Source organism: Kocuria sp. CPCC 205263, assembly GCF_040981075.1.
GTDB classification, from domain to species: Bacteria; Actinomycetota; Actinomycetes; order Actinomycetales; family Micrococcaceae; genus Kocuria; species Kocuria rosea.
Window position 1 is genome coordinate 1 of sequence record NZ_JAVKPV010000008.1, and the last position, 111,879, is coordinate 111,879.

109 protein-coding genes, 1 pseudogene and 1 riboswitch are annotated in these 111,879 nt (G+C 72.5%); of the genes and pseudogenes, 53 read left to right on the plus strand and 57 right to left on the minus strand.

Annotated elements, in window-relative coordinates:
• Positions 1–211 precede the first annotated feature (211 nt).
• Together RF647_RS13460 and RF647_RS13465 are read left to right on the plus strand one after the other, a co-directional pair.
• Positions 212–400 carry a hypothetical protein gene (locus RF647_RS13460; protein ID WP_368812150.1) on the plus strand — a complete coding sequence of 63 codons (189 nt, stop codon included), beginning with the start codon at positions 212–214 and terminating at the stop codon, positions 398–400.
• A gap of 62 nt (positions 401–462) precedes the next feature.
• The gene (locus RF647_RS13465; protein WP_368812151.1) at positions 463–1,080 is read left to right on the plus strand and encodes a maleylpyruvate isomerase family mycothiol-dependent enzyme; all 618 of its coding nucleotides are present in this window, start codon (positions 463–465) and stop codon (positions 1,078–1,080) included.
• Positions 1,081–1,099: 19 nt separating this feature from the next.
• On the opposite strand, the gene RF647_RS13470 is transcribed toward RF647_RS13465, so the two are convergent.
• The 3 genes from RF647_RS13470 to RF647_RS13480 all read right to left on the minus strand — a co-directional run bounded on the left by RF647_RS13470 (position 1,100) and on the right by RF647_RS13480 (position 3,849).
• Positions 1,100–2,437, minus strand: coding sequence for an HAAAP family serine/threonine permease (locus RF647_RS13470; RefSeq protein WP_368812152.1), 1,338 nt, complete (start codon positions 2,435–2,437; stop codon positions 1,100–1,102).
• A gap of 96 nt (positions 2,438–2,533) precedes the next feature.
• Positions 2,534–2,698, minus strand: a complete 165-nt coding sequence (locus RF647_RS13475; protein ID WP_017834952.1) for a hypothetical protein — start codon at positions 2,696–2,698, stop codon at positions 2,534–2,536.
• Between the two features lie 314 nt (positions 2,699–3,012).
• The gene (locus RF647_RS13480) at positions 3,013–3,849 is read right to left on the minus strand and encodes a hypothetical protein (RefSeq protein ID WP_368812153.1); all 837 of its coding nucleotides are present in this window, start codon (positions 3,847–3,849) and stop codon (positions 3,013–3,015) included.
• Positions 3,850–4,191: 342 nt separating this feature from the next.
• On the opposite strand from RF647_RS13480, the gene RF647_RS13485 reads away from it, so the two are divergent.
• The gene (locus RF647_RS13485) at positions 4,192–4,563 is read left to right on the plus strand and encodes a VOC family protein (protein WP_368812154.1); all 372 of its coding nucleotides are present in this window, start codon (positions 4,192–4,194) and stop codon (positions 4,561–4,563) included.
• Between the two features lie 16 nt (positions 4,564–4,579).
• Here the strand turns inward: RF647_RS13485 and RF647_RS13490 are convergent, their stop codons facing one another.
• Complete coding sequence (locus RF647_RS13490; protein WP_368812155.1) at positions 4,580–5,170, minus strand: GNAT family N-acetyltransferase; 591 nt, start codon at positions 5,168–5,170, stop codon at positions 4,580–4,582.
• A gap of 192 nt (positions 5,171–5,362) precedes the next feature.
• Here RF647_RS13490 and RF647_RS13495 point away from each other — a divergent pair, with 192 nt between their 5' ends.
• Positions 5,363–6,235: an NAD(P)H-binding protein gene (locus RF647_RS13495; protein ID WP_368812156.1), complete on the plus strand. Its 873-nt coding sequence runs from the start codon at positions 5,363–5,365 to the stop codon at positions 6,233–6,235.
• A 36-nt stretch (positions 6,236–6,271) separates the two neighbouring features.
• Here RF647_RS13495 and RF647_RS13500 read toward each other — a convergent pair whose 3' ends face one another.
• From RF647_RS13500 to RF647_RS13510, 3 genes are all read right to left on the minus strand, one after another.
• Positions 6,272–6,862 (minus strand): dihydrofolate reductase family protein, encoded by a 591-nt coding sequence (locus tag RF647_RS13500; RefSeq protein ID WP_368812157.1) that lies wholly within the window; start codon positions 6,860–6,862, stop codon positions 6,272–6,274.
• Between the two features lie 103 nt (positions 6,863–6,965).
• Positions 6,966–7,826 carry a phosphotransferase family protein gene (locus tag RF647_RS13505; protein WP_368812158.1) on the minus strand — a complete coding sequence of 287 codons (861 nt, stop codon included), beginning with the start codon at positions 7,824–7,826 and terminating at the stop codon, positions 6,966–6,968.
• 78 nt (positions 7,827–7,904) lie between these two features.
• Positions 7,905–9,389 (minus strand): selenium-binding protein SBP56-related protein, encoded by a 1,485-nt coding sequence (locus RF647_RS13510; RefSeq protein WP_368812159.1) that lies wholly within the window; start codon positions 9,387–9,389, stop codon positions 7,905–7,907.
• A gap of 217 nt (positions 9,390–9,606) precedes the next feature.
• Between RF647_RS13510 and RF647_RS13515 the strand changes: the two genes are divergently transcribed.
• The 3 genes from RF647_RS13515 to RF647_RS13525 all read left to right on the plus strand — a co-directional run bounded on the left by RF647_RS13515 (position 9,607) and on the right by RF647_RS13525 (position 11,756).
• A complete protein-coding gene (locus RF647_RS13515) occupies positions 9,607–9,984 on the plus strand; it encodes a TIR domain-containing protein (protein WP_368812160.1) in 378 nt (125 codons plus the stop codon).
• Between the two features lie 70 nt (positions 9,985–10,054).
• Entirely contained in the window at positions 10,055–11,083 is a 1,029-nt protein-coding gene (locus tag RF647_RS13520) for an FAD-dependent oxidoreductase (protein WP_368812161.1), read from the plus strand.
• 226 nt (positions 11,084–11,309) lie between these two features.
• Positions 11,310–11,756: a hypothetical protein gene (locus RF647_RS13525; RefSeq protein WP_368812162.1), complete on the plus strand. Its 447-nt coding sequence runs from the start codon at positions 11,310–11,312 to the stop codon at positions 11,754–11,756.
• Between the two features lie 48 nt (positions 11,757–11,804).
• On the opposite strand, the gene RF647_RS13530 is transcribed toward RF647_RS13525, so the two are convergent.
• Positions 11,805–12,308, minus strand: coding sequence for an SRPBCC family protein (locus RF647_RS13530; protein ID WP_368812163.1), 504 nt, complete (start codon positions 12,306–12,308; stop codon positions 11,805–11,807).
• Between the two features lie 291 nt (positions 12,309–12,599).
• On the opposite strand from RF647_RS13530, the gene RF647_RS13535 reads away from it, so the two are divergent.
• Positions 12,600–13,550 carry an intradiol ring-cleavage dioxygenase gene (locus tag RF647_RS13535; RefSeq protein ID WP_368812164.1) on the plus strand — a complete coding sequence of 317 codons (951 nt, stop codon included), beginning with the start codon at positions 12,600–12,602 and terminating at the stop codon, positions 13,548–13,550.
• Between the two features lie 47 nt (positions 13,551–13,597).
• Here the strand turns inward: RF647_RS13535 and RF647_RS13540 are convergent, their stop codons facing one another.
• The 4 genes from RF647_RS13540 to RF647_RS13555 all read right to left on the minus strand — a co-directional run bounded on the left by RF647_RS13540 (position 13,598) and on the right by RF647_RS13555 (position 16,443).
• Complete coding sequence (locus tag RF647_RS13540) at positions 13,598–13,924, minus strand: GYD domain-containing protein (protein WP_368812165.1); 327 nt, start codon at positions 13,922–13,924, stop codon at positions 13,598–13,600.
• Positions 13,925–14,004: 80 nt separating this feature from the next.
• Complete coding sequence (locus RF647_RS13545; protein ID WP_368812166.1) at positions 14,005–14,442, minus strand: DUF4440 domain-containing protein; 438 nt, start codon at positions 14,440–14,442, stop codon at positions 14,005–14,007.
• Positions 14,443–14,583: 141 nt separating this feature from the next.
• On the minus strand, positions 14,584–15,000 hold the full coding sequence (locus RF647_RS13550; protein WP_368812167.1) for a DUF1801 domain-containing protein: 417 nt from the start codon (positions 14,998–15,000) through the stop codon (positions 14,584–14,586).
• A gap of 174 nt (positions 15,001–15,174) precedes the next feature.
• Positions 15,175–16,443, minus strand: coding sequence for a Fic family protein (locus RF647_RS13555; RefSeq protein ID WP_368812168.1), 1,269 nt, complete (start codon positions 16,441–16,443; stop codon positions 15,175–15,177).
• 373 nt (positions 16,444–16,816) lie between these two features.
• Between RF647_RS13555 and RF647_RS13560 the strand changes: the two genes are divergently transcribed.
• Positions 16,817–17,605 (plus strand): acetoin reductase, encoded by a 789-nt coding sequence (locus RF647_RS13560; protein ID WP_368812169.1) that lies wholly within the window; start codon positions 16,817–16,819, stop codon positions 17,603–17,605.
• Positions 17,606–17,712: 107 nt separating this feature from the next.
• Here the strand turns inward: RF647_RS13560 and solA are convergent, their stop codons facing one another.
• From solA to RF647_RS13590, 6 genes are all read right to left on the minus strand, one after another.
• The gene (solA, locus tag RF647_RS13565; RefSeq protein ID WP_368812170.1) at positions 17,713–18,918 is read right to left on the minus strand and encodes an N-methyl-L-tryptophan oxidase; all 1,206 of its coding nucleotides are present in this window, start codon (positions 18,916–18,918) and stop codon (positions 17,713–17,715) included.
• A 79-nt stretch (positions 18,919–18,997) separates the two neighbouring features.
• Positions 18,998–20,221 (minus strand): tyramine oxidase subunit B, encoded by a 1,224-nt coding sequence (locus RF647_RS13570; RefSeq protein ID WP_115163346.1) that lies wholly within the window; start codon positions 20,219–20,221, stop codon positions 18,998–19,000.
• Between the two features lie 44 nt (positions 20,222–20,265).
• Positions 20,266–21,651, minus strand: a complete 1,386-nt coding sequence (locus RF647_RS13575; protein ID WP_368812171.1) for an APC family permease — start codon at positions 21,649–21,651, stop codon at positions 20,266–20,268.
• A gap of 387 nt (positions 21,652–22,038) precedes the next feature.
• Positions 22,039–23,001, minus strand: coding sequence for an AraC family transcriptional regulator (locus RF647_RS13580; protein ID WP_309056939.1), 963 nt, complete (start codon positions 22,999–23,001; stop codon positions 22,039–22,041).
• Positions 23,002–23,155: 154 nt separating this feature from the next.
• Positions 23,156–24,325, minus strand: coding sequence for a thermonuclease family protein (locus RF647_RS13585; RefSeq protein WP_368812172.1), 1,170 nt, complete (start codon positions 24,323–24,325; stop codon positions 23,156–23,158).
• Between the two features lie 96 nt (positions 24,326–24,421).
• Positions 24,422–25,096 carry a M15 family metallopeptidase gene (locus RF647_RS13590; RefSeq protein WP_368812173.1) on the minus strand — a complete coding sequence of 225 codons (675 nt, stop codon included), beginning with the start codon at positions 25,094–25,096 and terminating at the stop codon, positions 24,422–24,424.
• Positions 25,097–25,354: 258 nt separating this feature from the next.
• On the opposite strand from RF647_RS13590, the gene RF647_RS13595 reads away from it, so the two are divergent.
• The 3 genes from RF647_RS13595 (at position 25,355) to RF647_RS13605 (ending at position 27,263) form a co-directional block, all read left to right on the plus strand.
• Complete coding sequence (locus RF647_RS13595) at positions 25,355–26,263, plus strand: nuclease-related domain-containing protein (RefSeq protein WP_368812174.1); 909 nt, start codon at positions 25,355–25,357, stop codon at positions 26,261–26,263.
• A gap of 189 nt (positions 26,264–26,452) precedes the next feature.
• Entirely contained in the window at positions 26,453–26,722 is a 270-nt protein-coding gene (locus tag RF647_RS13600) for a hypothetical protein (protein ID WP_368812175.1), read from the plus strand.
• Positions 26,723–26,777: 55 nt separating this feature from the next.
• The gene (locus RF647_RS13605) at positions 26,778–27,263 is read left to right on the plus strand and encodes a GNAT family N-acetyltransferase (protein ID WP_368812176.1); all 486 of its coding nucleotides are present in this window, start codon (positions 26,778–26,780) and stop codon (positions 27,261–27,263) included.
• Positions 27,264–27,341: 78 nt separating this feature from the next.
• On the opposite strand, the gene RF647_RS13610 is transcribed toward RF647_RS13605, so the two are convergent.
• Positions 27,342–27,644, minus strand: a complete 303-nt coding sequence (locus RF647_RS13610; protein WP_368812177.1) for a hypothetical protein — start codon at positions 27,642–27,644, stop codon at positions 27,342–27,344.
• Positions 27,645–27,880: 236 nt separating this feature from the next.
• A complete protein-coding gene (locus tag RF647_RS13615) occupies positions 27,881–28,831 on the minus strand; it encodes a helix-turn-helix domain-containing protein (RefSeq protein ID WP_368812178.1) in 951 nt (316 codons plus the stop codon).
• Positions 28,832–28,965: 134 nt separating this feature from the next.
• Here RF647_RS13615 and RF647_RS13620 point away from each other — a divergent pair, with 134 nt between their 5' ends.
• The gene (locus RF647_RS13620; protein WP_368812179.1) at positions 28,966–29,748 is read left to right on the plus strand and encodes an SDR family oxidoreductase; all 783 of its coding nucleotides are present in this window, start codon (positions 28,966–28,968) and stop codon (positions 29,746–29,748) included.
• A gap of 19 nt (positions 29,749–29,767) precedes the next feature.
• On the opposite strand, the gene RF647_RS13625 is transcribed toward RF647_RS13620, so the two are convergent.
• The 6 genes and pseudogenes from RF647_RS13625 to RF647_RS13650 all read right to left on the minus strand — a co-directional run bounded on the left by RF647_RS13625 (position 29,768) and on the right by RF647_RS13650 (position 37,148).
• Positions 29,768–30,727, minus strand: a complete 960-nt coding sequence (locus RF647_RS13625; RefSeq protein WP_368812180.1) for a 2-hydroxyacid dehydrogenase — start codon at positions 30,725–30,727, stop codon at positions 29,768–29,770.
• Positions 30,724–31,923, minus strand: a complete 1,200-nt coding sequence (locus RF647_RS13630) for a pyridoxal phosphate-dependent aminotransferase (RefSeq protein WP_368812181.1) — start codon at positions 31,921–31,923, stop codon at positions 30,724–30,726. Before RF647_RS13630 ends, RF647_RS13625 begins: the two co-directional genes overlap by 4 nt.
• Before the next feature lie 228 nt (positions 31,924–32,151).
• Positions 32,152–33,069 (minus strand): alpha/beta fold hydrolase, encoded by a 918-nt coding sequence (locus RF647_RS13635; protein WP_368812182.1) that lies wholly within the window; start codon positions 33,067–33,069, stop codon positions 32,152–32,154.
• A 248-nt stretch (positions 33,070–33,317) separates the two neighbouring features.
• Positions 33,318–33,725: pseudogene (locus RF647_RS13640) on the minus strand (NlpC/P60 family protein); the annotation flags it as partial.
• Positions 33,726–33,823: 98 nt separating this feature from the next.
• Positions 33,824–34,010, minus strand: a riboswitch (cyclic di-AMP (ydaO/yuaA leader).
• A 562-nt stretch (positions 34,011–34,572) separates the two neighbouring features.
• On the minus strand, positions 34,573–36,186 hold the full coding sequence (locus tag RF647_RS13645) for a flavin-containing monooxygenase (RefSeq protein ID WP_368812183.1): 1,614 nt from the start codon (positions 36,184–36,186) through the stop codon (positions 34,573–34,575).
• The gene (locus RF647_RS13650) at positions 36,183–37,148 is read right to left on the minus strand and encodes an alpha/beta hydrolase (protein ID WP_368812184.1); all 966 of its coding nucleotides are present in this window, start codon (positions 37,146–37,148) and stop codon (positions 36,183–36,185) included. The genes RF647_RS13645 and RF647_RS13650 overlap by 4 nt, the downstream gene beginning before the upstream one ends.
• Positions 37,149–37,360: 212 nt before the next feature.
• Here RF647_RS13650 and RF647_RS13655 point away from each other — a divergent pair, with 212 nt between their 5' ends.
• Complete coding sequence (locus tag RF647_RS13655; protein WP_368812185.1) at positions 37,361–38,038, plus strand: GntR family transcriptional regulator; 678 nt, start codon at positions 37,361–37,363, stop codon at positions 38,036–38,038.
• A 136-nt stretch (positions 38,039–38,174) separates the two neighbouring features.
• Here the strand turns inward: RF647_RS13655 and RF647_RS13660 are convergent, their stop codons facing one another.
• The 4 genes from RF647_RS13660 to RF647_RS13675 all read right to left on the minus strand — a co-directional run bounded on the left by RF647_RS13660 (position 38,175) and on the right by RF647_RS13675 (position 42,062).
• Positions 38,175–38,720 (minus strand): hypothetical protein, encoded by a 546-nt coding sequence (locus RF647_RS13660; protein ID WP_368812186.1) that lies wholly within the window; start codon positions 38,718–38,720, stop codon positions 38,175–38,177.
• A gap of 554 nt (positions 38,721–39,274) precedes the next feature.
• Positions 39,275–40,798, minus strand: a complete 1,524-nt coding sequence (locus RF647_RS13665) for an exonuclease domain-containing protein (protein ID WP_368812187.1) — start codon at positions 40,796–40,798, stop codon at positions 39,275–39,277.
• Position 40,799: 1 nt separating this feature from the next.
• Positions 40,800–41,438, minus strand: coding sequence for a hypothetical protein (locus RF647_RS13670; RefSeq protein ID WP_368812188.1), 639 nt, complete (start codon positions 41,436–41,438; stop codon positions 40,800–40,802).
• Between the two features lie 249 nt (positions 41,439–41,687).
• Positions 41,688–42,062, minus strand: a complete 375-nt coding sequence (locus RF647_RS13675; RefSeq protein WP_368812189.1) for a PH domain-containing protein — start codon at positions 42,060–42,062, stop codon at positions 41,688–41,690.
• A gap of 133 nt (positions 42,063–42,195) precedes the next feature.
• Here RF647_RS13675 and RF647_RS13680 point away from each other — a divergent pair, with 133 nt between their 5' ends.
• The gene (locus RF647_RS13680) at positions 42,196–42,744 is read left to right on the plus strand and encodes a hypothetical protein (RefSeq protein ID WP_368812190.1); all 549 of its coding nucleotides are present in this window, start codon (positions 42,196–42,198) and stop codon (positions 42,742–42,744) included.
• 184 nt (positions 42,745–42,928) lie between these two features.
• Here the strand turns inward: RF647_RS13680 and RF647_RS13685 are convergent, their stop codons facing one another.
• From RF647_RS13685 to RF647_RS13695, 3 genes are read right to left on the minus strand one after another with little or no spacing between them, the layout of a single operon-like run.
• A complete protein-coding gene (locus tag RF647_RS13685; RefSeq protein ID WP_368812278.1) occupies positions 42,929–43,432 on the minus strand; it encodes a maleylpyruvate isomerase family mycothiol-dependent enzyme in 504 nt (167 codons plus the stop codon).
• Positions 43,429–44,556, minus strand: coding sequence for a flavin-containing monooxygenase (locus tag RF647_RS13690; RefSeq protein WP_368812191.1), 1,128 nt, complete (start codon positions 44,554–44,556; stop codon positions 43,429–43,431). Before RF647_RS13690 ends, RF647_RS13685 begins: the two co-directional genes overlap by 4 nt.
• 55 nt (positions 44,557–44,611) lie before the next feature.
• Positions 44,612–45,667, minus strand: coding sequence for a methyltransferase domain-containing protein (locus RF647_RS13695; RefSeq protein ID WP_368812192.1), 1,056 nt, complete (start codon positions 45,665–45,667; stop codon positions 44,612–44,614).
• A gap of 95 nt (positions 45,668–45,762) precedes the next feature.
• Between RF647_RS13695 and RF647_RS13700 the strand changes: the two genes are divergently transcribed.
• Positions 45,763–48,708, plus strand: a complete 2,946-nt coding sequence (locus tag RF647_RS13700; RefSeq protein WP_368812193.1) for a BTAD domain-containing putative transcriptional regulator — start codon at positions 45,763–45,765, stop codon at positions 48,706–48,708.
• A 69-nt stretch (positions 48,709–48,777) separates the two neighbouring features.
• On the opposite strand, the gene RF647_RS13705 is transcribed toward RF647_RS13700, so the two are convergent.
• Positions 48,778–50,127 (minus strand): alkaline phosphatase PhoX, encoded by a 1,350-nt coding sequence (locus tag RF647_RS13705; RefSeq protein ID WP_368812194.1) that lies wholly within the window; start codon positions 50,125–50,127, stop codon positions 48,778–48,780.
• A 261-nt stretch (positions 50,128–50,388) separates the two neighbouring features.
• On the opposite strand from RF647_RS13705, the gene RF647_RS13710 reads away from it, so the two are divergent.
• Complete coding sequence (locus RF647_RS13710) at positions 50,389–51,060, plus strand: DNA alkylation repair protein (RefSeq protein ID WP_368812195.1); 672 nt, start codon at positions 50,389–50,391, stop codon at positions 51,058–51,060.
• A gap of 173 nt (positions 51,061–51,233) precedes the next feature.
• Entirely contained in the window at positions 51,234–52,451 is a 1,218-nt protein-coding gene (locus RF647_RS13715; protein WP_368812196.1) for an MFS transporter, read from the plus strand.
• Here RF647_RS13715 and RF647_RS13720 read toward each other — a convergent pair.
• Positions 52,446–52,994, minus strand: coding sequence for a hypothetical protein (locus RF647_RS13720; protein WP_368812197.1), 549 nt, complete (start codon positions 52,992–52,994; stop codon positions 52,446–52,448). The genes RF647_RS13715 and RF647_RS13720 overlap by 6 nt on opposite strands.
• A gap of 164 nt (positions 52,995–53,158) precedes the next feature.
• On the opposite strand from RF647_RS13720, the gene RF647_RS13725 reads away from it, so the two are divergent.
• Positions 53,159–53,728 carry a dihydrofolate reductase family protein gene (locus RF647_RS13725; protein ID WP_368812198.1) on the plus strand — a complete coding sequence of 190 codons (570 nt, stop codon included), beginning with the start codon at positions 53,159–53,161 and terminating at the stop codon, positions 53,726–53,728.
• Between the two features lie 13 nt (positions 53,729–53,741).
• Here the strand turns inward: RF647_RS13725 and RF647_RS13730 are convergent, their stop codons facing one another.
• A complete protein-coding gene (locus tag RF647_RS13730; protein WP_368812199.1) occupies positions 53,742–56,378 on the minus strand; it encodes an AAA family ATPase in 2,637 nt (878 codons plus the stop codon).
• Positions 56,375–57,514, minus strand: coding sequence for an exonuclease SbcCD subunit D (locus RF647_RS13735; RefSeq protein ID WP_368812200.1), 1,140 nt, complete (start codon positions 57,512–57,514; stop codon positions 56,375–56,377). Before RF647_RS13735 ends, RF647_RS13730 begins: the two co-directional genes overlap by 4 nt.
• A gap of 106 nt (positions 57,515–57,620) precedes the next feature.
• On the opposite strand from RF647_RS13735, the gene RF647_RS13740 reads away from it, so the two are divergent.
• From RF647_RS13740 to RF647_RS13750, 3 genes are all read left to right on the plus strand, one after another.
• Complete coding sequence (locus RF647_RS13740; RefSeq protein ID WP_368812279.1) at positions 57,621–58,274, plus strand: maleylpyruvate isomerase family mycothiol-dependent enzyme; 654 nt, start codon at positions 57,621–57,623, stop codon at positions 58,272–58,274.
• An 82-nt stretch (positions 58,275–58,356) separates the two neighbouring features.
• Positions 58,357–58,995: an HD domain-containing protein gene (locus tag RF647_RS13745; RefSeq protein WP_109244153.1), complete on the plus strand. Its 639-nt coding sequence runs from the start codon at positions 58,357–58,359 to the stop codon at positions 58,993–58,995.
• A gap of 132 nt (positions 58,996–59,127) precedes the next feature.
• On the plus strand, positions 59,128–59,538 hold the full coding sequence (locus tag RF647_RS13750) for a VOC family protein (RefSeq protein WP_368812201.1): 411 nt from the start codon (positions 59,128–59,130) through the stop codon (positions 59,536–59,538).
• A gap of 181 nt (positions 59,539–59,719) precedes the next feature.
• Here the strand turns inward: RF647_RS13750 and RF647_RS13755 are convergent, their stop codons facing one another.
• The gene (locus tag RF647_RS13755; protein ID WP_368812202.1) at positions 59,720–60,751 is read right to left on the minus strand and encodes a GAF domain-containing protein; all 1,032 of its coding nucleotides are present in this window, start codon (positions 60,749–60,751) and stop codon (positions 59,720–59,722) included.
• A 261-nt stretch (positions 60,752–61,012) separates the two neighbouring features.
• Between RF647_RS13755 and RF647_RS13760 the strand changes: the two genes are divergently transcribed.
• Positions 61,013–62,821 carry a flavin-containing monooxygenase gene (locus tag RF647_RS13760; protein WP_368812203.1) on the plus strand — a complete coding sequence of 603 codons (1,809 nt, stop codon included), beginning with the start codon at positions 61,013–61,015 and terminating at the stop codon, positions 62,819–62,821.
• Positions 62,822–62,898: 77 nt separating this feature from the next.
• Here the strand turns inward: RF647_RS13760 and RF647_RS13765 are convergent, their stop codons facing one another.
• The 4 genes from RF647_RS13765 to RF647_RS13780 all read right to left on the minus strand — a co-directional run bounded on the left by RF647_RS13765 (position 62,899) and on the right by RF647_RS13780 (position 65,067).
• Positions 62,899–63,093, minus strand: coding sequence for a hypothetical protein (locus RF647_RS13765; protein WP_298585269.1), 195 nt, complete (start codon positions 63,091–63,093; stop codon positions 62,899–62,901).
• Between the two features lie 5 nt (positions 63,094–63,098).
• The gene (locus RF647_RS13770) at positions 63,099–63,539 is read right to left on the minus strand and encodes a hypothetical protein (RefSeq protein ID WP_298585268.1); all 441 of its coding nucleotides are present in this window, start codon (positions 63,537–63,539) and stop codon (positions 63,099–63,101) included.
• Positions 63,540–63,611: 72 nt separating this feature from the next.
• Positions 63,612–64,433 (minus strand): hypothetical protein, encoded by an 822-nt coding sequence (locus RF647_RS13775; protein ID WP_368812204.1) that lies wholly within the window; start codon positions 64,431–64,433, stop codon positions 63,612–63,614.
• Between the two features lie 70 nt (positions 64,434–64,503).
• A complete protein-coding gene (locus RF647_RS13780; protein WP_368812205.1) occupies positions 64,504–65,067 on the minus strand; it encodes a GIY-YIG nuclease family protein in 564 nt (187 codons plus the stop codon).
• Between the two features lie 171 nt (positions 65,068–65,238).
• Here RF647_RS13780 and RF647_RS13785 point away from each other — a divergent pair, with 171 nt between their 5' ends.
• Entirely contained in the window at positions 65,239–65,601 is a 363-nt protein-coding gene (locus RF647_RS13785) for a PadR family transcriptional regulator (RefSeq protein WP_368812206.1), read from the plus strand.
• A complete protein-coding gene (locus RF647_RS13790) occupies positions 65,601–66,950 on the plus strand; it encodes a permease prefix domain 1-containing protein (RefSeq protein WP_368812280.1) in 1,350 nt (449 codons plus the stop codon). Before RF647_RS13785 ends, RF647_RS13790 begins: the two co-directional genes overlap by 1 nt.
• Positions 66,951–67,311: 361 nt before the next feature.
• Here RF647_RS13790 and RF647_RS13795 read toward each other — a convergent pair whose 3' ends face one another.
• Complete coding sequence (locus tag RF647_RS13795; RefSeq protein ID WP_368812207.1) at positions 67,312–68,313, minus strand: LacI family DNA-binding transcriptional regulator; 1,002 nt, start codon at positions 68,311–68,313, stop codon at positions 67,312–67,314.
• A 185-nt stretch (positions 68,314–68,498) separates the two neighbouring features.
• On the opposite strand from RF647_RS13795, the gene RF647_RS13800 reads away from it, so the two are divergent.
• The 11 genes from RF647_RS13800 (at position 68,499) to RF647_RS13850 (ending at position 78,865) form a co-directional block, all read left to right on the plus strand.
• On the plus strand, positions 68,499–69,467 hold the full coding sequence (locus RF647_RS13800) for an asparaginase (protein WP_368812208.1): 969 nt from the start codon (positions 68,499–68,501) through the stop codon (positions 69,465–69,467).
• 28 nt (positions 69,468–69,495) lie between these two features.
• Complete coding sequence (locus RF647_RS13805) at positions 69,496–70,383, plus strand: polysaccharide deacetylase (RefSeq protein WP_017834877.1); 888 nt, start codon at positions 69,496–69,498, stop codon at positions 70,381–70,383.
• A 26-nt stretch (positions 70,384–70,409) separates the two neighbouring features.
• Positions 70,410–71,750, plus strand: coding sequence for an MFS transporter (locus RF647_RS13810; protein WP_368812209.1), 1,341 nt, complete (start codon positions 70,410–70,412; stop codon positions 71,748–71,750).
• On the plus strand, positions 71,747–72,319 hold the full coding sequence (locus RF647_RS13815) for an SDR family NAD(P)-dependent oxidoreductase (RefSeq protein ID WP_368812210.1): 573 nt from the start codon (positions 71,747–71,749) through the stop codon (positions 72,317–72,319). Before RF647_RS13810 ends, RF647_RS13815 begins: the two co-directional genes overlap by 4 nt.
• Positions 72,320–72,336: 17 nt before the next feature.
• The gene (locus RF647_RS13820) at positions 72,337–72,525 is read left to right on the plus strand and encodes an SDR family oxidoreductase (protein WP_368812211.1); all 189 of its coding nucleotides are present in this window, start codon (positions 72,337–72,339) and stop codon (positions 72,523–72,525) included.
• 20 nt (positions 72,526–72,545) lie between these two features.
• The gene (locus RF647_RS13825) at positions 72,546–73,298 is read left to right on the plus strand and encodes an SDR family NAD(P)-dependent oxidoreductase (protein ID WP_368812212.1); all 753 of its coding nucleotides are present in this window, start codon (positions 72,546–72,548) and stop codon (positions 73,296–73,298) included.
• Positions 73,299–73,360: 62 nt separating this feature from the next.
• Entirely contained in the window at positions 73,361–73,699 is a 339-nt protein-coding gene (locus tag RF647_RS13830) for a hypothetical protein (protein WP_368812213.1), read from the plus strand.
• A gap of 60 nt (positions 73,700–73,759) precedes the next feature.
• Positions 73,760–74,860 (plus strand): NADH:flavin oxidoreductase, encoded by a 1,101-nt coding sequence (locus RF647_RS13835; RefSeq protein WP_368812214.1) that lies wholly within the window; start codon positions 73,760–73,762, stop codon positions 74,858–74,860.
• Positions 74,861–75,019: 159 nt separating this feature from the next.
• Complete coding sequence (locus RF647_RS13840; protein ID WP_368812215.1) at positions 75,020–76,045, plus strand: extracellular solute-binding protein; 1,026 nt, start codon at positions 75,020–75,022, stop codon at positions 76,043–76,045.
• Entirely contained in the window at positions 76,038–77,795 is a 1,758-nt protein-coding gene (locus tag RF647_RS13845; protein ID WP_368812216.1) for an ABC transporter permease, read from the plus strand. Before RF647_RS13840 ends, RF647_RS13845 begins: the two co-directional genes overlap by 8 nt.
• The gene (locus RF647_RS13850) at positions 77,795–78,865 is read left to right on the plus strand and encodes an ABC transporter ATP-binding protein (protein WP_368812217.1); all 1,071 of its coding nucleotides are present in this window, start codon (positions 77,795–77,797) and stop codon (positions 78,863–78,865) included. The genes RF647_RS13845 and RF647_RS13850 overlap by 1 nt, the downstream gene beginning before the upstream one ends.
• Positions 78,866–78,895: 30 nt before the next feature.
• Here RF647_RS13850 and RF647_RS13855 read toward each other — a convergent pair whose 3' ends face one another.
• The 5 genes from RF647_RS13855 to RF647_RS13875 all read right to left on the minus strand — a co-directional run bounded on the left by RF647_RS13855 (position 78,896) and on the right by RF647_RS13875 (position 83,269).
• A complete protein-coding gene (locus tag RF647_RS13855; protein WP_368812218.1) occupies positions 78,896–79,861 on the minus strand; it encodes a biotin-dependent carboxyltransferase family protein in 966 nt (321 codons plus the stop codon).
• Positions 79,845–80,753 carry an allophanate hydrolase subunit 1 gene (locus tag RF647_RS13860; RefSeq protein WP_368812219.1) on the minus strand — a complete coding sequence of 303 codons (909 nt, stop codon included), beginning with the start codon at positions 80,751–80,753 and terminating at the stop codon, positions 79,845–79,847. The genes RF647_RS13855 and RF647_RS13860 overlap by 17 nt, the downstream gene beginning before the upstream one ends.
• A complete protein-coding gene (locus tag RF647_RS13865) occupies positions 80,750–82,162 on the minus strand; it encodes an acetyl/propionyl/methylcrotonyl-CoA carboxylase subunit alpha (protein ID WP_368812220.1) in 1,413 nt (470 codons plus the stop codon). Before RF647_RS13865 ends, RF647_RS13860 begins: the two co-directional genes overlap by 4 nt.
• A gap of 3 nt (positions 82,163–82,165) precedes the next feature.
• Positions 82,166–82,405: an acetyl-CoA carboxylase gene (locus tag RF647_RS13870; protein ID WP_368812221.1), complete on the minus strand. Its 240-nt coding sequence runs from the start codon at positions 82,403–82,405 to the stop codon at positions 82,166–82,168.
• Positions 82,406–82,513: 108 nt separating this feature from the next.
• A complete protein-coding gene (locus RF647_RS13875) occupies positions 82,514–83,269 on the minus strand; it encodes a 5-oxoprolinase subunit PxpA (RefSeq protein WP_181372611.1) in 756 nt (251 codons plus the stop codon).
• Positions 83,270–83,550: 281 nt separating this feature from the next.
• On the opposite strand from RF647_RS13875, the gene RF647_RS13880 reads away from it, so the two are divergent.
• The 6 genes from RF647_RS13880 to RF647_RS13905 all read left to right on the plus strand — a co-directional run bounded on the left by RF647_RS13880 (position 83,551) and on the right by RF647_RS13905 (position 87,907).
• The gene (locus RF647_RS13880; RefSeq protein WP_035923571.1) at positions 83,551–83,757 is read left to right on the plus strand and encodes a cold-shock protein; all 207 of its coding nucleotides are present in this window, start codon (positions 83,551–83,553) and stop codon (positions 83,755–83,757) included.
• Positions 83,758–83,943: 186 nt separating this feature from the next.
• The gene (locus tag RF647_RS13885; protein WP_368812222.1) at positions 83,944–84,855 is read left to right on the plus strand and encodes an aminoglycoside phosphotransferase family protein; all 912 of its coding nucleotides are present in this window, start codon (positions 83,944–83,946) and stop codon (positions 84,853–84,855) included.
• 68 nt (positions 84,856–84,923) lie between these two features.
• Complete coding sequence (gene nagB, locus RF647_RS13890; RefSeq protein WP_368812223.1) at positions 84,924–85,724, plus strand: glucosamine-6-phosphate deaminase; 801 nt, start codon at positions 84,924–84,926, stop codon at positions 85,722–85,724.
• 176 nt (positions 85,725–85,900) lie between these two features.
• Positions 85,901–86,413, plus strand: coding sequence for an excalibur calcium-binding domain-containing protein (locus RF647_RS13895; protein WP_368812224.1), 513 nt, complete (start codon positions 85,901–85,903; stop codon positions 86,411–86,413).
• Between the two features lie 28 nt (positions 86,414–86,441).
• Positions 86,442–87,128 carry a class F sortase gene (locus tag RF647_RS13900; protein ID WP_368812225.1) on the plus strand — a complete coding sequence of 229 codons (687 nt, stop codon included), beginning with the start codon at positions 86,442–86,444 and terminating at the stop codon, positions 87,126–87,128.
• A 209-nt stretch (positions 87,129–87,337) separates the two neighbouring features.
• Entirely contained in the window at positions 87,338–87,907 is a 570-nt protein-coding gene (locus tag RF647_RS13905) for a hypothetical protein (protein ID WP_368812226.1), read from the plus strand.
• A gap of 100 nt (positions 87,908–88,007) precedes the next feature.
• On the opposite strand, the gene RF647_RS13910 is transcribed toward RF647_RS13905, so the two are convergent.
• Complete coding sequence (locus tag RF647_RS13910; protein ID WP_368812227.1) at positions 88,008–89,213, minus strand: MFS transporter; 1,206 nt, start codon at positions 89,211–89,213, stop codon at positions 88,008–88,010.
• A gap of 130 nt (positions 89,214–89,343) precedes the next feature.
• Complete coding sequence (locus RF647_RS13915; RefSeq protein WP_368812228.1) at positions 89,344–90,846, minus strand: GntP family permease; 1,503 nt, start codon at positions 90,844–90,846, stop codon at positions 89,344–89,346.
• A gap of 188 nt (positions 90,847–91,034) precedes the next feature.
• Here RF647_RS13915 and RF647_RS13920 point away from each other — a divergent pair, with 188 nt between their 5' ends.
• Positions 91,035–91,796, plus strand: a complete 762-nt coding sequence (locus tag RF647_RS13920) for a FadR/GntR family transcriptional regulator (protein ID WP_368812229.1) — start codon at positions 91,035–91,037, stop codon at positions 91,794–91,796.
• Position 91,797: 1 nt separating this feature from the next.
• A complete protein-coding gene (locus tag RF647_RS13925; RefSeq protein WP_017833613.1) occupies positions 91,798–92,574 on the plus strand; it encodes an SDR family NAD(P)-dependent oxidoreductase in 777 nt (258 codons plus the stop codon).
• Between the two features lie 67 nt (positions 92,575–92,641).
• Here RF647_RS13925 and RF647_RS13930 read toward each other — a convergent pair whose 3' ends face one another.
• From RF647_RS13930 to RF647_RS13940, 3 genes are all read right to left on the minus strand, one after another.
• On the minus strand, positions 92,642–94,057 hold the full coding sequence (locus RF647_RS13930; RefSeq protein WP_368812230.1) for an alpha/beta hydrolase family protein: 1,416 nt from the start codon (positions 94,055–94,057) through the stop codon (positions 92,642–92,644).
• Between the two features lie 112 nt (positions 94,058–94,169).
• Positions 94,170–94,646 (minus strand): MarR family winged helix-turn-helix transcriptional regulator, encoded by a 477-nt coding sequence (locus RF647_RS13935; RefSeq protein WP_368812231.1) that lies wholly within the window; start codon positions 94,644–94,646, stop codon positions 94,170–94,172.
• Between the two features lie 113 nt (positions 94,647–94,759).
• The gene (locus tag RF647_RS13940) at positions 94,760–95,743 is read right to left on the minus strand and encodes an aldo/keto reductase (protein ID WP_095650194.1); all 984 of its coding nucleotides are present in this window, start codon (positions 95,741–95,743) and stop codon (positions 94,760–94,762) included.
• A 190-nt stretch (positions 95,744–95,933) separates the two neighbouring features.
• Here RF647_RS13940 and RF647_RS13945 point away from each other — a divergent pair, with 190 nt between their 5' ends.
• The 8 genes from RF647_RS13945 (at position 95,934) to RF647_RS13980 (ending at position 106,240) form a co-directional block, all read left to right on the plus strand.
• Complete coding sequence (locus tag RF647_RS13945) at positions 95,934–96,974, plus strand: LacI family DNA-binding transcriptional regulator (RefSeq protein ID WP_368812232.1); 1,041 nt, start codon at positions 95,934–95,936, stop codon at positions 96,972–96,974.
• 171 nt (positions 96,975–97,145) lie between these two features.
• A complete protein-coding gene (gene araB / locus RF647_RS13950; RefSeq protein WP_368812233.1) occupies positions 97,146–98,834 on the plus strand; it encodes a ribulokinase in 1,689 nt (562 codons plus the stop codon).
• Positions 98,831–99,583, plus strand: coding sequence for an L-ribulose-5-phosphate 4-epimerase (locus RF647_RS13955; protein ID WP_368812234.1), 753 nt, complete (start codon positions 98,831–98,833; stop codon positions 99,581–99,583). The genes araB and RF647_RS13955 overlap by 4 nt, the downstream gene beginning before the upstream one ends.
• Positions 99,558–101,072: an L-arabinose isomerase gene (gene araA, locus RF647_RS13960; RefSeq protein WP_368812235.1), complete on the plus strand. Its 1,515-nt coding sequence runs from the start codon at positions 99,558–99,560 to the stop codon at positions 101,070–101,072. Before RF647_RS13955 ends, araA begins: the two co-directional genes overlap by 26 nt.
• 137 nt (positions 101,073–101,209) lie before the next feature.
• Complete coding sequence (gene chvE / locus RF647_RS13965) at positions 101,210–102,328, plus strand: multiple monosaccharide ABC transporter substrate-binding protein (RefSeq protein ID WP_368812236.1); 1,119 nt, start codon at positions 101,210–101,212, stop codon at positions 102,326–102,328.
• 82 nt (positions 102,329–102,410) lie between these two features.
• Positions 102,411–103,940, plus strand: a complete 1,530-nt coding sequence (mmsA, locus tag RF647_RS13970; RefSeq protein WP_368812237.1) for a multiple monosaccharide ABC transporter ATP-binding protein — start codon at positions 102,411–102,413, stop codon at positions 103,938–103,940.
• A gap of 93 nt (positions 103,941–104,033) precedes the next feature.
• Complete coding sequence (gene mmsB / locus RF647_RS13975; protein WP_031283073.1) at positions 104,034–105,197, plus strand: multiple monosaccharide ABC transporter permease; 1,164 nt, start codon at positions 104,034–104,036, stop codon at positions 105,195–105,197.
• Positions 105,194–106,240, plus strand: coding sequence for an aldose epimerase family protein (locus RF647_RS13980; RefSeq protein WP_368812238.1), 1,047 nt, complete (start codon positions 105,194–105,196; stop codon positions 106,238–106,240). Before mmsB ends, RF647_RS13980 begins: the two co-directional genes overlap by 4 nt.
• A 214-nt stretch (positions 106,241–106,454) precedes the next feature.
• Here the strand turns inward: RF647_RS13980 and RF647_RS13985 are convergent, their stop codons facing one another.
• The 4 genes from RF647_RS13985 to RF647_RS14000 form a co-directional block, all read right to left on the minus strand.
• Positions 106,455–107,303, minus strand: coding sequence for a formate/nitrite transporter family protein (locus tag RF647_RS13985; RefSeq protein WP_368812239.1), 849 nt, complete (start codon positions 107,301–107,303; stop codon positions 106,455–106,457).
• Between the two features lie 185 nt (positions 107,304–107,488).
• A complete protein-coding gene (locus tag RF647_RS13990) occupies positions 107,489–108,430 on the minus strand; it encodes a sugar phosphate isomerase/epimerase (RefSeq protein WP_115163405.1) in 942 nt (313 codons plus the stop codon).
• An 89-nt stretch (positions 108,431–108,519) separates the two neighbouring features.
• Positions 108,520–109,296 carry an SDR family NAD(P)-dependent oxidoreductase gene (locus tag RF647_RS13995; protein WP_368812240.1) on the minus strand — a complete coding sequence of 259 codons (777 nt, stop codon included), beginning with the start codon at positions 109,294–109,296 and terminating at the stop codon, positions 108,520–108,522.
• A gap of 77 nt (positions 109,297–109,373) precedes the next feature.
• Positions 109,374–110,798, minus strand: coding sequence for a GntP family permease (locus tag RF647_RS14000; protein ID WP_368812241.1), 1,425 nt, complete (start codon positions 110,796–110,798; stop codon positions 109,374–109,376).
• A 207-nt stretch (positions 110,799–111,005) separates the two neighbouring features.
• Here RF647_RS14000 and RF647_RS14005 point away from each other — a divergent pair, with 207 nt between their 5' ends.
• Positions 111,006–111,719 (plus strand): GntR family transcriptional regulator, encoded by a 714-nt coding sequence (locus RF647_RS14005; RefSeq protein ID WP_368795401.1) that lies wholly within the window; start codon positions 111,006–111,008, stop codon positions 111,717–111,719.
• Positions 111,720–111,879: the final 160 nt, after the last annotated feature.

Below are 111,879 nucleotides of genomic sequence, written 5' to 3' on the forward strand. Positions count from 1 at the left end.
CCACCGAGCCCACTCCGCCCTCGGAGGCCGGCCACCGGTCACCCGACTGACCAACCTCCCTGGACATCACAGCTAGCCGGGAACGACGGCGGTCCCGCCGCCGGGGCCCGGGCGGACGCCCAGGCACCGCCGGTCGCGGTGACAGCTCCGGCACAGCCTGCCGTGCCAGGCTCGGCCCCGGAGCACGCCCGAGACCACCCAGGGAGAACCGATGACGCAGACGACCATCCGGACCATGACGCGCACCGTGACCGCCGTGCTCACCGCGGCACTGGTCGCCCTGGCGGTGGTGCTGCAGCAGCCGGAGCCCATCACCGCGGCACTGCTCGTCGTCGTCCTCGGCGCCGGGTGGGACCTGCGCCTGACCCGGGAACTGGCCCGGGTGCGGGTCCGCCGCTGACCCCACCGTCCCAGACCCCACCGCCCTGAGCAGGCCGGCCGCCCGAGCAGTGAGGAGTTCCCATGACCGAGATCTGGCCCGTGGTCCACGCCGAGCGCCGGGCGCTGATCCGGGACCTGGAGGACCTCCCGGCGCAGCGGTGGGCAACCCCCTCGCTGTGCCCGGGCTGGGATGTCCACGACGTCCTGGCCCACCTCGTCGACGACGCGCGGACCACGCGCCTGGGCTTCCTCCGCCGCCTCGCGGCCGCCCGCTTCGACTTCGACCGCTGCAACGCCCGCGGGGTCGCGCGGGAGCGCCGAGCGGACCCGCGGGACACGCTGGCCGCCTTTCGTGCGGTGAGCGGCCGCACCACGAGCGCGCCGGCGGCGCCCGCCACCCGGCTGGTGGAGGCGTTCGTGCACGGGGAGGACATCCGGCGCCCGCTCTCGCTCATCCGGGACCGTCCGGCCGGACCGGTCGCCGAGGCCCTGCGCTACCAGCTGCGGACCAGCACGAAGCTCGGCGGCGGGAAGGAGCGGGCGGCGGGCCTGCGGCTCGTGGCCACCGACGCCGACCTCGACACCGGAATCGGCCCGGAGGTGCGCGGCGGCGTCCTCGCGCTGCTGCTGGCGGTGTCCGGGCGCCCGGTCGGCCCGGAGGAGCTCACCGGCCCCGGAGCGGCGGCACTCGCGCGCTGAGCGCCGATGCCACCGGCGCTCAGCGGACGAGGGTGAAGAGGATGCCGCTGATGGCCACGAGCCCGGCGACGGTCACGAACACGTTGGAGAGCTGCCCCCGGTAGGGCGCCAGCGCCGGGATCCGGCGCACGGCGTACATCGGCATGAGGTACAGGATCACGGCGATGACGGGCCCGGCCAGGGACTCGATGAGGGACAGGATGCTCGGGTTGAGCACCGCGGCCGCCCACGTGGTGAGGAAGATGAAGACCGCGATCCCCCGGCGCAGCGTCCGGTCCTGCGGCTGCCGGATCCGGGCGGGGAGCATGCTGCGCACGATCCCCGCCGCGCCTTCGCTGGCGCCCAGGTAGTGGCCGAAGAACGAGGAGACGATCGCCACGATCGCCACGGCGGGGCCGAGGTAGCCGATCCAGGGGTTGTCCTGCACGTTGGCCAGGTGGGAGAGCACCGGGAGGTTGGCCTCCCGGGCCTCCTGCAGCCCGGTGGTGCCCAGGGCCAGGACGCAGGACCAGACGAAGCCCATGGTGAACAGGACCAGCAGGACCGTGGTGCGGCGCAGCACGCGGGACGCCGCCGCGGGCGCGTCCGTCCCGTGCTCGCGCTGCATCGCCAGGGAGAACTGCGAGATCGCGGGGGAGTGGTTGAACGCGAACACCAGCACCGGGATGATCAGCCACACCGACAGCGTGAGCTCGCCGGCGGACGGCACCACGGCGAGGTCGCCCACCTGCCAGGTGGGGACGAGGTAGACCGTCACCCCCAGCAGGGCGAGGATCAGCGGGTAGACCAGCCACCGGGTCACCGCGAGCATGAGGCGCTGACCGGCGACCATGACCAGCATCATCAGGGCGATCAGCACCCCGGAGAGCAGCACGCGGGGCAACTGCGGCAGGCCCAGCTGGTTGACCAGCAGGCTCTCGACCGTGTTGGTGATGCCCACCCCGTAGATCAGGACGATGGGGTAGATCGCAAGGAAGTACAGGACGGTGATAACCCGCCCGGCGCCCTCCCCGAAGTAGTCGCGGGCCACGACCGTGATGTCCTCGCCCTTCCGCGGCGAGGCGCAGACGAAGCGTGCGAGGGCCCGGTGGGACAGGTAGGTCATCGGCCCGATGAGGACGGTCACCACGAGCAGCGGCCACAGGCCGCCGGCCCCCGCGTTGATCGGGAGGAAGAGGATGCCCGCGCCGATGGCGGTGCCGAACAGGCCGAGCATCCAGCCGGTGTCGACCGCGGACGGCCGGCTCCGGGCACCGGGTGCCGTGGCCAAGCGGTCCGGGGCGGGGTTCGTGGTCGTCGGGGAGGAAACAGGTTCTGCGTCGGCGGAGATCGTCCGCGGGGCAGGGGAGCGCGACATGGTGGTCCTCGCTGGGTGCACATGGGGTGGACCTCAGGGACGATACCAGCCGGACCCCGCCGCTCCGGTGGGGTCCGGCACATCAGTGCCGGCGGGTCAGTGCTGTCGCAGGGGGCGTCCCACGATCCCGGTGGACACCGCGAAGTACGCGGCCGCCGCGAACAGCAGCGTGGCCCACCCGTAGGCCTGGGACCCCAGGGCCAGGACGGCGCCGTTGGCGACGAACAGCATGACGGCCGCGACCGTCAGCCACTGCGCCACCTGATTTCCGCGAACCTCTCGAACCCCTGCCACTGTCATCCCCTTCGTCGATCGCCTCCCGCCTGCGACCGCAGCCGGGATGAGGCCAAGTTAGGTGCCTTTCGGGACATATGTCAGTCGACTTAAGTCCAGACCTCGTGGGAGCCGCGCCAACATCGGGCCTGGTCAGGGGCGACAGGCGAACATGACGAAAGAAGGCGCGGCCGACTTCTGCTCCTGGACGCCGACCGCGCCCAGGAGCAGGAGCCGGCACGGGAAGGGGCGGGAACGTGGTGTCCACGTCCCCGCCCCGGGTCCTTCCGGTGTGCTGCCGCCTACGGCGCCGCGGGCACCGCCCCGGCGTCGGGGCCCGGCACGGCCTGCCCGGCGGCCGCGCCGGCGCCCGGCTGGACGGTGTCGGTCTGCCCACTGTCCGACTCCTGGCCGCTCGTGTCCGGGAGGGTATCGCCGGTCGTGGTGTCGTCCTCGGTCATCGCTCCGTCCGTGGGGGCGACCTCGCCCGGAACGACTCCACCCGGTGCCACGGTGACCTCCGCGTCGGGGACGGTCCCCTCGGCGGGGGCCACCTCGCCGGTGCCGGCGCCCGGGTCCTCGGCCGGGGCGGGGGTGACGTCGCTGCGCACGGAGACCGACTCGCTGCCGGTCACGGTGCGCTGGATCGTGCCCGTGCCCCCGGAGAGCTCGGTGCCGGTGAGCGCTTGGATGCCGAAGATCGCCGCGACCGCGAGGCCGAGGACGGCGCCGGTGGTGACCAGGATGGGCTTCAGGCGCGGGCGCAGGGCGCTCCAGCGGCTGCCGGCGGCCACGGCGGTGCTGCCGTCCGACTCGGAGGCGTCCAGGCCGGGGCGGGAGAGCACGTGCTGGGCCACGGTGGTCTTCACCTTCTTCAGGCCCCGGCGGCTCTTCTCGAGCGAGGCCGAGTAGAGCACGATGGCGATGCCGGAGACGATGCTGGTCAGTGCGGCGCCGAGGACGGTGCCGACGACGCTGAGGTGGCCGCCGATCACGGACATGGTCGCGGCGGTGGCGGCGCCGGCGAGCAGGCCCGGGATGTTCAGGGCCGGGCTCTTCTTCTCGGACTGCTCCTCGGCCGGTGCCTGCGGATGGTCCTCGGCCGCGGGGGCTTCGGTGCGTGGTTTCTCCAGAGTCATGCTGTCCTGCTTCGGTTGCGGGGAAGGGGGTGCTGATCCCCGCGACGATGCTCGGGCCAGCCTTCCCCATTATCCGGACTGACCTGGGAAAGCACAGGCCGAGTGGGAACTCTCACACCTCGCGGTCCCCTGTGGGCGCAACGTGGCGTCAAAGGCCCAGGTCACCGTCCGGTCCGCTCCGGGCGCCCGGACCGCCGGGCACCGGGGGTGACCCGGCCGCCGTGGCCGGGCCGTCACACCCGCGGCCCCGGAGCGCGGGTGAGCTGAGCGCGGTCATGATGGAGGGGTGGGGTCGCCCGACCTCACGCAACCAGGGTGGACGGTCGGCATCAGGAGGAACGCATGATCACGAACGTGGCGGCAGCGGTGCTGTACGTGGGCGACCAGGACGAGGCCCTGGCGTTCTACCGGGACACCCTGGGGTTCGACGTCGTGACGGACGCCGGCATGGGCGGGGGCGCTCGCTGGATCGAGGTCAGGCCCCACGGTGCGCAGACGTCGATCGTCCTGTCGGCGGCCTCCGCCTCCGGCAAGGACCCCGGCGAGGGCGCCCACCTGACCTTCACCGCCGACGACGTCGCGGCGACCGTGGCGGAGCTGCGCTCCAGGGGTGCCACGGTGTCCGATCCGGTCAGCGAGCCGTGGGGGACCTACGCCACGGTCGACGCGCCGGACGGGCACCGGCTGCAGTTCCACGGACGCCCGGGGCGCTGACGGGGGCGGTCCTGTCTCAGCGCAGCGGCAGCCGCATGAGCACGCGGGGGAATCCGTTGAGGACCGAGGTGGTGTCGGCGGCCTTGGTGAAGCCGGCGCGCTCGAACATGGCGCGGGTGCCGACGTAGGCCATGGTGGTGTCGACCTTTTTGTCCCCGTTGTCCACCGGGTAGCCCTCGACGGCCGGCGCGCCGTGGCCGCGGGCGTGCTCCACGGCGCCCTCGAGCAGGGCCTGGGCCACACCCCGGCCCCGCTGGCCGCCGCGCACCCGGAAGCACCACACGGCCCAGACCGGGAGGTCGTCGACGTGGGGGATGCGCCTGCTGTGGGCGAAGGAGTGCAGCTCGGCCCGCGGGGCCACGCCGCACCAGCCGACCACCGTCCCGCCGTCGTAGGCGAGGACGCCCGGCGGGATCGGCCGGGCGCACAGCTCCTGGACCCTCTGCGCCCGTTCCCGGCCGGTCAGCGCGCGGTTCTCCTTGGAGGGGAGCCGGTAGGTGAGGCACCAGCAGACCGCCGAGTCGGGGTTGCGGGGGCCCAGGACGGTGGCGACGTCGTCGAACCTTTCGCTCGTCGCCGGTCGGATCGTGAACGCGGTGGAAGTCATGGTCGTTCCTCGCTGCTGGGCGGAGTGGCGCCGGCCGTGCTCCTCACCCTAGGGAGAGTCCGCCGTCCGGACCACCCTACGGGCGGGCCACCCTCCGGCGGGTGCGGACGGCGGCGGGACCCGGTGCGCCGGGGCAGCCGGAGTCGTAGCGTGGTGGGTGCACCGGACTGCTCGAGGCAGAGGGGACCCGTCATGAGGATCGTCGTCACCACGCCCACAGGGCACGTGGGCTCCCGGGTCGTGCGGCTGCTCGTGCAGGCCGGGCTGCGACCCACCGTGCTCGTGCGCCGCGCGTCCCGCCTGGACCCGGACCTGCGGGCCCGGTGTGCGGTGGTCGAGGGCGACCAGGGCGACCTCGCCGCCGTGTCCCGGGCCACCGCCGGGGCCGACGCCCTGTACTGGGTGAACCCGCCGACGGACGACGACGACCCCGTCGCCGGCTACGCCCGGATGGGCGAGGTCGCCGCCGCGGCGGTGGCCGGGAACGCCGTGCCGAGAGTGGTCTTCCAGAGCAGCGTCGGCGCCGAGGCCCGCCACGGGTTCGGGGAGATCGACGGTCTGGCCCGCACCGAGGAGCTGCTCGACGCCACGGGCGCGCACGTCACCCATCTGCGCTGCGGATACTTCTTCACCAACCTGCTGCTGGATCTCGAGTCGGTGCGGTCCGGGGTGCTGAGCACCCCCCTGCCGGTCGACCACCGGATGCCCTGGGTGGACCCGCGGGACATCGGGGACGTCGCGGCCGTCCGGCTGCTGGCCACCGACTGGACCGGCCGGCACACGCAGGGTGTGCACGGGCCCGAGGACCTCTCCTTCGCTGAGGCCGCCCGGATCGTGGGGGAGGCGCTCGGGCGCCCGCTGACCGCCGTCCAGGTCGCCGAAGCCGAGGTCGCCGCGGTCCTGCGCTCGGCAGGCCTCACCGACGCGCAGGTCGAGGGGGTGCTGGGGATGTCCCGGGGGCAGCGGGGATTCACCCCGGAGAACCCGCGGGAGCCGCTCACCACGACGCCCACTCCGCTGGGCGCCTGGGCCCACGCCGTCCTCCGGCCCGCGCTCGCGGCCTGAGCCGCCACGCCGACCCCGGATGGCTGCCCCGCCGGGTCAGGACGAGGGGGCCGGGCGGCGGTCCCAGGTCAGGACCACGTGGCCGCCCTCGAACGTGCTGACGTCCGTCAGGTCGAACCGGGCGGGTGAGAACTCCCCGGCGTCGAAGGCCGGCCGCCCGGCCCCGGCGAGCACCGGGTAGAGCTTGACGACCACCCGGTCGATCTCCGGGAGCACCGCCGCCGCCAGCGACGCACCGCCGACGAGACAGACGTCGAACGGCGAGTCCTCGGCCTTGAGCGAGCGCACGAGCCCGACCGGGTCCTCGCGCACGACCGTCACCTCCGGGGTGAGCTCCTGCTGCGTGGTCGACACGACGTACTGGCGCAGGTGCGCGTACGGACTGACCACGCCGATCGCGAGTGCCGGTTCGTAGGTGCGCCGGCCCATGACCACGGTGTCGAAGTGCCGGTGGGGCGCGTCGTCGATGCCGAGGTGGGTGCGGACGTGGGTCGGGAGGGTCTCGGGGAACTCCTCGCCCAGCCAGGCGCCGTAGGCGTCGGAGAGCGGGAAGAAGTCGGTCTCGTCGTGCGGGCCGGCGATCCGGCCGTCGATCGAGACGCCGATGAAGTAGGTCAGTCGTCGCATGCTCCCATTCTCGACCGGTGCGAGGAGCGAGGTCGCGGGAGTCCCTGACGACGACGGGCGCGGTGCCGCGCGGCAACCGCCGAGGGGCGGCGCCGGGTCCGCCTCACCGACCGCGCCGGACACGGTCGAAGGTCTCCCGGGCGACCTCCCACGTGGTCTTGCCGACGTCGAAGTGGTCGGTGAGCATGTACACCCCGATCCAGCGCTGGTGGGTCCAGGCGCGGTCGAGGAGGCCGGGGTCCCTCGGCCCGGTGTAGCGCTCGTGCACCGCGCGGACGAAGTCCTCGCCGTACTCGTGCAGCTCCGCGAAGTCCACCGCCGGGTCACCGCGGCACATGTCGCTGAAGTCGATCACGCCGAGCCGGGCGTCGGCGTCGTCCCAGAGCAGGTGCCGGCTGTAGACGTCGTTGTGGACGACCGCCTCCGGAAGGTCGGCGGCGAGGAGCGCGTCGACGTCGGTCAGGATCCGCTCCACCTCGTCCAGCTCGGCCGGGGTCAGCACGGCGGGCAGGTGCATGGCGGCCGCGCTGCGGACGTCGTCCTGGTCCTCGGCCAGGAAGGACGCTGGCACCTGCTCCAGCGGCGTGCCGGGGACGGGGGCGGTGTGCAGGGCCGAGAGGAAACCGGCCAGCTGGTCCACGAGCGCGTCGCGCGCCGTTCCGTTCAGGGAGGCCAGCACCTCCGGCTGGAGCGTGCGGCCGGGCAGGAGCGGGTACCCGGCGAACGAGCCGTCCGGCGCCACGCGGTCGTAGCGCGGGATCCGCACCGGCAGCCGCGGAGCCAGGTGGTCCAGGACCGCGATCTCCCGGCCGAGCGCCTGCGCGTAGGGCGCCTCCTGTGGGAAGCGGAACACCAGGGCCTCGTCCAGGACGACGACGACGTGGTCCCAGCCCTCGGTGATCCGGCGCGCCCTCGACCACGTCAGCCCGGGGAACGCCGCGGCGATCCGCTCCAGCTCGTCCATGCCGTTCCTTCGTCCTCCTCCGGGTCCGTCCGGCGCGGGCTGGCCTCCGAGCGATGGTGCCGGTGCCGAGCGCGTGGGTCAGGTGCGGTAGCAGTAGGAGTCGGAGGACGCGTCCCCGCCCTGCAGCCGGATCTGGTGGACGCGCAGACCGCGGAAGTCCTCCTGGGAGAGGAAGAAGTCCTCGTCGATCGACAGACCGCCGGTGTCGGTGTCGGCGTCGATCTTGGCCATCCAGGCCCCGATCCCGTGGGGGTAGAACTGGTCGTCCCAGGCCCCGTAGAGGGAGTTGGTCACGTAGACCCGCTTGCCGTCGCGGCTGGTCTCCACCATCTGCGGGCCTCCGCCGAGCCATGTGCCCGGGGCGGAGGGATGGGCGGCGCGGTCCCCGATCCCGCCCAGACGGACCGATCCGGTCTCGCGCGGGTGGGCCGGATCGGAGACGTCGTACTGCTTGAGCTCCCCGGTGCCCCAGCAGGAGACGTAGAGCCAGCGGTCGTCCACGGACAGGGAGATGTCGGTGACCAGCGGCGGCACCGCCCCGAACGGACGCAGCAACTCCGGCAACTTGTCCGCGTCGAGGGGTTCGGCCGGGATGGAGACGACCTTCTCCGCCGTCCACTCCCCGGTGCCGGTGCGGTGCCAGTGGAAGATCGAAGCCGAGAGGTCTTCGGTGGAGATCACCGAGTCCATCAGCCCCCAGGTCGCCTCCGGATCGTGCGCCGGGCGCAGCTCGAGGGCCATCTGGTGCTCGGGCCCCAGCTCCACGCGTTGCAGGTGCTTGCCGGCGGCGAGGTCCCAGAAGTGCAGGGCGTGGCCGTACTCCTGGTTCAGCAGCTGCTCGGCGACCACGCCGTTCTCCACCATCGCCGGGGTGCCCCACTCGCTGGTGACCAGGGTGTTGTGCATCAGGTGCCACCAGGCGTCGTAGGCCAGGTGCTGGGGGCCGCGGTCGGTCTCCCACCGCCCGACCACGTCGAAGGTGTCGTGGTCGAGCACGGCGATCCCGCCCGGCCCGCCGTCCCCGGACGCCGCCCCCAGGCAGGAGAGGTAGACCCCGTCCGGGCCGCAGTGCAGGGTGTGCGGGCGGGAGTACCCGGCCTTCTCGGCCAGCTCCTGCGCCGTGATGGTCTTGATCACCCGCGGGGCGCGGGGGTCGGGGTGGGTGTCGGCGACGTGCACGTTGGAGGACCGCAGCCCGGGCATCAGCAGGTACCGGCGGGACAGACCGGTCATGTCGTGCCCTTCGTGCATGAAGGCGCTGCTGCAGGCGTTCCAGCCGAAGTGGTGCAGCTCGTCCCCGGTGGTGGGCATGTCCTCCCACCCGACCACCGTGCCGTAGGAGGCCGAGTCCGGGTCGAGGTCCACGACGGTCAGCGCGTCGGGGCGCTCAGCGGCGCGGTCGAAGGCGACCACGTACGCCAGCTTCTCCCGCGGGGCGGCGATGGCCTCGGCCGGGGAGCGGTAGAACGTGGGATCGGTCGGCGAGGATGCGGCGGCATCGGTCCCCTCGTCGTGGCCGCCGCCGGGCCCGGAGTGGTGGTGGTCGTGGCCGTGGTGTCTCATCGGAACTCCCCAGTGCTGGGCAGGTGCAGCACCATTTTCCCACCCCGCCCGTGGGCAGACCAGAGCGCACGGAGGGCATTCGGGCTGCGCACTGCACCTCGGGACATCAGAGGTCTTCATGAAGGGATGTTGCTCGGCCCTTCCCGCCGGACGGCGCCGACCGCATATGGTGCCTTGCACTAGGACAAACATTCGATGTGGCAGGGAGTTGACGGCAATGGCGCCGAAGACTGTATTTCTGGCGTTCGCGGAGCAGGACGAGCTGTTCCGGAACCTTTTCACCGCGCAGTGGGACCGGGCCGGGGACCAGGCGCGGTTCGTGGAGCCGCCCGGGGACGGGACGGGCGCGGACGAGTGGAAGCAGGACGTGCGGGACCGGATCCGCCGCAGCGACGGCGTGATCGCGCTGATCGGCGGCGGCACGCCGGAATCGGACGCGGCGCGGTGGCAGATCCGGTGCGCGGTGGCCGAGGAGAAACCGCTGCTGGGCCTGTGGGTGGAGCCCGAGGCGCGGAGGAAGCCGGCCGAGATGGGCCCGGCGCGCTGCGAGTCCTGGACGTGGGAGAACATCGGGAACTTCCTCGACCGCCTGTAGCCCGGCCGCCTGCAGCTCGACCGCCCGGGGCACGTCCCGGGACCGGGACCCGCCGACCACTGGAGGAGCCGTGCGCGGATCGGCCGTCGTCATCGGTGCGGGCATCGCCGGCCTGGCCACCGCCCGCGGCCTGCTCGGCGCCGGCTGGTCCGTCCGCGTGCTCGAGCGGTCCTCGGGCCTGCCCGGCACCGGCACGGCGCTGGGCATGTGGCCCGAGGCGATGCAGGCCCTGGACCGGCTGGGGGTGGGCGATCAGGTCCGGGCCGCCTCCGTGGAGCAGCGGGGTGCGCGGCTCCTCCGGCCGGACGGCACCGAGATCGCCCACCTCGGCCCCGGGCGCACGACCCGGCTGGTCCCCCGGCCCGCGCTCCTGGCGGCGCTGGCCCAGGGCCTGCCGCCGGACGTCATCGCGTGGAACGCCCCGGTGACGGACCACGGCGCCCTGCCCGCGGCCGACGTCGTCGTCGCCGCGGACGGCGTCCACAGCCCCGTCCGCGCCGCGCTCTTCGGCGTCGCCCCGCGGCCGCTGGGCACGGTCGCCCTCCGCGGCACCGTCTCGGGACCTGCGGACGGTGCCACGGAGACCTGGGGGCCGGCGCGGCTCTTCGGGATCACCCCGCACGACGCCGAGCGCACCAACTGGTTCGCGAGCGTCCGCGCCGACGTGCTCGCCTCCGCCGCGTCCGAGCGCGACGACGCCCAGGCCCTCCATCGCCTCTACGGCGACTGGCACCCGGACGTGCGGCGCGTCCTGGCCGCCCTCGGGGACACCCCTATCGACCGGCGCACGCTGCTCGACGTGCCCCCGCTGCCGTCCTACGTCCGGGGCCACACCGTGCTCCTCGGCGACGCCGCCCACGGCATGGCCCCCAATCTCGGCCGGGGCGCCTGCGAGGTCCTCCTCGACGTCACGGCGCTCGTCGAGGCGCTGACCACGGCCTCCGACGTGCCCGGCGCCCTGCACCGGTACGACGCGGCGCGCCGCCGGTCCACCGTCCGCACGGTGCGCCTGGCCCGTCTGGCGAACCGCGTGGGCACGGCGCGGCACGGGCTGGCCGTGCGCAACGCCGCGGTCGCCGCCGCGGCACGCCTGAGCTAGCGCGGGCGGGGCTCAGCTGCGGACGGCCGGGGCGTCACGAACGAGGGCGACCCCCAGGATCATGGTGGGGTGAACCATGCGATCGGCCTGCGATGCACCCTGTGCGGCGCCCCAGGCGTGGGCCTTTGTGGGGACAGATGGGCCAAATTGTGACTCCAAAGTAGCCAGTAGGCTGATGTAAACGGATCGACTGTGCTTCACCCCCCATCCAGGAAGCGAGACGACGATGACCACCCCCGAGATCCTGCAGGCCGTCAAGAACCTGGTGGAAACCCACTCCCCGGCAGGGGTGGGGGTGGACCGCTTCGAGATCGTCGACGAGGTCGCCGAGCTCTCCCTGTTCTTCCGGGCCGAGGCGCTGGACAACGTCCTGGCCTCCGAACTGGCCGCCACCGGTGGGCCCGCCGACTGGGGCGACCCCGGCGCGCCGATGGACGAAGGCTCCCCGACCTGGGCCTACGCCGGAGGGATCGCCGCCCTGCTGCACCACGGCTACTTCAACCAGACGATCCTCACCCAGCACGAGGCGGCGCTGCTCCGGATCCTCGCGGCGCACGGTCATCCCGGAACACCGGTGACCGCCACGGCCACCTACAGCGCGGCGGAGCTCATGCCCCACTACCGCCGGCTCAAGGCCGAGCACCTCAAGCACCTGAGCACTCCCCAGGGGTGAGCAGCCCTCCCCGCACGGGCCGGTCGTCGCTGACGGCCGGTCCGTCCGTCACGGTGAAGGGGACGACGACGCGGCGTCGGCCTCGGCCACGCGCTTGAGCCGCTGCAGGCTCTCCCGCAGTCCCTCGCGCATCGTGGTCATCCGGTCCCGGTCCCGGCCCAGGGTGCCGATGATGAACCAGCCGATGCGGCCGACCGGGCGGGCGATCTCGTAGGACTCCGTCACCCGGGTGCCGGTGCCCTCCGGCTCGAACCGGTAGCGCCAGACGAGGGTGCCGGCGAAGCGCTCGGTGCGGGCGAAGGCGAATTCCCGGCCGGGCTCGGCGGCCATGACGATCGGCGTGTTGTGCCACGGGAACCGCGAGTCGGGCGGCACCCGGTTGCGTGCCCGGAAGCGTGCGCCGACGCGGGGTCCGCCGTCGTCGAGCCAGACGACCTCGTCGACCTCGGGACTGTACTCGGGGGTGCGGGTGACGTCGGCGACGAGGTCGTAGACCGTCCGCGGCGGCGCCTCGACGTGGATGGAGTCCTCGGCGCGGCCCAGTGTCTGCATGGTGGTCCTCCGTGCGGTGTCCGAGTGGCGGGGCCCGGCACCCCGGGGGAGCGGCGGGCCGGGTGCTCCCACGGTAGGACCCCGGTGCGCCGCGTTCGTCCGGGCGAGACCGGATCGTTGCTCACCGCGGCGGCGTGTCGCCGGCGGACTGCGGCCGGTGGGCGTCCCGCCGATCGGGCGCCCGCACCGGCCCATGAATTCGCACAAGCGGTGCTGTGTCCCGGCTCAGCCGCGGTACAGCACTGGTTCCTACCGTGGAGGCCGACAACGACCCGTACCGATGGAGGACCCATGGACCGCAGCACCCCGCACGAGACGACGCTCAGCTACGAGGGCCGCCGGCTGCCGCGTCCCGCAGAGGAGGTGGTGGACCAGGGGCTGGGCTTCGACATCGGCACTCTGATGAACCGGCGGAAGGTGTTGACGGTCTTCGGTCTCGGCGCCTCGGCCTTCGGGCTCGCGGCCTGCGGGGCCGGAGCGGGCGGCAGCGGCGCGAGTGCGTCGTCGTCGGCCTCCACGTCTCCTTCGCCCTCGGCCACGGCCCTGGCGGTGGACGAGATCCCGGACGAGACTGCCGGGCCCTACCCCGGGGACGGCTCCAACGGTCCCGACGTGCTCGAGCAGAGCGGGATCGTGCGCAGCGACCTGCGCTCCAGCTTCGGGGGCGCCGGCGGGACCGCCGAGGGCGTGCCCATGACGCTGGAGCTGACCGTCGCCGATCTCGCCAACGGCGGGGTGCCGTTCGCGGGAGTGGCCGTCTACGTCTGGCACTGCGACCGGGAGGGCCGCTACTCCATGTACTCAAAGGGCGTCACGGAGGAGAACTACCTGCGCGGGGTGCAGATCGCCGACGACGACGGGAAGGTGCGCTTCACCAGCATCTTCCCGGCCTGCTACACGGGCCGGTGGCCGCACATCCACTTCGAGGTCTACCCGGACCAGGCGTCCATCACCGACTCCACCACCGCGATCGCCACCTCGCAGGTCGCCCTGCCGAAGAACGCCTGCGACGCCGTCTACGCCACCACCGGCTACGAGTCCTCCGTCAGCAACCTGGCCCAGCTCACCCTGGCGAGCGACAACGTCTTCGGCGACGACGGCGGGGCCAGCCAGCTGGGTGCCGTCACCGGCAGCGTCACCCAGGGCTACACCGTCACCCTGACCGCCGGGGTGGACACGACCACCACGCCCACCGGCGGCGGCATGGCCGGAGGGTCGGGCGGGCCGCCCCCGTCTCGCTGAGTGATCCAGCGGTCGGTCTGCTTCTTGGGATCCCCTGGCAGACGGGATCAGGTCCCGGGAGGCCGGTACGTGATCCGCTCGGTCCGGTGCAGGGCCTCCAGCGTGTCCTCGACGCTCATGAGCACCGTGGTCTCCAGAGAGCTCAGGGCCCCGCCGGCGGTGATGGCCAGGGCCACCGCGGCCATGGACACGTTGTCGGGTGCTTCCCAGAGGGCGTAGCCGTCGTGCTCGCCGAAGGCGTACCAGAAGCCGTGCAGCTTCCCGCCGACCGATTCGACGTTGGCCTGGGCGGCCAGGCGGCGGTCCTCCGGGCGGCTGATCATCCGCGCCCAGGTCTCGGGTGTGTAGCTGAACTTGGACAGGTAGAGCGGCATCGTCTCGTCCTTTCATGTCCTGACGGACGTCCTCGTGGACGCCCCGTCGGGGTCCGGTCCGGCCGGGGTCCGGCCGTGGTTCAGCCCTGGCCGCCGAGGGACTCGATGGGGCGGGGCGTGGTGATCGGATCGGCGTGGCGGTGGCAAATCCGCCACACGCCGTCCTCCACGCGGCGGAAGATGGTGGTGGCCCGCACCGCGAAGGGGATCAGCTCGTCGCTGCCGCCGAGCTTGGCCCGGGAGCGTTCGATCTCCACGACGTAGGCCAGCTCCGGGGTGACGACCTGGGAGACGAGCTCGAACCGGACGGGCTCACCGTCCCGCATCTGAGACACGGTCCGGCGTGTGGCCGCGGCGACCTGGTCGTAACCACGATCCAACGAGCCCAGCGGGTTCGCCAGGGTGACGTCCTCGGCCCGGGAGAACATCTGCAGCCTCGGTTCCGGATCGCCGCGGACCAGGGTGTCGAGGGTCTGGTGGCCGGCTTCCATGGCCTGGGTCAGTTCTGCGGGGATCATGGTGTCCTCCTGGACGCCCGGGATCGTCGACCACGGTGGTGCTGACCGTAGGCCCCCGCAGGGGCGCACTCCAGGGGATCACCCGGATCGTCGCCGGCCCGTGACTCATGTCGCCTCCGTGTCGGAGGCGGCGGCGTCCGCTCAGTCCTGGGCGCCGTCCGTCCACAGGCCGTCGCCGAGCTTCGCGTACGAGGCGGCGACGATCTGCTCCAGGACGTCCAGGTCCACCGCGCCGAGATCCTTGAGGTAGAGGCAGCCCACTCCGGTGGTGTGCGGGCCCAGGCGCGCCAGGTTCTCCCGGTGGGCGTCGACGCCGTCGTACACGTAGACCGTCGTCGCCGCCTTCCGGGCGGCGAAGCCCGCCGCGGGGGCGTCGCCCTCGTGCCCGCTCGCGTACCTGTAGTGGTACTGGCCGAAGCCCACGATGGTGCCCCACATCTCCGCCGGCTGCCCGGTGACCCGGGTGAACAGGGGGAGGAGACGCTCGGCGTCCGCCCGCCGCTTCGCCGGCGTGACCCCGGCGAGGTACTCCTCCACCGCCTGGCCTGTCTTCTCCACGCTGGGCTCCTCGGGGTCGCTGGGACGTCGATCGTCTCAGGCCCCAGGGTCCTCGGCCGCTCCGACACGGCAGCGCGGGGCCTGTGCGCGTACCCCCGTCCACACCCTGGGCCACCGCGGTGCGGACTCCGCACGGATCCTGGGCGACGACGACGCCGGCCGGTCACCGACGGCTCAGACGCGGCGTCCGAGGCGTGCGGCGAAGTCGTCCAGGGCGGTGATGACGTCCTCGGCGATCCACACGCGGTTGCGCCGGTTGGCACTGGACGGGGTGACGATACCGGCCTCCAGGAGCTGGTCGACGGCGCGCTGCGCGGCCGGCTGGGACACGCCGGCGTGGTCCTGGACCCAGCGCACAGTGATCGCCGGCTGCCGGACCAGGATCGGCAGCACCCGCCAGACCGCCGCGTCACGCCGGGCCGTGACCGCGTCCTGCCACCGGGCGTAGGCACCGGTCAGCTCCTCGGCCAGCGCCCGGCCGCGGACCACCCCGGTCAGGGCGGCGTCGGTGAAGCGGTCCACGATCGGCACGGGGTCCCCCTCCCGGTAAGCCGTCAGCGCCTCGAAGTAGGAGGCGGTGTCCGTGAGTAGACCGGCGGAGACCGGCACGGTCATCCGCCGTGTCGCCCCGGCAGCGCGCAGCAGGGCATGGACCAGGACCCGGCCGGTGCGCCCGGTGCCGTCCGCGAAAGGATGGATGGTCTCGAACTGGGCGTGGGCGATCGCCGCGTGGGGCAGGACGGGTGCATCGGTCCGGGCGCAGTAGGCCAGCAGGTCCTCCATCGCGCCGGGCACCCGTTCCGCGTGCGGAGGGACGAAGGAGGCGGTGTGCGGGGTCGGGGCCCCGGCGCCGATCCAGACCGCGGAGGTGCGGAACCTGCCCGGCGTCAGGCGGTCCTGGCCGGCCATGAGCGCGGCGTGGGCGGCCCGGATCGAGTCCAGGCTCAAGTCTTCGGCCATCGCGGCGGCGGCCTGCATGGCGGTGACATTGGCGGCGACCATCTGGGCGTTCGGCCCGGTCCGCTCGCCCACCGTGGCGAGGGCCAGCGCCTTGGCCCCGGCCGTGACGTTCTCGATCTGGGAGGACGAGGCCGATTCGGAGCGCAGCAGCACCGCCGCCAGCGGGGCCAGCTCCCCGCCGGGGTCCCTGTCCATGTCTGTGGCGGGCAGGGCGGTGGCCAGCTCGGCGTCGAACCGGGTGATCTCCATCAGGGCGTCCTCGGCGGCCGCGGTCACGGCGGCCGGAAGGCTCAGGGGCGCTGCGGCGATGCGAGCCGGAACCGCCGCGCGGTACGGTCCCCTGGCCTTCTTCTGGGCCCGGTGGGACATCGCCCCGGCGAGAGCGGCATCGCCGGACCACTCGAGCTGTTCCCAGCTCACCGCGAACCCGGCGGGGGCGCGATCGGCGCTCGGAGAGCGCGGTCTGACCGGAACGTCGGTCACCACGTCATTTTATCCAACTCTGTTCAGATAAAGATATACAAGAGGCGGAAAAGTCTCGGATCCGTGCGGCGCGGTCACGACCGGTTGCCATCATCAAGCTGGCGCGTGCCGGTGGATCGGTGGCGCGAAAGCAACGATGTGATCATCCCGGCGTCGTGGGCCAAATGGAGGCGCGCGGGGCTCGATCGCCGCCCAGCCGCCTTCTCCTCCGACGGACTCGAGGTGCATGCACCCGGTGTCACAGGGTTTATCGCTGGGCGATAGCGCGTGTTCCGTGAGCTGGGTCACCCCCGCAGACTCATGGGCACGGGCACCAGCGCCGGCGACGGAGCCGGCGAAGCGCAGAACCGGTGCCACGACCACAGGAGACACCATGCCGGACACCACTTCTCGTGTCGCACTGATCACCGGAGCCGGGCGGGGCATCGGCCGCGCCATCGCCGAGCGGCTCGCCGGCGACGGGCTCGACATCGTCGTGGCCGACGTCCCCGACGCCCAGGACAACATCGACGCGGTGGTCTCCGCCGTGGAGGAGCGAGGGCGCAAGGCCGTCGGAGTGGCCGGGGACGTGTCCAACCACGAGGACGTCGCGCGCATGGTGCAGGAAGGAGTGGACGCCCTCGGGCAGCTGGACGTCTTCGTGGCCAACGCCGGCATCGCCCAGGTCGACGAGATCCTGGACGTGGAGCCCGAGGCCCTCGACCGGATGCTGGACGTCAACATCAAGGGCGTCTACTACAGCTACCAGGCCGCGGCCCGGCAGTTCATCGAACAGGGCACCGGCGGCAAGATCATCGGGGCCGCCTCGATCGTGGCCTTCCGGCCCTTCCCCGTGCTGGCCTCCTACTCCGCCACGAAGTGGGCCGTGCGCGGTCTGACCCAGGCGGCGGCGATGGAGTTCGCCCGGCACGGGATCACCGTCAACGCCTACGCCCCCGGGGTGGTGGGAACCGCGATGTGGGACCTGATCGACGAACGGCTCACCACCCGCGACGGCACCCCGCGCGGCAGCGCCCTCCAGGCCCAGGTGGACAACATCCTGGCGGGCCGGGTGTCCGAGCCGGCCGACGTGGCCAAGCTCGTGTCCTATCTCTCCGGATCCGACTCCGACCACATGACCGGGCAGACGGTCCTGATCGACGGAGGCATCAACTTCTCCTGATCCTCGCCGGGGGCGGCCCTCCGGCTCCAGCGGTCCGGGCGCACCGACCCGGCAGCGCGCATCGTGATGTGGGCTGCCGGGTCGGTGCACGCGGGATCCGCACCGCCTCACACGAGCACGGACTCCTGCTCCGGCGCCGGGACGTCGAGTGATGCCGCCGCCGCCCGGCGCGCCCGGTGCGCCGCCACGGTGAACGCCTCCCGGTGCAGCGCCGACGTCCCGTCCAGGACCAGCTCGGCCAGCATCCTCCCGTGGACGGGGGCGAACTTGAAGCCGTTGCCGGACAGCCCCGCGACGACCGTGCAGTCCCCGGCGGCGTCGAGCTCCACGATCGGCACGCTGTCCGCGGTGAAGCCGTCGTGGTGCAGGCTCGTCCGCACCGGTTCGGGGTTCAGATCGGGGATCAGGGCCTGGGCCTGCTGGCCCAGCAGCACGAGCTCCTCCCGCGTGAACCCGCCCGGCACCTGCCCCGGGTGCTCGACGTCCTCCCACAGCAGGGACGGGCTGACCTTGATGCTGTAACCGTCCAGCGACGGGGCGCCGAAGAAGTGCACCACCCTCCCGTCGCGCAGATGGACGTCCCGCATGAACACGGGGAACCGCTCAGGGAGGAAGTCCTCGATCCGGCGGGGCATGAACCAGGTCAGGCCCAGGGGCTTCACGGTGACGAGATCGGCCAGTTCCGGGAGCAGGGTGCGGGTCCAGGACCCGGCCGAGACCACGACCTTCCGGGTGCGGAGGGTCCCCTGCGTGGTGCGCACGAGCGTGTGGTCGGCGTGCCGCTCGATGTCGAGCACCCCGGTGTTGAACAGCAGCCGTGCCCCCTGGGCCTCGGCCCGGTCCAGGGCGGCGGCGACGGCCACCTCCGGGCGGAGCCCCCCGGCGTGCAGGTCCAGGATCCCGACGTCGCCCTCGTGCACGGCGAACTGCGGATACGCCGCCCGCAGCTGATCGGTGCCGAACGTGCGGGCGGCGAGCCCGTGTTCGTCCACCACCCGGGCGGTGGTCTCCATCGGCGCGCTGCCGGCGGGACCGATGCTCAGCGCGCCGCACTCGAGGTAGATCTCCCGGCCACTCTCGGCCTCCAGTTCCCGCCACATGCGCCGCGCCTCCCGGAGCAGCGGCACGTAGAGCGCCCCTTCCTTGGCGGCGGTGCGGAACAGCCGCGACTCCCCGGAGAAGGACCCGTGGGTGTGGACCCGGCCGAACTGCTCGACCCCCACCACCCGCAGCCCCGGCCGCTTGCTCAGCTGCCACAGCGCCATGGATCCGGTGGTCCCGGCCCCGACGACGACGACGTCCGCGTCCTGCATGCTTCCTCTTCCCGTACTTCCTGTGGTGACTTCCTGTGGTGCCTCTGGTTCCGGTGCCGGCGCGCCCGTGGTGCCGCTCTCAGGCGAGCGCTGGGCGCTCCCAAAGGTTCAGCGGGGTGCCGATGCCGTGCTCCACCGCCGTGCGGTAGACCGTGGTGGCCCAGGCGACGTCCTCGACCGGCATGCCGCCGACCGAGAGGAGCACGATCTCGTCGTCGCTCGTGCGCCCCGGGGTGCGGCCGGCCACGACGTCGCCGAGCTCCTCGACGGCGGAGCGCTCCAGCCGGCCCATCTCGACGAGATCGGTGAAGCGGTTGCCCACGATCCCGATCGCCTCGTGGTGGGGGAAGGGGGTCTCCTCCGCCCACGCCTCGTAGAGTCCCCAGCTGTCGACGACCGTGCGGGCACCTCCGGCGAGGAAGTCGTCGTCGAAGGTGACGTAGGAGGGCAGGGACAGGAAGGTGCCCGGGGAGATCCACTCGGTCTCGATCCGCGGGTAGGTGGCGGAGCCGGTGCCGCCCGTGGTGGCCATCGAGACGATGTCGGATCCCCGCACGGCTTCCTCGACCGTGTCGACGACCTGGACGTCCAGCTGCGGGAACCGTTCGTGCACGAATCCGACGAAGGCCTCCAGGCTGGCGCGTCCGCGGCCCTTGACCTTGACGGTCGTCAGCCCGGGGCAGGCCACCACGAAGGCCTCCAGGGAGGTCCGGTTCATGACGCCGGGACCGATGAGTCCCACGACCTTGGAATCGGCGCGGGCGAAGTGGCGGGCGCCCACACCGGGCACGGCGCCGGTGCGGTACGCGCTGAGCAGGTTGCCGGACATGATCGCCAGCGGAGCCCCGGTGTCCTTGTCGTTGAGCACGAACACGTGAATGGAGCGGGGCAGCCCGAGGGCCCGGTTGTCCGTGTTGGAGCCGTACCACTTCACGCCGGCGGTGCGGAAGCTGCCGCCGAGGTAGGCGGGCATGGCCATGAACCGGCGGTCGTCGGCGTTGGCCGGCATGCCCTCGTGCTCGGGGGCGTCGGGGAAGAGGATCATCGCGCCGTGGGAGTTGTTGTTCTCCCCGCCCATCCGGAAGTCCCCGGCGCTGAGGGCCCGGAACATCTCGGACATGGTGTCCACGCAGGCGGCCATGTCGGTGACGCCGGCGGCGATCATGTCCGCCTCGCTGAGCCAGCGGAGGTCGATGGCGGGCGACGGGGTGAGCGGGGTGGCGGCGGTGTCGGCCGCTGTCGCGTCCGCGGTCTCCGCTGCCGTCTCGGGGGCGGGGGCGGGGGCGGTGGTGGTGATGGTCATGGGGCTGGTCCTTCCGGAACGGGGTCGGGTGGGGGAGCGGGTGCTCAGGCGGTGATGCGCTCGAACATGCGGTCGTAGGCAGTGCGGTCCCGTCGCCTGAGGATCCGGGCCTGGACCACGCCGACGGCCACCAGCGCGGGGATCCAGGCGATGAGGGACAGGCTCAGGCCCCAGCCGGCGTCCACGAGCATCGGGAAGTAGGCGACGATCACCGCGCTGGCCCCGAGCAGGCCGGCCATCGCGAGGGCCGGCGCCCACCGGGTCCGCCAGGAGCCGTCCGCGGAGTTCCGGTGCCGGGCGAAGTGGACGACGACGGCGAGGCTGGTCAACGCCATCAGCAGGACGATGCCCAGCGTGGCGATCCCGGAGAGCCAGGTGAAGACCTGCAGGACCGGGTCCCAGGCGAGGGCGGCGAGCACGGCCACCAGGGCGGCGGCGGTGCCGGTCTGCAGCAGCGAGGAGCGGTAGGGGGACAGGTGCCGGGCGTGCACGGCGCCGAGGCCCTGCGGCAGGGTGCCGGCGCCTGCCATCGAGTGCTGGTAGCGGGTCAGCACGTTGTGGAAGGACAGGACGCAGGCGAACAGGCTGGTGAGCAGCAGAACCTGCAGGAGCATCGCCCCCGCGGTGCCGAGGTAGTTCTGGGCGGTGAGCACCACCATGTTGGTGGGGTCCGCCGCGGCGGCGCCGAGGACCTGCGAGGGGCCCCACGCCATGACCAGGGCCCAGCCGGCGAAGGTGTAGAAGACGCCGATGAGCAGGACCGCCGCGTACGTGGCCCGCGGGATGGTCCGCTCCGGGTCCCGGGCCTCGTCGCGGAACACCGCGGTGGCCTCGAAGCCGATGAACCCCGCGAACGCCATCATCAGGCCCACCCCCGGGGCGCCGGAGACCACGGCGGACGGCTCGAACGGCGCCAGCGACAGTCCCTCGGCGCCGCCGGTGGCCACGACGGCCGCGGCGAGGACCAGCACGATGCCGATCTCCGCGACCAGCACCACCCCCAGCACCTTGGCGCTGAGCTCCACGTGCCGGAAGCCGAGGAGGCCGACGAGCGCCACCATCGCCAGGGTGAAGAGCCACCACGGGAGCTCGATCCCCACCGAGGCGGCCAGGCCGGCGAGGTCCGCGCCGAGGTACGCGTAGACGGCCACCTGGACGCAGGTGTAGACCAGCAGGGCCAGGTAGGCCGCGCCGAGGCCCATCGCGTTGCCGAGGCCGTGGCCCACGTAGGTGAAGAACGCACCCGGTTTGGCGACCGTGCGGCTCATCGCGTTGAGGCCCACCGAGAAGAGCAGCAGGATCGCCGCCGAGATCGCGTACATGCTGGGGTAACCGGCGCCGTTGCCCATGAGCATGCCCAAGGGCGCTGCGCCGCCGATCACCGTGAGCGGGGCGGCCGCAGCCACCACCATGAAGACGATGGAGCCCACGCCGAGGCTCCCGTCCAACCGTCGCGCCGGCGCCGGGGCGCCGAGCACTGTCCCTGTGTGTGCCGCTGCTGTCGTCATGTCCGGAATGGTGGCGAGGCGATGTTTCGCGGTTGCCCATCCGGGGTGCGTGGCGGCGCTCACACTCCGGCCGTGCCGACGGGTGCGTCGTTACCGTGCGGTTTCCGCGCCGAGACCGCACCCGCGGGGATCCGCGGTGTCACCCTGCTGATCATCCGACACGCACCCGAAACGAGGAGTCGGCGTGTTCGCCGGGACAGTCAATCATTTCGCGCAATCGGTCAAGGGTCCCTTCCGGTCCTCCACGTGCGAGCGGTCGCCCTTCCTCACGGTCGGGTGGCACCGCCTCGGCCGCTGGGGCGAGCGGGATCAGGCGTCGTCGTCGCCCCGGCGGTCAGCGGAGGGGGAGACCCCGAAGGCCGCGCGGTAGGCGCGGGAGAAGTGGGCGGGAGTGGGAAAACCCCAGCGGCGGGCGATCTCGGCCACGCCCATGTCCCGGTACTGGGGATCGCGCAGGTCCGCGCGGCAGTGGGCCAGCCGGCGGGACCGGATCCATGCCGAGGGGGACTGACCCACGGCGCGGAACATCTCGTCCATCGTCCGCACCGAGACGAAGTGCCGCTCCGCGACGGCCGAGGGCGTGAGCTCGGGATCGCGCAGCCGGGTCTCGATGTCGTCGTGCATCTGGGCCAGGAGCAGGCCGCCGGGGATCTCGCCGTGCGCGGCGAGGCCGTCGAGCTGGTCGTTGAGCAGCGTGGTGAACAGATCGATCGTGCTGTGTCCCAGCCGAGCCGCGGTGGGCCCGTGCAGATCGCTCATCGACTCGGCCAGCCGCTCCAGGTGCGGGCCGAGGAACCGCACCGCCAGGCCGTCGGCCGGCAGCAGACGACCGGCGACCATCCGCACGGCCATGGGCGGCAGGTCCACGGCGTCCTGCGGCACGACGAGCACCGCGAAGGACGCCCGCCGCGCCACCTCGGCGCGGAACGGGTCCTCGCTGCTGAGCAGGACGCAGTCGCCGGGGGTCAGCCCGGCCTCGCGGCCGCGCTGCGCGAGCACCATCCGCCCGGAGAGCTGGAGGACCAGCAGGTGCGCGGACTGGACGTCCGGCAGCGGATCGGCCTCGGCCGCGTGCCGTGACGTCGAAGCCGCGACCAGGCCCATCGGGCCCAGCCGGCAGGACTCACGCTGAGCGGTGAACTCCCCGCGCGCCTCGACCGTGAGCTCCACGCCGATCGTGCGCCACCACTCGCTCCAGGTCACCGGGTCCCGGTAGCGCTCGGCGTCGCGGGGCAGCGACTCGAGGACGCGCAGCGGGCGGGGAGCGGGCATGGGACCGACGCTAGTGCACGCCCGCGCCGCTCACCGCCGAGCTGGTCCACCGGCTCCGTCTCGTCCCTCCACGATGCGCATCCAAGAGATCCTCTCGGACCAGGACCAGGACCAGGACCAGGATGGGCTCCGTGACCAGATCCTGATTCCGGGATCAGCAGGGCTTGAAGAACTTCCCGCCCGGGGCGTAGCAGCGCGGCCCGGTGTAGCCGGGGATGTCGGCGTAGTAGCCGGGCGGGGCCTGGTTGACGATGTTGGCACCCGGGTTCGGGGCGGGCTTCGGTGCTGGCGCAGGGGCGGGTGCGGGTCTCGGTGCGGGAGCTGGAACGGGTGCCGGGTTCGGCGCCGGCGCGGGCGCGACCGCCCGACGCGTGGCGTCGGCCGCTGCCTGCCGCGCCGCTTCCGCCTGGCGGTCGAGCTCGGCCTGCCGGGCGGACTCCGCCTGACGTGCCGCGTCGGCCTCCGCCTGCCGGCGCTGGTCCTCGGCCGCCCTGCGTTTCGCCGCCTTCGCCTCCGCCTGCCGGCGCTGCTCCGCGGCACGCTCCTGGAGGGCGGCGACGTCCTGGCGGACGCCCGAGATCCCGCTCGTGAGCGACGGCAGCCCGACCAGATGACGGATGTGCGGGTGCGCGCCGCCGTCGACCGCGTCGAGTGCCGCCAGGAACGCGACGGCGGCCGCGACCTCCCCGGCCGCATCGGCGAGCTCCGCCGGCGCGGCGTCGGCGAGCGCGCTCGTCGCCTCCTGGAGCTGCGCCGGGATGGTGCAGCCCTGGGCCGGGTCGAGCAGTCCGGCCTGCTGCTCCTCGGCCTCGGCGAAGGCCTCCTCGACGGGCGGCAGGAACCGGCCGTTCGGCGCGATGTAGAGCGGTGTGCCCAGGCCCTGGCGGGCGATCTCGGCGTTGACCAGCGTGCCGTCCTTCAGGAAGACCCCGGCCAGGGTGCGGTCGTAGCGGTCGGTGCGCTCCTGGTCGTACTCCAGGCCCACCACGGTGCCCGGCGGCAGGAGCTCCTCCAGCAGCGCGGTCGCCTCCGGGCCAAGGCACTCGACGACTTTGTTCGGGTCCTTGGTCTCCGGGGTGTCGATATTGAGCAGCCGCACCCGCACCACCTCGCCGTCCCGCTGGACGTCGACGGTGTCGCCGTCGATCACCCGCTCCACCACGGCGCGCTCTCCGCGCAGTTCCGGGGCGGCGGAGGTCTCGTTGGAGGCGGCATTCGACGACGCCGTCGTGTCGCTGGAGACCGCCGACCCGCCGCAACCGGTCAGGAGCAGGAGGACGAGCGCGGAGGCGCTCAGGCGCAGAGAAGCGGGAGAGGGGGCCACGGGAGTCCTGTCAGGAAAGCGTCAGTTCCCCTCCAGCTTATGGATGCATCTGCAACCACCGAGGAGGCTGGTGTCCCCAGTTCTGCGGCAACGGGCTCAGTACAGATAGTCCGGGGCCGGCGCGAGGCCGAAGAACTCCTCCATGGTGTCGGTGTCCAGCTTCGGGCCCTTCGAGGCCGTCTGCTCGGCCTTCAGCCGCATCTCGTCCGCCAGCTCAGGACCGACGTAGCGCAGGTGCCACGGTTCGTACTTGTAGCCGGTGACGTCCTGCTCGTCCTTGGGGTAGCGGATGATGAACCCGTACTTGTAGGCGTGGTCAGCCACCCAGGCCCCGACCGGGGTGCCCTCGAAACAGTCCTGCAGCGCGCACGCGCCGGAGGAATTGCCCACGTCCATGGCCAGCCCGGTCTGGTGCTCGCTGTGCCCGGGCCGGGCGGCGATGGTGTCGGCGGTCTCCTGCCCGTACTGCTGCACGTAGCTGTTGTAAAGGCTGGCCTGGTGGTCGTAGGAGCGGTATCCGCTGATCGTCACGATGTTCACCCGGTCCGCCTTGGCCGCCTTGACCATCTGCTGATAGGCCTGGGCGGCGTCGGTGCGCAGCTGCTCCGTCTTGATCCGGGTCAGGGGTTTCGGTACATAACTGGGCGGGTCCAGCGGTCGGTGCTTGTTCACCACCACCGTCGGACTCCACGCCGAGTCGATGTCGTAGGTCGTCGTCGTCCCGCCCGCGACTGCCGTGGGTGCCGCGAACCCTACCGTCAGAGCGGCCACGGTTGCTGCACCGCTGAGTCGGCCAAGAAATCGCATCATGTCCACGCCCCCACGTGTTCGGAAAAGACCAGCGTCAGCCTAGCCACGGCCCGTCACCGCGCGGGCTGTGTGACGGGGAAAGTCCGGCCTGCAGCGTCAGGGCCGTGTGCCTGCCGCGCCGGCCCACTCTGTGCAAAAGTAAACACACTCCGTCGATGCGGTGCCTTCGCTGATGGTCAGCGAGACATCCCCTCCGCCCCTGTTCGAAAGCTGACGACCATGCCGCCCTCCGCCGATCCTGCGCCCCCGCCGCCCATCCGCACCACGGGGTTCGCCGCCTTCCGGCTGCTCGAGCCGCCGCCGGAGCCCAGGGCCCCGGTGCAGGAATCCAGTCTGGCGAACCGGCGAGCCGGGCAGGCGGTGATGGTCGAGACGCTGCGGATCCATGACGGAGATCCGCCCCGGTCGTGGTGGCGACGTCTGGTCGGAGCCAGCCCGCTCAGTGCTGACAGCCGGCCCTGGTACCAGGGGGCGCTGGGGGAGATCGCGGTCGGGCAGATCCTCGGCCGCCTGGGCCCGGAGTGGACGGTGCTCCACGCCGTTCCGGTCGGCGCCGGGGTCTCGGACATCGACCACGTGCTGATCGGCCCGTCCGGGGTGTTCACGCTCAACACGAAGAACCACGCGGGCAGAAATGTCTGGATCGGCGAGCGCGCGATTCTGATCGACGGGCACAAGCAGCACTACCTGCCCCACGCCCGGCACGAGGCAGCGCGTGCCGGCAGGCGGTTGAGCGCCGCGGTAGCGGAGCCGGTCTCAGTCACCCCGGTGCTGGTGCTGATCGAGCCGGGAAAGCTGACGATCAAACAACGTCCTGCCGACGTCAAGATCGTCACCGATCGTGAGCTGCTGCGCTGGTTGAAGCGCCGTCGTCCCGTCCTGGCTCCTGAGCGGGTCGCCCAGATCGTTGCTGCAGCCGTGGCTCCGGGGACCTGGCACCACCATCCCGCGCCGCCCGAGGACCCGGTCGTGCTGCAGGAGCGCTTCGCGGAGCTGCGGCACACCGTGCGGAGCGCGCGACGCCGGCGCGGGCTGTGGGGCCTTGGGTTGATGTTCGGGGGTGGTGCCGCCGCTGTCAGCTACGGCTCGGACCTCCTGGCGGCAGTACTCCACGTCGGACTCTCCTGAGGGGCGGAAGGACTGCGGTCAGGGGCGCAGCACAGCCCGGGCAAAAGAGCGTCCTTCCGGCCTTCGTGCGGACAGCAGAGCCGAGGGCCATCCTCTCGACCCGGTCCCACCGACGATAGGTCTCGGTGCCTTGGCGAAGAGCCGTCTCCCCCTCTTGCCGGTGACTGTTCCGGAGCGCACAGTTGGTGCATGACGACGACGAAGCCGTTGTTCGTGGTGGCCGTGGTGATCGCGGCCCTGGCCCAGCTGGTGGTCGGATTCTTCTACATGGTCAGCGGTCTGATGGCTCCGCTGTGGGCCATCGTGCTCCTGAGCGTGTGGTGGGTGCTCCTGACCTACGTCGGGGTGCGACTGGTGCAGCGCCGGTCCTACCTGGTGCTCCTGGTCCCCGTGGTGGCCGTCGCGACGTGGTTCGGCGTCATGACGTTCGGGGAATCGGTCCTCGGCTGGACTCCCTGAGCCCCCGGGCTCTGGTTCCGAGTCACCGGCATCCGCGAGTTCCAGGAGACGGACCATGCTCCTCCGCAGCTTCCGCACCGACGATCTCGAGGCCCTGGTCGACCTCACCGTCCGCGCCTTCGAGCCCATTCAGCACGGCATCCGGGACCAGCTGGGGCACGAGCTATTCGCCCGGCAGAACGGCAACTGGCGCCAGGACTACCGCGACACCCTGGGAGATCTGACGATGGCGGAGAACCGGCATCGGTTCCTGGTCGCCGACCTCGACGGCGCACCCGCCGGCTATGCCGCCTGGACCACCCACCCTGGCCCGGCGGGGCCCCAGGGGGAGATCACGCTGCTCGCCGTCGACCCTCGGCATCAGGGCTCTGGTCTCGGCCGCGCCCTGATCGACGGAGCCTGCGAGGCGATGCGGGCGGCGGGGTGCGTCGTCGCCTGGGCGGGCACCGGCGGGGACGAGGCGCACGCCGCCGCCCGTGCCGCCTACGCGGCCGGGGGGTTCACGCCGCTGCCCACGGTTTTTTACAGCCGGCTGCTGTAGCGCCTGTCGGGGCGCTGCCCTCGTCCGGCATGAGGCGCTGGACCTGCCTGCCGGACGAGGACACCTCCCAGTCGCACTTCACGAGCAGGTTGCGGGCCCGGACAGGGGCCGTGCGTTCCTCGGGATGTCGTCAGCCACGGCGGCCTGCCGGCCCGACGACGGGGCGACGACGTTCGACGGTCTCGCCGCGTGATCGGCGTCCACGCGCGGGGCCACGTCGCCCAGGAAGGCCAGGCTGCGCCGCAGCGTGTGGATCCAGCCGTCCCACCCGAGATTGCGCCACGGCACCCGCTCCTCCGGGGGTGCGGCCAGGCGGCCGATCACTGTGTACACCGACAGCACGGCGGCTGCGGCCAGCACCAGGAACACGAACGAGATCATGATGAGCTCCTTGCCTGCGGTGTGCCGGCTGATCCGGCTCACTCTCACGCTGACAAGCCTCGTCGGCCGAAGTCTCTCGCACGAGTGGCAGAAATGACTACCTGCGGTAATTTTCTGCCAAATCTGTCGGCGCTCTGCCGCCGAGTCCCGGATGAGTGGAACGCTTGCTCGAGACCGCGGCCATGACGGAGCTCGTCGGCCGCGCTCTCGCGGCCGAGGGGCTCAACAGGCGGTGCTCAGGCGGTGGTCGCGAAGCGGCGGCGGTACTGCTGCGGGCTGAGCCTGCGGATCCGGGTGAAGTGGTGGCGCAGTGTGGCCGCGTTGCCGAAGCCCACGTCCGCGGCGATGCGCTCGACGGGCAGGTCGGTCTCCTCGAGGAGCTGCTCGGCCCGGTGCAGACGCCGCGCGGTGATCCAGGCGTGCGGCGTCGTGCCCGTCTCGTCGCGGAAGCGGCGGGCGAAGGTGCGCGGTGACATGGCGGCGCGCCGGGCCAGGGCGTCGACGTCGAGCGGCTCATCGAGGTGTCCCACGATCCAGGTGAGCAGCGGGTCCAGCGTCTCGGCCCGGCGCTCGGGGACCGGGTCCTTGATGAACTGGGCCTGCCCGCCCTGGCGCTGCGGCGGCACGACCATGCGCCGTGCCACGGTGTTGGCGGCCGCCGAGCCGAACTCCTGGCGCCACAGGTGGAGGCAGGCGTCGAGGCCCGCCGCGGTGCCGGCGCTGGTGAGGATGCTGCCGTCCTCTACGTAGAGGACCTCGGGCACCACCTGCGCGGCGGGGAACCGCTCGGCCAGCTCCGCGGTGTGCATCCAGTGCGTGGTGCAGCGTCGGCCGTCGAGCAGGCCGGCGGCTCCCAGGACGAAGGCGCCCGAGCAGATGGACAGGAGCCGGGCGCCACGGTCGTGGGCCGTGCGCAGCGCGTGGATCACCTCCTCCGGGACCGGGATGTCCCGGGACATCGCCGGGAGGACCACGAGATCCGCCTCGGCCACCCGGTCGAGGCCGTGCTGGACCGCTATCTCGAAGCCGGCGATCGTGCGGACCGGCCGCCCGTCGGGGCTGCACACGGCGAAGTTCATGACCGGCAGGCCGTCGCCCGAGCGGTCGATCGCCCAGGCCTCGCAGGCCACCCCGAGCTCGAAGGGGGAGACCTCGTCGAACACGATGACGGCCACGTTGCTGATCATGGGTCCATGCTCCCAGCGGACCGGCAGGAAGTCGACGACAGTATGAAAAGTGACAGTCGCGGCAGGGCGGGCACACGAGGAGAATCGAGGCCAGCAGCACCGAGGCGCGGACGACGGGAAGAGGGCGGTGGGCCATGGAGAGCACAGGCGAGGGCGAGCACCGGAAGGTGGCGGTCCTGGGGGCGACCGGGCAGCTGGGCGCACGGGTGGTGACACAGCTGCGCGAGCGCGGCCTCGACGTCGTCGAGGTCTCGCGCGGGCAGGGCGTCGACGTCTGTTCCGGTGACGGCCTGGACGCCGCGTTCGAGGGGGTCTCCACCGTGGTGGACTGCCTCCACTTGGCGACACTGTCCCGCAAGCGCGCCGTCGACTTCTTCACCACCACCGCACGCAACGTGGTGGCGGCGGCACAGCGGGCAGGGGTGTCCCGGATCGTGTGCGTCACGATCCTCAACGCCCGGGACCCCGAGGTGCACCGGTGGATGGGCTACTACGCGGGCAAGGCCGCCCAGGAGCAGACCTATCGGGCCGGACCCGTCCCGGTCACGTTCGTGGCCTCGGCGCAGTGGTACGAACTGGCCGAGACCCTGCTGTCGCAGCTGCGCATCGGCCCGCTCTCCGCCGTGCCCGGGATGCGCTCCCGGCCGCTGGCCGCGAACGAGGCCGCCGCGTTCGTCGCCGACCGTGCCCTGGAGCCCGGCGGCTCCGGGACCTCCGACGACGCCGTCATCGCGGGGCCCGAGGTCCGCGACATGGCGGAGCTGGCCCGTGCGATGGACCTCCACCGTGGAGGACGCCGGAAGGTTCTCCGGGTGCCGGTGCCGTTCACCGCTCTCGGCAACGGTGGCCTGCTGCCTCGTGCGGACTACACGACCGCTCCGACCCAGTTCGAGGACTGGCTCCGCGGCACCCCGTGAGGGACGGCCGGCCCTGCTGCTACCCGATCGGTGACGGCGGTCGTTGCCCGCCGAGCACGGCGAGCACGTTGTCGGCGGCGAGCACCGCCATTGCGGTGCGCGTCTCCACGGTGGCGGAGCCCAGATGCGGTACCAGCACCACGTTGTCGAGCTCCAACAGCTCGGGATGCACCCGGGGCTCGTGCTCGTAGACGTCCAGTCCGGCGCCCGCGATCCGGCCCTCGCGCAGTGCGGCCGCGAGCGCCGCTTCGTCGACGATCGGGCCGCGCGCGGTGTTGACGAGGTACGCCGAGTCCTTCATCGCCGTTAGCTGCTCGGCGCCGATCAGGTGATGCGTGGCGGGCCCATAAGGACAGTGCAGCGACACGACGTCGGAGACGGCCAGCAGCTCGTCGAGGTCGACCCGTCGGGCGCCCAGCTCGGCGGCGATCCCGGGATCGCACTCACTGCGCGACTGGTAGACGACCTCCATGCCGAAGGCCTTGGCACGGCGCGCGGTCGCCTGGCCGATGCCGCCCATGCCCACGACGCCGAGGGTCCTGCCCTGCAGGCCGCTGCCGAGCAGAAAGAACATGCCCCACTTCCAGGCCTGGCCGGAGCGGATGAGCCGTTCCCCCTCGCCGAGCCGGCGAGTCGCCATGAGGATGAGGCCGAAGGCGATGTCGGCCGTGGCGTCCGTGAGGACACCGGGGGTGTTGGTGGCCACGACGCCCCGCTCGGTGCAGGCGGGCACGTCGATGTTGTCGTAGCCGACGGCGACGTTCGCGACCACCTTCAGCTGCGGGCCGGCGGCGTCGAGCAGCTCGGCGTCGATGCGCTCGGTGAGCAGACTCACCACGGCATCCGCCCCGGTCACCCGGCGCAGGAGCTCCTCGCGGCCGATCGGCTCCGGATCCGGCCAGGCGTCGACGTCGTGCTCGGCGCGGAGCTTCTCGATCGCGGCGTCGGGCACCCGTCCCGTGACAAGGACCCGGCTCATGCCGTCTCGATCCACTCGCGCAGGCGGCCGAGGCCGTCGCGGATGTCGGCGACGTCGATGCCCGAGTAGGCGAGCCGGATGTACTGCCGATCCTCGTCGGGCTGGCGCCGGCCGAAGTGCTCCCGCGTGCAGAAGGAGACGCCGGTCTGGTGCAGCGCTGCCGTGGCGAAGTCACCGACTGCCGTGTAGCCCATGCTCTCCATGGTCTGGGTGACGTCGGGGAACAGGTAGAACGTCGACTGCGGCACGGCCACGTGCATGCCGGAGATGGCGTTCACGAGCTCACAGGCGGCATCCCGGCGCTCGCGCAGGATGTCGAGCGTCTGCTGCACGGGTTCCTGGGGGCCGCGGAGCGCTTCGATGCCGGCCCACTGCACGTAGTGCGTGGTGCACGACTCGTCGTTGGTGTTGAGCGTGCCGAGCACCGTGGCGATCTCTGGCGGCGCGACGGCGCAGCCGAGGCGGGAGCCGGTCATGGCGAACTTCTTGCTGAACGTGTAGAGGATGACGGTGCGATCGGCCATGCCGGGGAGTGACGCGATCGAGTTCGAGACCCCCTCGTAGCGCGTCTCGAAGTAGGCTTCGTCGGAGAGCACCCAAAGATCGTGCTCCTGGGCGAGCTGCGCGACGGCCTCGCGCTCGGCCGCCGTCGACTCGGCCGAGATGGGGTTCTGCAGGTCGTTGTAGATGATGGCGACCGTGCTCGGGGTGATCGACGCGCGCACCTGGTCGAGGTCGATCGCGAAGCCGTCCTCCGTGGGGAGATAGCGGTACGGCACGGCCGTGCCCCCGAGGTACTCGATCTGCGACTCGTAGATCGGGAAACCGGGATTCGGGTAGAGCACCTCCTCGCCGGGGTTCATGACCGCCTGCAGGAACTTCGTGATGACGGGCTTGCCGCCCGTCATCACGACGATGCTCTCGGCGCTGAGGTCGATGCCACGGCGCGAGCCGATGTCCTCGGCGAGGGCCTCGCGCAGCTGCGGGATGCCGGGGCCGGGGCAGTAGCCCGTGTGACCGTCGGCGATGGCCCGGTCCATCGCCTCGATGATGTGCGGGGCCGTCGGGATGTTGATGTCGCCGAGGTGAAAGGGGTACACACGGTTCCCCTTCGCCGTCCAGGCGGCCGCGGCCTGGGCGACGCTGAAGGCGGTCTCGGTGCCCAGCCGTTCGAGCCGGTGCGCGAGTTGGCGCATGCTGTCCCACTCCTCGTCGAGTTGGCGATCGATCCTCCAGCGGATCCGGGTCGAGCCTACGAGCCATGCATCTGGCTGGGAAGGGTGATCCGCCGATGGACTTTCACCGTGAGCAGGGCCGTGTGATCGTGATCATCGGCAACGCTGCATGTGCCGGAGCGGAAGTGCGGACTATAAGGGTTCGACGCGGCGCGGTCCCCGGTCCCATCCTGACGGAGCCGCGGTCCGTCAGCCGGCGGCGTCGAGCAGGTCATCCAGGACCCGGTCGAGGCGGGCCACGAGAGACAGATGCCCCTCGTGCTCCAGCAGGTGCGCCCGGGCGCCCGGCACGTGCGCGGCGAGCCACTTCCCGTGGGCGAGGGGGACGGTACAGTCCTTCCGACCGTGCCAGATCCGTGCCGGCACGGCGACTCGCTCCACGTTGAATCCCCACGGGCGGTTTACCGCCAGGTCGTCGTCGCGCCAGCCCACGACGCCCTGGCGCAGGGCGCGCTCGGCCGTGTCCAGCACGTACCCGGCGAAGTCCCCGGTCATCACCGCCTGGTCCACGGGCGGGAGCATCGCGCGCAGGAGTGCCACGACGTCGTTCCCGGGTGCCGAGGCCGCAGCGCTCATGATCTCCATGCGCTCCTCAAGGTAGGCCTCGAGCGCGCTGCGCCCCTTCCGGGCAGCGGTGAACTCCGCCGCGCTGTCCTCGTCCATCCCGGCGACCGGATCCAGCCTCGCCACGCGCGGCGGGGCGTAGCCGGCGAGGGAGGCGACCGCGCGGCACCGATCGGGCAGCAGCGCAGCGCAGGCCAGGGCGCGGGGAGCGCCACTGGACCAGCCGAGAGTGAGGAAGTCCGTCATTTCCAGCTCGTCCAGGAGGAACGAGGTGTCGGCCACGGCACCGGCGACCGTGCCGGGGGCCTTCTCCTCCGGGAGCGGGTCCGAGGCGCCGTATCCGGGGCGCGAGACGGTGGCCACGCGCAGCCCGCGGTCCGCGGCCGCGCGCTCGAGCGGCCCGAACAGGACCGCGGCACCGGGAGCCCCGTGGTGGAAGACCACCGGCAGGCCTCCGGGCGGACCGGTGAGCCGGAACTCCAGGCTGCGTCCGTCCGGTGTGGTGACGCTGCGGTTGCCGTGGTCCTCCGGCTGCGCGCTCATGCGTTCCCCCGCTGTCCGTGGGCCGCTCTCGTGCATCTGTGGCGGCCGGGTGACTCCACGCTAGGGCGCCGCGGCACCCAGGGCCAGGCGACGACGGCGTGTGACCGCCTGCCTCTCCCCGCGGGGCTCGAGGGCTCCGACAGAACCCGTCACGAGACCGTCACGGTTGCAGGGAGCCCATATGGGAGGGGGAGTGCGGTTCCCGCCGGGACGGCCGGGAACCGCACTCCCCGCTCACGTGCGTGGAGTCAGCGCACGCGGAGATAGACGGGACCGGAGCCGACGTTGACGGTCTGGATGACCGTCTGGTTGCCGTTCCAACCGCCGTGGACGGCCTTGCCGCCGCCGATGTACACGGCGATGTGGGCGAAGCCCATGCCGCCATTGGCGTAGTAGACCAGGTCACCGGGCTGGGCCTGGGCGGCGGAGACCCGGGTGCCAAGCTTCAGGTAGGAGGCCGGCCACCCATGGTGGTTGATCCCGGCCGCGCGCAGGGACTTGGTGACCAGGGCGGTGCAGTCCTGGCCCACACCCAGCTGGTTCTTGGCCGCAGCAGCGATGGTCGCGGCCTTGCCGGACTGGGACTGGATGCTGACGAGCTGCTGGGGGGCTGCGGCGGGGGCGGCCTGGGCCGGGGCCACGCTGCTGAGCGCCAGGGCGCCGCCGGCGACCGCCAGGATCGCGGTGCGTCCGAGGCGGAACGAGCTCTGGGCGCGGTGGCGGGGCGTGCGGGACTGGAAAATGGGCATGAGTGATGTCCTCCCTCTTGCCTGCGAGGTGAGCTGTCGGATGCGGGTGGGAGACACCCGGTCGTCAGGATGGGGGCCCTGACGACTTAACCCCTAGGTCCCGGGGGAGGGACCGTTCATGGTTCCCCCGCTTCTGCCGAGCGATGTGTTCTGGGGGCCTCGAGCACCGGCAGAATTCGGCGATGTGCACGAGGGTGCCGATCAATGGGGGAATCGGCACGGAGAGAACACTAATCGAAGAATAACGGGAAAGTCTCGTTTTGATCACGGGCGTGTCTCGGTTCTTGTGCCAGTTCAGCAGTGCACCTTCACACCCAGACGAGGTTGCCGGTTGAGGGGCGCCGCTGGAGATCCCCGGAGAGGCTCAGTTCGAGACGAAAGTGGTCTTGACCTGGGGCTCTGCCCGGGTCGTTCTGACGGGCAAGCGTGCCCTCCCTGGAGCCGCGTGCCGGGTGGCGCCACCCGTGTCATGGCGCGACCGTTTGCCGGGAAAGGTCTGCGGAGCATTAGATCCCGACGGGATCGGCCCCTTCCTCAAGGGTCGGGACAAACCTTCTCCACCGATAATCCCCATTGTTGTCCCGGGAATTCGCAAAAGAAAGAAATGCGATTGCGGCGCGTCGGTCTCGTTCTCCTGCCGTCCCACGAGCATCAGGCTGCTGATGGGGGGATGTGCCCCGAAGCCCCGGACTGCCCGCATGCGGAGGGCTCCGGTGCCGCAGCCCCGGAGCCCTCCATCCGGTCGTTCAACCGGTCAGGCGACGCTGAAGCCCTCGTACTGCCGGGAGGCGACCTCGTCGCACTTGGCGCGGTAGGCGCCGACCCCGCCCACGTAGGGCATGAACACCCGCGGCTTGCCGGGCACGTTCGCGCCCAGATACCAGGAGTTCGCCTGCGGGAACAGGGTCATGTCCGCGGCGTCGTTGACGTGCTGCACCCACGCGTCCTCCGCCTCGGGAGAGGCCTCGGAGCGGATGAGGCCCTGGTCCTCGAGGTAGCGGATGTGGTCGGTGATCCAGTCGACGTGCTGCTCGATCGAGGTCACCATGTTGCTGAGCACCGACGGGCTGCCGGGACCGGTGACCAGGAACAGGTTCGGGAACCCGGCGGTGGCCAGCCCGAGGTAGGTCCGCGGGCCGGCGGCCCACTTCTCGGCCAGGGAAAGCCCCTCGGTGCCCCGGATGTCGATCCGGTTGAGGGCCCCGGTCATGGCGTCGAAGCCGGTGGCGAAGACGATCGCGTCGACCTCGTACTCCTGCTCCGTGGTGCTCAGCCCCCGCTCGGTCAGCTGGGTGATGGGCGCGGACCGGACGTCGACCAGGGAGACGTTCTCCCGGTTGAATGTCGTGTAGTAGTCGGTGTCCACGCAGATCCGCTTGGTGCCCACGGGGTGGTCGTACGGCTTCAGCAGCTCCGCGACCTCGGGGTCCTCGACGATCTCGTCGATGCGCTCGCGGATGTACTGGGCCACGACGTCGTTGGCCTCCTTGCTGATCGCCAGGTCCGAGAAGCACTGCCCGAGGCGGAACCCGCCCAGCGTCCAGTGCTCCTCCATGACCTTGCGCTGCTCCTCCGGGTCGGTCTCCAGTGCGGAGGCGGTGCTGGGCGGGAACGGCAACCCGGTCGGGGTCTGTCGGGCGATCTCCCGGATCCGCGGGTAGTCGGCCTTGATCTGCGCCCACTCCTGCGGGTCCAGCGGCTGGTTGCGCGCCGGGACGCTGAAGTTCGGGGTGCGCTGGAAGACCGTGAGGTGCTCGGCCTGCCGGGCGATCTCGGGGATCGACTGGATGCCCGAGGATCCGGTGCCGATCACCGCGACGCGCTTTCCGATGAAGTCCACGCCCTCGTGCGGCCAGGAGCCGGTGTGGTAGACCTCCCCGGCGAAGTCGGTCAGGCCCTCGAGGTCCGGCACGCGCCCGGCCGAGAGGCAGCCGGTGGCCATGATGCAGTACCGGGCGCTGACCGTCTCCTCGGTGCCGTCCGCGGTCGAGCGGGTGGTGACGGCCCACCGTGCCACGGCGTCGTCGTAGACGGCGGAGACCACCTCGGTGTCCAGCTGAATGTCGCGGCGCAGGTCGAAGCGGTCGGCCACGTGGTTGAGGTAGCGCAGGATCTCGGGCTGGGTGGGGTAGCGCTCGGTCCACTCCCACTCCTGCTCCAGCTCCCGGGAGAAGGAGTAGGAGTAGTAGGGGCTCTCCACGTCGCACCGGGCCCCGGGGTAGCGGTTCCAGTACCACGTGCCGCCCACGCCGTCGCCCTTCTCGACGACGGCCACGGACCGTCCCTGCTCGCGCAGGCGGTGGAGGAGGTAGAGGCCGGAGAACCCGGCGCCGACGACGACGACGTCCAGCTCGCGCACCGTGCTCATCGCTCGCCCGCCTCCTCCAGCTCGGCCTCGACGTCCGAGGCGACCGACTCCACCACGAAGTCCAGGGCCTCGGCGCTGGCCGGCAGCACGTTGACCATGGAGAAGAAGCCGTGCATCTGGCCCTCCCAGCGGCGCTGGTGGACCTCCACCCCCGCCTCCTGCAGCTTCTCGGCGTAGGCCTCGCCCTCGTCCCGCAGCACGTCGTGGGCGGCGGTGATGACCAGCGCCGGCGGCAGCCCGGAGAGGTCCTCCGCGTGGAACGGTGCGGCGTCCGGGTGCCGGCGCTGCTCGGCGTCGGGCACGTACTGGTCCCAGAACCAGGACATGAACTCGGTGGTCAGCAGCGTCTGGTTCTCCTCCTCGGTGTAGGAGGGGCGGGTGAAGTCGGCATCGGTGACCGGGTAGATCAGCACCTGCTTGGCGATCGCCGGTCCGCCGTTCTCGCGCGCCCGCAGGGCCATGACGGCCGAGAGGTTGCCGCCGGCGCTGTCCCCGCCGACGTAGAGCGGGACCTGCGCCCCGGCGATCTCCGCCAGGTGCTCGCCTGCCCAGGTCAGGGCGGTCCAGGAGTCCTCCACCGCGGCGGGGAAGGGGTGCTCCGGGGCCTTGCGGTAGTCCACGAGGACGACGGCGCAGCCCGACTTCTCGGCCAGCTGCCGGCCCAGGGTGTCGTAGCCGTCGATGTCCTGCAGCACCCAGCCGCCGCCGTGGAGGTAGACGAACACGCCGGCCGGGGACTCCCGCGGCACGTGCACCCGGACGCGGAAGCTGCCGCCGTCGGAGGCGTCCAGGACGTGGTCCTCGGTGCGGTGCATCTCGGGGCCCGTCCCGAACATCTCGTTCATTGCGGCGGCGGTGGCGCGGGCCTCGGCGGGGCTCATCTGCCACATGGGCTTGGCGTCGGGCCCGGCGGCCTCGGCGGAGGCGGCCAGGAAGGCGAGGGTGGCGTGGTCCAGGGACATGTTGGTCTCCTCATCGACGGAACGATTCCGGCACCGCTCGTGCTGAGTGATGCAGGTCACATGACCGTAGACTGCACAATGCATTGTTTCTAGAGGGTGGCCGAATGTTTCTCGCGTCCGGGTGGCTACGCTGGGGGCAGCACCGGCCGGCCGCCTGTTGTCGAGGCACCAGCGGCGACGTTCGGACCGGCCAGACGGAGGGACACGGAACTGTGGCGTTCGAGATGCCGGCCACCCGGCGGGAGGCGGTCGCGGAGCACCTGCGGGAGGAGATCCTCTCCGGTGCGCTCGCTCCCGGCACCCCGATCCGTGACGCCGAAATCGCGGCCCGCCTCGACGTGAGCATCACCCCGGTGCGCGAGGCCATCACCGAGCTCATCGGCGAGGGCCTGGTGGTCAGCACCGCCAACAAGCGCCGGCACGTCGCCGTGCTCACCCAGCGGCAGGCGATCGAGCTGATGGACGTGCTCGGGGTCGTCACCGTGGCCGCGCTCGAGCGCGCTGTGCCCCACCTCGACGACGGCCGGCTCGACGCGCTCGGCGACACCGTCACCCGCTTCACCCAAGAGGTGGGGCAGTACCACGTCGAGGAGTCCCGCACCGGCCTGATCGACGCCGTGCGGGTGCTGCTGGCGGCCGCCGACAACGACGAGCTGACCGCCATGGCGGAGCAGGTCATGCTGCGCTCGCTGCGGCGGATCACGCTCTACCCCTCAGGCCACCTGGTGCCGCTGTGGGTCGAGGGCTGGCAGGACATGCTGCAGCTGCTGCGTGAGGGCGCCGGTCCGGAGGCGGTGGCCCGGCTGCGGGCGTTCTTCACGGAGCTGACCACCCGGATGCGGGAGGACCGGCCGCTGGACGCGACGGTGGGGCCGGCGCCGCAGGGGTGAGCCACGGCTGTGGTTCTTGCGCATCGACGCGCCGGAGCCTGCGACGCCGCCTGGAAGGTCGGCCCATTGTGCTCCGTGTCCGTCCGAAGAGGCTTCGGCGCGTCAGAGGGATTCCCGGATCAGCAACAGCCGGTGGTCACTGGAGCTCCCACGTGCCGCAGCGCTTGGTCTCGAAGTCCTGTCCCTCGGCCAGGGTCACGGACGGCCGGCCGCCGCCGGGGATGTCGTTGGCGATGATGTCGTCCCCGTTGGTGCCGGAGGTCAGGATGGCCCAGTAGCAGCTCGACCCCACGTCTTCCGTTGAGCGGTACGTGCCGGGAGCGATGTCCACTCCGACGGTCCATGTGCCCTCGCGGATGGTGTTGTCCGCCTTCTTCTGCTCCGCTCCGGAGACAGCGTTTTCGCGCTCCTTGACGGCGTCTTCCGCCTCCTTGATGTCGCCCTCGCGTTCTTCGAGTGCCTTCTCGGCAGCGGTGATCTCGTCCTCGCGCTTCTGGAGCTCCGTGTGCCGGTCCTGGAGACCGGAGGACATCGTGTCGTAGTCCTCCTGGAGCGACTCGTGGTCCTCCTCGACGCCCGTCTTGGCGGAGGCCAGGGCGACGTACTCGTCACTAGAGGTGGGATCCGAGGCCACGGCGCCTCCGATGCCCAGACCTCCTGCGAAGAGCGCGACGCCGGCCACCCCCATGACGATCGACTTGGTCCTGCTCTTCTGTCGTTCCGGGGCGGACGACCGGGCCGGCGACTGTGGCCTGTCACGCCGGAATGACGTCGTGGCGCGCATCCAGGCGCCGGCGAGTGCCGCGCCGGAGCGCCGGGAGCTGGGACGGTCCGTGCTGCCCACCTCATGTGCCGCTTCCGGATCACTGGCCGGCAGGGGCTGGGTCAGGGGCTCGTTCCCTCCCGCACCAGCATTGGCCTGGGCGTCGTCGACCCAGAACTGCCAACCGTCCGGTGCCGGACCCCACGCGGGGTCGGGGGACCACCCCGGGTGGGGAGTCCAGCCTTCCGGGGGCTGCGGCCAGGTCGGGGGAGCGTTGAAGCGCATGGTGACATCCAGGGGGTCGAGCGGAGGTTGCAGGCACAAACGTAACGGGGAGGGGGTGCCCTTTCTTACCGAGCGGTCACAATGCAGAAATGTGCGGTCTGAAGCGCTGGATGCCGAGCCCGGGAGGATCGGCCATCTCCGGGTGGTTGCCGTGGAAGGTCATCCTCGTCCCGTCTGCAATGGACCCGTCACCGACGTCCTTTCATCCACCGGACGACGGTGACGATCAGCCAGGCGACGAACACGAGCGGAGCGATCAGCCAGGAGATTCCGACGACGGCAGCCCAGACGGACTCCGGCACCCCGACGAGGCTCAGCAATGCGCCGACGATTGTCATGCCGACGATCAGGAGCAGGATGATCGACCACATCACAACGTGGAACGCCCAGCGACGTTGCGGCTTCACCTGAGGTGACGGCTCTGCAGGCAGCGGAGGGTCCCACGGCTGCCGCGGGCGGACGGACAGCGGGGGGTCCCAGGGCTGTCGGGGTGGTGCGGCGTACGGCGTCGAGGAGGGCGCTGCGGAATCCGGCCGGGGCGGAGCCTCCACCCTCGGCACCGCGTGGGGTTCGACGGTCCAGGCCTCAGCAGGCGCCCGGTCCTCCGCGGTCGACACGGACATGCCGGGCTGCTCCGGGGCGGCCTGCGGTTCCGGCGGGGCCGTGGCCGGTTCCGGAGGGATGGAGCTGACAGGAGTCGCGTCGTCGAGCACTGCGGGCGGGTCGACGTCGTCCTCGACCGGCACGCCGGTCTCTGCCCGTTCCAGCAGATCCCGGAGCTCCGGTTCCCCGATCACGGCGATGCGCTGGCCCTCCCGGATGCGCTCGGCGGCCTTCTTCTCCTTGCCCGTGGCACCGGTCAGGGGTGGATTCCGGACGCCAGCACCGGCGCCGATCACCAGGCACGTGATCTTCTTCGTGAGGCTCTGCGCAACGACGGCACCGGCCCCGCGCATACGCTCCTGAATCTCTTCACGAGTTCCGAAGGAGAGATCCCCGGTGATCAGCACGACCTCGGTCTCGAGGGTGGTCGGTGTGGGAACGGTGGGATCGGCGAGAGACGGGCCGGTGGCCGGCCGCTCCACGGACGTGCGGAACACCGACTCCGGGGCCCGCCGGGAACCCTCCGAACGTGCGTGCGACGAGCCAGTGGTGGAGCGGCGCGGCGCTCGTTGCCAGAGTTCGTCCACGGTGGACGCGCCGGTGCGGCGGGCCAGCTCGACGGTCACCTGCGCCGCGGCCAGGGCATCGGCCTCGGCCTGGTGGTGCGGGAAGTCGTCCAGACCGAGATGGCGCACCACGGTGGGGAGCTTGTGGTCCACCAGGTCGAGATGGCCTCGCGAGAGCTGGAGCGTGCAGTGGAACCGCGGCAGGGGGGACTCCACGCCCGAGGCCCGGTTGGCGGCCCGCCACACGGACTCGTCGAAGGACGCGTTGTGCGCGACGACGGGCAGGTTGGCGCAGAGCCGGTGCAAGCGCTGCGCGGTCTCCGGCCAGGAGAGTCCATCGGCCATGCACTGCTCCCGGGTGATGCCGTGAATGGCGGTGTTCCTCCGCTCGAAGTGATCCGCCGGCGGTGGAGGTTGGACGAGCCAGGAGTCCGAGGACTGCACCCGGCCGTTCCGGACGACAGCGACGCCCACGGCGCACGCCGATTCCCTCTTGCCGTTGGCCGTCTCGAAGTCCAGGGCCACGAAGTCCAGATCCGGCACGCTACTGCACCTCCTCGATCACCAGGTTGATGCCGTCGTCGGGGTGATACCCCCAGGACGCCTCGAAGTCGTCCCACGTGCCCGTCTGTCGCCCGTCGAGGGCGCGCGTGCTGTCCATGCGGGCGATGACGCTGTCCGAGGCGTCCAGTCCCTGCAGGAGGCACGCCATTTCGAAGACTTCGGCACCGTAGGTGTTGTCCTCGCCGATGGTCTGGATCGATACGCTGTGCCCCTCGTCGCCGATCGTGATGCCTGCGGCGTCCGTCAGCCCGCAGTCCTCGACGGCGGTCTCGATGTCAGTGGATCCGAAGCCCACCTCGGCGCTGCCGGCGTCCGGCGTGATGTCGGAACCCGAAGCGGCAGGCGTGACCGGGGTCGAGGCACCGGCGCCCACCACCACTCCCAGGAGGAGTCCGGCGATCACACCCGTTCCGCCGAAGATCCAGTGTCGGCTGTCGGATGAGACCGCGGACGACCAGAGTTTCTTCAGTAGCGTCAGGAAGGACGATGTCTTTTTTTCTTTCTCTTCCTCGTGGCGGGCGGGGAGGTAGCGGGCTGCGCGTCCTCGACCCAGAACTGCCAGCCGTTGGGTGCGGGACCCCACGCCGGGTCGGGGACCCAGTTCGGCGGAGGTGTCCACTCGGAGGGCGGCTGGGGCCAGTTGGGGGGTGTGTTGAACTTCATGGCGCCATTCACGGACGGGGGATGATTACCTGCGCAAACGTATCTCGGGGCGCGGACGTCGAAGAAAGTTGTCGCGTCACAGGGCGCCTCGCAGACTGGTCACAGAGGGAATCAGACCAGCGCCGACGTTCGGATGTGGGGTGGAGGCGCAGGCGACCGGCCCGCGGGTCACTCGTGCGGGGGACCGCGTGCGTGGGCCTATGCCTCAGTGCTCAACGCCCAGCACCGAATGCGCGATGAGCATGTCGAGGCGCCGGACGTCGACCTTCTTGCCGACCCTGATCTTGATGCGCCCGGCGCGGGTCCAGAGCTCGAGCTCTCCGTCGAGGTCGAAGGTGCCGGCGTTCTCCGACGACCACATGGTGATCCCGGAGTACGGCAGGGAGTACACCTCGACCTTCCGCCCGGTCATGCCCTGAGCGTCGCGGACGATCAGCCGCTTGGTGGTGAAGACGGCGCTGTCGCGGAAGGTCTTGTAGGCGGCCACAGGCTGTTCTCCCGGGACCATGAGTTCGGCGACGTCGCTCGGGATGGGGCACTCGGCCACAAACATCCACTGGGTCACTGCTGCTGTTTCCATGACTGCTCCTGTCGTCCACGGAATCGGGGCCGCCGCAAGACCTTCGACGTCCCCACATCTGTCCATTCACAGTAGTGAATGCAGGCGCATACGATCCAGGCATCTGGTGCAGTGCTTCGGAAGGAGTGCCACGGTGGCTTCACGAGGACAACGGACGACGGCCGGACCGCCGCCGCGTTTCCCGGTGCCGCCGGATGGATACCAGTTGCTCTACACCGTCACCTGCACCAAATGCGGGGCGAAGGAGCCGACGTTCTCACTGGAGGGGCGGTTCCCGCGTCACTGCTCCCCCGTGAACGGCCGGTCCGTCTGTGTGCGCAGCGGTGCCGAGTTCCTGGCCGGGGAGAAGCGGCGAGTGACGTGGCGGGTGGTGCAGAGGGTTGTCGCCCCGGAGGCCACGGGCCGGACCGAGGCACCGTCGACGCTGCGAGCGCCGAGATCAGCGGCGTCGTCCGAGGGCAAGACGCCCGGGCTCAAGACCGATCAGTCCCCGAAAGGTCGAGCGGCCTCGACCGTAACTAGCCGGAAGATGTCCCGCCTCGAAGCGGAACGGCGCTACTACTCCTCGGACGCCGAGGAGGCCAATGAGGCCCGGTACCGCGAGTGGCAGGAGCTGAACACCGGATCGGTCAGTGTTGTCGCGCGGTCGTGCGCGCCGCAGGGAACGGGCCGGCGCCGCTGAGTGCGCCCGGCGGGGCGCCGGGCCGGATGGGCATGACGCGGAAGAGCAGACAGCCACTCGGTGGCGGCCACCACGAGAGCTCTTGTTCGGTGGGGAACGGGTGCCCTGCATCCTGGCCCACTGCTCCACCGGAGCTGCACCCTAGGGATGTTCCTGCCGGACCTGCGCCCACTCCTCGTCCGGTCTACAACAGCGGGGCTCGCCCCGGACCCGGCCGGCCGGCGAAGGCCTGGACGATGTCGAGCCAGGCGTCGGCGTCGGGGCCCTCCGCGACGAGGCTCCCGTCCCGGCGGCGCCGCCGTCGGGTGGCGAGCAAGGCGAAGTCCAGGGCGGGGCCGTGAACGCGCTGAGTCGCGTCGGCCGGTCCCCAGGTCCAGGCTTCGTCCTCGTGGGTGAGCTCGACGCGGAACGGCTCGGCCGGCGGGTCCAGCCGGCGCTGCCGGAAGGCGTAGTCGCGGTTGGCCACGCCCAGGTGGGCGATGTGCCGCAGCCTGGGCGAGGCGACCGGCGGAATGCCGAGGGCGTCGCGGATGTCCTGGCCGTGGGCGAAGGTCTCCATGATCCGGGCGCCGGCCCCCGGCCGTCCCAACCGGTGCGGCTGCGCCTCCAGCTCGGCCAGCCGCTCCGCGACGACGGCGGGAGAGATGCTCCGCGCCGGTCCGCCCGCCGCGGTGGGCGATCCGGTCAGGAGGCCGCGGCCGCGATCTCCCGCGCCACCCGTTTCGCGATCTTCCCGACGTACCCGGTCAGGCCCGGGCGGTGGACGTAGCCGACGAACCGCAGGCCCGGCGTGAGCTCGCGGCCGGTGCCGTCGCGGGGCATGCCATGCTCGTCCAATGCCCCGAGGTCGCCGACGAAGTCCTCCAGGCCGGTCCGGTACCCCGTGGCGGCGATGACGGCGTCGGCGGGCTCGCGCCGGCCGCCGGCCAGGAGCACGCTGTCGCCGTCGAGCCCGACCACCGCGGGAACGCACTCGATCGCCCCGCCGCGGATGTCATGGAGGACCTCCGGGTCGACGACCGCGGGTGTGGCCCCGCGGGCCCGGATCGCGGCCATCACGCCCTCGGTGGGGCGGGGCAGCCCGTAGGCGCTGAGGTCGCCGACCGTCCTGCGCTGGAGGGCGGAGAGCAGGCGGTCCACGAGCGCGTCCGGCAGGTGCAGGAGCAGCGGGACCGGCAGGTCGCCCGGCACGCCGTGGAGCTCCCGCAGGAGGATGTTGGGCGGCGTGCGCACCGCCAGCAGCACCCGTCCGGCGCCGCCGGCCGCGAGCTGGTGGGCGATCTCCATCCCGCTGGTGGCGGCACCGGCGACGACGACCGTGCGGCCCGCGAAGGGGGCGGGGTTGCGGTAGGCCGAGGAGTGCACGACCTCGCCGGAGAACGCGTCCCCGGTGGCCCAGCCCGGCAGCTTCGGCCGGTTGAGGGCGCCGGTGGCGACGACCACGTGCCCGGCGTGCCGCTCGCCGGCCGGGGTGCTGACGCACCAGCCGCCGTCGTCGGGGCGGATCCGGGTGACCTCCACGCCGGTCTCGACCGCCAGGCCCCGGTCGGCGGCGTAGCGCTGCAGGTAGGCGATGTACTGGTCGCGGGTGGGGAACTGGCCGTACTCGCGCGGGAACGGTGCGCCGGGCAGCGCGGAGTGGCGTCGGGAGGTGTTGAACCGCAGGGCGTCGTAGCGCCCCGTCCAGGCGGCACCGGGCTGCGGGCCGCGCTCGAGCACGGTGGCCGGCACGTCCCGGGCGCGCAGCTCCGCGGCGGTGGCCAGGCCGGCCGGGCCGGCGCCGACGACCAGGACGCGGGGAACGGTGTCCATGGTGCTCTCCTTCGGATGAGTGCCTTCTCGTGTCCGACCGGCCAGGAGCCGGGGCTCAGGGCCGGGCCTGGAGGACCATGTTGAACGGGGTGTCCGCCACCCGGCGCACGTCCTGGAAGCCGGCCTCGGTGAGGACGTCCCGCAGCGCCGGCTCGCCCGCCTGGCCGCCGAGCGCGAGCCCCACCGGCTGGGACAGGGAGTTCGGGGTGCACAGGAACGTGGACGCCGCGTAGCCGAGCGGTGCCGCCGGGTTGGCGAGGTTCGCCGCGAGGTCGTCGCCGGCCTGGAGCTCGACGAGCACGAGCGAGCCGCCGGGGGCGAGGGCGCGGCGGGCGTAGGCGGCCGCCCCCACGGGGTCACCGAGGTCGTGGAAGGCGTCGACGAAGATCACGAGGTCGTAGTCGTGGCCCGGGTACTCGTGGCAGTGGGCGACCTCGAAAGCGACCCGGTCCGCCACGCCGGCCGCCGCGGCGCGGGCGCGGGCGATCTCGACCGACGGTCCGTGGGGGTCGAACCCGATGAAGCGGGAACGCGGAAAGGCCTGCGCGAGCAGGATCAGCGGCGCCCCATGGCCGGTGCCCACGTCCGCGACCGTCGCCCCCGCGGCGAGCCGTTCGGCGACGCCGTCGAGCGCCGGCACCCACTCCGTCACCAGGCTGCGCCGGTACTGCGCCGACCAGAAGCGCTCCGTCTGCTCGAAGACCATCGGGTCGTGCTCCCCCCAGGCGATCCCCTCACCCGTGCGGAAGGTCTCCAGCAGGGGATCGACGTCCCGGAACATTCCCGCCGGGAGCAGGCACGCGGCCACCATCCCGTCGTCGGTGAGGACGGCGGCCCACTCCGCGGACAGGGTGAAGGTCCCGTCAGCCGCGTCGTGTCCGAGGATTCCCACGGCGGCCTGCTGGGCCAGCCACTCCCGGACGTACCGTTCGTGCGTGCCGGTGCTCTCGGCCAGCTGCGCCGACGTCATCGGGCCGCCGCCGGCCAGGGCCGTGTAGAGGCCGAGACGGTCGCCGACGAGGATCATCGCCGTGGTCGCGGCCGCGCTGACGAGACCGAAGTACTCCTGGGCGCGCTGCTCCACGAGGTTCTCGGCGTCGGTGGTGGTCATCACGGGCTCCTTTCGTCGTCGGGTCGTGTCCCACGATGCTCCCTGGCCCTGTCACACGCCTTTCATCGCGCGGTCATCGGCGGACAATGGGAGACATGGCACAGGACCCGGTGGAGATCGGCGTCCTGGGGGCGCTCGAGGTCCGGCGCGCCGGGACGCTCGCCGCGCTGCCCGGTGCGCGGCCGCGGGCGGCCCTCGCCGCGCTCATCGTGCACGCCCCGCACCCGGTCTCCGTGGACGCGCTCGTCGCGGCGGTGTGGGGCGATGACGCGGTGCCGGCCCGGCCGCGCGGTGCCGTGCACACCGTGGTGTCCCGGCTGCGCGCGGTCCTGGGTAGGGAGGCCGTGCAGGCGGGGCCGGCGGGCTACTGCCTGGCGCTGCCGGACGGGGCGGTCGACGCCAGCCGCTTCGAGGCGCTCCGCCGCCGGGCCGCCGGATGGCCGCCGGACCAGGCGGCCGGGACGCTCGACGAGGCGCTGGCGCTGTGGCGCGGCCCCGCCTACGCCGAGTTCGCCGACCGCGGCTTCGCGGTGGCCGAGGCCGCGCGGCTGGAGGAGCTGCGGCTGCGGACCGTGGAGGACCGGGCCGTGCTGGCCCTGCAGGCGGGGGCCGTCGACGACGCCGTGTCCGCGCTCGAGGAGCTCGTCGCCGAGCAGCCGCTGCGGGAGCGGGCCCACGGGCTGCTCATGACCGCCCTCTACCGCGCCGGCCGGGCGGCGGAGGCCCTCGACCGGTTCTCCGCGCTGCGCCGCACCCTCACCGGCGAGCTGGGCCTGGACCCCGCACCGGCCCTGCGGGAGCTGCAGCTGCGGATCCTCGGCCACGACCTGCCGGAGGGGCCGTCCTCGTCGCCCGCGCGGCCGGCGCCACCGGTCCGGCCGGTGCCGTCCGCCACGCCGGTGCCGCCCGCCTGGCGGCCGGCCGCGGACGCCTTCGTCGGGCGGGAGGACGACGTCGAGCAGCTGCTGAGGGCCGTGGGCGCGCACCGCCTGGTGTGCGTCACCGGTCCCGGCGGGATCGGCAAGTCCCGGCTCGTCGCCGAGGCCCTGCCCGAACTGTCCCGGCGGCTCGCCCGCCCGGCCGTGGTGGTCGAGCTCGACGACGCCGCCCCCGCGCAGGCGGACGCCCGCGTCGCGGCGGCCCTGGGCCTGGGCGCGGCCGGGGAGCTGCGGACGGCGGTGCTCGAGTACCTCGCGGCCTCCTCGCTCGTCCTCGTTCTCGATGGCTGCGAGCGGGTTCTCGGCGAGGTCCGCGACCTGGCCGAGGCCGTGGGCCGGGCGGCGCCGCGGGTCCACGTCCTGGCGACGAGCCGGCACCGGCTGGAGCTGCCCGCCGAGCAGGTCCTCCCGCTGGCGCCGCTGCTCCTGCCGGACCCGGCGGACGCCCCGGACCGGGCCGCGCTCACCGCCTCCGTGCGGCTGTCCCTCGACCGGCTGCGCCGCGTCCGGCCGACCGCCCCGCTTCCCGCGCCGGTCCTGCGGGACATCGGCGAGCTGTGCCGCCGCCTCGACGGCCTCCCACTGGCCCTGGAACTGGCCGCCGTGCAGGCGGCCACGCTCGGCGTCCGGCCCGTCCTCGAGGGGATCGGGTCGGGGCTGCAGCTCGACGACGAAGCGCACGGGCCGCTGCGGGCCGTCGTCGCCCGGTCATACGCCCTGCTCGGCCCGTCCGACCGCGCGCTGCTCGGCCGGCTGTCCGCGTTCACCGGCACCTTCGACCTCGACGCTGTCGAGCAGGTCGCCCCGGAACTGGGCGAGGCCCGGGTGGGGCTCGCACGGCTCGTCCAGGCCTCGCTGGTGCTGCCCGTGGAGGACGGCGCGGCCACGCGGTACCGGCTGCTCGGGATCATCCGGGCCTTCGCCGCCGAGCGCGCCGACGACGGCACGGCCGTGGCCTTCTGGGCATGGGCGGCCGGGCACGCCGAGCGGTGCGCCCGCGAGGCGGCCGGTCCCGCATGCGGCGCGGCGCTGCGCGGGCTCGAGCTCGCTCGCGGGGACCTGGCCTCCGCCGTCGCCGGTGCCCTCGCGACCGGGCGCCTCGAACCGGCCGCCCGCACCGTCGGCGCCCTCGGTCTGTGCGTGCACTGGGTCCCGGGCCCGGTGCTGTCCGAGCTGGCCCTGCGGGTCGGGGAGCACCCCGGTCTCGACGGGACCGCGGCCGCCGCCCTCGCCCTCGGGGCCGCCGCGCTCGCCGCCGACGAGCGCGGTGAGCCGGCCCGGGCGCGCCGGTTCGGGGCCCGCGCGCTCCGGGCGGCCTCGACGCCGGCCGAGCGGTACCTGGCGCTGGCGGCCCGGGGCATCGCGGCCATGTATGCCGGGGACCGGGGCGAGGCGGCGCGCTGCTGGGGGGACGTCCTGGCGATCCCCGAGCTGCCGGACGCGTACGCGGTCGACGCCCACGCGGTGCGGGCGCTGGCGCACGCGGCGGACGGGGCGGGGCCGGAGGCCGAGGAGCACGCGGCCGCGGCCCGCCGGGCGGCCGAGCGCAGCGGCGCGGCGTCCCGGGTCGCGTTCGCCCTCTACGCGAGCGGGGAGGTGCTGCTGCCCACCGACCCGGAGGCGGCGGCCGACGTCCTGCGGGAGGCCGCGCAGCTGGCCGACGGCGTGCGCGCCGAGCAGGTCTCGGCGGTCGCCCGGGTGGCGCTGCTCTCCGCGCTCACCCGGACCGGGCGGGCGGCGGAGGCCCTGGAGCTGGCGCGCACGCTGCTCGAGCTCCAGCGGCGCGCCGGCCACTGGCCCCAGCTGTGGACCACGCTGCGGATCCTCGCCGAGCTGTTCGCCGCCGCCGGGCGCCCGGACGCGGCCGAGCTGGTCCTCGCCGCCGCCGAGACGGCCGAGTCGGCCCCCGGGCTGGCCGGCCCCGACGTCGAGCGCTACCGGGCGCTGCGGGCCACCGTGCGGGAGGGGCTCGGTGCGGAGCGCGCGCACCGGATCGCCACGCTCGCCCGGCTGCTCCCGCGCACCGAGGTCCTCGACCGCGCTCGGCACGCCGCCGAGGAGCTCAGCTCGCGCCCGTTCCCGGGTCCGGCCGGCATCTCGTAGGAGCGCCGCCCGGTGTCCTCCGGGCGGCGTCCCTCCGGTTCTTTCGGGTGCCGGAGCGCCCCGGACGTCCTACAGCGCGCCGTTCTCCCACGGGCCGGTGACGGCGTAGGTGATGCCGGGGCTCTGCACGTTGAAGAACAGGATCCGGCCGTCCGGGCTGAACGTGGCGCCGGCCAGCTCACTGGTGTTGGGGGAGTTCAGCTCCGCGACGTCGAAGATCCGGCCTTCGGTGGTGACCCCGCGCAGCAGGTCCTTGCCGCCGCCGTCCTCGCACAGCACCAGGCCGCCGGTGTTCGGGGATACGCAGAGGTTGTCCGGGGCCTGCAGCACCTCCGGGTCGGTCGACTCGTAGACCAGCACGAGCTGGCCGCCGGAGTTGCCGCGGGGGCGGTACTCCCACACCTGGCCGAGGCCGGCGTCGCCGCCGCTGGTGGAGTTGATGTAGATCGAGCCGTCGCCGTACCAGGCGCCCTCGAGCCGGGCGAAGACCGCGCCGCCCTGCTGGTGGCCCTGCTTGAAAACGGCCAGGGTGTCGGTGCTGTCCGGGTCCGGGTCCGCGATGTCGACCCACTCGACCGGCAGCGGCTTGCCGACGCGCTGGCTGTAGCGGGTGTCGTACTGGGGCTGGTCCTTCACGGCCAGCATCTGCAGCCGCCCGCCGGCGGCCAGCCGGTCGCGGTCGTTCGGAAGGAACCGGTAGAACCCCGAGGTGCCGCGGTCCTCCGTCTCGTAGACGATGCCGGTCCTCGGATCGATCGCGACGGCCTCGTGGGTGAACCGGCCCATCGCCTTCAGCGGCACCGGGTCCACCGGCGCGGTCGCGTCCGCGGGGACCTCGAACACATAGCCGTGCGGATGCGCCACGTCCAGGCCGGTGAAGGTCTCCTCGCAGGTCAGCCACGTCCCGGCCGGGGTGGGGCCGCCGGCGCAGTTGCGGATGGTGCCGGTCAGGGACGGGTAGGTGCTGACCAGCGCCATGGTGGCGGGGTCGAAGACCATGTTGGTGGTGCCGCCGGCGGCGTTCGGGTTGTAGCTGCGGGCGCCGAAGGCCGGTCCCTCGGCCTGCTCGTGGTTGCGCACCAGGTTGATCATGCCGTTCTCACCCTGGAAGGCGGCCATGCCGTCGTGCTTGCCGGGCGTCGGCGTGCCGTCGCTCATCGGGGTGCCGGTGTGGCCGAAGGCCACGTAGGAGAAGCCGGCCGGCAGCAGCAGCTCGCCGCCCGGTGCCGGCCGCAACGGCCCGTAGCCGCCGTTGTCCGGCGCCTGCATCGTGTCGTCACCGCGCGCACGCCCCTGGGCGGCGTGCGCGGTGTTGCCCATCAGCGCGGACAGGGCGGCGGCGGCGCTCATCGCCCCGCCGGCCTTGAGGAGTCCGCGGCGCCCTACCGGGGTCATGGCCTGGGTCTGTGCTGTCGTCATCTCGGTGCTGTCCTCACGGGGGTCGGGGGGTGTTTCCGTCGACCGAGCCCACCAGGGGAATCCGAACAGCGGACCAGCACGCCGTGAATGCCGTGCGTCGAGGGCGTGGCGGATTCCTTCCCGTTCGTTAACGGGGACGGCCGGGCCCGTCGGTTTCGCGGACCGCACGCCACGTCCGGGACGGCCGACGACGACGGGAGCGCTCGCCGGCGTCGCGTCCCTCGTAGGCTGGATCGCACCCGAGACGGACAGGAGGCCGAGGTGGCCGAGACAACGGTGGACGACGTGCTGGCCGAGCTGGCCGCGCTCGAGGACCCCAGGGTGCGCGCGGTGAACGAGCGGCACGGCGACGACCACGGGGTGAACCTCACCAAGCTGCGGGCAGTCGCGAAGCGCTTGAAGACGCAGCAGGACCTCGCGCGCCGGCTCTGGGGAACCGGTGACACGGCGGCGAGACTGCTGGCGCTGCTGATCTGCCGCCCGAAGGCGTTCGAGCGGGACGAGCTGGACGCCATGGTGCGTGAGGCGCGCATCCCCAAGGTGCACGACTGGTTCGTGAACTACGTGGTGAAGAAGAGCCCGCACGCCGAGGAGCTGCGCGTGGCGTGGTTCGCCGATCCGGATCCCGCGGTCGCGAGCGCCGGCTGGGCGCTGACCACCGAGCGCGTGGCGAAGAAGCCCGAGGGCCTGGACCTGTCCGGACTGCTCGACGTCATCGAGGCGCAGATGCAGGACGCACCGGACCGCCTGCAGTGGGCGATGAACTCCTGCCTGGCGCAGATCGGGATCGAGCACCCCGAGCACCGGGCCCGTGCCCTCGAGATCGGGGAGCGCCTGGAGGTGCTCAAGGACTACCCGACGCCACCGAACTGCACGTCGCCGTTCGCGCCCGCCTGGATCGCCGAGATGGTGCGCCGGCAGGACACTCCGTAGCAGCACGCGCTCGAGGGCGTGCCGTGGTCTCCGGCGGTCGTCCGGGGCCGCACGGGGTGGTTCCTGGTCGGCATCCCGACGACGACGAGGCGCAGCACCGGACCCGCGGTGGGGCTAGCGTGAGGTGAGCGCGGTCATGCCGCGCTCACCAGTCCCGCCGTGAAAGGCCCTGCATGTTCCTCCGCTCCGGCGCCGCGCCCCGCCGTCGTCCCGTGCTGTCCGCGAAGGCGGCGTTCTGGGTGCAGGCGTCCGTGCTGGTGGTGGTCATGGCCGCCTCCAGTGCGCCCAGTCCGCTGTACCCGCTGTACCAGGACCTGTGGGGCTTCCCGCCGGTCGTGCTGACCGTCATCTTCGCCGCCTACGTGGTGTCCCTGCTCGCCGCGCTGCTCACGGTGGGGGCGCTGTCCGACCACCTGGGGCGCCGCCCGGTGCTGCTGGTCGCGCTGGTCCTGGAGATCGCCGCGATGGCCGTGTTCGTGCTCGCGGACAGTGAGGCGACCCTGGTGGTGGCCCGGCTGGTCCAGGGCGTGGCGACGGGCACCGCGACCGGGGCACTGGGCGCCTACGTCATCGAGCTCGAACCGGAGGAGCGCCGGGGGCTGGGGACCGTGATCACCGGGGCGGGGCCGGTCCTCGGCCTGGCCGGCGGAGCGGTGGCCTCGAGCCTCATCGTCGCGGCCGCCCCGGAGATGATCGACCTCATCTTCCTCGTGCTGCTGGGACTGCTCGTGCTGCAGGCCGTGGGCACGGCGCTCGGCCCCGAGACCGTGGCGCGCGCTCCCGGGGCGCTGGCCTCGCTGCGTCCGCGCGTCTCCTTCCCGCCGCAGGTGCGCCGCTCGGCGGTGTGGGTGCTGCCCGCCACGGCCGCGTGCTGGTCCCTGGGCGGTCTGATCATCTCCCTGGGGCCCAACCTGGTCCGCTCCCTGACCGGCGCGGACTCCGTGGTCCTCACCGGACTGGTGGTCGCGGCGCTGACGGGCACCGGTGGGATCGCGATCCTGCTCTTCGGCGCGACGGCGCCGGAGCGGGTGCTCGCCGTGGGCATGAGCGTCCTGGTGGTGGGCATGGCCGCCACGATCGCCGCGCTCGTCGTCGGGTCCGTGGGGCTGTACTTCGCCGCGACGGTGGTGGCCGGCGTCGGCTTCGGCGCCGGTTTCCTCGGGGTGCTGCGCACGCTGCTGCCGCAGGCGGCACCGCACGAGCGGGCGGGGCTGCTCTCGGCGATCTACGTGGTCAGCTATCTCTCGCACAGCATCCCGGCGGTGGCGGCCGGTGCCGTCGCCGGTGAGATCGGTCTGGTGCCCACGGCCGTCGGCTACGCCGGCCTGGTCATGGCGCTGGCCGTGTTCGTGCTCCTCGGCCTCCTGCGGAACCGCCCACGCCGCTCATGACCTCCGGCGGTGGTGCAGGACGAGCAATCGCGCGTAGCCGTCCGTGAGGTGGTCGATGAGGTCAACCTTCAGGTACTCGTGCTCCGAGATCCGGCGCACGGTGTGCAGGGAGGTCCCGTCGTACTGCACGGGGTGGGGCAGCTCGCCCCGCCCGCCGGGAGGCTCCACGTCCAGCCGCCACGCGTCCAGGTCCTTCTGCGGTGTGGGGTCGTGGAGCGGCGTGCGGGTCCACAGCCGGCCGTCCGTGCCGACGACCAGGCCGCGGATGACGTGCCACCCGTAGCCGCACGCGACCCGGGAGAACGCGTGGCCGACCAGCGGGTAGGACAGGGCGCCGTGGGGGACGTGCACGAGCTTGGCCGGCTTCAGGCCCTCTCTGCGCAGCAGCTCGCTCGCCTCGACCCCAACCTTCCGCACCTCGTCCAGGGCCCGTTCCAGGCCGGCCTCGCGTGCACCGCGGCCGTGCGGGGTGCGGCGGCGCGGCTTCGGCTCGTGCGGTGCCCGGGCGGTAGCGCGGGTACGCCGCTCGTCCTCGATGCTCATGCCGCCTCCTTGCGTCGGTGACCACAATTCTATGTGGTCCACCTCACGCGGGCGGTCAGCGGATCCCCGTGACTTCCGGCCCGGCTGGTGCTGCGCCATGCTGGAGTCACCCCCGGTTCCGGCGATCCGATCGACGGGTTGCAGCGACGTACAGGAGGTCTCCGATGACCCGCACCGTCTTCTACACCGCCACCACCCTGGACGGCTACCTCGCCGACGAGCAGGACTCCCTGGAGTGGCTGTTCCGGCAGGACTCCGATCCCGAGGGCCCGTTCCGCTACGACGAGTTCATCGCCGAGACCGGGGCGGTCGTGATGGGCCGCACCACCTACGAGTGGGTCCGCGCGCACCTGCAGGCCTCCGGCGAGGACTGGCCCTACGCCATGCCCACCTGGGTGGTCTCCCACGCCGAGCTGCCGGGCATCACCGGGGCCGACCTCCGCTTCGCCCAGGGGGAGGTGGCACCGATCCACGCCGCCCTCGCGGAGGCCGCCGGCGGGAAGGACATCTGGGTGGTCGGCGGCGGCGACCTGGCCGCCCAGTTCGCCGAGGCGGGACTGCTGGACCAGCTGATGGTCTCCATCGCGCCGGTCACGCTCGGGGCGGGCCGCCCCCTGTTCCCCCGCCGGTTCGACCTGGAGCTGAAGGACGTGGCCCGCAACCGCGCGTTCGTCTGCGCGACCTACGACGTGGTGGGCCCGCTGGCGCCCTCGGGAACAGAATCTGCCTCCTGAGGTCGGGCCCGGCTCACATCTCAATGCGGTGCGCCTCCCGCAGGTTCACGAAGCGCTCGGGGTTCGAGGTCAGCACGATCACCTGGGTCCGTTCCCCGGCGGTGGTGATGGCCGAGGCCAGCCGGCGGAGCCGCTGCGGGTCGGAGTGGCCCAGGGCGTCGTCGAGCAGCACCGGCACCCCGTCCTCCGGGTCCACGAGCAGCGCGGTGGCGAGCCGGATGAGGATCACCAGCTGCTCCTTGGCGCCCGTGGAGAGGGCGGCGAAGGGCAGCCAGTCACCGTCGAGCTTGCGCTGCTCCACCTCCAGGGACCCGCTCACCTGGACCTCGAAGTCCGGGCCGTAGACCGACCTGCCGAGGTGCTCCACCTCGGTGCGGAACGGCTGGACGTACTGGGCGTGGGCGCGCTCGCGGTGCTCCAGCAGCGTCCGCTCCAGGAGCAGGGCGGCCTCGGCGCGCCGCTCGATCCCGGCGAGGTGGCGCCCGGCGGCCTCGAGCCGCGTCTCGGCCTGGTCGTGGGCCAGCTGGACCCGGTCCCGGCCCATGCCCTCGAGCCGGCCCGCCAGGGACTGGTGGCGGCCCCGCCGCTCGCCCAGCAGGGAATCGAGCCCCTTGATCTCGTCCGCGACGTGCTGCTGGTCGGCGAGCACCCGGTCGGCGTCGAGGCCGGCGAGGGCCGCCTCGTGCCCGTCGATCTCCTCTTGGACCGTGGCCAGCGCGTCGAACGCCGCGGTGACGGCACGGTCGAGGTCCTCGTCCGGCGCCTCGCGGCGGGCGTCCTCGAGCCGGGCCCGGGAGCCGGCGAGGCCGCGCTCCTGCTCGAGCGCGGCGCCCTGGAGGGAGTGCAGCGTCGTCTCGGCGGACTGCAGGGCGGACCGGGCCGCCTGGGCGGCGGCCTCGGCACGGAGCGCGGCGTCCTCGGCGTCATTGAGGGCGGCCTCGGCGGCCTCGACCGTCTCCTGGGCGGCGCCGGCGGTCTCCGGCAGCGGAGCGTCGTCGTCCCGCCGGTCGCCGTACTGCTCGATCGCGGCGGCGAGGCGGTCCCGGTCGTCGCGCAGGCGGCTCTCGTCCTCGCCGTCGAGCAGGCGGTCGCGCTGGGCCACGGCCTCGCGCACCTGCTGCGCCAGCTCCTGGGCGGCACGCCACTCGGTGCGGGCCGCGGCGACCGATGCGACCCCGTGCCGCGCCAGCAGCGCGGTGAACCTCTCGCGGGCCGTGCGGGCGGCGTCCCGGCGGGCCGCGATGCCCTGCTCCGGGAAGACTCGCAGCCGCCACTCGCCCGGGATCTCGACCTCGATCTCGTCCGTCACCGGGACGGACCACGTCTCCTCCGGGGCGATCTCCTCGGTGCTGTCGCCGCGAGTGATCGGGCGCGCGCGGCCCAACGCGGTCAGCTCCACCCGGGCGCTGCCGGCCGCCAGCTCCGCCTCGGCCTTCTCCGCAACCCGCTCGGCCCGCTCCAGCTCGTCCAGGACGCCCTCGTCGATCTCCGTGCCGGGACGGGACCGCAGATCGGCCAGCTGCGCCCGGACCGCCTCGAGCGAGTCCAGGATCTCGAGCACACGGCGGTGGCGCTCGACGTCGTCGAGGTGCTTCCGGTCCTCCCGGGCGGAGCGGTGGGCCGCCCGGGCCTCCTGCACGGCGGCCTGGGCCGCGGTCCGGCGCTCCTCGGCCTCTTCGGCGTGCTCGCGCACCGGGGCGAGCTCCTGCTCGCGCGCCTGGAGGTGCTCCGCGAGCGCGGCGCTGCGCTCCTCGTCGGCGGTCAGTGCGGCCACGAGCTCCGCGCGGCGGGCCGAGCGCTCCCGGGCGCGGTCGAGCTCTCCCTGGGCGGCGTCCCGGCGGCGCTGGGCCTCCTGCCGCTGCCGCTGGACGGCCTCGATCTCCTGGGCGGCACGGTCCAAATCCGCCTTCTCCGCGCGGGCCGTCCCGAGCTTCCGGCCGGTGGCGGCGATCTCCTCGGTGAGCTCGGCGAGCTCCTCCTCGACCACCGCGATGCCCCGCAGCTCCTCGGCGGCCTCCGCGGCCGCGGTCCCGGCCGCACGGCAGTCGGTCTCGGCCTGGAGGTACTTGGCGTTCTTCTTCCGCGTCGAGGTCCAGTACCTGTCGCACTCGGCGCTCACGCGCTCCAGGAGGGAGGCGACCTCGCGGTCGTCGCCCTGGGCCTGGCCGGCGTGGCACTCCAGGGCCCGGCGCAGCGCCGCGCTGTCGGTGAGGGCGTTCTGGGTCAGCCCGCCGGCCTGCATGAAGCGCAGGGCCTTCCACAGCGCGGTGTCGGCCCCGCCCCACAGCTGCTCGGCGGCGTCGTGGGCCTCGCGGCCGGTGAGCGTGCGGCCGTCCCCGGCCCCGCCCACGTGGCGGAGGGTCGTGGACGGCCGCTTCAGCCACTGCTTGGTGTAGGCCACGCGGGTGGTCCCGATCGAGAACTCCGCCTCCACGAGGACGGGCACGTCCCGGCCGGCGGGCTTGGCCTCGGCGATCTTCTTGTGCCGGCTGCTGTCCGGGAGCTCGATCAGCGCGTCCAGGGCGTCGATCATCGAGGTCTTGCCGATCTCGTTGCGGCCGGTCAGCACCACGACCCCGGCGTCGGGGAACTCGACCTCACGGGCGGTCACGCCGCGGAAGTTCTCCAGCTTGAGACGGTGCAGCTTCATCGGGTCGCTCCTCCCACGAGGCGGTACAGGAGCCGGAGTGCGTCCCCGGCGGCGGGCGCGTCCTCGGACTCCGAGGCGGCCAGTTCGCGCAGATCGGTCACGGCGTCGGCGGCGTACCCGCCGACGTCGAGGTTCTCGAACTCGTCCTCGTCCGGGACGACCGCGAGGTCGGTGTGCCGCTCCCACGCGTTGAGGCTCGCGAAGATCTCCGCCTGCTCCTCGAGCAGACCGTCCAGCAGCGCGGACTCGGAGAGGTTCAGGGTGCCGGTGAAGACGGTCTTGAGGATGATCCGCTCCTTCGGGGTGAGGGCGGCGAGCTCGGCCCGCAGCGTCCCGACGTCGTCGGCGCCGTCGAGCTGCCGCTGGAGGACGCGGTGCTCCCACTGGCCCACCTCGTGGGAGGTCACGTCCACGGTGCTCCCATCCAGCGCCACCTCGAGGACGTGGCCGCGGCCGTGCTCCCGGAAGCCCGTGGACTCGTGGGTGCCGGAGTAGTGGATGGCGCCGCGGTCGTCCTCGGGCCAGCGGATGTGCCGGTCGCCCAGCGCCACGTAGTGGATCGCCCCACGGACCAGCGCCTCGTCCAGGGGCGCGCGCCGCACGGTCACCTGGGAGGTGCGGTCCGGGTCCAGCTCATCGAGCATCCCGTGGCCGACGACGACGCGCAGCGTCCCGTCCGGTTCCAGCCCTTCCAGGGCCGGGGCGACCGGGTCCGCGTCGGGCCGCTTGCTGCGCCAGGGCGCGGCCACGAGCTCGACGCCCTCGGCGACCGGCCAGGGGCCCACCTCGTCCAGGAGCACGACGTTGTCCGGCCTCGCGCCGACGAACGCGTCCTGGGCGTAGATCGACCCCGGACCGAGCGGGTCGTGGTTGCCGGGCAGCAGGTACACCGGCAGCCGCACCGAGCCCATGGCGTCCAGGGCGCGCCCGACGTCCCGGCGGCTGAGGTTGGCGTGCTCGAAGACGTCGCCGGCCACCACCACGAACGCGCATCCCCGGGCGCGGGCCAGCTCCCCGATGCGGCGGATCGTCTCGACCCGGTCGCCGGTGTAGCGGGACTGGGCCTCGCCCTCGAGGTAGTGCCGGGTCATGCCGAGCTGCCAGTCGCTCGTGTGGAGGAATCGGATGCTCGTCATCGAGGCTCCTCGTGCGGTCGGGGGTGCTCTCCCAGGAGGTGGGTCCAGTGCCACGCTATCGGGATTGACGGACACCAGAGGCCCCGGCACCCCGGCGTGTGCTTCGATGGGGCTCATGGAGCCGAGCAACCGGAACGACCTGTGGGCGGTCGTCCACGCCGAGCGCGCACGCCTGGCCGCGGACCTGGCGGGCCTGGACGAGACGCAGTGGGCGGCGCCGTCCCTGTGCGGGCGGTGGACCGTGGAGGACGTCGTCGCGCACCTGACCGCGGCCGCGAGCATCGGCCGGCTCCGCTGGCTCCGGAGCGTGCTGGGCGCCCGCTTCGACTTCGACCTGCACAACCAGCGCCGCCTCGAGGAGCACCGGGGCACCACCCCGGCCGAGACGCTCCAGCGGTTCCGGGCCGTGGCCGGCAGCACCGCGGCGCCCTCCAAGGACACCGCGGCGTGGCTGGGGGAGGTCGTGGTCCACGGCCAGGACATCCGCCGGCCGCTGGGGCTGCCGCGCACGCCGCCGGTCGGGAACGTGACCGCGGTGGCACGGTTCTACGTGGGCAAGGACTTCGCGGTGCCCAGCCGCAGCGCCGCCCAGGGCCTCCACCTGGTGGCGTCCGACGGTCCGTTCGAGTCCGGCTCCGGGCCCCTGGTCAGGGGGACCACGCTGGCGATCGTCATGGCGCTGGCCGGCCGCGCGGCGTACTGCGACGACCTGACCGGCGAGGGCATCTCGATCCTGCGGTCCCGCTGCTCGCCCGCCTGAGCGAGCTGCCTGAGAGAGTGAGGAGAGGACCGGCCGCGTGCCGGTCCCGCACAACACCACGCACCCGAGCAGAGGAGACACCTTGGCCGAGACCATCGCCGGCATCACCGTTCCGGACTCCGCCCTCGTCCGCGAGACCACCGAGCTGGTCCGGCGGGCCGCCGACGAGAGCCTGTTCAACCACTCCCGCAGGGTCTTCCTCTTCGGCATGCTCAAGTCCGCAGCGCGCGGGCTCGAGGTGGACCCGGAGCTCGCCTACGTGGGGGCGATGTTCCACGACCTCGGCCTCACCGACGAGTACCGCACCCAGGACCAGCGCTTCGAGATCGACGGAGCCGCGGCGGCGCAGGCGTTCCTGCGCGACCACGGCCGCTCCGCCGAGGAGGCGCGCAACGTGTGGCTGGCGATCGCCCTGCACACCACGCCGGCCATCCCGCTGCACCTGGAGCCCGAGGTCGCCGTGGTCACCCTCGGCGTCGAGACCGACGTGCTGGGCCTGGACCTGGACCAGATCTCCGAGGAGCACCGCGCCGAGGTCGTCGCCGCGCACCCCCGCCCGGACTTCAAGAACAAGATCCTCCGCGCGTTCTACGACGGCATGGCCGACCGGCCCGAGACCACCTTCGGCACCATGAACGACGACGTGCTCGCCCACTTCGACCCCGACTTCCACCGGGAGGACTTCGTGCGCATCATCCGGGAGAACGCCTGGCCCGAGTGAGCACCGCGGGGTCTCCGCAGCCCGGCGGGGCCCCGGGGCCTGCGGGCCCGCAACGGGGCGTTCACACCGTTGTGCCGTCCCCGAGCCGGGAGGAGCATGGAGTCCCGGCCCGCCGAAGCTCCAGGAGTTCCCGTGGCGTACAAGTTCTTCCCCCACATCCCCGTCGCCGACCTGGAGCGTTCGCGGTCCTTCTACCAGGCCCTGGGCTGGCGGACGGCCCCCGGCATGGCCGAGGGTCGCAGCCTGATCCTGGATCTCGGGGAGGACTTCGGGGTCACGCTCGTCGAGCGGCGGTTCATGCAGCAGGCGATCGGCGAGGACCAGGAGCTCGCCGACCCCCGCCGCACGGTGAGCGGCAGCTTCGCCCTGCTCGTCGACATCCCCGAGGAGGTCGACGCCCTGGTTGAGCGGGCGGTCGCCGCCGGCGCCACCGCGGGGCACCGGAAGGATGACAGCTACACGAGCCACCGGGTGTTCGCCGACCCGGACGGCCACCGGTGGAACATCGTGTGGGCGGACCCGATCGTGGGGACCCGGGAATGAGGCGCGGTCCGGACGAAGAGCCCGGACGCACCGCGGCCGGAAGGCTGAGGCGGGAGCCCCGTCCCGGAGCGGGATTCACCGGATTCACAGGATTCACCGACGTTCACAGGGGTCGTGAACGGTGCGGGGGAGCGCCGGCATCCGGCCGGTCCGCCTGGCGCCGTCGTGCCCCCGCCCCGGCTCATCCGCGCCGGTAGGCGTGGCCCATCTCGGTGTGGGACCAGCGGGTCTCGATCCGGGCGTCGCCGCTGCGCCGCACGGCCTCGGCGGTCTCCCGGTCCAGCTCGGAGCGCCACTCCTCGATGGTGAGCAGGTCCGAGGACCGCAGCAGCGGCTGCCGGTAGATGTTCAGGGCCCGGGTCACCTCGCCCTGCTCGAGAGCGGTCCGCAGCTGCAGGACGTCGCTGGTGACGGCGGCCGGGTCGGCGAAGCGGTAGGGGCCGGTGGTGATCACCGCCCCGAGCCGGCGGCGGACCCGGTGGATCTCCGTGCGGACCGTGCCGGGGGTGCCGTGCTCGCCGTAGAGCTCGTAGGCCATCTCCTCGGCGCTCCACCCGCGCTCGCGCAGGCTGAGCAGCGCGAGGATCTCCGCCGACCGCGTCGGCAGGGGGAACCAGTCCCCGCCGCGCACTCGGGCCGCGGCCGGCTCGGCGAGCAGGCGCAGCTCCAGGGACGGCGTGCCGGTCGTGCCAGCGGGGTGTCGTGAGGCCGTCTGGGCGGCGAGCAGCGTCTCGACGACGCGCGCGGCCGAGCGGACCAGTGCCCTGGTGTCCGGGGTGGCGGTGCCCCGCGGCCCGGACAGGTCGATGACGCCGAGCACCTCCCCGCTGCCCGGGTGGCGCACCGGGGCGGACGTGCAGTCCCAGGCGCTGTGGGACCGGGCGAAGTGCTCCGTGCCCCGCAGCTCCTCCGCGGCCCCGCTGCGCAGCGCCTGGGCGATCGCGTTGGTGCCCACGCCGTGCTCGTCCCAGCCGGCGCCCTCGACGAAGCCGAGCCCGTCGGCGCGTCCCAGCGGCGAACGTCCCCCGCGCCGCCACAGCACGGTGCCGTCGGGGCCCGTGAGGACGGCGACCCTGGCCTCGGCGGCGTCACGGACGACGCCCAGGAGATCGGCGACGACGTCGACGTGCGACCCCAGCGGGGAGAGTGCGCGCAGCTGCTCGACCTCGTGGTCCGGGAGCACCTCCCGTGGGCCGTCCAGGTCGCGGGACATGCCCCGGGCGGCGCACCGCTCCCACGCCGAACGCACCCGTTCCGGTGTCCTCGCCGATCCGCAGCTGTCCACAGCGCGCTCCTCCGTCCTCTGCGCCCGTCCCGATGTCACGGGGTCTGTGCTGATGCCACGGGGTGCGCCCCGACGTCACGGCGTCCGTCCTGATGCAACGCCGGGGAAACCCCCTCGGCCCCACAGTGGTGACACGCATCACATCGGACCCTATGCCACTGGGCGTCCGGCGTACACCGAGGAGGAACCATGACCACGATCGACACCGGCGTGGGAGCCGGCACGGACACCGCCCGCTCCTGGCTGGCCGCCCTGGAGGACGCCCTCGCAGCCGGCAACGCGGACGCGGCGGCGGATTTGTTCGCGGAGGAGAGCTTCTGGCGCGACTTCCTGGCGTTCACCTGGAACCTGAAGACGCTGGAGGGCCGCGAGCAGATCTGCCGGATGCTCGCGCAGACCCTGTCGCACGTCCGGCCCTCCGGGTGGGAGGTCGAGGGCGAGCCCACCGAGGCGGACGGGGTGACGGAGTGCTGGGTGCGCTTCGAGACCTCCGCCGGATCCGGGTGGGGCTACCTGCGGCTGCGCGACGGGAAGGCGTGGACCCTGCTGACCACGCTGCAGGACCTGCGCGGCTTCGAGGAGCAGAAGGGGCCGCGCCGCGACCGCGGGGTGGTCCACGAGATCACCCGCGAGCGCACCACCTGGCTGGAGCGGCGCCGGGCGCGGGAGGAGGCCCTCGGCCGGACGGAGCAGCCGTACTGCCTCGTCGTCGGCGGCGGTCAGGGCGGGATCGGCCTGGCCGCGCGGCTGCAGCGCCTCGGCATCCCCACGATCGTGGTGGACAAGCACGAGAAGGCCGGGGACGCCTGGCGCAACCGCTACAAGTCCCTGCACCTGCACGACCCCGTCTGGTACGACCACATGCCTTACCTGCCGTTCCCGGACGACTGGCCGGTGTTCCCCGCCAAGGACAAGGTCGCCGACTGGCTGATGCACTACGCCGACATCATGGAGCTCAACTACTGGGCGAGGACCGAGTGCCGGTCGGCCGAGTGGGACGAGCAGTCCGGGACCTGGACCGTCGTCGTCGACCGCGACGGCGAGGAGGTCGTGCTGCACCCCACGCAGCTGGTCTTCGCGCTGGGCGTCTCCGGGTACCCGAGAATCCCTGACTTCCCGGGCGCCGACGTCTTCCGGGGCGCGCAGCACCACTCCTCCGCGCACGCCGGCGGCGACGACTGGGCGGGCAAGCGGGCCGTGGTGATCGGCTCCAACAACTCCGCCCACGACATCTGCGCGGACCTCTGGGAGCACGGGGCCGAGGTCACCATGGTCCAGCGCTCCTCCACCCACATCTCCCGCAGCGAGTCGCTCATGGACCTCGTCCTGAAGCCGCTCTACTCCGAGGAGGCGCTGGAGGCCGGCATCACCACGGAGAAGGCGGACATGCTCTTCGCGTCCTGGCCGTACCGGGTCCTGCCGGACGTCCAGCGGCCCGCGTTCGAGGCGATGGCCGAGCGGGACCGGGAGTTCTACGACGCGCTCGAGGCGGCCGGCTTCGACCTCGACTTCGGGGAGGACGGCTCCGGGCTGTTCCTGAAGTACCTGCGCCGCGGCTCCGGGTACTACATCGACGTGGGCGCCTCGCAGCTGATCATCGACGGGCGGGTCCAGCTGGCCACCGGCCAGGTCGACCGGCTCACGGAGGACGCGGTGGTGCTCGACGACGGGACCGAGCTGCCGGCCGACCTCGTCGTCCACGCCACCGGCTACGGGTCCATGAACGAGTGGCTCGCGGACCTGATCTCCCCGGAGGTCGCCGACCGGGTGGGCAAGTGCTGGGGCTACGGCTCCGACACCACCCGGGACCCCGGGCCCTGGGAGGGCGAGCTGCGGAACATGTGGAAGCCCACCAACGTGGAGAACCTCTGGATCCACGGCGGGAACCTGCATCAGAGCAGGCACTACTCCAAGTACCTCGCCCTGCAGCTCAAGGCCCGGATGGAGGGCCTTCCCACCCCGGTGTTCGAGCTCGAGGAGTCCCACCACCCCCGGTGATGCCGACCCGGGAGCGACGGCGGGGCGCCGGAACGGATCGACCGTTCCGGCGCCCCGTCATGAGTCGCTGGGCGCTGTCAGGCGGCAGAGAGCTTGATGCGCAACGCTTCGGCCTCGGCGATGATCTCGGCCTTCGACTTCGAGGGCACCACGATGACGCGATCCCCTTCGCTGGGAATGCGGATGCTGTAGGTCCCATCGGAATTCGGCGTCACCAGTTCGTCGAAGGCATGGGTGAGGCCCACCTTGTACCGGGGCGTCTTCTTGTCCATAGGAGTCACTCGCCTCTGCGTTTCCAGGGACACCACCATGGGTCGAATGCTGTGGGTTCTCCCTGTCCTGTGGATCCATTGTAGTCGCGGGCCCGGCTCCCTTCGATGACCGCATCGAGGATCCCCCGGACGAGCGCGATGTCCTCCTCCGTCGCCAGTTCGGAAACCATGAGGTAGTCCAGGGCCCGGATGCCGATCCGCGTGCGCTCGTCGTCACGGTCGGAGGCGTAGTCGATGGCCCACTGGGTTCGGCGCCACCATTCGGCGCGGTCGTCGGCCTGTTTGCGTTGTCGGTATGACAGCTCGTCCGCCGCCTTGCGCTGCCGGTAGGCCTTCCAGGCGATGACTGCGGCGATGACCGCCGAGAGGAACAACAGAAGGGGGCCCAGGCCGGCGCCGAGCGCACGGACGACCTCCATCCACAACGGCAGTGCGGCTTCGTCCATGAGGTGAGTCTGTCAGCGCCCAGCGACACCGCAGCCCCGCCTCCAGCGCCAGGATGCCCGATCGCCGGCCGCTCACCCCTCGAGCTTCTTCGCCTGTTCGTCCCAGGCGGCGCGGGCGTCCCGGCCCGCGGTGGGGTGGTGGGTCTCCCGCAGGGCGCGCAGCGCGGCGGTGCGCTGCTGGGCCAGGGCCTCCGCGGCGGCCCTCGTGGCGGCGTCCTCGCGGGCCTGGGCCCGGGCGGCGGTCACGGCGTCCATGATGAGGTCCACCCCCAGGGCGCCGCCCTCCAGGTAGGCGGTGCGGACCTGCCGGTCCGGGTGGTACAGGTACTGGTCGTTGACCTGCCCGAGGGCGGTGTCGAACTCGGCGTCGGTCAGGTCGGAGATCATGGCGACCACCCGGTCCAGTCGAGCGTCGAGCTGGTCGAGCAGGTCGTGCCGCCGGGCGCTGCGGCGCAGGGACCACAGCGCGCGGCCGTGCGTGCGGAGCCGGTCCACGTCCCAGTCCGCCTGCGGCACCACGGACAGGGTGCCCGTGAGGAGCCGGGGATCCCGGGAGTCCTCCGGCGGGGGCAGGGAGCGGAGGTGCCACGAGATCCAGGCCGTGCGCATGTTGGACGCCCCGGCCGCCCGGGCCTCCTCCACCGACGTCCGCCCGGTCTGCGAGGCGGCGAGCGGCGGCCCGGCGTCGTCGTCCTCGGGTGCGTCCTGACCGGCGGCGCGGCTCAAGCTCGTGATGACGCCGGCGCTGAACCAGATCAGCAGGCCGACCAGGACCAGGCCGAGGAGGGCCACCCCGCCGAGGAGCACGAACCGGAACAGGCCGACGGCGACCACCGCGGCGACCAGGACCACCACCCAGACGGTGGCTCCGCTGCTGCTCCCGGTGTTGTTCATGACGGCCCCCGACGACCACGTGCGTGCTGGGCACCCATTCTACCGCCGCGGCCACAGCGGCCCCGGGAGCTCAGGACCGCTGGGGCAGGCCCTCGCGGAAGACCCGCTTGAGCTCGGTCAGCTCCGGGCCGTGCCCGGTGCCCTCGGTGTTGAGCGCCGGCTGGTGCGCCGCGACCCAGTGCTGCTCGAGGGCGTCGACGTCGTCCTTCGTCCCGCACTCCGCCCAGCCGAGGAGCAGGTGCTCCTGCATCCACGCCGTGAGCCGCTGCTCGTGCACCTCGTCGAGGACCACGCGGCCCCGCCCGTCCACGGCGGCGCCGTCCCGCCAGGACGGGTCCCCGGCCAGGAGGACCGCGAGCAGCGTGCGCCGCAGCGCGGAGGAGCGGGTCCGCCGCAGGTGCTGGCCGCTGATCCGCCGGTGGAGGTCGCGCCGGGCGCGGCCCACGTAGAGCAGCTCGGCCGTCCCTGAGGAGTGGCGGAGCCGCGGCACCGCGGGCAGGTGCAGCCCGGCCGCCTCCGGGGTGGGGGAGCGGGCGGTGTCCAGCCACCAGGCGTAGACGCCGCGGGAGGGGCGGACCTCCGCCTCCAGCGGCGTGCGGAGCGGGAGCGCGGCGAGGCCGGGCTGCGTGCTCATGGATCACCACCTCTCCGGGGCGTTCTCTTCTGCAACTCTGCTTCGACTGTAGGCGCAGGACGCGGCGGTGCCCAGCCCGCCCGGCCCGCGCCGCAATGTCCGGCGCCGCACTTGCCATACCTAGCGCTGCTAGGGTTCAATGCGTAGCACACCTAGGTATCAGGAGGCGCAGTGCGCATCGACAAGGACCTGGTCGCCGCCTCGGCCACCCCGCTCGTGCTGGGGATCCTGGCGGACGGCGACCTGTACGGCTACGCGATCCTCAAGCGCGTCAGCGAGCTCTCCGGCGGCTCCATGCAGTGGACCGACGGCATGCTCTACCCGCTGCTGCACCGGCTCGAGCGCCTCGGCTACGTCTCCTCCTCGTGGGGCACGTCCGAGGCCGGGCGCCGGCGCAAGCACTACGCGATCACGACCTCGGGCCGGGCCGCGCTCGCCGACCGGCAGGAGCAGTGGGCGGTCGTGGCCGACGCGCTGCGGCAGGTGTGGCAGGCCGCGCAGCAGCCGCCCGCCACGACCGAGCGGTGGGCGTGATGGAGCTGCACGCGGAGCAGGAGGCCCAGATCGGGCGGTGGCGCGGCTGGGTCCAGCGCCGCCAGGCGATCTCCCCGGCCGACGTCGACGAGCTCGAGGACCACCTGCGCGAACAGGTCGCGGACCTGCGGGCCACCGGGCTCGACGACGACGAGGCCTTCCTCGTCGCGATCAAGCGCATGGGCAACCTCGACGCCGTCTCGCACGAGTTCGCCCGCGAGCACTCCGAGCGGCTGTGGAAGCAGCTCGTGCTCCTCCCGGAGGACGCCGAGGAGACCGGCGCACCGCCGTGGCGGGAGCTGGGCATCGTCCTGGCGCTCGCGGTCGGGGCCGGGCTGGCGGTCAAGGCCGGCACCGCCTGGCTCGGCGACGAGGCGGTGCTGGCGCGCAACCTCGGCCTGCTCGTGCTGCCCTTCCTCGCCGGGTACTTCGCGTGGAAGCGCCGGCTCACCGCGCGCGTGGTGGCGGCGCTGCTCGTCCCGTTCGCGGTGCTGGCGATCGTGCTCAACGTCTATCCGTTCGTCCCCGGCGGGTCCACCGAGCTGCTCGCCGTCCTGCACGCGCCGGTGGTCCTGTGGCTGCTGGCCGGGATCGCCTACACGGGCGGGAGGTGGCGCTCCGACAGCCGGCGGATGGACTTCGTTCGCTTCACCGGCGAACTCGTGATCTACTACACGCTCCTGGCCCTGGGCGGGGCGGTGCTGGTCGGGCTCACGTTCGGGGCCCTCCAGGTCCTCGGGATCGACCTGGAGCCGGTGCTGGAGGACTGGATCCTGCCGTTCGCCGTGCCCGGCGCCCTCGTGGTGGCCGCGTGGCTGGTCGAGGCCAAGCAGAACGTCGTCGAGAACATCGCCCCGGTCCTCACACGGGTGTTCACTCCCTTAACGATCCTGATGCTGCTGGCCCTCCTGGTGGTGCTCACGGCGGCCGGGGGGCTCGTCGACGTCGACCGCGGGCTGCTGATCCTGATGGACGCGATCCTCGTGCTGGTCCTGGCGCTGCTGCTCTACTCGATCTCCGCCCGGGACCCGCTCGAGCCGCCCGGCCTCTTCGACGGCCTGCAGTTGGTGCTCGTCGTCGCGGCCCTGACGGTGGACGCGGTGATGCTGACCGCGATGCTGACCAGGATCGCCGAGTTCGGCTCCAGCCCCAATAAGATCGCCGCGCTCGGGCTGAACCTGCTGCTGCTGGTGCATCTGGTGCGGGCCGCGTGGCTGAGCGCCGGGTGCCTGCGGGGACGCCGGCCGTTCGCGGAGCTCGAGCGCTGGCAGACGCGCTACCTGCCGGTCTACGGCGTGTGGGCCGCGGTCGTGGTGGTGGTCTTCCCGCTGGTCTTCGCCTTCGCCTGACCGGCGGGCTCCGCGTTCGCACCGCGGAGCGGCTGCTGAGAGCGAAAGGGGGCCTGCGCGTCCCGGTGGCAGGGGAGTCGCCCCCCGACGACTGACCAGATGGTCCGAGGCCCGCTGCCACCAGGACGGCGGCATCATGATCGTCGTCGTGCCGGCGGCCTTGCGGCCGGTCGTTCCGACGAGATCCTCACGCGGCGGCTCAGCCCCCCGGCTGATCACCTGCGTGATGCATCAACACTAACACTGGCTTATTACCTGATCGATTCGCATTCTGTCCACAGTTGCGCCGACTTGCCTCGGAGCTCTACCCCGCACCCGACGGCGTGCTGGTCCTGCGGTCCTGCGGTGGGGCGTCCGGTGCTCAGGCGCTCGTGCGCACCACGAGCTCCGGGGGGAGCCGGACGCTCTCCACGTCCCGGCCGTCGAGAACGTCCATCAGCATCTCGAAGCCCTGCCGGCCGATGCTGTGCATGGGGGAGCGCACGGTGGTGAGCCCCACGCTGCCGGCCAGCGGCGTGTCGTTGAACCCGACGAGTGCCAGGTCCTCCGGGACCGTGATCCCCTCCCGGGCGAACACGCCGAGCGCGCCGATCGCCGCGAAGTCGTTGACCGCGAACACCGCCTCGGGCAGCGGCCCGGCGGCCAGGATCCGGGCGGCGGCCACGCTGCCGGCCGGGGCGTCGAAGCCGCCGGGGACCACCCGCGCCGGGTCCACCCCGAGGCCGTGCCCGGCGAGCGCGTCCAGGAAGCCGGCGCAGCGGTCGATCGAGGTCGAGGCCCGCGGATTGCCCGCGATGAGCCCGAAGGTCCTCCGGCCGGACGCGACGAGGTGCTCCGCGACCATGCGTCCCCCGGCGTAGTCGTCGCAGGTCACCGACCGGTGCCCCGGGGACCGCCGGCTCACCAGCGTGAAGGCCACTCCGCGCTCGGCGAGCTCGTCCAGGAAGGGGTCCTCGAACAGGGCGTCGCCGAAGATCAGGCCGTCGGCACGGCGGTCCAGCAGCTTCTCCGCCTTGGCACGGTGGGCCGCGGGGTCGTCCAGGGAGTTGGAGACCACGGTGAAGTAGCCGTGCTCGGAGGCGGCCTCGTCGATGCCCTCGTACATCGTGGCCAGGACGTAGTCCTGCAGGCGGGGCACGACGACCCCGATCATGTGCGACTTGGCCGTGCGCAGCGACGCGGCGTACGGATTCTTGCGGTAGCCGCGCTCCTCCGCGAGCGCGAAGATCCGCTCCGTGGTGTCCGGCGCGGCCCACTTGGAGCCGAGGCCCTTGGGGTCGTTGAGCACCCGGGAGACCGTGGAGGGGTTGAGGCCCAGCTCGGCCGCCAGGGCCTTCAGGGTGACCGCCGGTCGTGCGTCCATGTCCACCTCCTCGCGGCTGTTTCCACACAGTAACGGACGTTAAATTCTCGTGAATGTGTTGCGCATCACTCTAGATGCGCTCTATGGTCAGTCCCAACATCGTACGCAATCGATTGCGGCATTCGTTTGCATAGAGTGCTTGCGCTCCGGAGGAGCGGGACGAAACTACAGAAGGGAGGCGGCACGTGACACACATCCAGCTGCTCGGCACGGGGGGCACCATCGCGTCCCGGGGCGGCGGGTCCACGGGCTCCGTGGCCACGGACACGGCGGCCGACCTGTCCCGGAACCGGTACGGCGAGCTCACCGTCTCCACCCGGGACGTCCTCACCACGGGCAGCTACCGGCTCACCCTCGGGGAGCTGCGGGCGATCGCCGAGGCGGCCCGGGACGCGCTGGCCGATCCTGCCAACGACGGTGTGGTGGTCACCCACGGGACCGACACCCTGGAGGAGACGGCGTTCCTGCTGGACCTGGTGCACGGCTCCCCGAAGAGCGTGGTGCTCACCGGCGCCCAGCAGCCGGCCGACAGCCCGGCCCCGGACGGCCCCCGCAACGTCGAGGAGGCGGTGCTGGCGGCCGCCTCGCCCGAGCTGCGGGGCAGCGGCGTGCTGATCTCCTTCGACGGGACGGTCCGCTCCGCCCGCGGCGCCCGGAAGGCGCACACCACCGCGAGCAGCCCCTTCCAGGGAGGCGCCGAGGTGGCGCACATGGCCGGGTCCGGGCTCGTCGTCACGGCCAGGCCGGTCCGCCGGGAGCCGCTGCCGCTGCCGCCGGCGGCCTTCGACAGCACCAGGGTCGAGATCATCACGGCCCACACCGGCGCCACCCCGGACCTCTTCGACTTCGCCGTGCGCTCCGGCGCGCAGGCCGTGGTCCTCGCCGGATCGGGCGTCGGCAACGCGGGCCCCGGCTTCGCGGAGTCGGTGGCCCGTGCGGTCGAGGCCGGCTGCGCGGTGGTGCTCAGCACCCGTGCCCCGTGGGGACCCGTCGTCCCGCTCTACGGCAACGGCGGGGGCACCGACCTCGTGGCGGCCGGCGCCGTCCCCTCCGGGGACCTCAACCCGCTCCAGGCGCGCATCCTCGCCGCCCTCCTGCTCTCCCTGGGGACCTCGGCCACCGAGTTCCCCGGGGCCTTCACCGCCCACCTCTAGAACACCACCCACCACCAGAGGAGACATCATGTCCAAGAAGATCTACGTGTCCGTCGGCATCGACGTCGACGCCGTCGGCGGCTGGCTCGGCTCCTACGGCGGCGAGGACTCCCCGGGCGACATCTCCCGCGGCCTCTTCGCCGGCGAGGTCGGCGTGCCGCGGCTGCTCCAGCTCGCCCAGCGCCGCGAGATGCCCGTCACCTGGTTCTGGCCCGGCCACTCCGTCGAGACGTTCCCGAAGGAGTTCGACGCGGTCGTCGCCGCCGGCCACGAGATCGGCGTCCACGGCTACAGCCACGAGAACCCCATCGCGATGACCCGCGAGCAGGAGACCGAGATCCTCGACTACTGCACCGACCTCATCGAGCGGCGCTCCGGGAAGAAGCCCGTCGGCTACGTGGCGCCCTGGTGGGAGTTCTCCGGGGTGACCAACGAGATCCTGCTCGATCGCGGCTTCCTCTACGACCACTCGCTCATGCACGACGACCACACCCCGTACTACGTGCGCGTCGGGGACACCTGGACCAAGATCGACTACGACGCGGCCTCGGCCAAGGAGTGGATGAAGCCGCTGGTGCGCGGCGAGGAGACCGACCTCATCGAGATCCCCGCCTCGTGGTACCTGGACGACCTCCCGCCGATGATGTTCATCAAGTCCAGCCCGAACAGCCACGGCTTCGTGTCCCCGCGGGACATCGAGCAGCTGTGGAAGGACCAGTTCGACTGGGTCTACCGGGAGATGGACTACGCGGTCTTCCCCCTCACGATCCACCCCGACGTCTGCGGCCGCCCGCAGAACCTGCTGATGCTCGAGCGCCTCTTCGACCACATCCAGGGTCACGACGGCGTGGAGTTCGCGTTCATGGAGGACGTCGCCCGCGACTTCGCCGCCCGCAGTCCCCGCACCTCCGCCTGATCCCACCGGCACGAAGGAACATCGCCATGTCCGCTCTGCGCTCGAACCCGACGCCCTCCGGCGTCGAGCCCTGGAACGTGCCCATCACCCCGAAGGTGGTCAAGCAGGTCTCGATCGTCTGCTTCATCGCCTGGGTGGCCTCCGTCTACGACTTCACCCTCTTCGGCACGCTGCTCCCCGTGATCGCCGAGGACTTCGGCTGGTCGGTGGCCGAGTCCACCGCGATCAACACCTACGCCACGATCGGCGTGTTCATCGTGGCCCTGGCCGTGGGCACGATCATCGACAAGATGGGCCGCAAGAAGGCGCTCATCGTGCTCATGCTCGGCGGCGCCGTGGCGTCCGGTCTCACCGGCGCCGCCGTCGGCGCCGCGAGCCTGGTCATCATCCGCTCCTTCTCCGGCTTCTCCATGTCCGAGGAGGTCGTCAACGCGGTCTACCTCAACGAGATGTACAAGGAGGCCAAGAGCCGCGGCCTCATGTACTCGCTCGTGCAGGGCGGCTGGCCGGTCGGCGCGCTGGTCTCCGCGGGACTGTCGGCCCTGACGCTCCCGCTCATCGGCTGGCGCTGGAGCTTCGTGGTCGCCGCGGTGCTGTCCCTGATCGTCGTCGGCCTGGCATTGCGCCTGCCGGAGTCCCCGACCTTCGCCGCCATGAAGGAGGTCCGGCGGCGCCGGGCCGCCGGTGACACCGCCGGTGCCCACGCGCTGGCCGACGAGCACGACCTCGAGGAGGCGGCCCACCACGCCACCGGCGTGAAGGACGTCTTCACCCCGGCGCTGCGCCGGCACACTACCTGCCTGTCCCTGGCGTGGTTCTTCAACTGGTTCGCGATCCAGGTGTTCTCCGTCCTGGGCACCACCATCCTGGTCGAGGCCAAGGGCGTCTCCTTCGACAACGCCCTCATCATCCTCGTGCTCTCCAATGCGGTGGGCTTCGTGGGCTACGTGTTCCACGGCTGGCTGGGCGACAAGATCGGCCGCAAGCCGACCGTGGTCCTCGGCTGGGTCGCCGGCGGCGTGGTGAGCCTCGTGATGCTGCTGGGCCCGGGCACCTCCGGCTACATCATCCCGCTGTACGCCATGACGCTGTTCTTCCTCACCGGCCCGTACGCGGCGCTGCTCTTCTACATGGGCGAGTCCTTCCCGCCCCAGGTGCGCGGCATGGGGGCGAACGTGGCCCACGTGATGGCGCCGCTCGGCGGCATCGCCGGCTCCGGGCTGCTCACCATCCTGCTGACCGCAGGGGTGGACACGGCTACGGCGGCGATCATCACCGGCTCCGGCGGGCTGATCCTCTCGGCGCTGTGCATGGCAGGGACCCGCACCCTGAAGGACGCCCACCTGAGGACCACGGTGATCGCATGATCCGCGACGACGGACTCGAGGGAAAGGTCGCCGTGATCTCCGGCGGCGGCAGCGGGATCGGCCGGGCGCTGGCGGTGGCCTACGCCCGGGCCGGTGCCCACAGCGTCATCGGCTACCTCCCCTCGGACCCCCACGACGCGACGGACACCGTCCGCGCCGTGGAGGCCGCGGGCGGGCGCTGCACGGCCGTCCCCATGGACGTGCGCAGCTTCGAGGACACCGAGAAGCTCGCCCAGACCGCGCTCGACGAGTTCGGCCGGCTGGACATCTCGGTGGCCGCGGCCGGCATCCTGCGCCGTGCCGCACTCGCGGACATGACTGACCAGGCGTGGGACGACATGATGGCCGTCGACCTCTCCGGGGTGATGCGCGTCTTCCGCTCCTGCAGCACGCGGATGGCCCACGGGGGGGCCATGGTGGCGACGTCGTCGATCGCCGGTGGCGTCTACGGGTGGGAGGAACACAGCCACTACGCGGCGGCGAAATCCGGGCTCATCGGCCTGTGCCGCTCGCTGGCCGTGGAGCTCGCCCCCGGAGGATCCGGGTCAACGCCGTCATCCCGGGGCTGATCGAGAGCCCCCAGTCCTTGGACCCGGTGAACTCGCTGGGCCGCGAGGGCCTCGACGCCGCGGGCTCGATCATCCCGTGGGGCCGCGTGGGCAACGTCGACGAGGCCGCGCGCACCATCCGCTTCCTCACCGGCGACGACTCGGCCTACGTCACGGGCCAGCAGCTGATCGTCGACGGCGGGCTCACCGTCCGCTGGCCGAGCTGAGCCCACCAGGAAAGGCAGACATGGAACAGCAACTGACCGGAAAGGTCGCCGTCGTCACCGGCGGCGGCAGCGGCATCGGGGCGGCGATCGCGATGCTCTTCGCCCGGGAGGGCGCGGACGTGGCCGTGCTGGACCGCGACGAGCAGCACGCGGCGGCCGTCTCGGAGGAGAGCGGCAGCTTCGGCGGGCGCACCACGGCGATCGCGGTGGACGTCACCGACGGCGAGGCGGTGCAGCAGGCGATGGCACAGGTCGTCGAGGAGCTCGGCGGGATCGACGTCCTCGTCAGCGCCGCCGGCATCCTCGACGAGACGCCGCTGCTGGAGATGACCGAGGCGACGTTCGACAAGGTCCTGGCCGTGGACCTCAAGGGCGTCTTCCTGGCCGCGCGCTGGGCCGCGCCCCACATGGTGGAGCGCGGCGGCGGGCGGATCATCAACATCGCCTCCCAGCTGGGCATCAAGGGAGGGACCGGCCTGACGCACTACGTGGCGGCCAAGGCCGGGGTGATCGGCATGACGAAGGCCATGGCGCTGGAGCTCGCCGAGCACCGCATCCTCGTCAACTCGATCGCGCCCGGTCCCGTCGTGACACCGCTGATCGAGGGACTGTCCGAGGAGTGGAAGGCCGCCAAGCAGGCGGAGCTGCCCATCGGGCGCTTCGGCCAGGCCCACGAGGTGGCGCCCACCGCGCTGCTGCTGGCCTCCTCGCCCGGCGGCGACCTCTACACCGGCCAGACGCTGGGCCCCAACAGCGGCGACGTGATGCCGTAGCCGGCCCGGGAGGAGATGTCACGATGTGCGCAGGATGCCCCGGAGGGCGTGCGGTCTCGAAGGTGACCGCCTACATCAATCTCAACGGGATGAAGCAGGCCGTCCTCGCGGAGCTGCGGCGCAGCGTGGGGCGCCGCGCGAGGATCACCGTGCTCGGCGACCGGTGGGTGCTGGGCTCCCGGACGGGCGCCCAGCAGGTCTTCCCCGACGTCGAGACGCTGGCGGATGCCCTGGTCGACCAGCACCTGGTCGACCAGCACCTGGTCGACCGGCGCCTGCTGCCGGACGACGGCGGCGCGGAGTTCGAGCGGATCCTCGCCGCCGGGACCCACCACAGCGCTCCGCCCATGGACGCGGGGCGGCTCGTGCGGGCGCTTCTTCTCAGCGCCGACACCGTGTGAGCCTTCTCAGAGGCACCCGCTGACCGAACAACCCCTGAACGACTGTCGAAGGAGATGCACATGCCGGATCTCGACCCGCTCTGGTCCCCCCTGCAGATCGGTCCCGCCGCACTGGAGAACCGCGTGGCGCTGGCTCCGATGACCCGGATCAGCGCCACGGAGGAGGGCCACGCCACCGAGCGCATGGTCTCCTACTACGAGGCCTTCGCCCAGGGCGGCTTCGGGCTGCTGATCACGGAGGGGATCTACCCCGACGCCGCCCACGGGCAGGGCTACCTGTATCAGCCCGGGATCGCCACCGACGACCAGGCCCGGGCGTGGGCCGAGGTGGTCGGCGCCGTCCACGCCGCCGGCGCGAAGATCTTCGCCCAGCTCATGCACGCGGGGTCCCAGGCCCAGGGCAACCGGTTCGTCGACTCCACGATCGGCCCCTCCGCGGTGGCCCCCAAGGGCGAGCAGCTGGGCTTCTACCGCGGTGAGGGCCCGTACCCCGTGCCCGCGGAGATCACGGCGGAGCAGATGGCGGAGGTCCGGCAGGCGTTCGTGGACGCCGCGCTGCGCGCCCGTGACGCCGGTTTCGACGGCGTCGAGATCCACGGCGCCAACGGGTACCTGCTCGACCAGTTCCTCACCGACTACCTCAATCTCCGGACCGACGAGTACGGCGGATCGCCGGAGAACCGGGTGCGGTTCGCCGCCGAGGTCTGCCGGGCCGTGCGCGACGCCGTGGGGCCGGACCTGGCGGTGGGCATCCGCATCTCCCAGGCCAAGGTCAGCGACCACGACCACCGGTGGGGCGGCGGGCCCGACGAGGCGGAGGTGATCTTCTCGACCCTGGGCGCCACCGGGATCGACTTCGTCCACACCACCGAGTACCGAGCGACCGCTCCGGCGTTCGGCGACGAGGGTCCGTCGCTCGCGGCGCTGGCCAAGCAGCACTCGGGTCTGCCCGTGATCGCCAACGGGCACCTGGACGACCCGGAGACGGCCGTGTCCATGCTGGCGGACGGCACGGCCGACGTGGTCGCCCTGGGCAAGGCGGCGCTGGCCAACCGGGACTGGCCGCAGCGGGTGCGACACGGCCGCCCGCTCGCCGAGCTCGACGGCAACCTGCTCGCGCCCCTGGCCGACGTCAAGGACTGGGAGCTGGAGCTCTCTTAGGGAACCGGAAGTGGGCCGGCGTTCGCGAGGGACGTCCGGTGGTCGGCCGGCGGCCACCACCGGTTCACCTGCGGCTCATTTTCGACCGGTCGACTGCGGGGAGGGGGTCGTCAGGGCCCCTCCCCGCAGTCCACCGGCCACGTTCCGAGAGGTTCCACCATGCGCTCCCGTTCCGCCCTCGTCCCCCTGGGCGTTCTCGCCGCCCTCACGCTCGCCGCCTGCGGTGGTTCGAGCTCCGCGGAGCAGGGCGGGGAGGCCTCCGGGGACGCGGAGGCCACCACGCTGACGGTCTACACCTCCGAGCCGCAGGCCAAGATCGACGAGGTCGTCGCCGCGTTCCAGGAGGTCCGTCCCGATGTGGAGGTCGAGGTCTACCGCGCCGGCACCGGCGAGCTGAAGACCCGCATCGCCACCGAGAAGGAGAGCGGCGAGATCCAGGCCGACGTCCTGCTCGCGGCGGACGTCCCCACGTTCGAGGGCTACTCCGAGGACGGCGACCTCCAGGTGCTCGACGGCGTGGAGACCGACGGGGTGCTGCCCTCGGTCGTCGATCCCGAGGGCTTCTACGTCGGCACCCGCGTGATCCCCACCGTGATCGCCCACAACACCGAGGCGGTCGAGACTCCGCCCGCCTCCTGGGCCGAGCTGACCGATGAGCAGTGGCAGGGGCGGGTCGCGATGCCCAACCCGGACGTCTCCGGGGCGGCCGCGTTCAACCTGGCCGTCTGGGAGCTCACGGAGGGCCTGGGCCAGGAGTGGATCGGGGACCTCGTGGCCAACCAGCCCATCGTGCTGGAGAGCAACGGCCCGGTCGGCCAGGCCGTCGCCGCGGGCACCTCGGACCTGGGGGTCGTCGTCGACTACGTCGCCCGCGAGCTGGGCCAGAAGGGCTCCCCGATCGCCGTCCAGTACCCCGACGACGGCGTGCCCTATGTCTCCCAGCCGGCCGGAGTGTTCGCCGACTCGGACAACGCCGAGGCAGCCAACGCCTTCATCGACTTCCTCGTCTCCGCAGAGGGGCAGCAGGTTGCGGTCGAGCAGTCCTACCTGCCCGTCCGGGAGGACGTCGGCGTGCCGGAGGGCGCGCCCGAGATGTCCGAGATCAAGCTGCTCGAGCCGGACCTCACCGAGGTCGCCGAGAACCAGGACGCAGCGGTCACCCGGTTCAACGACCTCCTTGGCTGAGCGCGCCGCCTCTACCGTCGTCCCCGCCGCTCCGGCGGTCCCGGCCGTCCCCGTCACCGCTCCCGTCCCGGCCGGACGACGACGTGTCCCCCGGGTCCCGGACGGCCTGGGCGCGTTCCGGGCCGTCATCTGGGCGGTCCTGGCGCTGCTCGTCCTGCTGCCACTGGCAGCGGTGCTCGAGCAGGGGCTGCGGCCGGGGAACCTCGCCGGCGTCCTCCGGCCCGAGGTCCTCGAGGCAGGGATCAACACCCTGTTCTCCTCCGTGCTCTCCGCAGTGCTGGCCACGGCCGCCGGCACCGTGCTCGCCGTCCTGCTGGACCGCACGGACCTCCCGGGCCGGAACTGGCTGCGAGCGGTGCTCCTGCTGCCGTTCCTCGTTCCGCCGTTCATCGGGGCCATGGCGTGGATGGCGCTGCTCGCGCCCGGCGGGATCGTCAACTCCCTGCGGGAGGCGCTGCTCGGCGTGGGGCAGGACTGGACGGTCTTCGGCGCGCACGGGGTTGTGCTGGTGCTCTCCGTGCACTCCTACCCGCTGGCCTACCTGGTGATCGCGGTAGCGCTGCGCCGGGTGTCGCCGGACCTGGAGGACGCCGCGCGCGTCTCCGGGGCCTCGACCGTGCGCGTGCTGCGGGACGTCACGCTGCCGCTGATGCGCCCCGGGGTGGCGGCCGCCTTCCTGCTGACCGTGGTCGCCAACATGTCGGACTTCGGCATCCCTGCCCTCCTGGGTCTGCCCGAGCGCTACACCACCCTGACCACCCTGGCCTACCGCTACCTCGCCTCCGGGGCGGTGGCCAATCCGCTGCCCATGGTCTCGGCCATCGGCGTGGTCCTGCTGCTCGCGGCCCTGGCCGTGGTGCTGCTGCAGCGCCGTCTGCCCGGCGGCACGGAGCTGAGCTCCGCGGGGACCGCGCGTCCCATCCGGCTGGGCCGGGCCCGGTGGCCGCTCGCCGCGCTCGTGCTGCTGGGCGCCCTGGTGGTGTGCGTGGTGCCGCTGCTGGCACTCGCCGCCCAGGCGCTGCTCCCCGCCCCCGGCGTGCCGTTCACCGCCGAGAACATCACGCCGTCCGTCCTCGTCCGGGCGGCCACCTCGGACCTCGCGCTCAGCGGCGTGCGGACCTCGGCCGGTCTCGCCGTGGGCGCCGGGGCGATCTGCGCGGCCCTAGGACTCGCCGTCGCCTCCCTGGTGGTGCGCCGCCGGGACAGCCAGGGGCAGGCCATGGACGCCGTCGCGATCCTGCCCCAGGCCCTCCCCGGACTGGTGATCGCCGTGGCCTGGCTGCTGATAGGGCCGACCCTGGGAATCTTCAACACCCCGTGGATCATTCTCGGTGCCTACGTCATGGCGTTCCTGGCGCTGGTGGTCCAGGCCGTCCGCGCCCCGCTGGCGTCCACGCCCCGGTCCCTCGAGGACGCCGCGCGCCTCGCCGGGGCCTCGCCGCTGCGGGCCCTCGTGGACGTCGTCTGGCGGATGGGCCTGCCGCCGGCGGTGATCGGGGGCGTCGTCGTCGCGCTCACCGCGGTGCGGGAACTGACGATCTCCATCCTCCTCGTGGCCCCGGGCTCCCAGACGCTCGGCGTGGTCATCTACAGCCTGCAGCAGGCCGGGGACTACAACACGGCCTCCGCGCTGGCCCTGCTCGTCGCGCTCGCAGGCATTGCTGGTCTCTCGCTCGCCGCGTGGGCCGGTGGACGGCACCGGCGCGCGGTGACCCCGGTCCGCGGAACCGCACCACGGAAGGAGCACTGATGGGACGCATCGAGATCCGAGGACTGCGGCACCGGTACGACGACGGCCGCACGAGCCTCGACGGCATCGACCTGGCGGTCGCGGAGGGCGAGTTCCTGGCCCTCATCGGTCCGTCCGGCTCGGGCAAGACGACCCTGCTGCGCACGGTGGCCGGGTTCCTGCGGCCCGAGAACGGGAGCATCGCGATCGACGGGTCGGAGGTCGCCTCCTCGGTGACCTGGGTGCCGGCCGAGCGCCGTGGTCTCGGCATGGTGTTCCAGGACCACGCCGTGTGGCCGCACCTGTCGGTCGGCGACAACGTCGGCTATCCGCTCAAGATCCAGGGGCTGCCCCGGCGGGAGCGCCGGACCCGGACCGCCGAGGTGCTGGAGCTCGTGGGGCTCGAGGGCTGTGCGGACCGCTCGCCCGCCACGCTCTCGGGCGGGCAGCGGCAACGGGTCTCTCTCGCCCGTGCGGTGGCGGCCCAGCCCGAGGCGCTGCTGCTGGACGAGGCCCTGTCCTCGCTCGACGAGCCGCTCCGGGCCCGGCTGCGGGTGGAGCTCAAGGCGCTGACCCGGACGCGTGGGCTGACCACCGTGCACGTCACCCACGACCGCGCCGAGGCCCTGGCCCTGGCCGATCGGGTGGCCGTGCTGCGGGACGGCCGGATCGAGCAGGTGGGCACGCCCCGCGAGCTGCTGGACGCCCCCGCCACCCCGTTCGTGGCCGGGTTCCTGACCGACGCGACCCTGCTGGACGGCGTCCTCGAGCCCGGCCCCGGCGGCCCCGCGTTCCGCCCCGACAACACCGCGCCGGCGGTCGCTCCGGCGCGGGTGCTGGCGAGCCCGGGCGCGCCGGAGACGGGGCGGGCGGTGGCGGCGGTGCTGGCCCAGGACGTGCGGGTGCGCCCCGCGCCGGACGGGCATCAGGGTGGCGCCGGGACCGTCACCTCGGCCCTGTTCGGTCCCCACGGCCACGACCTGCAGATCCGCTGGCACGGCACGGACCTCCGGGCGCACGTGGCCGGCTGGGTCCCGCAGATCGGTGACCCGGTCGAGGTGGAGCTGGACCGGGTGCGCGTGTACGGCTGAGCGCGGCTTCTCGACCGCCTCAGCGGTCGGTCACAGCGCCCGGATCTCCTCCAGCCGCTCGGCCCGCTCGTGGCGCGCCTGCAGCGCCTCCTCCATGGACACCGCGCGGAACCGGGTGGCCGTGCCCGGGGCGGCGCGGGCCAGCAGGTCCATGTCCGCGGAGATCACGGTGCCCACCATGGCGTAACCCCCGCCCGAGACCGCGTCCCGGTGCAGCACGATCGGCTGGGTGCCGCCGGGGACCTGGATGGAGCCCACGGCGTAGCCGGCGTCCACGATGTTGGAGGGGTCCGAGCCCGCCCCGAACGGCTGCCGGCGCTGGAGCCACTCCACGCCGGGGCCCTCGAAGCGCAGGCCCATCCGGTCCGCCACGGGAGTGAGCTTCCACTCCTCCTCGACCAGCCGGCGCCGGCCCTCGTCGGTGAGCAGGTGGTCGTAGAGACCCCACATGATCCGCAGCTCCAGCGACCTCCCGAAGCCCGGTCGCAGGCGCTCCGGGATCTCCTCGACCTCGGGCAGCAGGCCCGTGGGCTCGCCCACCGGCACCACGTCCCCGGCCTCCAGCTTCCGGCCGTCCAGCCCGCCCAGCCGCCCGATCGCGTAGGTGGAGCGCGAGCCGAGCACCTCCGGCACGGAGATGCCGCCGCGGACGGCCAGGTAGAACCGGGCGCCGCCGCGGAGCACGCCGAACTTCACGGCGTCCCCCGCCGTCAGCTCGATCCGCCGCCACGACGGGCGCTCCTCGCCGTTGACCAGCACGGGCAGGTCCGCGCCGGTCACGGCGATCGTCGTCGGGGCGTCCACGGTGAAGGCGGGGCCCGTGTAGGTGCACTCGAGCACGGCCTCCACGGCGGTGTTGCCGACCAGCTTGTTCGCCGCCTGCGCGGACTCCTGGTCCATGGCCCCGCCCTGGGGGATGCCCACGTGGTAGTACCCGATCCGTCCCTGGTCCTGGACGGTGGTCAGCAGTCCGGGCTGCTCAATCGTCAGAGCCATCGAGGGCCTCCAGAAGGGTGCGGTTGTAGCTGTCGGGATCGGCGAGCGCGGCTTCGACGTCGAGGGTCACGGGCGCCTGCCGGTACCGCCAGGTGCCGTCCTCGACCTGCTGCTGGATGGAGCGGTACTCGGTCTCGTCGACCGGCCGGAACTTCACGAGGTCCCCGGGCCGGAACAGGATGAGGAAGTCCCGGAAGTCGCGCAGGTGCTGCTCGGGGTCGTAGATGGGGGCGGCGGCGATGCCGAACATCTGGTAGCCGCCGGCGCCGCGCACCGAGTAGATGCAGGCGAAGCACCCGCCGTGGCCCACGGTGAGCGGGGGAGTGTCGGTGCGGGGGCTGAGGTACTTGGGCACCTCGAGCTGCCGGTCCCTCGGGACGAGCTGGTACATGAACGGCAGTCCGGCCACGAAGCCCACCATGGACACCAGCCACGGGGACTCGTGGTGGCGGCGGATGAACTCGGCGGCGTCCGCGAGGCCGTTGACCTTCGCGGCGTAGTCGAGGTCGGTGCCGGAGGGGTCCTGGTGGTAGCCCTCGCGGAAGCGGGCCACGACCTCGGCGGTGTAGGGGTCCTGGTACCAGACCGGGACCTCGATGATCCGGGTCTCCGCGGTGTACTGCGTGGACTCGCGGGCCTGCCCCTCGAGCTCCTGGGTGCGGCGCTTGAGGTCCTCGGCCCTGATGACGTCCGGGTCGAAGCGCACCAGCAGGGACGCGTTGGCGGGGCAGACGTCCACCACGCCGGGCAGGTCCAGGGCGGAGAGGCCGTGCGCCACGGTGGTGGCCAGGTAGTTGGCGGTGAGGTTCATGCCCTCGTCGAACTCCACGAACAGGAACTCGTCACCGCCCCACGTGTACCGGGCGGTGGGCAGGTACAGGGTCTCGGTCATGGTGCGCTCCCCTCACTGGGAATGTTGCCGGGCTTGTCGCCGGGTGTGCCGCCGGCCCGGCCGGTCAGCAGCTCGGTCTCGATCCAGGTGGTGTGGTGCGCCACGGCCGCGAACTCCGGGTCCAGCACGAGCCGCCGCAGCAGCGGCACCGTGGTCCTGATCCCCTCCACGTGCGTGGCGGCCAGGGCCGCGCCCATCCGCTGCACGGCCGTCTCCCGGTCCTCGGCGTGCACGATCAGCTTGGCCAGCAGCGAGTCGTAGTACGGTGCCACGGTGTCGCCGCTGCGCACGCCGGAGTCCACGCGGTACTCGGAGCCCTCCGGCCAGTCGAGGCGGCTGATCGTGCCCGGGCTCGGCATGAACCCCTTCTCCGGGTCCTCGGCGTTGATCCGGCACTCCACGGAGTGCCCGGCGAAGGAGATGTCCTCCTGCCGCAGCTCCGTGCGCCCGGTCGAGGCGATCGTGAGCTGCTCGGCGACCAGGTCCACGCCCGTGACGAACTCCGTGACCGGGTGCTCCACCTGCAGGCGGGTGTTCATCTCGATGAACGCCGCCTCGTGCCGGACGGGGTCGTAGAGGTACTCGACCGTGCCCACCCCGGTGTAGGAGCACAGCCGGGCCAGGTTCACGGCGGAGTCCCGGATGCGCTCGCGGACCTCGTCCGGCAGGTCCGGGGCGGGGGCCTCCTCCACGATCTTCTGGGAGCGGCGCTGCAGGGAGCAGTCGCGGTCGCCCAGGTGCAGGAAGGTCTGCCCGTCGCCGAGGACCTGAACCTCCACGTGCCGGGCCCGCTCCACGAACCGCTCCAGGTACACCGTGGGGTCCCCGAAGCTCGCCCCGGCCTCGGACCGGGCGGTGTCGACGGTCCGCAGCAGATCCTCCTCGGCGCGGACCAGGCGGATGCCGCGCCCGCCGCCACCGGCCGAGGCCTTGATTACGAGCGGGTAGCCGACCTCCCGGGCCAGCGCCAGGACGGCGTCGTCGTCGCCCTCCAGGGGCCCGTTGGACCCGGCGAGGACGGGCACCCCGGCCGCGATCGCGGCCTCCAGCGCCCGGGTCTTGTGGCCCATGAGGTCGATGACGTCGGGGGCGGGGCCCACCCACGTCAGACCCGCCTCCTGGACGCGCCGGGCGAACGCGGCGTTCTCGGAGAGGAAGCCGTAGCCGGGGTGCACGGCGTCGCCCCCGTGCTCCAGGGCCGCGGCCACGAGCGCCTCCGCGTTCAGGTAGGACTTCTGGGCCGGGGCGGGGCCCACCACGGCCACGGCGTCGGCGAGCTCCGCCGCCATGGAGTCCTGGTCCACCTCGCTCACGGCCAGCACGGTGCGCAGGCCCATCTGCTGCGCCGAGCGCAGGATCCGGACCGCGATCTCGCCCCGGTTTGCCACCAGGAGCGTGGAGATCGGCACGGCTCAGCTCTCCGCGACGACGGCGATGACGTCCCCCGGGTTGACCATGTCGCCCTCCTCCACCTCGAAGGCCTGGATCGTGCCGGCGGCGTCCGACTGGACCTCCGAGAACTGCTTCATCACCTCGATGAGACCGATGACCTGACCGGCCTCGACCGGGTCGCCGTCCCGGACGAACGGGTCCTTGTCGGGGGAGGGGCGGCGGTAGAAGACACCGGGGAGCGGGGACTGGATCTCGGTCATGGTGCGGGTCCTTTCGGTCGGGTGGGAAGACGTGGGGTCGGCGGGCACCGGGCCGGGGAGCTCCGGGTCCGGGTCGGAAGGCCGGGACGACGACGGCGGCCGGGCGGGTCAGGTGCCCGTCGCCGCGTGGGCGTCGATCGCCGCGCGGACGGCGCGGGCCACCGCGGGCGCCCCCGGGGCGTCGGAGTGCACGCAGACCGACTCGAAGCGCATCGGCAGCTCCGTGCCGTCCTCGGCCCGCACGACCCCCTCGGCCAGGGCCTGCGCCACCCGGTCCGCGGCGGCGCGCGGGTCGGTGGCGTGGGGCGTGCGCTGGATGATCAGCCCGCCCTCGGCGTTGTAGTCGAGGTCCACGTAGAGCTCGGCCACGAACGGCACGCCGCGCTCGGCGCACACGGACTCGTGGGCGGTGCCGGCCATGCCGAGCACGGGCACGCGGTAGTCGGCGGCCACCGCCGCCACCGCCTCCATGAGCGCCGGGTCCTTGGCGACCATCCCGTAGAGCGAGCCGTGCGGCTTGAGGTGGTGCAGATCCGCCCCGTGCTGGAGCAGGAAACCGGTGAGGGCGCCCACCTGGTAGCGGACCAGGGACTCGACCTCCTCCGGGGTGAGCACCATGGCGCGGCGGCCGAAGCCCCACTGGTCGGGCAGGGAGGGGTGGGCGCCGATCGCGACGTCGTGGGCCACGGCGGCGGCCACGGTGGCGGACATGATGTCCGGGTCCCCGGCGTGGAAGCCGCAGGCGACGTTGGCGAGGTCCACGACCTGCAGCAGCTCCGGGTCGTTGCCGAAGCGGTGCAGGCCGATCCCTTCGCCCATGTCCGAGTTGACGGTGGGCCGGGTGCGGGTCTCAGGTGTGGCCATGGTCACAGCCTATGGACGCGACGCGCCCGTGGGAACGGCCCCGGGGCGATCCCCCGGCGATCTCGAGGTGTCCGCGGGGGCAGTGGGGCCCGTCACTGTGCTTTTCCCCGAACACCTGTAGAGTCATCACCAGTTGTTGAAGTTTCGTTCTTGCAGTTCAAGCAGTTCGCCCGGACATCGGGCGCAGCAGTTTTTCTGAGAAGACGTTTTGGCAGGCATCGCAACGCCCGAGCACCCCGATCGCCGGGGACGCTCCGTTTCTTCAGAAAGACAGGTTCCCCATGACTACTGGCACCGTGAAGTGGTTCAACGCCGACAAGGGCTTCGGCTTCATCACCCCCGAGGACGGCTCCAAGGACGTGTTCGCGCACTTCTCCGCGATCAACTCCGGCGGGTTCCGCTCCCTCGAGGAGAACCAGCGCGTCGAGTTCGAGACCCAGGACGGCCCCAAGGGCCCCCAGGCCGCGAACATCACCGTGCTTGCGTGATCACGCTCTGATCTCCTCGTGAGATCTCCGGCGCGGGGCTGAACGCCCCGGCGTCGACCTGACATCGCCACCCGGCTCCGGCCGGGTGGCGATGTCTTTCTCTGCCGGACCCCCGCACCGGGTCCCGGGTCCGGCACCCGGATCGGGGTGCGCCCGAGCCGACGCAGCCGGGAGGAGGGGCGGACGATGCCCGAGGTCGAGGTGCAGCCGACGGCCGCCCAGGTGCGCCGCCTGCTGGAGGCGCAGCTGCCGCGGGAGCTCCGCGGGCTCCTGGACCTGACGCCGGCCCCGGTGGCGCAGGGCTGGGACAACGTGCTGTTCCGGCTCGGCCCCGCCCACGCGGTGCGCCTGCCGGTGCGCCGCGCCGCCGTCCCGTGCCTCCTCCACGAGGTGCGGTGGACGGCTGTGGCCGGCGCACCGCTGGGCGCGCTGGGGATCGCCGTGCCCCGGCCCGTGTTCCGCGGCGGCCCCGGCGCCGGGTACCCGTGGCCCTGGGCGGTGGTCCGGTGGATCGAGGGCGAGGCCGTCGCGACCCTGCCGCCCGCCCGGCGCGGGCGGCTCGCGGAGGACCTGGCGCGGGCCCTGTGCTCGCTGCACCGGCCGGCACCCGGGGAGGCCCCGCGCAACCCCTACCGGGGCGTCCCGCTCGACGCGCGGCTCCGCGCGGCGCCCCCGTCCTGGCCGGCCGCGGCCGCGCTGCTCGGGGGGCGGCGCACCGAGCGGCTCCGCGGCGTCGTCGACGACGGCCTGCGCGCCGCCCCGTGGTCACGGCCGGCGGTCTGGCTGCACGGGGACCCGCACCCCTGGAACCTCGTGCACCGGGACGGGCGGCTGGCCGGTCTCGTCGACTTCGGGGACGTCTGTGCCGGGGACCCCGCATCCGACCTCGCCGGCGCGTGGCTGGCCTTCGACGCGGACCAGCGCTCCGGGTTCCGCGCCGTCGTCGACAGCACCGGCCGGTACGACGACGATGTGTGGCGCCGCGCCGCCGCCTGGGCCGCCCTGTACGTGGCGGCGCTGGCGGCGAGCCCCGGCGCCGGCCCGGACTTCGGTCCCGTGCTCCGGCACGCGGCCGCGCAGCTGGACCCGTGCTCCTGAACCCCGCTGGAGCGCCTGCCACCGGTCCGAGGACAATGGGCCTCCCAGTGCACGGGGAGGGGCAGCTCATGGACATCGTCATCGTGCCGACCGCCGCGGACGTCGCCACGCACGCGGCCGACGTCGTCGCCGGCCGGATCGCCGAAGAGCCGGACACCGTGCTGGGGGTGGCCACCGGGTCGTCGCCGGTCGGGATCTACCGGGAGCTGGCCCGGCGCCGGGCCGAGGGCTCGCTCGACCTCTCGCACCTCACGTGCTTCGCCCTCGACGAGTACGTCGGTCTCCCGCCGGAGCACCCGCGCAGCTACGCCGCGTACCTGGACCGGGAGGTCGTCCGGCCCTTCGGCCTGGCCCCGGAGCAGGTCCGGGTGCCCGACGCCTCCCGCGCCGATCTGGGCGGGGCCGCCGAGGAGTACGAGCGGACGATCGCCGCGGCCGGCGGCATCGACCTCCAGGTCCTGGGGATCGGCACGAACGGCCACATCGGCTTCAACGAACCGATCTCGTCGCTGTCCTCCCGCACCCGCGTCGCGGCCCTATCCGCGCAGACGCGCGCCGACAACGCCCGCTTCTTCGACCGGCCCGACGACGTCCCCACCCACTGCCTCACCCAGGGGCTGGGCACGATCCTCGAGGCACGCCAGGTGCTCCTGGTCGCGCAGGGGGAGCGGAAGGCGGCGGCCGTCGCCGCGGCCGTGGAGGGTCCAGTGGCCGCCCGGTGCCCGGCGTCGGTGCTGCAGTTCCACCCCCGGACCACGCTGGTCCTCGACGAAGCCGCCGCGAGCGGGCTGACGCTCGGGGACGGCCACAGCCCTGTCCCGGACCAGGGGGATGGGCAAGGATCTGACGGTTCCGCGCCCGCGTCATAAAACGCACAGGATGCACCGCGATGCAACCAGTCAGAGCGGAAATGGCGGATCTCCGCCGGAAACGGGGCCCGCCGCGCCGCGCGGACGCCGGCATCACTATCCGACCCGTGACGTTGCAGTGGTGAACCTCCTACGATGCGCTTGCACATCAGCACTCCCAGAAGCGAGGGAACACCATGAGGAACAGTGCAGCGGGCGTGGCGGCGGCGGCGATCGGGCTCGCGGTCCTGACGGCGGGACCGGCGACGGCCGCGCCCGGTGACGCGATGGTCTTCACCGACTGCGCCACGGCCGCCGGGTACGGCGTCCACAACATCCCGGTGGGCTCCGTCAGCTACAGCACGAGTCTCGTCGACGACGACGGCGACGGCGTCGTGTGCGAGAGCGACGAGTGGTCCTACGACCCCACCCGCATCCCCGTGGAGAACGCCTCGGGGGGCTGGAGCCACACCGTCATCGACTGGGTCCCCGGCGCCGGCCCCGGGCCGGACGCCCAGCCCGGCGAGGTGCCCGGGGAAGTGGCCGGGGAGGACCCGTACACCCAGGTGGACGAGGTGCCCGTGGGCGGCGCCGACACCGGTGCCGCCGTGGACGCCGGTTCCGGCGCCCCGGTCCTCGCCGGCGGTCTGGCCGTGGCGGCGGTGGCCGCCGCGGTGGCGGTGCGCCGGCGCGGTGCCGGCCGGGCGTAGGCCGGGCCGAGCGAAGGGGTCGATCCCCGTGCCGGATCCGACCGCCGACCGCCGCAGGGGCCACCTGGTCCCTGCGGCGGTCGTCCTCCTGCTGCTCAGCGGCTGCGCGGGCGGGTCCCCCGCGCAGCCCGCTGCCCCGTCGTCGTCGGCGGTGTCCGCCGCGCCGGCGCGGACGACGGCGCCTGCTGCGACGGCTGCGCCCACCACACCGGCTCCCGCACCGTCCGCCGCCCCGGCGCCCGAGGCGCTGCCGCCGGTGCTGCCGGAGTCCGCGCCCGTGGCGGTGCGGATCCCCGCGGTGGGGGCCTCGTCCGAGCTGCTGCACCTGGGCCTGCGCCCGGACGGGTCGCTGGAGGTGCCGCCGACCGGTCCCGGGGCCCCGGCCTCCTGGTACACGTCCTCCCCCACGCCGGGGGAGCGGGGGCCGGCCGTCCTGCTCGGCCACGTCAACGCGACCGACGGCGGGCCCGGTGTCTTCGCGGGACTGCGCGGCCTGGCCCCCGGCGACACCGTGGAGATCGAGCGGGCGGACGGCAGCACGGCGGTGTTCGTCGTCGACCGTGGGGAGCAGCACGCCAAGGACGCCTTCCCCACGCGCGCCGTCTACGGCAACACGGCCGGAGCGGAGCTGCGCCTGATCACGTGCGACGGCTACGACCCCGCCACCGGCCTGTTCGACGACAACTACGTGGTCTACGCGACCCTCGCCGCCTGACCCCTCCCTCCTCCCGCGAGATGGCATCTGCCGGCGACCGGGGGCGCCGCCGTCGCCGACACCAGTGATCTCGCGGACCCAGGGCGCAGGACCCAGGGCCCGGGGTGGGGGACACGCCTCGTCCTGAAGACGGAGGTGCGATCGCACACCGCGGGGGAGGATGGAAGAGCGCATCCTGTGCCGTTGCCGTTCCACCGAAGGAGATCCTCATGAGCAACCCCTATCCCCAGCAGCCCGAGGGCGCCCGCGGCGGCCCGCCGCAGTACCAGGCCGGCGGCGACCAGTACGGAGCCCGCCAGGGCGGGCACCCCGGCGCCGCGCCCCCCGAGGTCAAGCGGCTCCTGACCCTGACCCTCGTCTCGGCGGCGATCTACCTGCTCAACGACATCGTGGGGCTGATCGCCGCGACCACCGTGGACACCACCGAGATGTACCGGGAGATGGGCCTGTCCGCCGACCAGATCGCGGCGGCCGACCAGACCTCGGGCGTCGCGACGGTCACCGGCATCGTGATGCTGGTGATCGCCCTGGGCCTGTACGCCCTCGTCTACGTGTTCCTGAAGAAGGGCAAGAACTGGGCCCGCGTCCTGGGCATCGTCCTGTCCATCCTCAGCGTGGTCGGGACGCTGATCGGCCTTCTCGGCGCGATGGCCTACGGCGGGCTGGGAGTCGTCCTGCTGGTCCTCGGGCTGGTGCTGGTCGTGGTGAACGTCCTGTGGCTGGTCACCGCGTTCAAGGCCCCGGTCAAGGAGTGGTTCGCCCCGCGCCGCATGGTCTGATCCGCTCCGGCGTCCCTCGGGCGCACGGCAGTCCCCACCGGAACGCCGCCCGGCCCCCGTGGCCGGGCGGCGTTCCGCCGTGACAGGCGGTGCGGACCGCTCAGCGGCCCGGCCCGATGACGCGGTCGCGACCGGCGAAGAGGGCCACGACGCACAGCACCGCCATGAGACCCGCCATGAGCAGCAGCGGCGGCTCCCACCGCCCTCCGGCGTCGTAGAGGGCGCCGAAGACGGCGGGGGCGATCGCGGCCAGCGCGTAGCCCACGGACTGGGCCATCCCGGACAGGGCCGCCGCCTGGCGGTGGTCAGTGGACCGGAGGCTGAACAGGGACAGCGCGACGACGATGAGACTGCCGCAGCCGATCGATCCGAGCACGATCCACAGCAGCGTCAGCTCCGGCGCGGCGGCCAGCCCCGCGAAGGTGGCCAGGGCCAGGGCGCTGCCCGCGAAGGCCACGGGCCGCTGGTCGCCCAGCCGGTGCATGAGCGCCCCGGTGCCCAGGCTGGCGCCCATCCCGATCAGCAGGAACAGCGCCATGTGCGTGCCCGCGGCGGTCGCCGAGACGCCGTGGCTGCGCTCGATGCTCGGCAGCCACGCCATGAGCACGTAGAACGCCACCGACTGCAGGCCCATGAACAGGGTGACCTGCCAGCCCAGCGCCGACCGCCACGGGGACCGGTAGGGGCCCGGCTCCGCCGCGGGAGCCTCCGGCCCGGAGCTCCCGGTCCGCAGCCCGGGGGAGAGCACCACCAGCGCCACGACGGCCAGCACCGCCCACACCGCCAGGGCCAGGCGCCAGCCCGCCGGCCCGGCGTGGGCGATCGGGACCACCAGCGCCGAGCCGGCCGCGGCCACTGCGCCCTGGATCGACGTGTACACGCCGGTCACCTGGCTCACGCGCAGCGGGAACTCCCGCTTCACCAGCGAGGGCAGCAGCACGTTGAGGAACGCGATGCCGATGCCGATCACCGCCGTGCCCACCCACACGGCGCCCTCCACCGGGGCGGAGCGGCCGGCGATCCCGGCCGCGAGCAGCAGCAGCGACAGCCACAGGGCCCGGTCCAGGCCCGTCCGGGCGGCCACCGCCGGGGCCACGGGGGAGAACAGGGCGAACATGGCCAGCGGCAGCCCGGTCAGCAGCCCGGCCTGGCCCGCCGAGATGCCGAGGTCGCGGCTGATCTCCTCGAGCAGCGGGCCCACGGTCACGAAGCCGACGCGCAGGTTGACCGCGATCAGCACCACGCCGAGGAAGCCGAAGCCGAGGCGGGCCCGCCGGCCCGTGGCCGATGACGCGTTGGTGAGCACGGCACACCCTTTCAGGAAGCGGGAGGGAGGATCGCCGGACAGCGTAGACGGGGCGGCGTGCCCCGGCACGCCGCCCCGTCCCGGTCGGAGCCCGGCTATCCCGCCGGGTCGGGCCATGGTCCGGCCGGGTTCAGCCCAGGATGAGGTTGAGGACGAACAGCAGCGGGATGGACCCGGCCCAGACGGCGGTGGTGATCCCGGACCAGCCCTTCAGCGCGTCCGTGCCCTCCAGCCCGGTGAAGCGGGTGACCACCCAGAAGTAGGAGTCGTTGAAGTAGCTGAACACCATGGAGCCCGCCGTGCAGGCCACGGCGGCGACGACGGGGTCGATGCCCAGGGTGGTCACCAGCGGCGCCGAGACGGAGGCCGCGGTGATCATGGCCACCGTGCCGGAGCCCTGGGCGATGCGCACGAGGGTGGCGATGAGGAACGGCACGAGGAACGCGGGCAACGGGGTGGAGGCGATGGCCTCGGCCAGGGCGTCGCCCACGCCGGAGCTGCGGAGCACCTGGCCCAGCGCGCCGCCGGCGCCCGTGATGAGCAGGATCAGACCGGCCGAGGCCGCGGCCTCGGCGAACCAGCCGTGCGCCTTGTTCCGGGGCGTCCACCGGGGCAGGAGCACGTAGAGGGCCAGGACCATGCCGATGATCAGCGCGACCACCGGGTTGCCGATGAAGGCGAACGGGACCGCCCAGGCGGAGGGCTCGTACCCGTCGCCGCCCACGACCCCCTGGGCGTTCTGGTCGATCGCGCCGGTGACCGTGTTGAGGATGATCAGCAGCAGTGGGATGACCAGCGGCAGGGATCCGACGAACGCGCCGATCCGGTGCGGCTCGGCGCCGGCCGGCGGCTCGCCGAGGTCGTGGGACGGCTCCGCGGCGGGCGCCTGGGCAGCCTCGTCGTCGAGACCGTCCCGGGGACCCTCCTCCAGGTCCGTGCTCCCGACATGGGAGCTGCCCCCGGCGCCGGCCGTGGCAACGGTGCCGTAGACGGCCTCGCGCACGTGCTCCTCGATCCTGGACTCCAGCTGCGGGCCGATCCACTTGGCGTAGAAGACCACGACGGGCAGCAGGAGCACGGTGAAGGCCAGGCCGACGAGGATGATCGCTCCGATGTCCGCGCCGAGGATGCCGGCCACGGCCAGGGGGCCCGGGGTGGGCGGCACGAGGTGGTGGGTGAGCGTCATGCCGCAGCCCAGCGCCAGGGCGAGGGTCACGTAGCCGGCGCGCTTCACCCGGGCGATGGACCGGGCGAGCGGGTTCATGATCACGTAGCCGGAGTCGCAGAACACGGGGATCGAGACCAGGGCGCCCACGCTGCCCATCGCCCACGGCTCGCGGCCGTGGCCGAAGACGCGGAGGAACGCGAGCGCGAGCGCGTTGGCGGCCCCCGACACCTCGAGGATCTTGCCGATGCCCACGCCGAGGCCGATCACGATGCCGATCGAGGCCAGGGTGTTGCCGAATCCGGTGGTGATGGCCGAGACGATGTCGAGCACCGGCTGGCCCGCGACCAGACCGGTGACGAGGGCGGCGATGAGCAGCGCCACGAACGCGTCCAGGCGCGTGCGCAGCACCAGGACGATGATGGTGGCGATGCCCAGCACGAGTGCCAGGAGTAGTTGCAGATCCACGGTGATCGGCTCCTCGGGGACGTGGGGCGACCGGGCTGCTGCCCGGTCGCGGGAATTGACGAGATCGTCGCTCCATGTGAGGCTAGTCACACATATGACGTCTGACAAGAGGCAGGTACGCGCCGTGAATCCCGATCCCGACGTGCGCACCGCTCCCCCCGCGAGGGCCGCAGCGCACCGGCGAGCCGATGGCTAGGAAGTCGCTGGTCGAGGCCGTCGCCGAGGACCTGCTCGAGCGCATCCTCGAGGGCGAGGTGGGCGCGCACGAGGCCCTGCCTCCCGAGGCCGAGATCGCCCGGGAGTCCGACGTCAGCCGGCTCACCGTGCGCGAGGCCCTCAAGGCGCTCCAGGCGCAGAACATCGTCTACGTGCGGCGCGGCCTCGGGACCTACGTGAACCCGCCCGACGCGTGGACCGGTCTCGAGGCGATCCTGAAGGCCGCCTCCCGGGGGGCGACCTCCCACCAGGTGGCGCTGCGCCTGCTGGAGGTGCGGCGCATGGTCGAGACCGGCTCCGCGGAGCTGGCCGCCGTGCACGTCACCCCGGAGGACCTCGCCGCGATGGAGGCCGCGGTCCGGGACCTCGAGCGCGCGCACGAGGCGCAGGACCTGGACGAGGTCACCCGCGCCGACATGGCCTTCCACGACGCGGTGCTCCGGGCCTCGGGCAATCCGTTCGTGCCCGTCCTGCTGGCCCAGCTCTCCCAGCTGCTCTACGCCGAGCGGCGGGCGACCTCCGCCTTCCCCGAGGTGCAGCGGCACGCCATCGAGCACCACCGGCTCGTCCTGGAGGCCATCGGCACCCGTGACCCCGAGACGGCGCGCAAGGCCATGGAGGCCCACATCGACCAGACCTACGCCGACTACGAGCACTACATCGGCCGCGGGGCCGCACCCGGCGGTCCCGACCCGGCAACCGGACCCTTTTCCCACAGCACAGGAGACGACTGACATGACCGAGACCATTCCCTTTCCCGCCGAGCGCACCGCCGTGCTCACCGGCGCCGCCTCCCCGCGCGGCATCGGCCGCGCCACCGCCGACCTGCTCGCGAGCCAGGGCTGGAACGTCGCCGTCCTCGACATCGACGGCGAGGCCGCCGCGGAGGCCGCCCAGGACATCGCCGGACGGCACGGGGTGCAGGCCCTCGGGCTGCGCACGGACGTGTCCGACCAGGCCTCCGTGGACGAGTCCGTCGCACGGGTCGAGGCGGAGCTCCCGCCGATCGTGGCCCTCGTCAACCTCGCGGGCATCAGCTCGCCCACGGAGTTCATGCAGGAGACCCGGGAGGCCTGGGACCGGGTCTTCGCGATCAACATGACCGGCACGTTCATGGTGACCCAGCGCGTGCTGGCCGGAATGATCGAGCGCAAGGTCGGCCGCGTGGTCAGCGTCTCCTCGATCTCCGCCCAGCGCGGCGGCGGGACCTACTCCAAGGTGGCCTACAGCGCGTCCAAGGCCGCGATCATCGGCTTCACCCGGGCCGTGGCGCGCGAGATGGGCGAGCACGGGATCACCGTGAACTGCATCGCCCCCGGTCCCGTGGACACCGACATCATGGGCGGCACGCTGAGCGACGAGCGCAAGGCGGACATGTCCAAGGACATCCTGGTGGGCCGCGTGGGCACCGTGCGGGACATGGCGGCCCTGCTCGCGTTCCTCGTGGGGCAGGACGCCGGATTCATCACCGCGGCGACATACGACATCAACGGGGGGCTGCAGATCTCCTAGCCGGACCGCGGACACCGGGCGGGAACCCTGGGGATCCCGCCCGGTCCGCATCCTGCAGGGCCCCGGATCAGGGCGCGGCGTACCAGCTGCGGTCGCCGACGAACTCGTCCGGTCGGTGGTCGACGAAAGCGGCGCCGTCGAGGCCGAGGGACTCGGCGCTGCGCTGGAGCGAGGACGTCCTGGCGAGGGATCCCCAGCGGCCCGTCTCCAGGCGTTCGTCCATGGCCTCGACGGCGGCGACGTTCTCGGCGACGGTGAAGGTGCAGTGACCCTCCCGGTCCACGAAGGCCTGCCGGAACAGGGACTGCTCGCCGGCCCGGCGGACCGTCTCGGCGTACTCCTCCTGGTACTCGACCGGGGCCAGCAGGTCGACCAGCGTGTGGGTGGCCAGCACGGGGACCTGCAGCTCGCCGGTGGGCGTCGAGGTCCGCCGCATCCACTCCAGGCCGTCCTCGTCCGGGGTGATGTCGGCACTGCGGCTCAGCGTCCCGAGGTCCGCGGCGAGATCGAGGCCGGCGAGCCGGTACAGGTGCCGGACCTGGTGCCGCTGGTCGGAGGAGCGCAGCAGCCGGGCGTAGTCGACCCCGGCGGTCCAGCCGCTGTCGCCGCCGGCGGCCTCGACGATGGTGTGGCGGCGCTCGATGACGGTCGGCAGGGTCTGCAGCACCAGTTCGGCCTGGGCGGCCGCCAGCACCTCGGGGTCCTCGGCGTCCACGCCGTCCAGTTCCGTGGGGGTGTGCAGCAGGGCCGCCACCAGGGCGATGCGGGCCCGGCCCTCCGCGGAGCCGCGGGCCTCCTCCAGGGCCTCGCGCAGCGCGGCGATCGTCGCGTCGGACTGGCCCGGGGCGGTGAAGCCGGTCAGTTGCACGTCCTGACCCGGCAGCAGCAGCTCCGCCGCGGCGTGGGCGGCGTCCAGCTGGTAGTTGTTCAGGGCCACGCCGCCGCCCACCAGCCCGCAGGTGCTGACGGCGCCGTCGATGCCGGCCCCCGGCACCTCCGCCATCAGACTCGTGACGAGCCCGCCCATGGAGCGGCCCATGGCGATGACCCGGTCGGCCTCGCCGAAGCGCTGCTCGAAGGCCGCGAGGGTGTCCAGCTGGTCCTGGACGGCCGTCTCCAGGGCCCAACCGGTCGCGGCGTAGGACGACGACGCGACGGCGTAGCCCCGGCGGATCAGTTCCTGCGCCGTCGGGTCGAACCCGGCGTCCCAGGCGGGATTGGAGGGCCCGGGGCGGAAGCCGTGGGCGAACAGAACCACCTTGCCGTTCCAGTCCGCCGGCACCTCCGCCCGCCAGGCGGCACCGTTGTCCAGGGTTCCGGTGGCCACGGTCGGGGCCGCCGAGGCGGCCGTGCCGGGGGAGGCGACGACGGAGGCGCCCGGGGTGGCCACGGCGGGGAGGGTGCCGGCGGTGGTGGCGAGTGCGGTGGCCAGGGCGGCCGCCGGGACGAGGGTGGTGCGACGGAACCGGGGGGAGCGGACCACGAGATACCTCCAGAAGTGAACAGTTCAGTTAGTGAACTGATCCTGCGCCCGCCGACCGGGTGTGTCAAGGGTCACAGTCCGTGGGGGTGCGCGGTGCACGTCCTTCCGGACGTCAGAAGGCGACCTGTCGCAGCAGGCGTGCCAGGTCCTCCCGGTCCTGGGGCCGGAGGTCCCCGAGCGACCTCTCGGCGGCGAGGTCCACCGCCGCCTTGGCGCTGGCGTAGAGCTCCCGCCCCGCACCGGTGGGGGCCACAATCTTGGAGCGGCGATCCCGGGGGTCGACCCGCCGCTCCACCAGGCCGCGCTGCTCCAGCTCGTCGAGGAGGGCCACGGTCTGGCTGGGCTTCATCCGCAGCAGGTCGCCGAGCTCCCGCTGCGTCGGCCCCGTGCCGCTGCAGGCCGCCGCCAGGAGGGAGTAGCTGCGGACCTTCAGCCCGAGCGGGGCGAGCCCCTGGTTGGCCGTCGACGAGCCCAGCGCCGCAGCCCGGGCCATGAGGAAGATCGGCTCCGAGGCGAGGTCGATCTCCGTCAGTCGTGCGAAACCGTCGGGTGCGGGGCCGGGGTGGTCCGCGGCGGGGGTGGGGGACATCGGGGCGGCTCGCTTTCACGGGTGGATCCGGACCATCCTACGAGCTGGAGCCGCCCCGGGCGGCACCGCCCCGGCACCTTCCCGGCGCTCTTCCGGGGAGGTGCCGGGGGGGCTCACCAGCGGGGGTGGATGTCCGCCCGGAAGTACGCGTCGTAGATCCTGCGGACCCCGGCGTCGATCTCCCGGCCCAGGTCCCCGGTGTCCGCCGCCGAGGCGTTGCCGCGGACCTGCTCCACGCTGCGCGCCCCGGGGATCACGGTGCTGACGCCGTCCTGGGCGATGATCCACGCGATCGCGGCCTGCGCCGTGGTCACCCCGTCCGGGAGCAGCCCGGCGAACTCGCGGACGGCCTCGAGGCCGCGCTGGAAGTCCACCCCGGAGAACGTCTCGCCGACGTCGAAGGCCTCGCCGCCGCGGTTGTAGTTGCGGTGGTCGTCGGCCGCGAACCGGGTGTCCGCCGTGTACTTCCCGGACAGCAGCCCCGAGGCCAGCGGCACCCGGGCGATGATCCCCACCCCGGCCTCCTTCGCCGCCGGCAGCACGGCGTCCAGCGGCTTGAGCCGGAAGGCGTTGAGGATGATCTGGACGGTGGCGGTGCTCCCACGGGCGATGGCCGCCAGCGCCTCGTCGGTGCGCTCCACGCTGACGCCGTAGTGGCGGATCGCGCCCTCCTGGACCAGGGTGTCCAGGGCGTCGTAGACCTCCTGGTCGCTGTAGACCGGCGTGGGCGGGCAGTGCAGCTGGACCAGGTCGAGGGTGTCGGTGCCCAGGTTCCGGCGCGAGCGGTCCACCCACTGCCGGAAGTTCGCGAGGGTGTAGTTCTCCGGGACCTGGTCCGCGCGGCGGCCCATCTTCGTGGCCACGGTGATGTCCAGGTCGGGGCGCTCGCGCAGGAACGCGCCGATGGTCTGCTCGCTGCGGCCGTCGCCGTAGACGTCGGCGGTGTCGAAGAACGTGACCCCCGACTCCACGGCGGCCTCCAGGACGGCGGTGGCCTCGGCGGGGTCGACGTCCCCCCAGTCCGCGCCCAGCTGCCACGTGCCCAGGCCCACGGTGGAGACCTTCCGTCCGGTCCTGCCGAGTGTGCGTTGCTCCATGCGTAGAATCCCGTTCCGCGATCGGTGGAGGGTCTCCCGGGTGCCCGGGGGACGGCGGCCCGGGTTCCGGGGGCGCCGGGGACCACCATGCGGTGCGACGTGTCCGCCGCGCAAGCACCGGGGGGAGGGACATCGCTCCAGGGGACCCCTCCACTGGGTCCGTCCGGGGCCGTGCAGTACCGTTCTGGCCATGACCGTCGAGGGTGGTGCGAACTCCGCACGGCCTCCGCGCGCCCCCAACATCCGGGACGTGGCCCGCGCGGCCGGGGTCTCCCACCAGACGGTCTCCCGGGTGATCAACGGGCACCCCGCGCTGCGCGACTCGACCCGGCAGCGGGTGCTGCAGGCCATGGAGGAGCTGCGCTTCCGGCCCAACCGGGCCGCCCGCGCCCTGGTCACGAGCGAGTCGCGGACCATCGGCGCCCTCGTCTCCTCGGGCGCCGAGTACGGCCCGTCGGCCAGTCTCCGGGCGGTCGAGACGGCGGCCGACGAGGCCGGCTACGTCGTGGACACCGCCCACATCGACCACGCGGACCGCGCCTCCATCGAGTCGGCCCTGGACCGGATGGTCGGCCACGCGGTGGAGGGGCTGGTGATCCTCGCGCCGCAGTCGCGCACGCTGGAGGTGATCGAGCAGCTGTCCATCCGGATCCCGTTCGTCACCGTGCACTCCCTGCACAGCGAGGACCACCGGATGTCGGTCGACCAGTTGGCCGGGGCCCGGCTGGCCACCCGTCACCTGCTGGAGCTGGGGCACCACCGCGTGGTCCACGTCCCCGGCCCCGAGGGGTGGGTCGAGACGGACGCCCGCCGCCAGGGCTACCGCGAGGAGATGACCGCCTGGGGTTTCGAGCCCGTGGTGGTCCCCGCCGGGGCGTGGACCGCGGACTCCGGCTACCGCGCGGGGCTCGGACTGCGCGGGAGCCGGGAGCTCAGCGCGGTCTTCTGCGGCAACGACCACATCGCGCTCGGCCTCGTGCACGCGTTCGCCGAGGCCGGGCTGGACGTGCCCGGGGACGTCAGCGTGGTGGGCTTCGACGACGTCCCGGAGGCCGCGCACTTCCGGCCGCCGCTGACCACGGTGCGCCAGGACTTCCCCGAGCTGGGCCGGCGCTGCATGGCTGTGCTGCTCGCGGAGCTGCGGGGGGAGCAGCCGGTCCGGCCGGGGGACGTGGAGCCCGTGCTCGTGGTCCGCGAGTCCACGGCCGCGCCCGCCTCCGACCAGGGCTGATGGACCCCCGGTCACGCCGTTACCAAACGGTTACCAAGTGATGTGGGACACGTGCTTCCACGCTGCGGTAGGTTGGCCCGAACATCAGATGTGACCGTTCACATTCCGAGGGGGGCCGGCTGGCGGCCGCCCCTTTCGGAACGTGCGGCTCGAACGACAACGAGGTCCTCCGTGAGCCAGCCCAGCCCAGATCCCACGTACGTCATCGGCGTCGACTACGGCACCCTGTCGGGGCGGGCCGTCGTCGTGCGGGTGCACGACGGCGCCGAGATGGGCTCCGCGGTACACGAGTACGAGCACGGCGTGATGGACACCGTGCTCGCCGCCACGGGGGAGGCCCTGCCGCCCGAGTGGGCGCTCCAGGTCCCCGCCGACTACGTGGACGTCCTGCGGCACGCGGTGCCCGCCGCCGTCCGCGCCGCCGGCGTGGACCCGAGCGCCGTGGTGGGCGTGGGCACCGACTTCACCGCGTGCACCATGGTCCCCGTCCGGGCCGACGGCACGCCCCTCAACGAGCTGCCCGGCCTGGCGGGCCGCCCGCACGCCTACGTGAAGCTGTGGCGCCACCACGCCGCGCAGGGCCAGGCGGACCGCATCAACGATCTCGCGGCCCGGCGCGGAGAGCGCTGGCTGCCCCGCTACGGCGGTCTCATCTCGAGCGAGTGGGAGTTCGCCAAGGGCCTGCAGCTGCTCGAGGAGGACCCCGAGCTGTACCACCTCATGGACCACTGGGTGGAGGCCGCCGACTGGATCGTCTGGCAGCTGACGGGCAGCTACGTGCGCAACGCGTGCTCCGCCGGGTACAAGGGCATCCTGCAGGACGGCGAGTACCCCGACCGCGAGTTCCTCGGCGCCCTGAACCCCGGGTTCGCCGGCTTCGCGCAGGACAAGGTCGACCACCCGATAGGGGCCCTCGGCACCGCCGCGGGCACGCTCAGCGCGCAGGCCGCGGAGTGGACGGGCCTGCCCGCCGGCATCGCCGTGGCGGTGGGCAACGTCGACGCGCACGTGAGCGCCCCCGCCGCCCGGGCCACCGCGCCGGGTCAGATGGTGGCGATCATGGGCACGTCCACCTGTCACGTCATGAGCTCCGACACCCTGCGCGAGGTCCCCGGGATGTGCGGCGTGGTGGACGGCGGGATCATCGACGGGCTCTACGGCTACGAGGCCGGGCAGTCCGGGGTGGGCGACATCTTCGGCTGGTTCACGGCCCACTTCGTGCCGGGGCGGCTCCAGGAGGAGGCCGCCGAGCGCGGGCTGAGCGTGCACGAGCTGCTCACCGAGCAGGCGAGCCGCGAACCGGTGGGCGCGCACGGGCTCCTGGCCCTGGACTGGCAGTCCGGCAACCGGTCCGTGCTCGTGGATCACGAGCTCTCCGGGCTGCTCGTCGGCCTCACCCTGGCCACCCGCCCGCACGAGGTCTACCGCGCCCTGCTGGAGGCCACCGCCTTCGGGACCCGCACGATCGTGGAGGCCTTCGCCGCCTCCGGGATCCCCGTCACCGAGTTCGTGGCGGCCGGCGGGCTGATCAAGAACGCGTTCCTCATGCAGATCTACGCCGACGTGCTCGGCATGCCGATCTCGGTGATCGGCAGCGACCAGGGCCCGGCCCTGGGCTCCGCCATCCACGCGGCCGTGGCCGCCGGCGCCTACCCGGACGTCCGGGCGGCGGCCGCGGCTATGGGCCGGCTCGAGCGCAACGCCTACACCCCGAAGCCCGCCCACACGGAGGCCTACTCCGTCCTCTACGAGGACTACACCGCGCTGCACGACCACTTCGGCCGCGGCGGCAGCGACGTCATGCGCCGGCTCAAGGCGCTCCGGCGCAACGCCCGCTCCACCCAGGAGGTCTCCGCGTGAACGCCCTGACGCCCGAGCTTGACGAGCGGATCGCCCGCGTGCGGCGCGAGGTCGCGGACCTGCACGCCGAACTGGTCCGCTACGGGCTGGTGGTCTGGACGGCGGGCAACGTGTCCGGGCGGGTCCCCGGCACGGACCTCTTCGTGATCAAGCCCAGCGGGGTGAGCTACGACGACCTCGGCCCGGAGAACCAGATCCTGTGCGACCTGGACGGCCGGCCGGTCCCCGGCACCCCCGGCGCGGAGCGCTCGCCGTCCAGCGACACCGCCGCCCACGCCTACGTCTACCGGCACATGCCGGAGGTCGGGGGAGTGGTCCACACCCACTCCCCCTACGCCACGGCCTGGGCGGCCCGCGGCGAGGCCATCCCCTGCGTCCTGACGGCCATGGCGGACGAGTTCGGCGGGGAGATCCCCGTGGGGCCCTTCGCGATCATCGGCGACGACTCGATCGGCCGCGGCATCGTGGAGACCCTCTCCGGCCACCGCTCCCGCGCGGTCCTCATGCTCAGCCACGGACCGTTCACCATCGGCAAGGACGCCCGGGACGCCGTCAAGGCCGCGGCCATGCTCGAGGACGTGGCCCGCACCGTGCACCTCTCCCGCCAGCTGGGCGAGCCGCTGCCCATCGACCCCGCGCACGTCGACTCCCTGTTCGACCGCTACCAGAACATCTACGGCCAGCAGCCCGCGGCCGTCCCCACCACCCCAGGAGCGCTCACCCGTGAATCCTCTGCCCACCGCCCTTGACCACTACGAGGTCTGGTTCCTCACCGGCAGCCAGGACCTCTACGGCGAGGACACCCTGCGCCAGGTGGCCGAGCAGTCCCGCGAGATCGTCCGCGTGCTGGGCGAGGCCGGGCTGCCCGTCGAGGTGGTCTGGAAGCCCACGCTGAAGGACGCGGACTCGATCCGCCGCACGGCCCTGGAGCTCAACGCCGCGGACGGCGTGATCGGGGCGATCGCCTGGATGCACACCTTCAGCCCCGCCAAGATGTGGATCACCGGCCTCGACGCCCTGCGCAAGCCGCTGCTCCACCTGCACACCCAGATCAACGTCGAGCTGCCGTGGGGCGAGATCGACTTCGACTTCATGAACCTCAACCAGGCCGCGCACGGCGACCGCGAGTTCGGCTACATCCAGACCCGGCTCGACGTCCCGCGCAAGACCGTGGTGGGCCACGTCTCGACCCCCGGCGTCACCGCGCAGATCGCCTCCTGGCAGCGCGCGTGCGCCGGCCGCGCGGCGGTCCAGGGGCTCAGGGTGGCCCGGTTCGGCGACAACATGCGCAACGTCGCCGTGACCGAGGGCGACAAGACGGAGGCCGAGCTGCAGTTCGGGGTCTCCGTGAACACCTGGGGCGTCAACGACCTCGTGGCCGTGGTGGACGCCCAGTCCGAGGACCGCGTGGACGAGCTCGTCGCCGAGTACGAGGGGCTCTACGACGTGGCCCCCGAGCTGCGCCGCGGCGGCGAGCGCCACGAGTCCCTGCGCTACGGGGCCCGGCAGGAGCTCGGGATGCTCCAGTTCCTGGAGGAGGGCGGCTTCGGCGCCTTCACCACGAACTTCGAGGACCTCGGCGGGCTGCGCCAGCTGCCGGGCCTCGCCGTGCAGCGGCTCATGGCCCGCGGCTACGGGTTCGGGGCGGAGGGCGACTGGAAGACGGCCCTGCTGGTGCGGGCGGCCAAGGTCATGGGCGCCGGGCTGCCCGGGGGCGCGTCCCTCATGGAGGACTACACGTACCACCTGGTGCCGGGGGAGGAGAAGATCCTCGGCGCCCACATGCTGGAGGTCTGCCCGAGCCTCACCACGGCGCGCCCCTCCCTCGAGGTGCACCCCCTGGGCATCGGCGGACGAGAGGACCCCGTGCGCCTGGTCTTCGACACCGACGCCGGCCCCGGCGTGGTCGTGGCGATGTCCGACATGCGGGACCGCTTCCGGCTCACCGCCAACACCGTGGACGTCGTGCCCCCGGACGCCCCGCTCCCGAACCTGCCGGTGGCCCGCGCCGTCTGGCGGCCGCACCCCGACCTCGCGACCTCGGCCGCGGCCTGGCTCACCGCCGGCGCCGCCCACCACACGGTCCTCAGCACCGCGGTGGGCGCCGACGTGATCCGGGACTTCGCCGACATGACCCGGACCGAGCTGCTCGTCATCGACGACACCACCACCCTGCGGGAGTTCCAGCGCGAGGTGCGGTGGAACGCGGCCTACTACCGGCTCGCCCAGAAGCTCTAAGCGGGACGACCGGGACGGCCGGAACGACCATGATGACCAGGACCCCTGACGACCACCACGAGATCTCACCAGCACCGACCTCGCTCGAACACTCCCACCACCGGGCAGTGCGGCCCGGACCGACGAAAGGCACGACCATGACCCCGAAGATCGACCTGAAGAAGACCCTCACCGGGGTGACCGCCCTGACCCTCGCGCTGGGCCTCACGGCCTGCGGCGGCAACCGCGGCGGCGGCGCGGAGGCGGGCTCCAACGAGGGCGCCAAGATCGGCGTGGCGATGCCCACGCAGCAGTCCGAGCGCTGGATCGCCGACGGCGAGAACGTCAAGGCGCAGCTCGAGGAGCTCGGCTACGAGGTGGACCTCCAGTACGCCAACGACGACATCCCCACCCAGATCTCCCAGATCGAGAACATGATCAACGGCGGGGCCAAGGCCCTGGTGATCGCCTCGATCGACGGCACCACGCTGACCAGCGTGCTCGACACGGCCGAGACCCAGGAGATCCCCGTGATCGCCTACGACCGCCTCATCAACGAGTCGGACACCGTGGACTACTACACCACCTTCGACAACTACGAGGTGGGCGTGCAGCAGGGCACGTCGCTGCTCACCGGCCTCGGGGTCCTCGACGAGAACGGCGAGCCCACCGGCGAGAAGGGCCCCTTCAACGTGGAGCTCTTCGCCGGCAGCCCCGACGACAACAACGCGACCTTCTTCTGGGACGGCGCGATGGACACCCTCCAGCCCTACCTGGACGACGGCACGCTCAACGTCCCCAGCGGCCAGACGGAGTTCGAGCAGGCCGCCATCCTGCGCTGGCTGCCGGACACCGCCCAGGACCGGATGGAGGACCTCATCACGGTGGGCGGCGGCGACCAGCTCGACGGCGTGCTCTCCCCGTACGACGGCCTCTCGATCGGCATCATCTCCGCGCTGCGCTCCGGCGGCTACTCCCAGGACGAGCTGCCCGTGGTGACCGGCCAGGACGCCGAGGTCGGATCCGTGAAGTCGATCGTCAACGACGAGCAGTACTCCACGATCTTCAAGGACGTCCGCGAGCTCGGCGAGCGCGCGGTGCTCATGGTGGACTCCCTGATGAAGGGCGAGGAGCCCGAGGTCAACGACGAGGAGACCTACGACAACGGCGTGAAGGTGGTCCCCGCCTACCTGCTCGAGTCGCAGATCGTCACGAAGGACAACTACCAGGAGGTCCTCGTGGACAGCGGCTACTACGAGGCGTCCGAGCTCGAGTGATCGCGACCGGCCGGGCGGCCCTCCGCCGCCCGGCCGGTCAGTCCCCTCCACCCACCCACCAGCTCGAGACGAGGAGGCCCGCATGAGCGAGCACGTTCTGGAGATGCGCCGGATCAGCAAGTCCTTCCCCGGCGTCAAGGCGCTGCAGGACGTCAACCTGGCCGTCGCCCGCGGCGAGGTCCACGCGATCTGCGGGGAGAACGGCGCCGGCAAGTCCACCCTCATGAAGGTCCTGTCCGGCGTGTACCCGCACGGCACCTACGAGGGGGACATCGTCCTGGAGGGCGAGACCGTCTCCTTCCGGGACATCAAGGACAGCGAGCGCAGCGGGGTGGTCATCATCCACCAGGAGCTGGCCCTGTCCCCGTTCCTGTCCGTCGCGGAGAACATCTTCCTCGGCAACGAGCGCGCCACCCGCGGGTTCATCAACTGGAACGAGACCAACGCCAGGGCCGCCGACCTGCTCCGGCGCGTGGGCCTCGACGTGAACCCCAGCGTCCCGGCCGGGGACATCGGGGTGGGCAAGCAGCAGCTCGTGGAGATCGCCAAGGCGCTCTCCAAGGACGTGAGGCTGCTCATCCTCGACGAGCCCACGGCCGCCCTCAACGACGAGGACTCCGCGCACCTGCTGGGCCTGGTCCGCGGGCTGCGCGAGGACGGGATCACCTGCATCATCATCAGCCACAAGCTCAACGAGATCCGGGCGATCGCCGACTCCGTGACGATCCTGCGCGACGGGCAGACCATCGAGACCCTCAGCCTGCACGACGGGTCGGTCACCGAGGACCGGATCATCAAGGGCATGGTGGGCCGCGAGCTCAAGAACCGGTACCCGGAACGGGTCCCCGACATCGGCGCGGAGGTGCTCCGCGTCGAGGACTGGACCGTGCACCACCCGCAGGAGCACTCGAGGGTGGTGGTGGACAACGCTCACCTGTCCGTGCGGGCGGGCGAGATCGTGGGCATCGCCGGGCTGATGGGCGCCGGGCGCACGGAGCTGGCCATGAGCATCTTCGGGCGCAGCTACGGGTCCAACATCACCGGGCGGATGTACAAGAACGGCGAGGAGATCACGGCGCGGACCGTCAGCGAGGCCATCCGGCACGGCATCGCCTACGCCACGGAGGACCGCAAGCGCTACGGGCTCAACCTGATCGACGACATCAAGCGGAACATCTCCTCGGCGGCGCTGGGCAAGCTCACGTCCGCGGGCTGGGTCGACGGCGGGCGCGAGACGCTCGTGGCGCAGGACTACCGCACCAGCATGAACATCAAGGCGCCCTCGGTGTCCTCGATCACCGGCAAGCTCTCCGGCGGCAACCAGCAGAAGGTCGTCCTGTCCAAGTGGATGTTCGCCGACCCCGACGTGCTCATCCTCGACGAGCCCACCCGCGGCATCGACGTGGGGGCGAAGTACGAGATCTACACGATCATCAACAGGCTGGCCGCGCAGGGGAAGGCGGTGCTGGTCATCTCCTCCGAGCTGCCGGAGCTGCTGGGGATCTGCGACCGGATCTACACGCTCGCCGAGGGCCGGATCACCGCCGAGGTGCCCATCGCCGAGGCCACCCCCGAACGACTCATGCAGCACATGACCAAGGAAAAGGACTGACCCATGGCTTCCACCCTCGTCGACGAGGACCGGGCTCTCGACAGCCGGGGCCCGCAGAAGGCCTCCACCGTGGCCGGTGCCGGCCGGTTCCTCATGAGCCGGCTCCGCCAGATCGGCATCTTCCTGGCCCTGCTGGTGATCGTGACGCTGTTCCAGGCCCTGACCGGCGGCGCGCTGCTGCAGCCGGACAACGTCTACAACATCATCGTCCAGAACAGCTACATCCTGCTGCTGGCGATCGGCATGGTCATGATCATCGTGGCCGGGCACATCGACCTCTCGGTCGGCTCGGTGGCCGCGTTCGTGGGCGCCATGTCCGGGATCATGATCCGGGACTGGAGTCTGCCGTGGTGGGTGGCCCTCGTCGCCGCCCTCGCGGTCGGCGCGCTCGTGGGCGCCTGGCAGGGCTTCTGGGTGGCCTACATCGGGATCCCCGCCTTCATCGTGACCCTCGCCGGCATGCTCGTCTTCCGCGGGCTGACGCAGATCGTGCTCGAGAACCAGCGGATCACCGGCTTCCCGCCGGAGTACCGCCAGCTCGGCGGCGGCTCCCTCTTCCCGGGGCTGTTCCCGCCGGCGACCAACATCCTGGACTGGACCACGGTGGGCATCGGCCTGATCGCCACGGCCATGCTCGTGCTGAGCCAGCTCCGGGGCCGGGCCAACCGCGCGAAGCTCCACCTCGAGGACGAGCCGCGCGCCTGGTTCCTCACGCGGCTGGTCTTCGGCGTCGTCGTCATCCTCGCGCTCACCTTCCTGCTGGCCAGCTCGCGCGGCGGGACGCCGATCGTGCTCGTGGTCCTCGGCGTGCTGGTGGTCGCCTACAGCGCCGTCATGAACCGGACGGTGTTCGGCCGCCACGTGTACGCCCGCGGCGGCAACCTCCAGGCGGCCCAGCTGTCCGGTGTGAACACCAAGCGCGTCGACTTCCTGCTCTTCGTCAACATGGGCGTGCTGGCCGCGCTGGCCGGGCTGGTGTTCACCGGCCGGCTCAACTCCGCCGGGCCGGGCGCCGGAAACCTGTTCGAGCTGGACGCGATCGCCGCGGCCTTCATCGGCGGCGCCGCCGTGACCGGTGGCGTGGGCACCATCATCGGAGCCATCACCGGCGGTCTGATCATGGGCGTGCTCAACAACGGCATGTCCCTCATGGGCGTGGGCATCGACTACCAGCAGTTCATCAAGGGCCTGGTGCTGCTGCTGGCGGTCGGGTTCGACGTGTTCAACAAGCGCCGCGCCTCGAACGCCCTCAAATGACCGCGCCCGCCCCGCAGTCCTTCGGGACGCTGCCCGACGGGCGGGAGGTCACCGCGCACACCCTCACCGCCCCGGGCGGGCTGAGCCTGCGGGTGCTCGACCTCGGCGCCGCGGTCCAGGCCCTGCACCTGCCCGGCCGGGCCGGGGGCCCCGGCACCAACGTGGTGCTGGGGCACCCGGACGCCGCCGGCTGCGCGGCACCCCCGGAGGCCTTCCTGGGAGCGGTGGTCGGCCGCTGCGCCAACCGGATCGCCGGGGCCCGCTTCGACCTCGACGGGACCACCGTGGAACTGGCGGCCAACGAGGGCGGCAACACCCTGCACGGCGGCCCCGACGGCTTCCACCGCCGCACCTGGCGGACGGTCTCCGCCAGCCGCGACGTCCTGGTGCTGGAGCTGGTCAGCCCGCACGGGGACCAGGGCTTTCCCGGCGAAGTGGTCCTCCGGGCCCGGTACGCCGTCACGGACGACGTCCTCGCCCTGGACCTGGAGGCCCGCACCGACGCCCCGACCGTGGTCGGGCCCGCGAGCCACGTCTACCTCAACCTCGCCGGGGAGGGATCGGGGACGGTCGACGACCACACGCTCACCGTCGAGGCCGACCGGTACCTGCCGGTCGGCCGGGACGGGGTGCCGCTGGGCGGCCTCGCCGCCGTGCGCGGGACGCCGCTGGACCTCACCGCCCCCGCCTGGCTCGGGGACCGGGTGCGGGCGGAGCACCCGCAGGTCGCGGCCGTGGGCGGGATCGACCACTCCTTCCACCTGCGCGGCACCGGGCTGCGCGCCGCCGCCCGGCTGGAGCACCCGGCGAGCGGGCGGTCCGTGGAGCTGTGGACCGACCAGCCGGCCCTGCAGGTGTACACGGGCAACGCCCTGGACGGCGCCATCACCGGCACCGGCGGGCGCGCCTATCCGCGGAGAGCGGGGATCGCCCTGGAGCCCCAGTACCACCCGGACTCGCCGAACCGGCCGGAGCTCTCCGACCCGGTGCTGCGCCCGGGGCAGACCTACCGCTCCCGCACCGAGTGGCGCTTCCGGTACTAGCGGCCGCCGGCCTTGTTCTCGCGCCGCTTCGCCATGATGCGGCCGAAGATCGCGGTGCCGACCATGAACAGGATCCTTCGCATGCTGGTGCTCCTTCTTCTCGCTGGGGTGGTGCTCGGATGACGTGCCCGGTCCACGCTACGGGGTGTCCCGGCAAAAGGTAAGTGAGCTGAAGAGTTTTCGGCCGAGAGCGAGCGCGCCGGGGGCCCCCGCGTCAGCGGGTGCGGGGGCGGTACCCGGCGTCGTCGTTGACGTACGCGTAGTAGAAGCCGATCAGGACCCCGCCGCCCAGGAAGTTGCCCAGGAGGGCGATCCCCACGTTGGCGCCCGCGGCCCCCACGTCGAGGCCGTCCTCCAGGCCCACCACGGTGAACAGGACCGTGTTGGCCACGGAGTGCTCGAGACCCAGGAACGCGAAGAGGAAGACGGCCACGATCATGATCAGGCTCTTCATCAGGTCGTCCTTCACCAGGCCGTTGTAGACGAGCAGCATCGCCAGGTTGATGAGGAAGTTGCACAGCACCGCGCGCAGGAACAGGTCCGTCCACCCGGTGGCGCCGCTGGTGACGAACTCGAGCTTGTGCGCCACGGCGGCCTCCATCTCCGCGTGCGCGGGCCCGTCCGTGATCGTGCTGAAGCGCAGCACCACGGCCACGAGCAGCCCGCCCAGGAAGTTGCCCAGATAGCACAGCCCGAGCAGCCGCACCGCTTTGAACCACGAGGTGCGGCGGTAGTAGGCGCCGATGGAGACGATCATCATGTTGGACGTCAGGAGCTCGGACTTCGAGTAGTAGATGAAGACCAGCGCCCAGCCGAAGGTCACGGCACCCAGCAGGCGTCCCAGGGGGCGCAGCGTCGCGTCCCCGGCGGGCACGGCGTCGAACGCGGCGACGACGGCGAAGTTCGCGGCGAACAGGACACCGATGATCATCCCGGCCATCCCGGCGCGCTGCAGGTAGCGCCGCGCCAGCTCGCCGGACATGGTCGTCTTGGTCTCCAGCGCCGCGAGGACGGTGCTGATGAACTGCTTGCCCGGGAACAGCTGCTGCGGGTCGGAGGTCATGCTCGGCGCCCGTCTCCAGAGGTGGCCGTGGACCCGGGCGGCGTCCAGGAGCCGCCCGGTGGGACCATCCTAGGCGGGGGCCCGCGCCCCCGGTCCCGGGGACCCGGCGCCGGCGCCGCCACCGGCATCGACGACGGAACGGCCCCGGTGCCGCACCGGAGCCGTTCCGTCCGTCCTGCAGGGGATCATGCCTCCGGGAGCTTGGCCGCGAGGATCCCCCGGATGTAGTCCCGGTTCATGGCCGTCACCGTGAGGCCGTCGCCGCCGTAGTGCTCCACGCACATGGGGCCGTCGAAGCCGGCCTCCAGGGCCATGCCGATGGCCTCGCGGTAGTCGATGAAGCCGAGGGCCAGCGGCGCCGGCGCCGAGGCGTAGGAACCGGTGGCGGGGTCGTGGTCCCGGAAGTAGTTCTTGAGCTGCCAGTAGTTGGTGTGGGGGAGCATCTTGGTCAGCATCTCCCGCCAGTCCTCGACCTCCCGGTGCAGGCGGACGATGTTGCCGATGTCGGGGCACAGCCCCACGTTGGGCAGGTCCACGGCGGTGACGAGCTGCACGGAGCTGTCGGCGGTGCCGAGGAAGGTGCCCTCGTACATCTCCAGCGACACGCTGACCCCCCGCTCGGCGGCGTACTCGCCGAGCTCGCGGAAGCGGGCGGCGGCCTTCTCCCGGTTCTCCGGGGTCTCCTCGTCCTCGGCGCCCTCCGCGAGCCAGAACCAGGTGGCCTGCTTCTGCGGCTCGGTGAACGGGTCGTGCAGCCCCAGGCACACCATGGGCACCTCGAGGTCCGCCGCGGCGTCGATGGTCCGCTTCGTGTAGGCCATGTTCTCCCGGGCCCGGTCCTCGTCCGGGGTGATCACGCTCTTGCGGGTCACGGCGATGTCGCTGAAGGCGAGGTCGTAGGAGCGGGCCGTCTCGAGCAGCCGGCGGCGGCCGTCGGTGTCGAGGTCGGCGGGCCGGACCCAGGAGTCGGTGAGGTCGACGTGGTCGAAGCCCGCGAGGCGGACCTCGCGCAGCGTCTGCTTCCAGGCCTCGGGGCCGGCGGTGGTGCGGTCGCGGCCGTCGGCGGTGGTGCCGGTGAAGTTCAGCAGGGCGGCGCCGATCGGCCAGGTCTCGGGGGTGTGCGGCATGGTTCTCTCCTTGTCGGGCGCCTCGTCGGGCGCCGTGCTGGGTGGTGTCCGGGGTGCGCGGTGGCACCGGTGCTCGGGGCGGCGCGGGCTCACACCATGTGCTTGCCGCCGTCGATGAAGTACGAGGCGCCGTTGACGAACCCGGCCTCGTGGCTGGTCAGGAAGGCGACGAGGGCGGCCACGTCGTCCGGCTGCCCGACGCGGCCGGCGGGGATGCCCGCGGACATCGCGGACTTGCGGTCCTCGGTGAGCGCGCCGCCCATGATGTCCGTGTCGATGGGACCCGGGACGAGTGCGTTGCAGGTGATCCCGTGCGCTCCCAGTTCCCGGGCGCCACCGCGGGTCAGACCGAGGACCGCGGCCTTCGCCGCGGCGTACCCGGTCTTCGAGAACGTCCCGCCGCCGTCGTAGGCGGTGATCGAGGACGTGTTGACGATCCGGCCGCCGTGGCCCCCGTCGACCATGCGCCGGGCCGCCGCCTGCATCATGAGCAGCGTGCCCGTGGCGTTGACGTCCATGACCCGGGTCCAGACGTCCTTCGTGAGCTCGAAGAAGGAGTGGGGGCTGGCGATGCCGGCGAGGTTCACCTCGGCGAGCACGGGGGGCAGGTGGGCGTCGATCTCCTCGAACGCGGCGTCCACGGAGGCGGGGTCGGCGACGTCGACCGGGATGCCGCGCACCGGGGTCTCCGTCCGTCCGGCGAGCTCGGCGGCGAAGGAGCGGACGCCGTCGGCGTCGACGTCCAGCACCGCCAGGGCCCACCCCTCCCGCGCCAGGCGGCGGGCCACGTGGCGGCCGATGCCGCGCTCGGCCCCGGCGCCGGTGACGACCGCCGTCCGGTGCGCGGGGAACTGTCCGTCGGTCATGAGAACTCCTTCGGGGCGATCAGGTGCGTGGCGATCGGGCGCGGGGTGGGGGGCGGGGCGTGGTGCCGGTGGCCGGCTCACGCGGTCAGGGCGTAGAGGCCCCAGGCCAGGGCGAAGGCCATGAAGCCGATCGCGGTGCCGACCACCGACCAGGTCTTCAGGGTGGTCAGGGTGTCGAAGCCGCAGAACTTGCCGATGAGCCAGAAGCCCGAGTCGTTGACGTGGGAGAAGGTGATGGAGCCCGCCGCGATGGCGACGACGATGGCGGCCAGCCCGACGCCGGACAGGCCCAGCTCCGCGACGGCGGGCGCCATGATGGAGCCCGCCGTGGTCGCGGCCACGGTGGCCGAGCCCTGGGCCACGCGGAAGGCGATCGCCACGAGGAAGCCGGCCAGGATCACCGGGAGTCCCATCGCGTCCAGGCCACCGGCGATGGTGCCGCCGATCCCGGTCTCGGTGAGCACCCGGCCGAAGGCGCCGCCGGCTCCCGTGATGAGGATGATCGAGCAGACCGGGGCGAGGGCGTGGTCGACCAGGTCCTCCAGGGCGCCGCCGATCGAGCCGCGGCCGCGCCGCGGCCGCAGGTACAGCAGGTACATCGCGAACAGCGTGGCGATCAGCAGCGCGATCGGGGTGTTGCCGATGAGCCGGGACAGCCGGAACAGGACGTTGTCCTCGCCCACGGACCCGCTGGCCTCCAGCGTGGTGAACAGCGTGTTGAAGAAGATGAGCACGAGGGGCAGCAGCAGGACGAAGATGATCGTCCAGAAGCCGGGCCGGGGCATGTCGTCCTCGAGCTCCACCTCGCCCAGGAGGTTCGGCACGGGCATGTCCGGGAAGCGCTTGGCGATGACCAGGCTGAGCCGGTAGCCGGCGAGGTACCACGTGGGCAGGCCGACCAGGAGCGAGACGAGCACGACCATGCCGACGTCGGCGCCCATCACCGTGGCGGCGGCGGTGGGGCCCGGGTGCGGCGGGGTGAGGGCGTGCATCATCAGGAAGGCGCCGATGGAGGGCAGCACGTAGAGCATGAAGGAACCGCCCAGGCGCCGCGCCACCGTGTAGATGATCGGCAGCATCACGATGAAGCCGGCGTCCAGGAAGATCGGGAACGCGTAGAAGAGGGAGGCGACGGCCAGGGCGAGCGGGGCCCGCTTCTCCCCGAACCGCCGCAGCATCGCGTCGGCGAGCACCTGGGCGCCGCCCGAGACCTGGACCAGGCGGCCGAGCACCGCGCCGAAGCCCACGAGCAGGGCCACGTTGCCCACGGTGGTGCTGAACCCTGCGACCACGACGCCCACGACGTCGGCCACGCCGATGCCGGCGGCCAGCGCCGTGAGCAGGCTGATGATGATCAGGGCAAAGAACGCGTGGACGCGGAGCTTGATGATCAGGAAGAGCAGCGCGGCGATGGCCGCGACCGCGATGGCGAGCAGGGCCCACGTGGGCCTCTCCGCCAGGACGAGCGCGTCCGCCGTGGCGGCGGGCAGAAGGATGTGCATAGCTGAGTCACCTTTGATCAGAACGCGGGCGGGCCACCCTAATGCTGTGGCGTGGACCACATTCGACGGGCCATTGGCCAATACCCTATAGGATATTGGTGAGCTGTCCAGTGGGTGGGGCGGCGGCAGGAGCGGTCCGGCCGCCCTCCGCGCCCGCGCCTGCGTGGGACAATGCCTGTTACGGCGGACGCGAGTGAGGAAATCGGCATGGACACGACTGTTCCGGGCGGGACGTGGGTGCAGCGCAGCATCCTCGCGGACCAGGTCTACAAGGAGATCCTCGCGCGTCTCATGGACGGTGACCTGAAGTCCGGGGACCCCATCAGCATCGACGGCACGGCGCGCGCGCTGGGTGTCTCGCCGACCCCGGTCCGGGAGGCCCTGGCGCGGCTGGAGTCCACGAACATGGTGGTCCGCGCCGCGCTGCGCGGCTACCGCGTGGCACCCCTGCTCACGCACGAGGAGCTGCTGGACCTCATGGACGCGCGCCTGCTCATCGAGCCGTACAACGCCGAACTGGCGTGCGGCCGTGCGGATGCGACCTTCCTGGAGTCCCTGGAGCGGTCCATCGACGACCTCCGTGAGGCGCCGAACGGGCCCCACTTCTCCGACTACCGCTCCTACTGGGAGGCGGACGAGCGCTTCCACCGGCTCATCGCGGAGCAGGCCGGCAACAAGTTCGTCCTGGGCGCCTACGAGTCCCTCGGCGGGCACGTGCACCGGTTCCGGCTCTTCAGCGGACTGGGGGTGCAGGACGCGCGGAGCGCCATCGAGGAGCACGCGCGGATCCTCCAGGCGCTGCGCCGCGGCGACCCCGCGGCCGCGCGGATCGCCATGGCCGGGCACATCTGCGGCGTGCGGGAGCGGGCGATCCACGAGCACGAGAGCGCCGACCAGGACGCCCGGAGCGAGAGCGCCTGAGGCCCCTCCCGCACCCCTCGACACCTCCCGGTGTGGTTGACACCACACTCCGCTCCGTGGATCCTATAGGAAACACGGCGAAGACCTGATCCGGTTCCCGCGGTCGCTCGCGACCCGCGCTCCGATGCCGCCGTGTCCCACAGACAGAACATGTGCACAT

Coding starts and splice junctions, on each gene's coding strand:
- RF647_RS13715 (WP_368812196.1), top strand. CDS start 51,234: ATGTTCCTCCGCTCCGGCGCCGCGCCCCGCCGTCGTCCCGTGCTGTCC.
- RF647_RS13570 (WP_115163346.1), bottom strand. CDS start 20,221: ATGACCATCACCACCACCGCCCCCGCCCCCGCCCCCGAGACGGCAGCG.
- RF647_RS13505 (WP_368812158.1), bottom strand. CDS start 7,826: ATGGACGAGCTGGAGCGGATCGCCGCGGCGTTCCCCGGGCTGACGTGG.
- mmsA (WP_368812237.1), top strand. CDS start 102,411: ATGAGCGAGCACGTTCTGGAGATGCGCCGGATCAGCAAGTCCTTCCCC.
- RF647_RS13730 (WP_368812199.1), bottom strand. CDS start 56,378: ATGAAGCTGCACCGTCTCAAGCTGGAGAACTTCCGCGGCGTGACCGCC.
- RF647_RS13720 (WP_368812197.1), bottom strand. CDS start 52,994: ATGAGCATCGAGGACGAGCGGCGTACCCGCGCTACCGCCCGGGCACCG.
- RF647_RS13480 (WP_368812153.1), bottom strand. CDS start 3,849: ATGACTCTGGAGAAACCACGCACCGAAGCCCCCGCGGCCGAGGACCAT.
- RF647_RS13605 (WP_368812176.1), top strand. CDS start 26,778: ATGCTCCTCCGCAGCTTCCGCACCGACGATCTCGAGGCCCTGGTCGAC.
- RF647_RS13630 (WP_368812181.1), bottom strand. CDS start 31,923: ATGCGCCAACTCGCGCACCGGCTCGAACGGCTGGGCACCGAGACCGCC.
- RF647_RS14000 (WP_368812241.1), bottom strand. CDS start 110,798: ATGCACATCCTTCTGCCCGCCGCCACGGCGGACGCGCTCGTCCTGGCG.
- RF647_RS13905 (WP_368812226.1), top strand. CDS start 87,338: ATGAGCAACCCCTATCCCCAGCAGCCCGAGGGCGCCCGCGGCGGCCCG.
- RF647_RS13885 (WP_368812222.1), top strand. CDS start 83,944: ATGCCCGAGGTCGAGGTGCAGCCGACGGCCGCCCAGGTGCGCCGCCTG.
- RF647_RS13945 (WP_368812232.1), top strand. CDS start 95,934: ATGACCGTCGAGGGTGGTGCGAACTCCGCACGGCCTCCGCGCGCCCCC.
- RF647_RS13815 (WP_368812210.1), top strand. CDS start 71,747: ATGATCCGCGACGACGGACTCGAGGGAAAGGTCGCCGTGATCTCCGGC.
- RF647_RS13895 (WP_368812224.1), top strand. CDS start 85,901: ATGAGGAACAGTGCAGCGGGCGTGGCGGCGGCGGCGATCGGGCTCGCG.
- nagB (WP_368812223.1), top strand. CDS start 84,924: ATGGACATCGTCATCGTGCCGACCGCCGCGGACGTCGCCACGCACGCG.
- RF647_RS13925 (WP_017833613.1), top strand. CDS start 91,798: ATGACCGAGACCATTCCCTTTCCCGCCGAGCGCACCGCCGTGCTCACC.
- RF647_RS13725 (WP_368812198.1), top strand. CDS start 53,159: ATGACCCGCACCGTCTTCTACACCGCCACCACCCTGGACGGCTACCTC.
- solA (WP_368812170.1), bottom strand. CDS start 18,918: ATGCAGGACGCGGACGTCGTCGTCGTCGGGGCCGGGACCACCGGATCC.
- RF647_RS13620 (WP_368812179.1), top strand. CDS start 28,966: ATGGAGAGCACAGGCGAGGGCGAGCACCGGAAGGTGGCGGTCCTGGGG.
- RF647_RS13985 (WP_368812239.1), bottom strand. CDS start 107,303: ATGACCTCCGACCCGCAGCAGCTGTTCCCGGGCAAGCAGTTCATCAGC.
- RF647_RS13765 (WP_298585269.1), bottom strand. CDS start 63,093: ATGGACAAGAAGACGCCCCGGTACAAGGTGGGCCTCACCCATGCCTTC.
- RF647_RS13485 (WP_368812154.1), top strand. CDS start 4,192: ATGATCACGAACGTGGCGGCAGCGGTGCTGTACGTGGGCGACCAGGAC.
- RF647_RS13580 (WP_309056939.1), bottom strand. CDS start 23,001: ATGCCCGCTCCCCGCCCGCTGCGCGTCCTCGAGTCGCTGCCCCGCGAC.
- RF647_RS13470 (WP_368812152.1), bottom strand. CDS start 2,437: ATGTCGCGCTCCCCTGCCCCGCGGACGATCTCCGCCGACGCAGAACCT.
- RF647_RS13755 (WP_368812202.1), bottom strand. CDS start 60,751: ATGTCCCGCGACCTGGACGGCCCACGGGAGGTGCTCCCGGACCACGAG.
- RF647_RS13495 (WP_368812156.1), top strand. CDS start 5,363: ATGAGGATCGTCGTCACCACGCCCACAGGGCACGTGGGCTCCCGGGTC.
- RF647_RS14005 (WP_368795401.1), top strand. CDS start 111,006: ATGGACACGACTGTTCCGGGCGGGACGTGGGTGCAGCGCAGCATCCTC.
- RF647_RS13600 (WP_368812175.1), top strand. CDS start 26,453: ATGACGACGACGAAGCCGTTGTTCGTGGTGGCCGTGGTGATCGCGGCC.
- RF647_RS13855 (WP_368812218.1), bottom strand. CDS start 79,861: ATGGCTCTGACGATTGAGCAGCCCGGACTGCTGACCACCGTCCAGGAC.
- RF647_RS13995 (WP_368812240.1), bottom strand. CDS start 109,296: ATGACCGACGGACAGTTCCCCGCGCACCGGACGGCGGTCGTCACCGGC.
- RF647_RS13500 (WP_368812157.1), bottom strand. CDS start 6,862: ATGCGACGACTGACCTACTTCATCGGCGTCTCGATCGACGGCCGGATC.
- RF647_RS13770 (WP_298585268.1), bottom strand. CDS start 63,539: ATGGACGAAGCCGCACTGCCGTTGTGGATGGAGGTCGTCCGTGCGCTC.
- RF647_RS13625 (WP_368812180.1), bottom strand. CDS start 30,727: ATGAGCCGGGTCCTTGTCACGGGACGGGTGCCCGACGCCGCGATCGAG.
- RF647_RS13705 (WP_368812194.1), bottom strand. CDS start 50,127: ATGACGACAGCACAGACCCAGGCCATGACCCCGGTAGGGCGCCGCGGA.
- RF647_RS13560 (WP_368812169.1), top strand. CDS start 16,817: ATGCCGGACACCACTTCTCGTGTCGCACTGATCACCGGAGCCGGGCGG.
- RF647_RS13460 (WP_368812150.1), top strand. CDS start 212: ATGACGCAGACGACCATCCGGACCATGACGCGCACCGTGACCGCCGTG.
- RF647_RS13595 (WP_368812174.1), top strand. CDS start 25,355: ATGCCGCCCTCCGCCGATCCTGCGCCCCCGCCGCCCATCCGCACCACG.
- RF647_RS13615 (WP_368812178.1), bottom strand. CDS start 28,831: ATGATCAGCAACGTGGCCGTCATCGTGTTCGACGAGGTCTCCCCCTTC.
- RF647_RS13610 (WP_368812177.1), bottom strand. CDS start 27,644: ATGATCTCGTTCGTGTTCCTGGTGCTGGCCGCAGCCGCCGTGCTGTCG.
- RF647_RS13860 (WP_368812219.1), bottom strand. CDS start 80,753: ATGACCGAGACCCTGTACCTGCCCACCGCCCGGTACACGTGGGGCGGT.
- RF647_RS13935 (WP_368812231.1), bottom strand. CDS start 94,646: ATGTCCCCCACCCCCGCCGCGGACCACCCCGGCCCCGCACCCGACGGT.
- RF647_RS13645 (WP_368812183.1), bottom strand. CDS start 36,186: ATGAGCACGGTGCGCGAGCTGGACGTCGTCGTCGTCGGCGCCGGGTTC.
- RF647_RS13940 (WP_095650194.1), bottom strand. CDS start 95,743: ATGGAGCAACGCACACTCGGCAGGACCGGACGGAAGGTCTCCACCGTG.
- RF647_RS13490 (WP_368812155.1), bottom strand. CDS start 5,170: ATGACTTCCACCGCGTTCACGATCCGACCGGCGACGAGCGAAAGGTTC.
- RF647_RS13675 (WP_368812189.1), bottom strand. CDS start 42,062: ATGGAAACAGCAGCAGTGACCCAGTGGATGTTTGTGGCCGAGTGCCCC.
- RF647_RS13805 (WP_017834877.1), top strand. CDS start 69,496: ATGTCCAAGAAGATCTACGTGTCCGTCGGCATCGACGTCGACGCCGTC.
- RF647_RS13920 (WP_368812229.1), top strand. CDS start 91,035: ATGGCTAGGAAGTCGCTGGTCGAGGCCGTCGCCGAGGACCTGCTCGAG.
- RF647_RS13535 (WP_368812164.1), top strand. CDS start 12,600: ATGGACCGCAGCACCCCGCACGAGACGACGCTCAGCTACGAGGGCCGC.
- RF647_RS13690 (WP_368812191.1), bottom strand. CDS start 44,556: ATGGACACCGTTCCCCGCGTCCTGGTCGTCGGCGCCGGCCCGGCCGGC.
- RF647_RS13525 (WP_368812162.1), top strand. CDS start 11,310: ATGACCACCCCCGAGATCCTGCAGGCCGTCAAGAACCTGGTGGAAACC.
- RF647_RS13810 (WP_368812209.1), top strand. CDS start 70,410: ATGTCCGCTCTGCGCTCGAACCCGACGCCCTCCGGCGTCGAGCCCTGG.
- chvE (WP_368812236.1), top strand. CDS start 101,210: ATGACCCCGAAGATCGACCTGAAGAAGACCCTCACCGGGGTGACCGCC.
- RF647_RS13850 (WP_368812217.1), top strand. CDS start 77,795: ATGGGACGCATCGAGATCCGAGGACTGCGGCACCGGTACGACGACGGC.
- RF647_RS13540 (WP_368812165.1), bottom strand. CDS start 13,924: ATGCCGCTCTACCTGTCCAAGTTCAGCTACACACCCGAGACCTGGGCG.
- RF647_RS13840 (WP_368812215.1), top strand. CDS start 75,020: ATGCGCTCCCGTTCCGCCCTCGTCCCCCTGGGCGTTCTCGCCGCCCTC.
- RF647_RS13875 (WP_181372611.1), bottom strand. CDS start 83,269: ATGGCCACACCTGAGACCCGCACCCGGCCCACCGTCAACTCGGACATG.
- RF647_RS13650 (WP_368812184.1), bottom strand. CDS start 37,148: ATGTCCCTGGACCACGCCACCCTCGCCTTCCTGGCCGCCTCCGCCGAG.
- RF647_RS13775 (WP_368812204.1), bottom strand. CDS start 64,433: ATGAACAACACCGGGAGCAGCAGCGGAGCCACCGTCTGGGTGGTGGTC.
- mmsB (WP_031283073.1), top strand. CDS start 104,034: ATGAGCCGGCTCCGCCAGATCGGCATCTTCCTGGCCCTGCTGGTGATC.
- RF647_RS13635 (WP_368812182.1), bottom strand. CDS start 33,069: ATGAGCGCGCAGCCGGAGGACCACGGCAACCGCAGCGTCACCACACCG.
- RF647_RS13735 (WP_368812200.1), bottom strand. CDS start 57,514: ATGACGAGCATCCGATTCCTCCACACGAGCGACTGGCAGCTCGGCATG.
- RF647_RS13835 (WP_368812214.1), top strand. CDS start 73,760: ATGCCGGATCTCGACCCGCTCTGGTCCCCCCTGCAGATCGGTCCCGCC.
- RF647_RS13695 (WP_368812192.1), bottom strand. CDS start 45,667: ATGACCACCACCGACGCCGAGAACCTCGTGGAGCAGCGCGCCCAGGAG.
- RF647_RS13795 (WP_368812207.1), bottom strand. CDS start 68,313: ATGGACGCACGACCGGCGGTCACCCTGAAGGCCCTGGCGGCCGAGCTG.
- RF647_RS13465 (WP_368812151.1), top strand. CDS start 463: ATGACCGAGATCTGGCCCGTGGTCCACGCCGAGCGCCGGGCGCTGATC.
- RF647_RS13825 (WP_368812212.1), top strand. CDS start 72,546: ATGGAACAGCAACTGACCGGAAAGGTCGCCGTCGTCACCGGCGGCGGC.
- RF647_RS13990 (WP_115163405.1), bottom strand. CDS start 108,430: ATGCCGCACACCCCCGAGACCTGGCCGATCGGCGCCGCCCTGCTGAAC.
- RF647_RS13870 (WP_368812221.1), bottom strand. CDS start 82,405: ATGACCGAGATCCAGTCCCCGCTCCCCGGTGTCTTCTACCGCCGCCCC.
- RF647_RS13700 (WP_368812193.1), top strand. CDS start 45,763: ATGGCACAGGACCCGGTGGAGATCGGCGTCCTGGGGGCGCTCGAGGTC.
- RF647_RS13780 (WP_368812205.1), bottom strand. CDS start 65,067: ATGAGCACGCAGCCCGGCCTCGCCGCGCTCCCGCTCCGCACGCCGCTG.
- RF647_RS13510 (WP_368812159.1), bottom strand. CDS start 9,389: ATGAGACACCACGGCCACGACCACCACCACTCCGGGCCCGGCGGCGGC.
- RF647_RS13740 (WP_368812279.1), top strand. CDS start 57,621: ATGGGGCTCATGGAGCCGAGCAACCGGAACGACCTGTGGGCGGTCGTC.
- RF647_RS13980 (WP_368812238.1), top strand. CDS start 105,194: ATGACCGCGCCCGCCCCGCAGTCCTTCGGGACGCTGCCCGACGGGCGG.
- RF647_RS13545 (WP_368812166.1), bottom strand. CDS start 14,442: ATGATCCCCGCAGAACTGACCCAGGCCATGGAAGCCGGCCACCAGACC.
- RF647_RS13790 (WP_368812280.1), top strand. CDS start 65,601: ATGGAGCTGCACGCGGAGCAGGAGGCCCAGATCGGGCGGTGGCGCGGC.
- RF647_RS13515 (WP_368812160.1), top strand. CDS start 9,607: ATGGCGCCGAAGACTGTATTTCTGGCGTTCGCGGAGCAGGACGAGCTG.
- RF647_RS13530 (WP_368812163.1), bottom strand. CDS start 12,308: ATGCAGACACTGGGCCGCGCCGAGGACTCCATCCACGTCGAGGCGCCG.
- RF647_RS13880 (WP_035923571.1), top strand. CDS start 83,551: ATGACTACTGGCACCGTGAAGTGGTTCAACGCCGACAAGGGCTTCGGC.
- RF647_RS13760 (WP_368812203.1), top strand. CDS start 61,013: ATGACCACGATCGACACCGGCGTGGGAGCCGGCACGGACACCGCCCGC.